106 protein-coding genes and 2 tRNA genes (2 of these 108 cut by a window edge) are annotated in these 115343 nt (G+C 50.5%); 45 read left to right on the top strand and 63 right to left on the bottom strand.

All coding sequences use genetic code 11. The annotated features are described in order from the left end of the window. From mutS to ABDW72_RS04610, 3 genes are all read left to right on the top strand, one after another. A protein-coding gene (gene mutS / locus ABDW72_RS04620; protein ID WP_347157288.1) for a DNA mismatch repair protein MutS crosses the window boundary here: on the top strand, positions 1–2520 show its 3' portion. The gene continues 114 nt to the left of window position 1, outside the view; 2520 of the gene's 2634 nt are visible here — the last part of the coding sequence; the start codon falls outside the window, past its left edge; its stop codon occupies positions 2518–2520. Between the two features lie 142 nt (positions 2521–2662). Continuing rightward, a tRNA-Gly gene (locus ABDW72_RS04615) sits at positions 2663–2735 on the top strand. 86 nt (positions 2736–2821) lie between these two features. After that, a tRNA-Leu gene (locus tag ABDW72_RS04610) sits at positions 2822–2905 on the top strand. Positions 2906–3037: 132 nt separating this feature from the next. Here the strand turns inward: ABDW72_RS04610 and ABDW72_RS04605 are convergent. Then, on the bottom strand, positions 3038–4543 hold the full coding sequence (locus ABDW72_RS04605; RefSeq protein ID WP_347157287.1) for a DUF6056 family protein: 1506 nt from the start codon (positions 4541–4543) through the stop codon (positions 3038–3040). A 193-nt stretch (positions 4544–4736) separates the two neighbouring features. Here ABDW72_RS04605 and ABDW72_RS04600 point away from each other — a divergent pair, with 193 nt between their 5' ends. Next, positions 4737–5168 (top strand): hypothetical protein, encoded by a 432-nt coding sequence (locus ABDW72_RS04600; RefSeq protein ID WP_347157286.1) that lies wholly within the window; start codon positions 4737–4739, stop codon positions 5166–5168. Between the two features lie 176 nt (positions 5169–5344). Here the strand turns inward: ABDW72_RS04600 and rodA are convergent, their stop codons facing one another. The 29 genes from rodA to ABDW72_RS04455 form a co-directional block, all read right to left on the bottom strand. Continuing rightward, on the bottom strand, positions 5345–6667 hold the full coding sequence (rodA, locus tag ABDW72_RS04595) for a rod shape-determining protein RodA (protein ID WP_347157285.1): 1323 nt from the start codon (positions 6665–6667) through the stop codon (positions 5345–5347). Further along, positions 6631–8457, bottom strand: a complete 1827-nt coding sequence (mrdA, locus tag ABDW72_RS04590; protein ID WP_347157284.1) for a penicillin-binding protein 2 — start codon at positions 8455–8457, stop codon at positions 6631–6633. Before mrdA ends, rodA begins: the two co-directional genes overlap by 37 nt. Continuing rightward, positions 8458–8985 carry a hypothetical protein gene (locus tag ABDW72_RS04585; RefSeq protein WP_347157283.1) on the bottom strand — a complete coding sequence of 176 codons (528 nt, stop codon included), beginning with the start codon at positions 8983–8985 and terminating at the stop codon, positions 8458–8460. Beyond that, positions 8975–9841, bottom strand: coding sequence for a rod shape-determining protein MreC (gene mreC / locus ABDW72_RS04580; RefSeq protein ID WP_347157282.1), 867 nt, complete (start codon positions 9839–9841; stop codon positions 8975–8977). Before mreC ends, ABDW72_RS04585 begins: the two co-directional genes overlap by 11 nt. Positions 9842–9850: 9 nt before the next feature. Next, a complete protein-coding gene (locus ABDW72_RS04575; protein WP_347157281.1) occupies positions 9851–10876 on the bottom strand; it encodes a rod shape-determining protein in 1026 nt (341 codons plus the stop codon). 460 nt (positions 10877–11336) lie between these two features. Further along, complete coding sequence (gene purH / locus ABDW72_RS04570; RefSeq protein ID WP_347157280.1) at positions 11337–12866, bottom strand: bifunctional phosphoribosylaminoimidazolecarboxamide formyltransferase/IMP cyclohydrolase; 1530 nt, start codon at positions 12864–12866, stop codon at positions 11337–11339. A gap of 12 nt (positions 12867–12878) precedes the next feature. Further along, on the bottom strand, positions 12879–13484 hold the full coding sequence (gene purN / locus ABDW72_RS04565) for a phosphoribosylglycinamide formyltransferase (RefSeq protein ID WP_347157279.1): 606 nt from the start codon (positions 13482–13484) through the stop codon (positions 12879–12881). A gap of 127 nt (positions 13485–13611) precedes the next feature. Beyond that, on the bottom strand, positions 13612–13995 hold the full coding sequence (locus ABDW72_RS04560) for an SRPBCC domain-containing protein (protein ID WP_347157278.1): 384 nt from the start codon (positions 13993–13995) through the stop codon (positions 13612–13614). A 30-nt stretch (positions 13996–14025) separates the two neighbouring features. Beyond that, a complete protein-coding gene (locus ABDW72_RS04555) occupies positions 14026–14850 on the bottom strand; it encodes a Cof-type HAD-IIB family hydrolase (RefSeq protein WP_347157277.1) in 825 nt (274 codons plus the stop codon). 65 nt (positions 14851–14915) lie between these two features. Next, the gene (locus ABDW72_RS04550; RefSeq protein ID WP_347157276.1) at positions 14916–15410 is read right to left on the bottom strand and encodes a PaaI family thioesterase; all 495 of its coding nucleotides are present in this window, start codon (positions 15408–15410) and stop codon (positions 14916–14918) included. Between the two features lie 130 nt (positions 15411–15540). After that, on the bottom strand, positions 15541–15963 hold the full coding sequence (locus tag ABDW72_RS04545) for a Fur family transcriptional regulator (protein ID WP_347157275.1): 423 nt from the start codon (positions 15961–15963) through the stop codon (positions 15541–15543). Positions 15964–16029: 66 nt separating this feature from the next. After that, positions 16030–16875 carry a geranylgeranylglycerol-phosphate geranylgeranyltransferase gene (locus ABDW72_RS04540; RefSeq protein ID WP_347157274.1) on the bottom strand — a complete coding sequence of 282 codons (846 nt, stop codon included), beginning with the start codon at positions 16873–16875 and terminating at the stop codon, positions 16030–16032. Between the two features lie 118 nt (positions 16876–16993). Continuing rightward, a complete protein-coding gene (locus ABDW72_RS04535; RefSeq protein WP_347157273.1) occupies positions 16994–17188 on the bottom strand; it encodes a cold-shock protein in 195 nt (64 codons plus the stop codon). Between the two features lie 118 nt (positions 17189–17306). Continuing rightward, on the bottom strand, positions 17307–17804 hold the full coding sequence (locus tag ABDW72_RS04530; protein WP_347157272.1) for a KdsC family phosphatase: 498 nt from the start codon (positions 17802–17804) through the stop codon (positions 17307–17309). 202 nt (positions 17805–18006) lie between these two features. After that, positions 18007–18249 carry a Fe-S cluster assembly protein IscX gene (iscX, locus tag ABDW72_RS04525; protein WP_347157271.1) on the bottom strand — a complete coding sequence of 81 codons (243 nt, stop codon included), beginning with the start codon at positions 18247–18249 and terminating at the stop codon, positions 18007–18009. A 73-nt stretch (positions 18250–18322) separates the two neighbouring features. Then, complete coding sequence (locus ABDW72_RS04520; protein WP_347157270.1) at positions 18323–18652, bottom strand: 2Fe-2S iron-sulfur cluster-binding protein; 330 nt, start codon at positions 18650–18652, stop codon at positions 18323–18325. A 95-nt stretch (positions 18653–18747) separates the two neighbouring features. Then, a complete protein-coding gene (locus ABDW72_RS04515) occupies positions 18748–19530 on the bottom strand; it encodes a Rossmann-like and DUF2520 domain-containing protein (RefSeq protein ID WP_347157269.1) in 783 nt (260 codons plus the stop codon). Then, a complete protein-coding gene (locus ABDW72_RS04510; protein WP_347157268.1) occupies positions 19527–20747 on the bottom strand; it encodes a glycosyltransferase in 1221 nt (406 codons plus the stop codon). The genes ABDW72_RS04515 and ABDW72_RS04510 overlap by 4 nt, the downstream gene beginning before the upstream one ends. Positions 20748–20830: 83 nt before the next feature. Further along, on the bottom strand, positions 20831–23434 hold the full coding sequence (ccsA, locus tag ABDW72_RS04505) for a cytochrome c biogenesis protein CcsA (protein WP_347157267.1): 2604 nt from the start codon (positions 23432–23434) through the stop codon (positions 20831–20833). 85 nt (positions 23435–23519) lie between these two features. Further along, the gene (locus ABDW72_RS04500; RefSeq protein WP_347157266.1) at positions 23520–23942 is read right to left on the bottom strand and encodes a cytochrome c maturation protein CcmE domain-containing protein; all 423 of its coding nucleotides are present in this window, start codon (positions 23940–23942) and stop codon (positions 23520–23522) included. A gap of 93 nt (positions 23943–24035) precedes the next feature. Next, entirely contained in the window at positions 24036–24314 is a 279-nt protein-coding gene (locus ABDW72_RS04495) for a CcmD family protein (RefSeq protein ID WP_347157265.1), read from the bottom strand. Then, a complete protein-coding gene (ccsA, locus tag ABDW72_RS04490) occupies positions 24301–24966 on the bottom strand; it encodes a cytochrome c biogenesis protein CcsA (RefSeq protein WP_347157264.1) in 666 nt (221 codons plus the stop codon). Before ccsA (ABDW72_RS04490) ends, ABDW72_RS04495 begins: the two co-directional genes overlap by 14 nt. Positions 24967–25159: 193 nt before the next feature. Beyond that, entirely contained in the window at positions 25160–25807 is a 648-nt protein-coding gene (locus ABDW72_RS04485; RefSeq protein WP_347157649.1) for a heme exporter protein CcmB, read from the bottom strand. 225 nt (positions 25808–26032) lie between these two features. Next, a complete protein-coding gene (gene phoU, locus ABDW72_RS04480; protein ID WP_347157263.1) occupies positions 26033–26722 on the bottom strand; it encodes a phosphate signaling complex protein PhoU in 690 nt (229 codons plus the stop codon). A 56-nt stretch (positions 26723–26778) separates the two neighbouring features. After that, positions 26779–27537, bottom strand: a complete 759-nt coding sequence (gene pstB / locus ABDW72_RS04475; RefSeq protein ID WP_347157262.1) for a phosphate ABC transporter ATP-binding protein PstB — start codon at positions 27535–27537, stop codon at positions 26779–26781. Next, the gene (gene pstA / locus ABDW72_RS04470; RefSeq protein WP_347157261.1) at positions 27519–28364 is read right to left on the bottom strand and encodes a phosphate ABC transporter permease PstA; all 846 of its coding nucleotides are present in this window, start codon (positions 28362–28364) and stop codon (positions 27519–27521) included. The genes pstB and pstA overlap by 19 nt, the downstream gene beginning before the upstream one ends. Before the next feature lie 3 nt (positions 28365–28367). After that, positions 28368–29270 (bottom strand): phosphate ABC transporter permease subunit PstC, encoded by a 903-nt coding sequence (pstC, locus tag ABDW72_RS04465; protein WP_347157260.1) that lies wholly within the window; start codon positions 29268–29270, stop codon positions 28368–28370. Between the two features lie 79 nt (positions 29271–29349). Beyond that, positions 29350–30462: a phosphate ABC transporter substrate-binding protein PstS gene (gene pstS / locus ABDW72_RS04460; protein ID WP_347157259.1), complete on the bottom strand. Its 1113-nt coding sequence runs from the start codon at positions 30460–30462 to the stop codon at positions 29350–29352. A gap of 27 nt (positions 30463–30489) precedes the next feature. After that, positions 30490–31704 (bottom strand): hypothetical protein, encoded by a 1215-nt coding sequence (locus ABDW72_RS04455; RefSeq protein WP_347157258.1) that lies wholly within the window; start codon positions 31702–31704, stop codon positions 30490–30492. Between the two features lie 463 nt (positions 31705–32167). On the opposite strand from ABDW72_RS04455, the gene ABDW72_RS04450 reads away from it, so the two are divergent. Together ABDW72_RS04450 and ABDW72_RS04445 are read left to right on the top strand one after the other, a co-directional pair. Beyond that, a complete protein-coding gene (locus tag ABDW72_RS04450) occupies positions 32168–34969 on the top strand; it encodes a TonB-dependent receptor (RefSeq protein WP_347157257.1) in 2802 nt (933 codons plus the stop codon). Between the two features lie 35 nt (positions 34970–35004). Continuing rightward, positions 35005–36366: a T9SS C-terminal target domain-containing protein gene (locus ABDW72_RS04445; protein ID WP_347157256.1), complete on the top strand. Its 1362-nt coding sequence runs from the start codon at positions 35005–35007 to the stop codon at positions 36364–36366. A gap of 162 nt (positions 36367–36528) precedes the next feature. Here ABDW72_RS04445 and ABDW72_RS04440 read toward each other — a convergent pair whose 3' ends face one another. The 5 genes from ABDW72_RS04440 to ABDW72_RS04420 form a co-directional block, all read right to left on the bottom strand. After that, on the bottom strand, positions 36529–36705 hold the full coding sequence (locus ABDW72_RS04440; RefSeq protein WP_347157255.1) for a hypothetical protein: 177 nt from the start codon (positions 36703–36705) through the stop codon (positions 36529–36531). A 155-nt stretch (positions 36706–36860) separates the two neighbouring features. After that, entirely contained in the window at positions 36861–37853 is a 993-nt protein-coding gene (locus ABDW72_RS04435) for an AAA family ATPase (protein ID WP_347157254.1), read from the bottom strand. Positions 37854–37950: 97 nt separating this feature from the next. After that, positions 37951–38484, bottom strand: a complete 534-nt coding sequence (locus tag ABDW72_RS04430; protein ID WP_347157253.1) for a hypothetical protein — start codon at positions 38482–38484, stop codon at positions 37951–37953. 262 nt (positions 38485–38746) lie between these two features. Continuing rightward, positions 38747–39136 carry a hypothetical protein gene (locus ABDW72_RS04425; protein WP_347157252.1) on the bottom strand — a complete coding sequence of 130 codons (390 nt, stop codon included), beginning with the start codon at positions 39134–39136 and terminating at the stop codon, positions 38747–38749. Between the two features lie 301 nt (positions 39137–39437). Continuing rightward, complete coding sequence (locus ABDW72_RS04420) at positions 39438–40535, bottom strand: hypothetical protein (RefSeq protein ID WP_347157251.1); 1098 nt, start codon at positions 40533–40535, stop codon at positions 39438–39440. A 36-nt stretch (positions 40536–40571) separates the two neighbouring features. On the opposite strand from ABDW72_RS04420, the gene ABDW72_RS04415 reads away from it, so the two are divergent. The 4 genes from ABDW72_RS04415 to recO all read left to right on the top strand — a co-directional run bounded on the left by ABDW72_RS04415 (position 40572) and on the right by recO (position 44830). Continuing rightward, a complete protein-coding gene (locus ABDW72_RS04415; protein ID WP_347157250.1) occupies positions 40572–40895 on the top strand; it encodes a 2Fe-2S iron-sulfur cluster-binding protein in 324 nt (107 codons plus the stop codon). Between the two features lie 103 nt (positions 40896–40998). Continuing rightward, complete coding sequence (locus ABDW72_RS04410; protein WP_347157249.1) at positions 40999–41604, top strand: thymidine kinase; 606 nt, start codon at positions 40999–41001, stop codon at positions 41602–41604. Between the two features lie 12 nt (positions 41605–41616). After that, complete coding sequence (gene porZ / locus ABDW72_RS04405) at positions 41617–43944, top strand: type IX secretion system anionic LPS delivery protein PorZ (RefSeq protein WP_347157248.1); 2328 nt, start codon at positions 41617–41619, stop codon at positions 43942–43944. 172 nt (positions 43945–44116) lie between these two features. Further along, the gene (gene recO, locus ABDW72_RS04400; protein WP_347157247.1) at positions 44117–44830 is read left to right on the top strand and encodes a DNA repair protein RecO; all 714 of its coding nucleotides are present in this window, start codon (positions 44117–44119) and stop codon (positions 44828–44830) included. Positions 44831–44904: 74 nt separating this feature from the next. Here the strand turns inward: recO and ABDW72_RS04395 are convergent, their stop codons facing one another. From ABDW72_RS04395 to ABDW72_RS04385, 3 genes are all read right to left on the bottom strand, one after another. After that, positions 44905–45486 carry an FKBP-type peptidyl-prolyl cis-trans isomerase gene (locus ABDW72_RS04395; RefSeq protein ID WP_347157246.1) on the bottom strand — a complete coding sequence of 194 codons (582 nt, stop codon included), beginning with the start codon at positions 45484–45486 and terminating at the stop codon, positions 44905–44907. A 78-nt stretch (positions 45487–45564) separates the two neighbouring features. Beyond that, positions 45565–46524 carry an FKBP-type peptidyl-prolyl cis-trans isomerase gene (locus ABDW72_RS04390; protein ID WP_347157245.1) on the bottom strand — a complete coding sequence of 320 codons (960 nt, stop codon included), beginning with the start codon at positions 46522–46524 and terminating at the stop codon, positions 45565–45567. A 30-nt stretch (positions 46525–46554) separates the two neighbouring features. Further along, positions 46555–47577: a DHH family phosphoesterase gene (locus ABDW72_RS04385; RefSeq protein WP_347157244.1), complete on the bottom strand. Its 1023-nt coding sequence runs from the start codon at positions 47575–47577 to the stop codon at positions 46555–46557. A 219-nt stretch (positions 47578–47796) separates the two neighbouring features. On the opposite strand from ABDW72_RS04385, the gene ABDW72_RS04380 reads away from it, so the two are divergent. The 4 genes from ABDW72_RS04380 (at position 47797) to ABDW72_RS04365 (ending at position 49988) form a co-directional block, all read left to right on the top strand. Further along, positions 47797–48216, top strand: coding sequence for a nucleoside-diphosphate kinase (locus ABDW72_RS04380; RefSeq protein ID WP_347157243.1), 420 nt, complete (start codon positions 47797–47799; stop codon positions 48214–48216). A gap of 103 nt (positions 48217–48319) precedes the next feature. Next, the gene (locus tag ABDW72_RS04375; protein ID WP_347157242.1) at positions 48320–48784 is read left to right on the top strand and encodes an energy transducer TonB; all 465 of its coding nucleotides are present in this window, start codon (positions 48320–48322) and stop codon (positions 48782–48784) included. Between the two features lie 127 nt (positions 48785–48911). Beyond that, a complete protein-coding gene (locus tag ABDW72_RS04370) occupies positions 48912–49304 on the top strand; it encodes a T9SS type A sorting domain-containing protein (RefSeq protein WP_347157241.1) in 393 nt (130 codons plus the stop codon). A gap of 3 nt (positions 49305–49307) precedes the next feature. Continuing rightward, complete coding sequence (locus tag ABDW72_RS04365) at positions 49308–49988, top strand: hypothetical protein (RefSeq protein WP_347157240.1); 681 nt, start codon at positions 49308–49310, stop codon at positions 49986–49988. Between the two features lie 55 nt (positions 49989–50043). On the opposite strand, the gene ABDW72_RS04360 is transcribed toward ABDW72_RS04365, so the two are convergent. Then, positions 50044–50418 (bottom strand): LysM peptidoglycan-binding domain-containing protein, encoded by a 375-nt coding sequence (locus ABDW72_RS04360; protein WP_347157239.1) that lies wholly within the window; start codon positions 50416–50418, stop codon positions 50044–50046. 224 nt (positions 50419–50642) lie between these two features. On the opposite strand from ABDW72_RS04360, the gene ABDW72_RS04355 reads away from it, so the two are divergent. Beyond that, a complete protein-coding gene (locus ABDW72_RS04355; protein WP_347157238.1) occupies positions 50643–51056 on the top strand; it encodes a lipocalin family protein in 414 nt (137 codons plus the stop codon). A 76-nt stretch (positions 51057–51132) separates the two neighbouring features. On the opposite strand, the gene ABDW72_RS04350 is transcribed toward ABDW72_RS04355, so the two are convergent. The 3 genes from ABDW72_RS04350 to dxs form a co-directional block, all read right to left on the bottom strand. Next, positions 51133–52317 carry an MFS transporter gene (locus ABDW72_RS04350; RefSeq protein ID WP_347157237.1) on the bottom strand — a complete coding sequence of 395 codons (1185 nt, stop codon included), beginning with the start codon at positions 52315–52317 and terminating at the stop codon, positions 51133–51135. A 57-nt stretch (positions 52318–52374) separates the two neighbouring features. Then, positions 52375–53148 carry an alpha/beta fold hydrolase gene (locus tag ABDW72_RS04345; RefSeq protein WP_347157236.1) on the bottom strand — a complete coding sequence of 258 codons (774 nt, stop codon included), beginning with the start codon at positions 53146–53148 and terminating at the stop codon, positions 52375–52377. A gap of 122 nt (positions 53149–53270) precedes the next feature. Further along, a complete protein-coding gene (gene dxs / locus ABDW72_RS04340) occupies positions 53271–55193 on the bottom strand; it encodes a 1-deoxy-D-xylulose-5-phosphate synthase (protein ID WP_347157235.1) in 1923 nt (640 codons plus the stop codon). Between the two features lie 407 nt (positions 55194–55600). On the opposite strand from dxs, the gene ABDW72_RS04335 reads away from it, so the two are divergent. From ABDW72_RS04335 to ABDW72_RS04320, 4 genes are all read left to right on the top strand, one after another. Next, positions 55601–56371 (top strand): segregation and condensation protein A, encoded by a 771-nt coding sequence (locus ABDW72_RS04335; RefSeq protein ID WP_347157648.1) that lies wholly within the window; start codon positions 55601–55603, stop codon positions 56369–56371. 111 nt (positions 56372–56482) lie between these two features. Then, positions 56483–57544 (top strand): lysylphosphatidylglycerol synthase transmembrane domain-containing protein, encoded by a 1062-nt coding sequence (locus ABDW72_RS04330; protein WP_347157234.1) that lies wholly within the window; start codon positions 56483–56485, stop codon positions 57542–57544. A 100-nt stretch (positions 57545–57644) separates the two neighbouring features. Beyond that, complete coding sequence (locus ABDW72_RS04325) at positions 57645–58787, top strand: FAD-dependent monooxygenase (protein ID WP_347157233.1); 1143 nt, start codon at positions 57645–57647, stop codon at positions 58785–58787. 110 nt (positions 58788–58897) lie between these two features. Further along, positions 58898–59416, top strand: coding sequence for a hypothetical protein (locus ABDW72_RS04320; RefSeq protein WP_347157232.1), 519 nt, complete (start codon positions 58898–58900; stop codon positions 59414–59416). Between the two features lie 264 nt (positions 59417–59680). Here the strand turns inward: ABDW72_RS04320 and ABDW72_RS04315 are convergent, their stop codons facing one another. Continuing rightward, complete coding sequence (locus ABDW72_RS04315) at positions 59681–60754, bottom strand: hypothetical protein (protein ID WP_347157231.1); 1074 nt, start codon at positions 60752–60754, stop codon at positions 59681–59683. Between the two features lie 432 nt (positions 60755–61186). Beyond that, entirely contained in the window at positions 61187–62176 is a 990-nt protein-coding gene (locus ABDW72_RS04310) for an aspartate-semialdehyde dehydrogenase (RefSeq protein ID WP_347157230.1), read from the bottom strand. 322 nt (positions 62177–62498) lie between these two features. Here ABDW72_RS04310 and ABDW72_RS04305 point away from each other — a divergent pair, with 322 nt between their 5' ends. Further along, entirely contained in the window at positions 62499–65267 is a 2769-nt protein-coding gene (locus ABDW72_RS04305; RefSeq protein ID WP_347157229.1) for a lamin tail domain-containing protein, read from the top strand. Positions 65268–65384: 117 nt separating this feature from the next. Here ABDW72_RS04305 and ABDW72_RS04300 read toward each other — a convergent pair whose 3' ends face one another. Beyond that, positions 65385–66608 (bottom strand): lipase family protein, encoded by a 1224-nt coding sequence (locus tag ABDW72_RS04300; protein WP_347157228.1) that lies wholly within the window; start codon positions 66606–66608, stop codon positions 65385–65387. 240 nt (positions 66609–66848) lie between these two features. Between ABDW72_RS04300 and ABDW72_RS04295 the strand changes: the two genes are divergently transcribed. Continuing rightward, complete coding sequence (locus ABDW72_RS04295) at positions 66849–67670, top strand: sulfite exporter TauE/SafE family protein (RefSeq protein WP_347157227.1); 822 nt, start codon at positions 66849–66851, stop codon at positions 67668–67670. 8 nt (positions 67671–67678) lie between these two features. Here the strand turns inward: ABDW72_RS04295 and ABDW72_RS04290 are convergent, their stop codons facing one another. From ABDW72_RS04290 to ABDW72_RS04275, 4 genes are read right to left on the bottom strand one after another with little or no spacing between them, the layout of a single operon-like run. Then, complete coding sequence (locus ABDW72_RS04290; RefSeq protein ID WP_347157226.1) at positions 67679–69109, bottom strand: TolC family protein; 1431 nt, start codon at positions 69107–69109, stop codon at positions 67679–67681. Continuing rightward, positions 69109–70458, bottom strand: a complete 1350-nt coding sequence (locus ABDW72_RS04285) for an HlyD family secretion protein (protein WP_347157225.1) — start codon at positions 70456–70458, stop codon at positions 69109–69111. Before ABDW72_RS04285 ends, ABDW72_RS04290 begins: the two co-directional genes overlap by 1 nt. 3 nt (positions 70459–70461) lie before the next feature. Continuing rightward, positions 70462–72186, bottom strand: coding sequence for a peptidase domain-containing ABC transporter (locus tag ABDW72_RS04280; RefSeq protein ID WP_347157224.1), 1725 nt, complete (start codon positions 72184–72186; stop codon positions 70462–70464). 10 nt (positions 72187–72196) lie between these two features. After that, positions 72197–72898 carry a TetR/AcrR family transcriptional regulator gene (locus ABDW72_RS04275; protein WP_347157223.1) on the bottom strand — a complete coding sequence of 234 codons (702 nt, stop codon included), beginning with the start codon at positions 72896–72898 and terminating at the stop codon, positions 72197–72199. A 269-nt stretch (positions 72899–73167) separates the two neighbouring features. Between ABDW72_RS04275 and ABDW72_RS04270 the strand changes: the two genes are divergently transcribed. Then, the gene (locus ABDW72_RS04270) at positions 73168–74433 is read left to right on the top strand and encodes a DEAD/DEAH box helicase (protein ID WP_347157222.1); all 1266 of its coding nucleotides are present in this window, start codon (positions 73168–73170) and stop codon (positions 74431–74433) included. A gap of 106 nt (positions 74434–74539) precedes the next feature. Here the strand turns inward: ABDW72_RS04270 and ABDW72_RS04265 are convergent, their stop codons facing one another. The 6 genes from ABDW72_RS04265 to ABDW72_RS04240 all read right to left on the bottom strand — a co-directional run bounded on the left by ABDW72_RS04265 (position 74540) and on the right by ABDW72_RS04240 (position 78453). Beyond that, positions 74540–75274: a hypothetical protein gene (locus ABDW72_RS04265; RefSeq protein WP_347157221.1), complete on the bottom strand. Its 735-nt coding sequence runs from the start codon at positions 75272–75274 to the stop codon at positions 74540–74542. Between the two features lie 279 nt (positions 75275–75553). After that, on the bottom strand, positions 75554–76057 hold the full coding sequence (locus tag ABDW72_RS04260; RefSeq protein WP_347157220.1) for a hypothetical protein: 504 nt from the start codon (positions 76055–76057) through the stop codon (positions 75554–75556). Between the two features lie 64 nt (positions 76058–76121). Next, a complete protein-coding gene (locus ABDW72_RS04255; protein ID WP_347157219.1) occupies positions 76122–76490 on the bottom strand; it encodes a thiol-disulfide oxidoreductase DCC family protein in 369 nt (122 codons plus the stop codon). Between the two features lie 112 nt (positions 76491–76602). After that, positions 76603–76959 (bottom strand): c-type cytochrome, encoded by a 357-nt coding sequence (locus ABDW72_RS04250; RefSeq protein WP_347157218.1) that lies wholly within the window; start codon positions 76957–76959, stop codon positions 76603–76605. A 10-nt stretch (positions 76960–76969) separates the two neighbouring features. Beyond that, a complete protein-coding gene (locus ABDW72_RS04245) occupies positions 76970–77257 on the bottom strand; it encodes a hypothetical protein (RefSeq protein WP_347157217.1) in 288 nt (95 codons plus the stop codon). Then, positions 77230–78453, bottom strand: a complete 1224-nt coding sequence (locus tag ABDW72_RS04240; protein WP_347157216.1) for a PQQ-dependent sugar dehydrogenase — start codon at positions 78451–78453, stop codon at positions 77230–77232. Before ABDW72_RS04240 ends, ABDW72_RS04245 begins: the two co-directional genes overlap by 28 nt. Before the next feature lie 58 nt (positions 78454–78511). Here ABDW72_RS04240 and ABDW72_RS04235 point away from each other — a divergent pair, with 58 nt between their 5' ends. Both ABDW72_RS04235 and ABDW72_RS04230 read left to right on the top strand, forming a co-directional pair. Then, complete coding sequence (locus ABDW72_RS04235) at positions 78512–78835, top strand: DUF2752 domain-containing protein (RefSeq protein WP_347157215.1); 324 nt, start codon at positions 78512–78514, stop codon at positions 78833–78835. Between the two features lie 18 nt (positions 78836–78853). Continuing rightward, on the top strand, positions 78854–79210 hold the full coding sequence (locus ABDW72_RS04230; protein ID WP_347157214.1) for a TM2 domain-containing protein: 357 nt from the start codon (positions 78854–78856) through the stop codon (positions 79208–79210). A gap of 16 nt (positions 79211–79226) precedes the next feature. Here ABDW72_RS04230 and ABDW72_RS04225 read toward each other — a convergent pair whose 3' ends face one another. Further along, complete coding sequence (locus ABDW72_RS04225; RefSeq protein WP_347157213.1) at positions 79227–81182, bottom strand: M1 family metallopeptidase; 1956 nt, start codon at positions 81180–81182, stop codon at positions 79227–79229. An 85-nt stretch (positions 81183–81267) separates the two neighbouring features. Next, a complete protein-coding gene (locus tag ABDW72_RS04220; protein WP_347157212.1) occupies positions 81268–82155 on the bottom strand; it encodes a TraB/GumN family protein in 888 nt (295 codons plus the stop codon). A gap of 124 nt (positions 82156–82279) precedes the next feature. Here ABDW72_RS04220 and ABDW72_RS04215 point away from each other — a divergent pair, with 124 nt between their 5' ends. The 8 genes from ABDW72_RS04215 to ABDW72_RS04180 all read left to right on the top strand — a co-directional run bounded on the left by ABDW72_RS04215 (position 82280) and on the right by ABDW72_RS04180 (position 98836). Next, positions 82280–83098, top strand: a complete 819-nt coding sequence (locus ABDW72_RS04215; RefSeq protein ID WP_347157211.1) for an MOSC domain-containing protein — start codon at positions 82280–82282, stop codon at positions 83096–83098. A gap of 754 nt (positions 83099–83852) precedes the next feature. Continuing rightward, positions 83853–86891 carry a SusC/RagA family TonB-linked outer membrane protein gene (locus ABDW72_RS04210; RefSeq protein WP_347157210.1) on the top strand — a complete coding sequence of 1013 codons (3039 nt, stop codon included), beginning with the start codon at positions 83853–83855 and terminating at the stop codon, positions 86889–86891. A gap of 21 nt (positions 86892–86912) precedes the next feature. Further along, positions 86913–88313, top strand: a complete 1401-nt coding sequence (locus tag ABDW72_RS04205; RefSeq protein WP_347157209.1) for a RagB/SusD family nutrient uptake outer membrane protein — start codon at positions 86913–86915, stop codon at positions 88311–88313. A gap of 356 nt (positions 88314–88669) precedes the next feature. Continuing rightward, positions 88670–89338 (top strand): hypothetical protein, encoded by a 669-nt coding sequence (locus tag ABDW72_RS04200; protein ID WP_347157208.1) that lies wholly within the window; start codon positions 88670–88672, stop codon positions 89336–89338. Positions 89339–89508: 170 nt separating this feature from the next. Continuing rightward, complete coding sequence (locus ABDW72_RS04195; RefSeq protein ID WP_347157207.1) at positions 89509–91188, top strand: amidase; 1680 nt, start codon at positions 89509–89511, stop codon at positions 91186–91188. 105 nt (positions 91189–91293) lie between these two features. Beyond that, on the top strand, positions 91294–93696 hold the full coding sequence (locus ABDW72_RS04190; RefSeq protein ID WP_347157206.1) for a prolyl oligopeptidase family serine peptidase: 2403 nt from the start codon (positions 91294–91296) through the stop codon (positions 93694–93696). Positions 93697–94215: 519 nt separating this feature from the next. After that, on the top strand, positions 94216–97356 hold the full coding sequence (locus tag ABDW72_RS04185; RefSeq protein ID WP_347157205.1) for a SusC/RagA family TonB-linked outer membrane protein: 3141 nt from the start codon (positions 94216–94218) through the stop codon (positions 97354–97356). Positions 97357–97375: 19 nt separating this feature from the next. After that, entirely contained in the window at positions 97376–98836 is a 1461-nt protein-coding gene (locus ABDW72_RS04180) for a SusD/RagB family nutrient-binding outer membrane lipoprotein (RefSeq protein WP_347157204.1), read from the top strand. A gap of 62 nt (positions 98837–98898) precedes the next feature. Here ABDW72_RS04180 and ABDW72_RS04175 read toward each other — a convergent pair whose 3' ends face one another. Then, positions 98899–99702, bottom strand: coding sequence for a phosphatase PAP2 family protein (locus tag ABDW72_RS04175; RefSeq protein WP_347157203.1), 804 nt, complete (start codon positions 99700–99702; stop codon positions 98899–98901). A 218-nt stretch (positions 99703–99920) separates the two neighbouring features. Here ABDW72_RS04175 and metK point away from each other — a divergent pair, with 218 nt between their 5' ends. Further along, on the top strand, positions 99921–101225 hold the full coding sequence (gene metK / locus ABDW72_RS04170) for a methionine adenosyltransferase (RefSeq protein WP_347157202.1): 1305 nt from the start codon (positions 99921–99923) through the stop codon (positions 101223–101225). A gap of 130 nt (positions 101226–101355) precedes the next feature. Here the strand turns inward: metK and hpf are convergent, their stop codons facing one another. The 4 genes from hpf to ABDW72_RS04150 form a co-directional block, all read right to left on the bottom strand. Further along, the gene (hpf, locus tag ABDW72_RS04165) at positions 101356–101658 is read right to left on the bottom strand and encodes a ribosome hibernation-promoting factor, HPF/YfiA family (RefSeq protein ID WP_347157201.1); all 303 of its coding nucleotides are present in this window, start codon (positions 101656–101658) and stop codon (positions 101356–101358) included. A gap of 25 nt (positions 101659–101683) precedes the next feature. After that, complete coding sequence (locus ABDW72_RS04160) at positions 101684–102562, bottom strand: tyrosine-type recombinase/integrase (RefSeq protein WP_347157200.1); 879 nt, start codon at positions 102560–102562, stop codon at positions 101684–101686. Positions 102563–102632: 70 nt separating this feature from the next. Then, complete coding sequence (gene rpsU / locus ABDW72_RS04155; protein WP_347157199.1) at positions 102633–102827, bottom strand: 30S ribosomal protein S21; 195 nt, start codon at positions 102825–102827, stop codon at positions 102633–102635. Between the two features lie 152 nt (positions 102828–102979). Further along, entirely contained in the window at positions 102980–104119 is a 1140-nt protein-coding gene (locus tag ABDW72_RS04150) for an acyl-CoA dehydrogenase family protein (protein WP_347157198.1), read from the bottom strand. 245 nt (positions 104120–104364) lie between these two features. Here ABDW72_RS04150 and ABDW72_RS04145 point away from each other — a divergent pair, with 245 nt between their 5' ends. The 7 genes from ABDW72_RS04145 (at position 104365) to ABDW72_RS04115 (ending at position 110734) form a co-directional block, all read left to right on the top strand. Next, positions 104365–105111 (top strand): tyrosine-protein phosphatase, encoded by a 747-nt coding sequence (locus ABDW72_RS04145; RefSeq protein ID WP_347157197.1) that lies wholly within the window; start codon positions 104365–104367, stop codon positions 105109–105111. 26 nt (positions 105112–105137) lie between these two features. After that, complete coding sequence (locus ABDW72_RS04140; RefSeq protein WP_347157196.1) at positions 105138–106136, top strand: NAD-dependent epimerase/dehydratase family protein; 999 nt, start codon at positions 105138–105140, stop codon at positions 106134–106136. 67 nt (positions 106137–106203) lie between these two features. Continuing rightward, positions 106204–107601, top strand: a complete 1398-nt coding sequence (locus ABDW72_RS04135; protein ID WP_347157195.1) for a tetratricopeptide repeat protein — start codon at positions 106204–106206, stop codon at positions 107599–107601. 6 nt (positions 107602–107607) lie between these two features. Continuing rightward, positions 107608–108393: a phosphosulfolactate synthase gene (locus ABDW72_RS04130; RefSeq protein WP_347157194.1), complete on the top strand. Its 786-nt coding sequence runs from the start codon at positions 107608–107610 to the stop codon at positions 108391–108393. A gap of 105 nt (positions 108394–108498) precedes the next feature. Beyond that, the gene (locus tag ABDW72_RS04125) at positions 108499–109443 is read left to right on the top strand and encodes a polyprenyl-phosphate transporter (protein WP_347157193.1); all 945 of its coding nucleotides are present in this window, start codon (positions 108499–108501) and stop codon (positions 109441–109443) included. A 47-nt stretch (positions 109444–109490) separates the two neighbouring features. Further along, positions 109491–110234, top strand: coding sequence for a shikimate dehydrogenase family protein (locus ABDW72_RS04120; RefSeq protein ID WP_347157192.1), 744 nt, complete (start codon positions 109491–109493; stop codon positions 110232–110234). A 98-nt stretch (positions 110235–110332) separates the two neighbouring features. After that, the gene (locus ABDW72_RS04115) at positions 110333–110734 is read left to right on the top strand and encodes a YkvA family protein (protein ID WP_347157191.1); all 402 of its coding nucleotides are present in this window, start codon (positions 110333–110335) and stop codon (positions 110732–110734) included. A gap of 31 nt (positions 110735–110765) precedes the next feature. Here ABDW72_RS04115 and ABDW72_RS04110 read toward each other — a convergent pair whose 3' ends face one another. Beyond that, positions 110766–110888, bottom strand: a complete 123-nt coding sequence (locus ABDW72_RS04110) for a hypothetical protein (RefSeq protein WP_347157190.1) — start codon at positions 110886–110888, stop codon at positions 110766–110768. Between the two features lie 179 nt (positions 110889–111067). On the opposite strand from ABDW72_RS04110, the gene ABDW72_RS04105 reads away from it, so the two are divergent. From ABDW72_RS04105 to uvrB, 5 genes are all read left to right on the top strand, one after another. Beyond that, positions 111068–111646: an RNA polymerase sigma factor gene (locus tag ABDW72_RS04105; RefSeq protein ID WP_347157189.1), complete on the top strand. Its 579-nt coding sequence runs from the start codon at positions 111068–111070 to the stop codon at positions 111644–111646. Next, positions 111630–113387, top strand: coding sequence for an outer membrane beta-barrel protein (locus ABDW72_RS04100; protein ID WP_347157188.1), 1758 nt, complete (start codon positions 111630–111632; stop codon positions 113385–113387). The genes ABDW72_RS04105 and ABDW72_RS04100 overlap by 17 nt, the downstream gene beginning before the upstream one ends. Before the next feature lie 348 nt (positions 113388–113735). After that, on the top strand, positions 113736–114107 hold the full coding sequence (locus ABDW72_RS04095) for a hypothetical protein (protein WP_347157187.1): 372 nt from the start codon (positions 113736–113738) through the stop codon (positions 114105–114107). 179 nt (positions 114108–114286) lie between these two features. Further along, a complete protein-coding gene (locus tag ABDW72_RS04090) occupies positions 114287–114661 on the top strand; it encodes a hypothetical protein (RefSeq protein ID WP_347157186.1) in 375 nt (124 codons plus the stop codon). 165 nt (positions 114662–114826) lie between these two features. Next, a protein-coding gene (gene uvrB, locus ABDW72_RS04085) for an excinuclease ABC subunit UvrB (RefSeq protein ID WP_347157185.1) crosses the window boundary here: on the top strand, positions 114827–115343 show its beginning. It continues 1511 nt past the right edge of the window; only the first 517 of its 2028 coding nucleotides appear in the window; its start codon is at positions 114827–114829; its stop codon lies beyond the right edge, outside the window.

Raw genomic sequence — 115343 nt, 5'->3', positions numbered from 1 at the left:
TTTGGCGAGGATGCCGTTAAGGCGAGTAAGATACTGGACATCGTTTTGACCAAGCGCGGTGCGGGTTCGCCTTCTGAAGTAGCGCTTGCAGGTTTTCCGCATCATTCCCTCGATACGTACCTGCCCAAACTGGTACGGGCGGGCGAGCGCGTGGCTATCTGCGACCAGCTCGAAGATCCTAAATCGGTGAAAGGCATTGTGAAGCGCGGTGTGACGGAGCTGGTAACACCGGGCGTTTCCTTCAACGATCAGGTGCTGGAGAAGCGCAGCAACAATTACCTGGCCGCCGTACACTTTGGCAAAACCGAAACAGGCATTTCCTTTCTGGATATTTCCACCGGTGAGTTTATCACCGCGCAGGGCGATAAAAATTATATTGGCAAGCTACTGCAGAGCCTGGCGCCGGCCGAGGTGCTTTTTTGCAAGCGCGAGAAAGAGATGTTTAACGACCGCTATGGCCCTGACTTCCGCTACTATGCGCTGGAGGAGTGGGTGTTTAAGTATGATTTCGCCTATGAGTCGCTGACGCGCCAGTTTAAGACCACCTCGCTTAAAGGGTTTGGTATTGAGGGGATGCATGAGGGCATCATTTCGGCGGGTGCTATTCTGCATTACCTCTCCGAAACGCAGCACCACGAAATCAGCCATATTGCCACTATCTCCCGCCTGGAGGAGGACAAGTATGTATGGCTCGACCGCTTTACGGTGCGTAACCTCGAATTGCTGTTTCCGCAGCACCAGGAGGGAGTGCCCCTGATCCAGGTACTCGACCAGACGGTGACGCCTATGGGCGCGCGCCTGCTTAAAAAGTGGGTAGTGCTGCCGCTGAAGGATGTGGCACAGATTCGCCGCCGCCTCGACACGGTGGAGGCGCTCATGCAGCACCGCGAGCTGCTGGACGAGCTGACGCAGCACCTCAAAAGTATAAACGACCTGGAGCGCCTCATTTCTAAAGTGGCAGTGCGTCGCGTAAACCCGCGCGAGCTGGTGCAGCTGGCCAAGGCACTGGATGCTATCGTGCCGATCCAGACCTCGTTGGCGCTAAGCGATATTCCGGCGCTGCAAAAGCTGGCGGCACAGCTGGCTCCCTGCGACGGCCTGCGCGAAGAGATCAAGAACACGCTGAAGCCAGAAGTGCCCCTGCTTGCCAACCAGGGCAACATGATCAACGACGGGGTGGATGCCGAGCTGGACGAGCTGCGCAGCATCGCCTTCTCCGGCAAAGATTACCTGGCGCAGCTGCAGCAGCGCGAGGTGAAGAACACCGGTATCAGCTCTCTTAAAATTGCCTATAACAAAGTATTCGGCTATTACCTGGAGGTAAGCAATGCGCACAAAGACAAAGTGCCCACCTCCTGGATCCGGAAACAGACGCTGGTAAATGCGGAGCGTTATATTACCGAAGAGCTGAAGACTTACGAGGAGAAGATTCTGAACGCCGAGGATCGCATCTATACAATAGAATATAACCTGTTTAACGAGCTGGTACTTCAGGCGCTGGATTATGTGGCGCAGGTGCAGCAAAATGCCAAAGTGATCGGCGTGATCGACTGCCTGAGCTCCTTTGCCTGCATTGCCCTAACCAATAAGTATGTGAAGCCGGAGGTGAGCGACAGCCATGTGCTCGACATCAAAAAAGGCCGTCACCCGGTGATTGAGAAGCAGCTGCCGTTGGGTGAAAAATACGTGCCGAACGACATCTTTCTGGACAACGAAACGCAGCAGATCATCATCATCACCGGGCCGAACATGGCCGGTAAAAGTGCTCTGCTCCGCCAAACGGCCCTGATCGTGCTGATGGCCCAGATCGGCTCTTTTGTGCCGGCAGAGGCTTCCAGCATCGGCATCATCGATAAAATCTTTACCCGCGTGGGTGCGTCGGATAATCTCTCCAAAGGCGAATCAACCTTTATGGTGGAGATGACGGAGACCGCCAGCATCCTCAACAACCTCTCAGACCGAAGCCTGGTGCTGATGGACGAGATTGGGCGTGGCACCAGCACCTACGACGGCATTTCGATTGCCTGGGCCATTGTGGAGCACCTGCACAACCACCCCAAGTATAAAGGCAAAACGCTGTTCGCCACGCACTACCACGAGCTCAACCAGCTGGCCGAGGACCTGCCGCGCGTGAAGAATTTCAACGTGTCGGTGCGTGAGGCGGGGGGCAAGATTCTGTTCATGCGCAAGCTGGTGGAAGGCGGCAGCGAGCACAGCTTCGGGATACATGTGGCGCAGATGGCCGGTATGCCCAACAGTGTGGTACTGCGTGCCAACGAGATCATGCACCACCTGGAGCAGGAGAAGGTAACCGAGCAGGCGCCGGAGCAGAAGATGAAATCGGCTCCGAAGAGTAATTACCAGCTCAGCATGTTTGAGCTGCACGACCCGCAGCTGGAGCGCATCAAAGAAGCGTTCGACAAGCTGGACATCAACACTATTACGCCTGTAGAAGCGCTGCTGAAGCTGAACGAATTAAAACTGCTGCTGGAGAACAAGCAACGCGAGGCGGTGAAGTAATGTAGTGCTGTAAATTTTCTGACTGATTATCAGCTTAAACGAGCGGAGTGGCAGATTTTTTTTAGGTCACCTATTGACAAGTCAGTTTTTGTCTCTATCTTTGCATCACTAAATCACTACGGCGGTTTGGTAAAACAAAAAAGCGGGAGTAGCTCAGTTGGTAGAGCGCGACCTTGCCAAGGTCGAGGCCGCGGGTTCGAATCCCGTCTCCCGCTCCGCGAAAAGCTTAACAAGAAGACGTTGTGATAAACAACGTCTTTGTTTTTTGCAGCTATTGCCTCAGGAAACGTGCCTGAAGCTTGCCGGGATGGTGGAATTGGTAGACACGCAAGACTTAAAATCTTGTGGACGCAAGTCCGTGCGGGTTCGATTCCCGCTCCTGGTACTAATGAACTTTAGCGATATTAAATCAATCAATGGAAAAGCCCCGCTTGGATTTCAAGCAGGGCTTTTCCATTGAAGTGCTTCTTTGATTTCTGGCGTAGAATAGATCTCTGAAATTTGAAAGTAAGCATAATCAATTCGTGCCAAGAAGCTTATGCTTAATTAACCTTCCAATATCGTGTAGCGTGGCTAGGTTGTTCATTTCCAGAGGTGGTCCAGAGGGACCCGGAGTTGATAGATAAACTTTTTTCTTGCCCCAGTACTGTATTGTGGCGTTATTTACAAGCAAGTCTTTTTCCTCTGGCTTATTGGTAAGGTCAAATATATAAAGGCTTTTCGGCATCTTGGATAAGGGTTTGACAATACAAACATCACATTCAGAGTCTCTCAAGTAAGCATAACGCGTATTAAGCTCATCATTAAACTGTGCGGCTTTACCAGATAAGAGGTCAAGATAGGCTGTGCTGATGTTGTTGTCCAGATTGAAGACCATCCGGATAAAGAGCAACATGATAGCTGCGGTAACGACAAAGTTTTGCTGTATTAGTTGTACCTGGTTGGCAAACCTCTCCATAGCCACTTGTAGGTTATAGAACCATCCGAGTACAAAATAAAAATATAGTACATTTTCTACTTTGGTTTCAAGAACTGCCCCTACAGACCATGTATAGGCAAAATTCATAAGAAAAAGTGTTGTTAAGAAGCATGTTAAGGAGAGTTGGAGAGGTACGCTAAAGAACTTTCGGTGAGGTTTTCCATCAGCCACCACATTTTGCCATAGAAGTATGTATAATATGGAGACAACAATCAACAGAATGCTCCACTTATAGAAGTAGGTAGGAATAAGTATAATGGAGGCCAAGGCAGACCATACAAAATTTTGGGAATCATTAGGGTGAAGCCCCATTCTGACATAGTTGCCAGGGGCTAAAATCATGATTAAACTGGCAGCCAAGCTGCACAGGAATAGTATCAAAACATATTTGTATTGCATGTGCCGACGTCGCCATAATTGAAACAGGAGTAGAGATAACAGTGTCATTACAGAAATTAGAGATAACACGTTTGAGCCAATTATAGCGATGCAGATAATCATAATACTCACCTGATAGCCAATTTTTGCTGTTCTACCAGTTGCATTAAAAAATTTTAGTAGTAGTAGCAGTAGTACTAGAGTAAGGATGCACGGGAGTTGATATGCCAGGTAGGCACTCATATAATAAAGTCCCCGTGAAATGTTAGGCATCTGAGAGAAAAACACGATTGTGCATAATCCTGTTAGTGCCACTCGTTGTTTTAATTTATGCTTACCGAAAATATTTGCTAACAGAGCGTGAAGTACTACTATAAAAGCTACTATAAATAGCAATGAGCAGGCTTTATACCAGAACCACGATTGAAATCTGATGGGATTAATTCTGGAAACTTCAGTTGCAAAGTATCGGCCTGACCAATTATTATAGGTATAAAGCAGTGAAGCTATAAAGCTATTGCGATTGTCCCTAATAGCGTAAACAAAGTCATCCACAGAAGGTTGATTATAGATGCTAAGAATAACAAACGGCAGAACTGCATAAATGCCTAATAAAATTATAGGTACGTAACAGCGATGGCTGTTTGGTGTAGAATCTAGCTGCATTTGCTTAGTGATAAACTACAAATATAAAGAAAAGTACTTGGGATTAAGTCCAATCACAAGATGACCGGCTGTCTTATGCGTTTTTCCTGATTCACATTTTTAACACATCCTGAACGGATTTTATTTTCAGGGTACGTTTTAATTTTTACCTTTGATAAATAACAAAAAAAGTCTGTTTAGCACATCTTCGTACATGCTGAAAATAGGTAAAAATGCTTTTGGTAAAACCTTTTATAAAATAGAATACAAAAAGGATTTGAATGTGGTGGAGGCTGTGTGGGAAGGCACTGCTTCGCTGCATGACTTGAAAAATGCTTTAGTTATCGGGTTACAGGTGCATGAAGAAAGCCACTGTGCTTACCGTTTAAATGACAATACCAACTTTTTTGGCCCCTGGGCGGATGCGGTGCCTTGGCTTGAAAAAGAGTGGCTGCCCCGTGCTTATGCTGCCGGAATCAGGTATCTGGCACATGTAGCACGCCCTGATTCTTTTGGGGAGTCAGCCGGAGAAAGACTGCTGAAAGGAAAGATCGGGACCAGTATACAAGTAAAGCTATTTAACAAGGTGGAAGAAGCCTTGAGTTGGCTCAAAGCAAAGCAAGAAGCAGACCTAGCAAAGCCATAGAACCTGGCTCCTGCCTCCTCGTTAAACCTCCCGAAGTAAAGGTCAACTCTGCTTATCTTCCTGTAGCTGATAAGGGCGATCAGGTGATACAAAAGAGTATGCTTAAATACATCTGCTAAAGCAGCTTTGTCCTCTTACTGCCGGTTTTACAAGAAGAATCACTTATCCCAGCAACATTACCGCACCAGTTCCTGGGTACGGTTGGCGTCAATAGCAATGAGGATGAACAGCAGAATGGTGAACGACCACAGCGAGGAGCCTCCGTAGCTGAAGAAAGGCAGCGGAATTCCCACTACGGGTGCTAAGCCAATCGTCATACCCACGTTTACCAGAAAGTGAAAGAAGATGATGGAGGCGACGCAATAACCATAGGTTCGCCCGAAAACGGACTTCTGACGCTCTGCAATAAACACGATGCGTACCAGCAGCAGCATGAACAATGCTATCAGTATGGTGCTGCCGATCCATCCCTGCTCTTCGCCAATGGTACAGAAGATAAAGTCGGTGCTTTGCTCGGGCACGAAGTCAAACTTGGTTTGTGTGCCGTCCAGGAAGCCCTTGCCCCAGAAGCCACCGGAGCCAATCGCGATCTTCGACTGCGTCACGTTCCAGCCAAAGCCTAATGGGTCGGCCTCGGGGTTAATGAGCGCCTTAATGCGGTTTTGCTGGTGGGGCTGCAGGATATCGTTTACAAAGTAGTCCACGCTGAAGATCATACTGACGACCGTCATCCACAACAGAATCATGGTTTTGAAGCGGCGCAGCAGGCGATAGTCCAGCCAGGTAGCCAGGGCCATTAACGCCGTAATGGCAATGATCAGGTATAACTTGGGAATGAGGAGGGTCAGGATGAAAATAGCAGCGGCAGAACCACCGATGATGAGGATCAGGGGCGACATACCTTCCCGAAAGTAAGCCAGCACAAAAGCGGCGAATACAAGCGCAGATCCTGTTTCGTTCTGCAGCACGATAATGATGGGCGGCAGCAGGGTAATGGCTGCCAGTTTCATCTGGTCTTTGAAATTCTGGTGGCGCAGGTTTACGCTTCCGAGAAACTTAGAAGCTGCCAGGGCTGTGGCGAACTTGGCCAACTCGGCCGGCTGCAGCCGGATACCTCCTCCCAGATCAAGCCAGGAGCGGGAGCCGGCAATAGGCTTCGCGATCACAAGTGTAACCAGCAGCAGCAGGATAATGCCCCCATAGATAGGGTAGGCCAGGTGCTCGTATACTTTATAGTCTACGGCGAGCAGTACGATAATGAGCACCAGCGAGGCGCCTATCCACACCAACTGTTTGCCAGAGTTGATATCAAAGCTGAGGATGTTAACCACATTGTCGGGACTATACACGGCGGCATAGATGTTCATCCAACCCAAACCTACCAGCAGGAAGTAGAGCAACACCAATACCCAGTCCATGTTCAGGAGCATACGGTTGGAGGTGCGCCTGCTTTGCGGCGTAGTTATTCTACCTCCAAGTACTTTCGGCTCAACACCCATTTTTCCATTGGTTTTCTTGACACGGAGTCGGTTAAATACTTTTCGATCATCAGACCTGCAATCGGGGCGGCCGACTGGGCGCCGAAGCCCGCATTCTCCACATACACAGCGATGGCGATCTTCGGATTGTCGCGTGGGGCAAAGGCTACAAACACAGCGTGGTCTTTGCCCTGCGGGTTTTCGGCCGTACCTGTTTTGCCACATACTGTGATGCCCAGCTTCTGGAGGTCGGCATTACGGCCGGTGCCGGAGGCTACCACATCGGCCATGCCCTGTATCACCGGCTCGTAGTATTTCGGGTTGATGGTGGTATGGTGCTGCTCCTCGTACTGCGGCAGCGGATGGCCGCTGTTGCCAATCGATTTGATAATGTGCGGCGCGTAGTAGAAGCCTCTGTTAGCCATGATGGCCATAAAGTTTGCCATCTGGAGGGGCGTCACACCCAACTCTCCCTGCCCGATACTAAGCGAATAGATGGTAGAAAATTTCCAGCGGTTTTGGCCATACACGCGGTCATACATGGCCGGAGAGGCAATAATGCCTTTCTTCTCATTCGGTAAGTCTACCCCAAGCTCATCACCAAAGCCAAAACTGAGGATTTGCTCCCGCCAGTGCTCCAAGCCAAGCGAGGTGTCCTTGAAGGTATTGGGCGACTTTCCCTGGTTTACCTCTGCCCGAAACACTTGGTAAAAGTATGGGTTACAGGAGTACTTGATCGCCAAGGCTAAATTAGAAGGCGCCGGGTGTCCGTGCGCGCATTTAATCAGGCTTTGGTTGCATGGGAAACCCGTGTTAGGTGTAATGATGCCATCCTGCAGCGCCACCAGCGATTGCGCCAGTTTAAAGATAGAGCCCGGTGGGTTGCTGCTGGCCATGATCGGGCGGTTGAACATGGTCTTGTCCGGATCCTTGAGCAGCGTCATGTAGTTCTTGCCGTACTCCTTGCCTGTGAACAGGTTCGGATCGTAAAACGGGGCCGAAACGTAAGCCAATATTTCGCCTGTAGAAGGCTCAATGGCTACTACACTTCCTTTGGCGCCGTTCATCAGGTACTCGCCATACTCCTGCAGGTCCAGGTCGATGGTACTGGTCAGGTTCTGGCCGGCCACGGAAAGCGTGTCGTAAGCGCCATTTTTAAAGGAGCCTTTCTCAATGCCGCGCACGTTCACCATTTTATACTTCACGCCGCGCCTGCCCATCAGGTATTTCTCATACTCCAGCTCAATGCCGCTCTTGCCAATATAATCGCCAGGGCGGTAACCTTTGTAGGTGGGGTTCTCCAACTGCTTCGGGCTGATCTCGGCAATATAGCCCAACGCATGCGACAGGCTGGCCTGCGGGTAACCGCGGGCCGTGCGGGCATTTATATAGAAACCTGGAAAGTCGATGAGGTTGTCCTGTATGTGAGCCATCTCCTGCGTGCTCAGCTTCTGGTAAAAGGCTGAGGGCTGCACATAAGAGAACGTCCGAGCTTTTCTCAGGCGCAGACGCACATCCTCCAGAGGTAGGTTCAGCAGGTGGCAAAGGCGTAAGGTATCCACGTCTTTTGCCTCTTTGGGCACCACCATCAGGTCGTATACAGGCGTGTTCTGCACCAGCAGTTTGCCGTTGCGGTCATAGATCAACCCCCGGAAAGGATACTGGATAACCGTTTTGATCGCATTGGTTTCGGCCGCCTGTTTGTAGCTGCTGTCAATTACCTGAATGTAGAAAAGGCGCAAGGCGAAGAGAGCTCCCACTAGCAGGAAAACGCCTTGAATAACGTACTTTCTGTTTTCTAAATAATTCATTTAAATTCTATTCGCCCGCTTAACCGAGAAGAACAGTAGTTGTAGAATAACCATCACAATGCCGGTAAACAGTGTGCTGAGCAGCACTTTTGCCAGCGTAAACCACGCTTCTGTAAAGCTGATGGTTTCGAGGAAGAAGACCGCCAAATGGTGTGCCAGCAGCAGGATAAAAGTATAAGCCAAAAACCAGCGGACGCCCATCACATGTATGTTTACTGCATCGTTGGTATCGTAACCATCACGTGGTGTGAGAAGGTTCAAAACGAATGGCCTTAAAAACGCCAATAACACACTGGCAGCCGCATGTATGCCGACTGTGTCGTAAAAGACATCAACTGTAAACCCAACCAAAAAGCCTAGGAAAAGCAGCAGCACGCGGTTGATGTTGATGGGCAGAAAAAGCAGAAAGGCCACATAAATAAAGCAGAAGCCCATGCCATAGAGCACCAGGTTATCCATCAGCAGGATCTGCAGTGCCACAAACAGTACAAACTGCACGATATTTTTGATGCCGAATCTATTCTTCATCTGGAAGTATACCTGCCTTTTGTTCTAAGCTGTCACGCTCTATTTTCTGCATGTTCTCGATCACATATACATAAGAAAGCTGTGCAAAATCGACGGAAAGCTTTACCCGGATTGTGAAAAAGCTTTTGTCCGGCTCCCGTTTCACTGAACTGATCGTGCCCACCATCAGCCCCTCCGGAAATACGGTGTTAAAGCCGCTGGTAACAATGGTATCGCCGGTGGCCGGGTGCTCGTGCAGCGGAATATAATCTAAATTGGCTGTGCGATAGTCGCCTCCTGTCCATTTAATAGTGCCGAAGGTGTTGCTCTTTTTAATTTTCGCCGAGATTAGCAGTTGTGAGTGCAGCAGCGAGGTGACCGTGGCATAATGCTCGGATACCGTTTTGATGCGCCCCACCACGCCCTTGTCTGACACAACGCCCATTCCAGGCTGTACGCCGTCGGCAGTGCCCACAGAGAGCGTCAGGTAATTATTGGTGCGGCGCACCGAGTTGTTGATCACCCGGCCGGCATGCAGCACATAAGGGAGCACGCGCAAGGTGTCAGTAGGAGCGTAATAAGCGGTATCCAGCTGACTGGTACTGTCTGCCTGCTCGGCCATCCGGAAGCGCAATACTTCTTCGCGTAAGGCTGCATTCTCACGGGCCAGGGTGTTGTTGATGGATGCCAGCCGGAAATAATCTGTTACACCGCTCTGAAACTCCAGCACCTGCCCCACATACTTATCGGCCGAGTTGAAAAAGGCTGCGCCCTGGTACGTGTTGTAACGCACGATCAGGTACACGCATAGCACTTCCAGCAACACGAACACAAGGAACGCACGGAACCGGTATATGAAAGCAAAAAGATTCCGCATGCAGGCTTGTTACGTCAGCAGGACGTTTTTGAAACCTTCGATATTTTTGATAGCCGCTCCGGTGCCCCGCACCACTGCTCTGAGCGGGTCTTCAGCAATGTGGATCGGCAGCTTGGTTTTGGCAGCCAGGCGCTTATCCAGCCCCCGCAGCAACGCACCGCCACCCGTCAGGTGAATACCGTTGTCGTAGATGTCGGCAGAAAGCTCCGGCGGCGCAATTTCCAGCGCCTTCAGTACCGCCTCTTCTATTTTAGAAACAGATTTATCCAGTGCAATGGCAATTTCCTGGTAAGTAACCTTGATCACTTTCGGGATGCCTGTCATCAGGTCGCGGCCACGGATCTCGTAGTCGGCTGGCGGGTTTTCCAGTTCGGTCAAAGCAGCACCCACCTCGATCTTTATTTTCTCGGCAGAACGCTCGCCGATCAGCAGGTTGTGCTGGCGGCGCATATAATCCAGGATGTCTTTGGTAAACACGTCGCCGGCAATGCGGATAGACTGATCGCATACAATACCGGAAAGGGCTACCACAGCAATCTCAGTGGTACCACCGCCGATATCCACAATCATAGAGCCAATGGGCTGCTCCACGTCAATGCCAATACCAATCGCAGCTGCCATTGGCTCCTGGATCATCCATACTTCTTTGGCACCGGCATGCTGGGCCGAGTCACGCACAGCACGTTTCTCCACCTCCGTAATCCCCGAGGGGATGCAGATTACCATGCGGTGCGATGGCTGGAACAAGCGACGACCTGTATCGATCATCTTGATCATGCCTCGAATCATTTCTTCGGCCGCATGGAAGTCAGCGATCACGCCATCTTTCAGCGGACGGATCGTCTTGATGTTCTCGTGCGTTTTCTCGTGCATCTGCATGGCGTTGCGGCCAATAGCCAGTACGCGGCCTGTGGTGCGATCTACGGCGATGATCGAAGGTTCGTCAACTACAATTTTATCATTATGAATGATCAGGGTATTAGCGGTACCCAGGTCAATCGCTATATCACTCGTCAAAAAGTTGAATAGTCCCATTTTAAAGAAGTATAGGCCAGCACTGCCTAATTATATTTTATATATACAATGTTTTTGGTCAAAAACTTGGGGCAAAATTAGTGAAATTCAGCGGAATTAATAATGGCAGTTCCTCTTATGCAGCCGGAATATATTTTTTTTCAGGACCCGTGCTAAGTTCCTACTAAGTATAACAGGCCGGAAAGTACAAAAATGGCTGTAGAATACTTTATTGGCAGCTACAAGTATAGCGTGAAAAGTGCGTAAGTATATGTACGAGGCTGCTGCGGTACTTCATTCTTTCCTGATCTGCTTGTTTTCTGCGATACTTTGCGGGCCACTTTGCCTCTAGCAACAAAGTGCGTTATACTTCTAACCTGTGCCGGATGCTTTAAGCTGTAGTTGTGGGAGCAAGTATAGTGAAATAAAAAAGCCCCGACCATGGCAGCAGTCGGGGCTTTGGAAATCAACAAGTATACTTTTAATGTTTAAAGTGTCGCACGCCCGTCATCACCATGGCCATGTTGTGCGCATCGCAGTAAGCGATAGAGTCCTGGTCTTTGATGGAACCGCCCGGCTGCACTACCGCTTTGATGCCTGCCTGGTCTGCGATCTCCACGCAATCCGGGAAGGGGAAGAAAGCGTCGGAGGCCATCACCGTCTGGCTCACGTCGAAACCGAAGCTTTTTGCTTTGTCAATGGCCTGGCGCAAGGCATCTACACGGGAGGTCTGGCCTACACCGCTCGAGAACATCATTTTATCAGTTGCCAGTACGATGGTGTTGGATTTGGTGTGCTTGCATACTTTGGCTGCAAATACGAGCGCCTTTTTCTCTTCGGCAGTTGGCTCGCGTTTGGTTACGGTTTTAAGGTCCGCCTCTGTTTCGGTGGCCAGGTCCTTGTCCTGCTCTATCACACCGTTGAGCAAGGTCTTGAACAGCTTGGTTGGCAGTTCCACCGGTTTCTGCTTCAGAATAATACGGTTTTTCTTGGTCTTAAGCAGGTCCAGCGCATCGGCATCAAATGCAGGCGCGATCACTACTTCAAAAAACAGCTTGTTCAGTTCTTCAGCCGCTGCCATGTCTACCGTTTTGTTGGTGATGATCACCCCGCCAAACGCAGACACCGGATCGGAAGATAAAGCATTTAAGTAAGCGGCCTTTACGGTGGCGCCAGTGGCTACGCCGCAGGCGTTGGTGTGCTTCAGGATGGCTACTACGGTTTCGTCGAACTCTGCGGCCAGGGCTACAGCCGCATCCACATCTACCAGGTTGTTATAAGATAGTTGCTTGCCGTTCAGTTGCTCAAACAGGTCGTCGAGTTTGCCGTAAAAAGCGCCTTTCTGGTGCGGGTTCTCGCCGTAACGGAGTGGGGTAGCCTCGCGCAGGCTCTGCTTGAAAGCTGGCTCAGGTGCTTCCTGGCTGCCATTCAGGTAATTGAAGATATGCGTATCGTAGTGTGAGGAAACATCAAAAGCTTTGGCTGCAAAGCGCTTACGATCTTGCAGTTCGGTCGCGCCGTCTTTGCTGCGCAGCAGGTCCACCACCTCGTCATACTGCTCTCTTGACGAGACGATCAGCACATCTTTAAAGTTCTTAGCGGCAGCGCGGATCAGCGAAATCCCACCGATATCGATCTTCTCGATCACATCGGCTTCAGCGGCGCCGGCTGCAACGGTCTCTTCAAAAGGATACAGGTCTACAATTACTAGGTCGATGGGAGGAATCTCGTATTGCGCTCTTTCAGACAGGTCGGTTTCGTTGTCGCGGCGGTGCAGAATGCCACCAAACACTTTGGGGTGCAGCGTTTTCACACGGCCTCCGAAAATGGAAGGATAAGCCGTCAGGTCTTCTACAGCCACCACTTCGGCGCCCTGCTCTTCCAGGAAAGCCTGCGTGCCGCCGGTAGAGTAAATGGTGACGTTGTGTTGCTTTAAAAGCTCCACGAGCGGCTCCAGACGTTCTTTATAGTATACGGAGATAAGTGCAGATTTTATTTTAACAGGTTGCATAATGGGTATAGCTTATGAGTTGTTTTTGGGTTCTTCTTGTTTGCTAAGCAATTGCTCCACCACCAATGGCAGGTACTGATGCTCTAATTGCAGCACACGGGCGGCTAGTTCCTCGGGCGTGTCGGTAGGCAGCACTGGGCAGCGCTCCTGAAGTATAAACTCGCCCTTGTCGTACTCTTCGTTGATGCGGTGAATCGTAATGCCTGATTCCTTGTCGCCGGCCTGTACTACGGCGCTGTGTACGTGCAGGCCGTGCATGCCTTTGCCGCCATAACGGGGCAGCAAAGCAGGGTGTATGTTGATAATTTTATCCGGATAGGCCTGCAGCAGGTTTTGTGGCACCAGCCACAGAAAGCCAGCCAGCACGATCAGGTCAGGGTTAAATTGCTGCACCTGCTCCAGCACAGTATCGGTTTTGTAAAACGCTTCTCTTGAAAATAAAAGAGCCGGGACGTGGAAGGTCTCGGCTCGTTGAAGGGCGTACGCGTTCGGGTTGTTAGAGAACAAAGCGGCCACGCAAATGGTGGGGTGGTGCTCAAAATACTCCAGCAGGCGCTGGGCGTTGCTCCCCGAACCGGAAGCAAAAATGACTATATTCTTCTTAACTGGCTCTTCCAAAGTATAGGCTTGTCGTCAGGCTGCAAATATAGCGGGTTTGGCTGTAGAAGCCAGCGCGACTAGTATAGAATATCTTAAAGCCGCTCCCACATGTGCGCTGCACAGCACTGTATCGCAGCGCCTCTACTCATTCTCCCTCATAAAAGTCTATGAGTGCGCCGAAGTAGGCATCTGTCCAGCCCTCGGTAATATCCTGATAATCCTGGTCGGGTATGTTGGTGTGGCGTAGCTCTGCCGAGGTGCCCTCTTTGTGCGGGTGCAGTTTGATGGTGACAATAGAAGGCTCCGGCTGTTCCCCGAAATACCACTGTTGTACGATCTTTTTGCCTTCCTCAAACTCCAGGTTCTTGCCTACAATGCTGCCGTCCCACAGCGAGAATTCCGACTCCGGCTCTGTCGACATCTCCGCTTTGTCGCCTGACCACAGCTGAATGGTGTAAGGGTTGGTTAGGGCAATGTATACCTCTTCGGGTGAGGCAGGGATCGTGAAGTATTTTTTAAAGTCTTTCATACAGCGTGTTTATACGGCAAAGGTCATACTTTATTTCCAGTATTTTTCTATTGCGACCGCTACGCCGTCTGCCACACTGGGAAGTGTAATGGCATCGGCTACGGCTTTCACCTCCTCGCGGGCATTGCCAACGGCTATCCCCATGCCAACAGCCTGCAGCATGTCAATGTCGTTATAGTTATCACCGAAGGCCATGGTCTGCTGCAGCGATATGCCCAGGCGTTCCTGTAGGAGCAGCTCCAGTGCCGTCGCTTTGGAAATAGCGCGCGGAGCAATTTCGAGGTACGTATCTTTGGAGCGATAAGCGTGCACCTGGTCAGCGTAATGCTGGTTTAGTTGCTGCTGCAGTGCTTCTATTTCGTGAGCAGGCCCCATGCACATCACTTTGTGAGCTCCTGTTTTGTCTTGTTGCCAGCGGGCAAGTATAGGCAGCAGCGATGTGATTTCTGGCGATACTTTGGTTACCATTTGTTCCTTTTCAGCCCAACAGTCCAGCTGCGGGGCATACCAGTTGTCCTGCTGGTAGAGGCTCACATGAATGTCTGTGCCTTGCGTCAGCATAAAAATTGCTTCACAAACTGCTGCCGGAATCTGCACCGAATCGAGTTGCAAGGGTTCAGGATTGTCTCCTTCGTAGCAAATAACATAGCCGCCGTTAAAACAGATGAGCGGGTGGTGCAGAATGCCCAGTTCCTGCTGCAGGTGGCGCATGGCGGCCGGCATACGCGAGGAAGCCAGGATAACGGGTACTTCACTGCCCAGTTGCTTCACAGTAGCAATGGTACGTGGCGACAGCTGCCGTTCCCTGTTTAGCAAGGTGCCATCTATATCGGTACAAATAGCGCGGAAGTTCATGCAGAAGTATAGGTCATATGTAAAGGGCGCAAGTTACAAGTATAAATACCGAATGGCAACGATCGTCAGCGTACCTGCTTCGCTTTGAACGACCAGGTATAGCGGAACGTCGCCACCTGCTCGCCCTTTTCATCCTGGCCTATGCTGGTAGCTGTTACCGTTACGCCTTCGCCGGTAGCTTTTGCCTGTTCTATGGCATGTCGTATGCGTTCCCCGTCGGCACAGGTAAACGTAATTCTGCCAACAGCTTTCTTCGTAAAGTCTGCTTCCATGTGCACCACCAGCATTGAAACTGCGGGGTTTGATTGATGTATGTGCAGCATGCAGAGCACCCCCGTAGAGAGTTCGGCAGCCATACTTAAACAAGCAAAGTAAATAGAGCCAAATGGGTTTTTGTTGAGGTATTTGTAAGGAATGCGCACGGTAGCCTGTTCGCCGGTTAATGCTGTAACCCGCAGCCCAGCCAGGTAGGCCATTGGCAAGCGGGAAAGCAGGAACAGGCGGAACTTAGTGGGCGAGGCAACCAGCTTCCGGAAATCCTCGGCAGATTTATGCAGCATAAGCAACAGCAGTTTAAATGTCAGACTTTGAGAAAGCTGCCGGAAGTATGGCAGCTACGGACTATAAAGTATACCCCGGTGTGCAAGCAGGTGCCGTAGGGCGTAGTTATACTATAATCGAGCGATAGCTTCAGGCGTGCTGCGCACAGGCTTTGCAGATGCCCTGCGCAGAGAAGTGCAGGCTGTTGACCTGGTAACCTTCGGGAAGCGGTAACGGCGGTATGGCCACATCGTTCAGGCAGAAGGTCTGCCCGCAGGAGGTGCAGTTAAAATGAATGTGGTTGTCGTGGTGCTGGTGCGGACTGCAGGCTTCCTGGCAAAGGGCATACTTCACGGCCCCGCTCACATCATTAATGCTGTGCAGCAATCCCTGTTCCTCAAACGCATACAAGGTGCGGTAAAGCGTCACGCGGTCGTAGCGCTCTCCTAAAAGCCGCTCCAGGTCAGCATGGGCCAGCGCAAAAGGGTTGGCCAGAAACAGCCCCAGCACATCCTGCCGGCAGCCGGTTTTCCGGAGTCCATATGTATGCAGTATGGTTTGTACGTGATTCATATTCAGGCCCAAATTGAATAAATGTGCGCTAAGATGCAACTATATAGCAGCCGGTGGCAGCAATGGCTATCCAAACAGCAGCATCGAAAGGATACCCATCAGCATAATTACCTTGTTCAGGTTGCTAAGAAAGGTAAAGTCGCGGCGGCGGTCGGCGCGCACCAGCAGCAGCAGCAGCCAAATGCTGGGCAGCAACACAAAAACAAGCATATACCCGTCGAACAGCAGATTTGTGGCAGGGTGAAACACCACCACCAGCAGGAACGCCAGAAAAAGGGCCAGCAGCGGGTATAGCACCAGCTTGGTTTTACGAAGGCCCACCACAATAGGCAAGGTACGACAGTCGAAAGAAGCGTCGCCTTTTACATCTTCCATGTCTTTGATGATCTCCCGTATCAGCGATATCAGGAAGGCAAAGAAAGCATAGCTGAGCGTTATTTTGTTCAGGGAGTGGTTGTACACGGCTACCACCAGCAGCATCGAGGCAGCGAGTAGTGCAATGGCGCTGTTGCCAATCAGCAGCAGCTTTTTAAGGCGCGCCGAGTAGCCCCAGAGCAGCAGCACAGCTCCCAGATTGATCAACCCGACAGATATGGATAGCAGCGCACCGGCCACAACGCCGATAGCAGAGAGCACCATGTGTGCAAACATGGCCGGGCGACGGCGAATGGCTTTGCCCACCAGCATCCGGTCCGGTTTGTTGATGGCGTCGATCTTGACATCATAGTAATCGTTGATGATGTACCCGGCTGCCGCAATCAAAACTGTAGACATGGTAAGCACAAGAAAGCCCGGCCGTAGTATCATGGCCCAGTTCACGCCCGCCGCCAGCAGGCAAGCTTGCACCAGCGCCTGGCTTAACACGATCAGGATCAGGTTCGGGAAGCGAATGAGGCGCAGGTAGGCTTTCACAAAACAGGGAGTAGGATTTAAAAGTATAAAGTTACGGCAGCGAACCGAAAAGACAAGGTATAAAAAAAGCCCCCGCGGGTGCAGGAGCTTCTTTCTGTAACGGTAAAGTATACTTAGATCAGATTCTTTTCACGTTTACAGCGTTAATTCCTTTTTTACCTTCCTGCGTATCGAACACTACGCGGTCGTGTTGCTGGATTTCTACGCCGTTAAGACCGGTAACATGCACAAAGAAATCTTCATTCGTCTCGTCTTCAGTAATAAATCCAAAGCCTTTAGACTCAATAAAAAACTTTACTTTTCCTGTTTTCATAAAAATGAATAATTATTTGTAATAAATCTCCGGTAATCTAAAAATTATAAACTATATACACAAGAGTATATTAAAAGAAATTTTATATCAAATGGGAGAAAATTAGTACTTCATAATTTTACCAAGTGTCCTGTGCTTTCATGATCTGCTCTATCAGCTCCCGCACAGCGCCTTTGCCGCCTTTTTTAGTAGCGATAAAGGTGCTGATCTCCTGAATATCAGCGGCGGCATCGGCAGGGCAGGCGCGCAAACCGCAGCGCTGCATCACCTCCAGGTCAGGCATATCATCCCCCATATACGCGACAGTAGCCGGGTGAATGCCCTGCATATACAGGTAATCTTCCAGCACATCCACTTTATCTTCAGCCCCTAAAAAGATATCTTCTATATCAAGCTGCTCCAGGCGCTTGCGCACACCAGGCTCATTTTTGCCGGAGATAATGGCCACCCGGTAGCCTTGCCGGATGGCATGCCGGATAGCAAAGCCATCTTTAATGTTGAAGGCCCGTACCTGCTCGCCATCGGCAAAGCAGTAGAGGAGGCCGTCTGTCAGAACACCGTCTACATCAAAAATAAAGGTGTTAATCTTAGAAAGGTCTGGTTGCGTGATCGACATAGCAAATTAAGCAAAGGATTACTGAACAAACGGGTTTTACGCTGCAAGTATAAGTATAAGTATAAGTGCGGTAACTGAAGGGCTGCCGGCTAACGTGCTATACTTACCACAGTGCGCCAGCTTTTAGCTTGAATGGAAAAAGGCCCTTTGCAGCAAAGGACCTCTTAAATATAGGTAAAACTTTGGACGGATGCGGGAAAGCTTAGTCCTGGTTGTCGCGCCACTCATATACCCAGGCGGCTTGGATTTGCTCCAGGTGCCCTTCATTCGCTTCTTCGCGGGTACCCTCAAAATTAGGCAGCGATAGCACCCAATCCAGCAGTTCGGTAAAGCGGATGCGGTATATTTTTGATTCGGTAAAGTCATCGCCAAATTTTTCGTAAAGTGCCATAGCAATGTCTTCGTGGTCGTTCCAGTGGATGGGTGGCTCGTAGCTCTTGGTCATAATAATCTTACATTAGTTACGGTTATAGGTAGCAGCAGGAGTAGCTGATATATAACCTGTTGCTCACAAATAGTTAGTGGCCCAGGAAGTCCTGCTCCGGAATGGTAACTACAATATCCTCATTGCCCTGCACCACACATTGGCAACCCAGGCGGGAGTTAATGCGCGGATCCACGGCACGGTCGATGTAATCTTCCTCTTTGTCCGAGATCTCGGGCAGGTCATCCATGCCGGCCTCAATGTATACATGGCAGGTGCTGCAGCCGCATACGCCACCGCAGTTGTGCTGTAGTTGTATGTTGTTGTTTAAAGCCACGTCCAGCACCGACTCGCCTTCCACCGCCGGGTGCGATTTGTCGGGTGCGCCATCCGCAAACTTAAAGGTTATATTGACAACTTTCATTTGAATTCAGTTTAGCCTGCAAGTTACAAAGCCTGCCTTCTGAATCAAAGTGCTGCGGCTCGCTGGTGTAAAACGGCTACCTGCTTGCCTAGTACCTATGGCTGCGGGGAGATCGCCTGAATACTGCGGGTAAGTAGTTCATAGATCTCCTGGTAACGTGATTGGGGCGCCAGCATCTGGAACTGCTCCGCAATGACGTTCGCATCATGGCGCACAGCTGGCCCAGTCTGCACGCTGAATGGCGGGTAGAGCAGGGCTTTGGCAACCGTTTCGCGGATAAGTGGCTGAAGCAGATCTGTCGGTAGCTTAGCTTCCTGGAGCAATTCGTAACTTATGCCAAGCAGGTGATTGGTGAAATTGCAGGCGAATACCGCAGCCAGGTGCAGTTGCTTGCGAGCTTCCGAACCCACCTGTTGCACCTGCCGGCTTATACTTGCGGCCAATTGCTGTAAATGTTGCCTGGTTTGTGCGTCCTGCGCCTCCAGCAGCAGCGGGACGGTTTCAAAATCGATAGGCTTGGCTTTGGAAAATGTTTGCAGCGGATATAGCACTCCGATCCGTGCCCCGGCTATACCTGCCAGCAGGGCCATAGGCTGCGAACCGGAAGTATGCGCCACCAGCGTACCCGGCTGTACCTGTAACTGCCGTGCCACCTCGGCAATGGCCGCATCCGGCACTGCAATCAGTATACTATCGGGCTTTATACTTGTCAACTCAGCAAGCGAGGCTGTGGGCACCGCTTTGGGAAGTGCTTTGGCTAACTCTTCGCGGGAGCTTTTGCTGCGGCTGTAAATGGCTGTAACCTCATGGCCAGCGCTGGCTAATGCCTGTGCCAGATGCCATGCCACATTACCTGCCCCAATAAACGCTACTTTCATTTTTTAGCTTTGTGCTTGTGTATGCTATCTTGGTAAAGCTGCACCAACTGGGGCAGCACCGCCTGCGAGGAAAACCGGTCAAGGAAATCCTGCCGGATTACGTGGCGATCATACTTATCGTAATTGTTCATCATATACAGCATTGCCTGCGCAAGTCCTTCAGGGTCATTTTTTTCTACCAAAAGGCCATTCTGCGATGTTACGATACTCTCCGGCCCGCCACACTTTGTAGCGATAATGGGTTTGCCGCAGGCAATGGCTTCAAGCAGCACAACAGGTAGATTCTCAATCAGGCTGGGTAAAATAAATACATCATTACGCTGATGTTGCTCAAGTGCTTCCTGTCGTGTTATTTTTCCAAGCCACACAACCTTGTCTTCTATTCCAAGTTCTTTAGCAATTGCTGCATATGTAACTTTGTCTCCATCACCTGCTATATTTACTAGAAATTTAGTTTCAGGGATGTGCTCGGCAAATATGTCAATAGCCTTGAGCAAAACAGCAATTCCTTTTAAGGTAGAAAGTTGAGCAATTGTTAAAAACGTAAATGGTTGTAGAGGAGCTGTAGAGCAAAATGGTTTAAACAACCTTTCATCTAAGTGGTTTGGAATAAGCCTTATCCTCTTTACTCCTTGCTGTTTCATCAACATAGCAGATTGAAGGCTAATAGCAATAGTGGCAGCGGCATTTTGATAATGGGTACTATACTTCTCTTTCAACTGCCCGCCTGAGGTAGTCACATTCGGGCATGGAGAAGGCGGATTATGTTCCGTTAAACAAAAAGGAATGCCTGTCGCTTCTGAAACCTTTTGAATAATATTGCCAGCATAGGGGCTTAAATGCCCATGCAGCAAGTCAACCGGTCCATAATCTGCCTCAAAAGCTTTTAAATTTCGCAGGTTGGCTTGTATGATAGCTTTACTGTTGCCATGTAAAAAGCTGCGTGACCACGTAAAGGTATTGCAATAGTATTCTGTAAAATTAGACAATAACTGCTTTTTGTAAGGAACATGCGATGCAGATGTGATTTTCCCGATGTTTTTAAAATGGTCTTTAGCCCATAGTAAATATTTTTCATCCTGCTGGCCCCAAATGCTTACTCCTACATTTATGTCGGGATAGGCTTTGCAGAGTGCCGCTGCCTGCTCTTTTACAAAGCTGCCACTGATCGGATAATCTGCCGAGGGATACCAGGAAGGGATAACAAAAATGTTCATAAGCTGCTTAATACAAAACGAAGTTAAACAAAAAAGCCTCTGCACAAGTAGCAAAGGCTTTTTTGTTGTCAAGTGAGCGGAGGCTACACAGCCTGTGCGCGACGTTTCCGGTTTTGCTTTGCGTTCGGGCTGGCTGGTACTGGAGCAGCATCCTTACTGCGGCGTGTGATCGCCATGATAAAGCCGATTGCCATAATCATCGTACCGATCCAAAGGATGTTGACGAAGGGCTTCTCCATGGCCTTCAGGATAACCCACTCGCGCTGGGTAGTATTTACACCGATTTTAAAGGTTTCTTTGGCTGGGTCGATGTTCAGGAGCGTAATACGCATGCCCAGGTCTCCAATTTCCTCGGGGTAATAACCTGCCATCCCGTCTTTAAAGATAAGCAGCGGGTGGGCGTGGTATTTTTCGCGTTCTCCCAGAATCTGCATGTCCGCCTGCACGGCCACATCACCTTGCTTCAATTCTACGCCCGGCACCTTGTTCACCATTTCTACACCATGGAATACAGCAATGTAATCGTTCAGAATCACCGTATCGCCCATGGCAATTTCATACTCTTTCATGGCGCTCCACTCTTTCTCTTCCGGAGCGATAGAAGACACATGCGTATACAGGTCGCGGTCTACGAAGCTCTTGATGTCAGGTGAGGCCAGCAAGCCCATATTCGGGTTTACCTGCGCACGCGGGTACAGCAGGAAGTTTTTGCCCGAGGCGCGGTCTTTATACTCGATCTCATAATAGGTGTTCTCCGGCGCGTCCAGTGCCAGTGTATCACCGGTTTTATAGTATACCTTGTCTTTTACTTTGATGTCGGCGCGGGCAATGGCTTTGTAGTCGTCGGCTGTGCGGAACAGGATTTCCTGGTTCACGTAGCCCGGCACATCCATCACTTTCAGGAACTTGCCGCGGTAGCTGACACTATACTTGTCCATGTCCACGGCCTGGTTGCGCCACAGCAGCACGTTATCGCGGTTCACCTCATCCGGAAACTCGCGGGAGTACATCAGCCCGGAAGTATTTTGCGAAATGATCTTGGAATAGCCGGAAGAGAAGAGGATGCCAATCAGCATCAGCGCAATGCCAATGTGTGACACAGCGCCGCCAGACAGCGTCACTTTTTTGTGGATCAACCCAAGTATAATGCTCAGGTTCGCGAAGATAGAGAAAAGCGAGGCCACCAGCAAGGCGATGTATACCGGATTGTCTAGTTTAAACGGCAGAATATCGAACCGGTTTGACAAGATGATGATAAGGCTGGAGAAAAGCAGTGTCAGCATACCCGGCATCGTAATAGCATCTAAAAAGCTTGATTTATCAACCTTGCGCCACCACAGCAGCTGCCCGATGCCCGAGAGCAACGCCACTGCCAGGCCAGCCCACAACTGGAACTTGGTATAGTGTGCGATCTGGTCAGCAGGCAAGGCAGCATTCGTCTCAATGCCGATAAATCCCATAAAGGAGTTATAGACAGGAATAGAGGTCGTAGCTACCACTTGGAACGAAGCCAGGCAAAGCACCGCTGCTCCAATAAAAATCCAGAACTCACCATTATAAGTCGTCAGTTCTTTCTCCGTCACCGGAATCTTCTTCCAGTTATACACCAGCAGCCCTACTGCCAGCACAACAAAAGCGGCCAGGTAGGTAAACAGCTGTCCAGATAGGCCTAAGTCGGTGAATGAGTGCACGGAGGCGTTACCCAAGATACCGCTTCGGGTAAGGAACGTAGCGTAAAGCACCAGCAGGAAAGTGGTGATGACAAGTATAAAGCTGGCACGCAGGCCCTGCTTGCTGCGGCGGAAGGCCACCATAGTATGGATAGAACCTACCAGCACCAGCCACGGAATGTAAACTGCGTTCTCCACGGGGTCCCAGTTCCAGTAGCCACCGAAGTTCAGTGTTTCATAGGCCCAGTAGGCGCCCATTACAATACCCACACCCAGGGTAACGCCGGCAAAATGTGCCCACGGCAGCGCAGGTTTAATCCACTCGGTGAATTTGCCCTTCCAAAGGCCGGCTATGGCGAAGGCAAACGGCACCAGCGTAGCGGCAAAGCCCAGGAACAGCGTCGGCGGGTGAATCACCATCCAGTAATTCTGCAGCAGCGGGTTCAGGCCGGTGCCATCTTTCGGCACATAGTTCGGGTCCATCTGGAATACCGGCGCATTGGCCATAAAGTCACGCATCAGGATGAAAGGGGAGGAGCCGATCTTAACGTCACCGATCACCACGCCCAGGATCATGGAAGTGAGAAACAGCTGTACAAAAGAGAATACCGCCATCACCGGCGCTTCCCATTCTTTACGTTTTTTGGCACCCAGGTTGATCATGGCCACGCCCAGCATCACGTGCCAGAAGATCCACAGCAGGAAAGAGCCTTCCTGGCCTTCCCAGAAACAGGAGATCATGAAGTGGATGGGCAGGTGGTTAGAGGAGTGGCTCCAGGCGTAATAATATTCGTAGCGGTGTTCGTAAATGATGTTGAAAAGGCTGAAGATGATCATCAGTACAGCAGCGCCGTGCACGTAAAAAGCGGCGCGTGCCATGTTGCGCCAGCTTTTATCGCCGCTTGCTTCTACCTGCGGGCGCGCCGCCATAAAGTAAGCCAGCGAGGACACAATGGCCGCCACAAACGCTACAATCACACTGGTATGGCCAATGTTCCCGATCAGCGTATTTATCATCGTATTGAGTTAGAAAGTTGGGGAGTTAGTGAGTTAGAAAGTTAAATGACTCTTTAACTTTCTAACTCACTAACTCTTAACTAATTTAAAGGCTTGCTGTTTGGTTGATATCTTTTTCCACATACTTGGACGGGCACTTGAGCAGGATCTTATCAGCTACAAATACATTTTTCTGCATGTTGCCGGTAATCACTACTTGTTCTGAGCGCTCAAAGTCCTGCGGCTTGGGATTGAAGTATACTACACGCTGCTCCACCCGGTTAGTATCCACCAGGGTAAAGGAGAAGTAGTTCGGGTCTACCAGCGGATCGTATTGCATGTTCTCAATATGGCCCTGCGCATCCTTTTTCAAGCGGCCTACCACGTGTACTTTGCTGTTGTCGCCGTCGTGCGCGCGCTCAATGGCTTCGCCAAATGAAACATAGGTACTGGCATCGCCGGCGGTAGACATGATGATCATGATAGCCAGGCCGATGATGACGATTCCGATGATGTGTGACTTTTTCATCTCTCTATAAAGTATAGGTATGCGTACTTTGTTTGCCTAACACGATTACGGACAAGAAAAGTCCATCTGAAAGGCTATTTTTATACTTGGTGATCAGGGGTGCACGTAATTGTCTTTCAGCTGTTTTTCCAGCTTACTCACTTTGCGGTCTATCGTAACTAAGTATACCACAAGGCCGGCCATAATGGTGGTGAGCACGGCAACCACCACGTAAATCTTGCCGTCCTGGCGCAGGGTATCGGCCATTTCCACGTTGTCCTGGTTGGTAGCCGAGAACTCGGTTGCTGTCATTTGCTGTGCCTGCACAGGTTGCATGCCGGCGGTGGCGCAAAGTATAAAGCACCACAAAGCGAGTATTTTAAACAGTTTCATATAGGCGTTGTCTGAGTAATTCTAATCTTGCTTTCACGTTCACGATCCACACGCCCAGTAGCGTCCAGCCAATTACGGCCGGGTAAAACACCATGCGGAGGCGGTTGTCAAGATCGTAGGAGTTAAAGCCGGGGTTGCCGCCGTTGCCGGGGTGCAGCGAATCGGTGAGGCGCGGCAAAATGAACAGCAGCGGAATAAGGGCGAAGAATGCGAAGATGTTGTACACGGCACTAATGCGGGCGCGTTGCTGTTGCTCGGCAAAAGAGCTGCGCAGCACCAGATACGCAAAGTAGATCAGCAGGCCAATAGCCGCGCCGTTCTGCTTGGGGTCGTTGCTCCAGAACTCGCCCCAGGTAAACCGGGCCCATTCCATGCCGGTAATAATGCCCAGCACGCCAAACAGAATGCCTACTTTAGCTGCTTCGTAAGCAACTGTATCATTCTTGATAGTAGGGTTGCGGAGGTACTTGACGGAGTATACCACCGATACCATCAGGATAATGATCATCCCAAACCACATTGGCACGTGGAAAAACAGGTTCCGGATGGTTTCGTTGAGAATAGCCAACCGGGGAACTTCCTCCAGCAGACCAGCGACTACGGTAAACATCAGCAGCAAAACGGCCAATACTTTCCACCAGTTATTCTTCATGTTTTATACTTAACACTCAGAGGTTGCGCCTCCGATACTATGGTTAACTTATACTTGTCAAACGCTATACCCTATAACAGTTTCAGCACTGAATTTGTCACCGCAAAGCGCTTTAAATTATTGCGTGCTAATGCGGTTTCTGGTGCGCCATACAATGTATAGCCACTTGGTTTCAGGGTCGTTATATTTCTGCTTATGAACGCCAAAGGTACGGGAATAAGATATAAGAAACAGTGACAACAATCATGTTTATGGCGAGCAAGGTCAGCAGTTCGTCGAGGCTGGCACCCCGTTCAAGGCCATCCAGCGCATTTTTCGACATCCGGATGAGCATCAGCAGCATGGGCACCATCACCGGAAAGCCCAGCACCGCCATCAGCGTGCTGCTGTTAGCAGCTTTGGAGGCAATACCCGAGATCATGGTGAGAGAGGTGGAGAAGCCAATGGCACCCAGTAAAATGGTGAGCAGGAACATGGGCATGTCCTGCACCGGATTACCCAGCACCACCGCATAAAACACAAAACAGATGAGCGCCAGCACCAGCATCAGCAGCGTGTTGTACACGATCTTGGCCAAGATTACGCCCTGCGGGCTCACGATGGTGTAGAAGTAGAGCAGCCGCCCTCGGTTTTCCTGCATAAAGCTTTTGGCAATAGCATTCACAGAGGTAAACAGCAGGATGATCCAGAGCACTGCATTCCAGACCGGCACCAGCCCCTGCCCGCTGATGGAGCGCAACCCAAAGCTGAGGTAACACACAAACACAGTGCTGCCCACGTACAGCAGCATGCCATTAAAAGCATACTTCTGTCGCCACTCCAGCACCAGGTCCTTCCGAATCAAGTATAAAACCTCTTTTAGCAGCACGGCTCCATTGTTTTGCCACAAAGGTACAACACAAACAATTGTAAAGGTAATATTGCAGGTGCTGATTGTTGAATGGCCGTTTGGGCATACCTGCCGTAAGTTTCCGTTGTGCTTACCCTTGCGGCATTTACCTAACAAGTATAAATGCAAAAAGCACGAACCGCTATGGCCCGTGCTTTTTATGGTGCTGATCAAAGCTTACTTTTCGCCCTGATCTTTCTTTTTCTTCTTCTTTTCTTTGTGCTTCACCACTTTGGCATCGCGGTAAAAGATAACTTCCTCGGCGATGTTGGTGATCTGGTCACCTACGCGCTCCAGCTTTTTGATCAGGTTGTAGAGGTGCAGGCAAATCTCTATTTTATCCGGGTTGGCACGCATATACCCGGCAAGCACCTTGTCGGATTTGCGGTAGATCTTGTTCAGGAGTTTGTCCTGCTTCAGAACCAGGCGGGCACCGGCCGAGTCAGCGTTGATGAAAGCTTTGCGGGCTGCTGTAAACATGAGCAGGGCACTTTCATACATCTCCAGCGTGCGGCTTTCTTCCAGCAGTTCCTGCGAAAGCGGCTCCTTTAACTTGGTAACAATGCGGCTGATGCCTTCTGCTGTATCGCCGATGCGCTCCAGGTTGGCGTTTATCTTCAGTGTGGCCAGCACCTGGCGCAGGTCTACGGCCACAGGGGTAAACAGGGCGAAGAAGTTTTCGCACTGGCGGTCTATCTTAATATCGTAGCGGTTTACCTTCTTGCCCAGCTTTACCACCTTGTTGGCGAGCTCATGGTTGTTCTCCAGCATGGCTTGGCGGCCACTGGCAAGTTGGTACTCTACCAGATCCCACATTTCCAGAAGCTTGTCCTTTAGCTTCTGCATTTCTACATCAATATGAGGCATCGTCTCTGATCGTTGGTGAGGATTATACTTGTTAAACGAGAGTTTATACTTGTTGACTAACTAAAGCGGCCGGTAATGTAGTTCTGCGTGCGCTGATCTTTCGGGTTGGTGAACATGCGCTTAGTGTTGTCAAATTCTACCAGCTCGCCCAAAAAAAAGAATGCTGTTTTATCGCTCACGCGCGCTGCCTGCTGCATGTTGTGCGTTACGATAACGAGGGTGAAGTTCTTCTTCAGTTCAAACAGCAGTTCTTCAATGCTGGAGGTGGAAATAGGGTCCAGGGCCGAAGTCGGCTCATCCAGCAGTAGTACTTCGGGCTCCATGGCAATGGCCCGCGCAATGCACAACCGCTGCTGCTGCCCACCCGACAGGAACGTGCCTTTTTTATGCAGGGCGTCCTTTACTTCATTCCACAGGGCTGCCTTTGTCAGCGAGCCTTCCACAATGGCATCTTTGTCGCTCTTAGACAGGCTGATGCCATTGAGTTTGTAACCGGCGATCACGTTATCGTAGATGCTGAGATTAGGGAAAGGGTTCGGCCGCTGGAACACCATACCAATTTTCTGGCGCACCATAATAGAGTGCATCTTATACACGTCCTCGTTGTTGAGCAGGAGCTGGCCTTTGGCCGTAGCGCCGGGTATCAGCTCGTGCATACGGTTGATGCAGCGCAGGAAAGTGGTTTTTCCGCAGCCCGACGGCCCCATAACAGCCACCACTGTATTTCTGGTGATGTCCATGTTGATGTCTTTGACCACATGGTTCTCTCCAAAATAAGCGTTAAAATTCCGGCTACTTATAATTGTACTTTCCATCTTCGGGTTAGGAGCTTGGTTGATATGTTCAGGAGTAATATCCATAATAATAAAATAAGCGATGCCCCCCAGGCAAGGTTATGCCACTCCTCATAAGGGCTGGTGGCATAGTTAAAGATCAGCAAGGGCAGGCTTTGCATGGGCTTGGCAATGTTGGTCGTCAGGTAGGGGTTGCCGAAAGCGGTGAAGAGCAGGGGCGCTGTTTCGCCGGCAATACGGGCTACCGACAGCATCACGCCAGACAGGATGCCGCTGATGCCGGAGGGTAGGATCACCTTCAGCATCACCTTATAATAAGGTAGCCCCAGCGCCAGCCCCGCTTCTTTGAGTGTAGCGGGTATTAGCTTCAGCGTTTCTTCGGTAGAGCGGATCACAATAGGCAGCATCATAATGCTCAAGGCAACGCTGCCCGAAATAGCCGAGAAACTGCCCGACGGTTTCACCACCCAGAAATAGATGACAATGCCAATCACAATAGACGGCACGCCTTGCAGGATGTCTACGGCCAGGCGGCTCCAGTAAGCCAGGCGGCTGTTCTGGTTTTCGCTCAGGTAAACGCCGCACAGTATGCCGATAGGAATAGCCATTAAGGCCGCTACCAGCACAATGAGCAAACTGCCCACCAGCGCGTTGGCAATACCACCGCCTTCTTCACCCACCGGTTTGGGAATTGTGGTAAAAAAGTCCCAATTGATAACCGAGTAGCCTTCTTTAAACACATAGATGATGATGGATAGCAGCGGAACAGTAATGATAAAGGCCAATAACATGATCAGCCCCTGGAAAGCCCTGCTTTTGCTGATTCTAAAATTGATCTTAGTACGCATGCGCTAACGGTTAAAGCCTTTAATTACTCGTTTGCCGATCATGTTGATGACCACCGTTACCAGGAACAGCACCAGCCCAAGTTCGATCAGCGCCGAGAGGTACAGCGTGCGGTCTGCTTCCGTAAATTCGTTGGCAATAACGCTGGCCATGGTGTTGCCCGGGTCAAAGATGCTGGTCGGGATGATGCTGGAGTTGCCGATCACCATGGTAACGGCCATTGTTTCGCCCAGCGCCCTGCCCAGCGACAGCAGCACGCCTGCAAAAAGGCCGGAGCGGGTATATGGCATACTTACGGAGGTGATCACTTCAAAGCGTGTGGCTCCCAAAGCGTAAGCGCCTTCTTTGAGCTGGCTGGGCACCATCTGTATCATCTCCCGGCCAAGCGATGCCGCATACGGAATGATCATGATGGACAGGATAAGCGAAGCTGTAAGAATACCGATGCCATAGGGTGTAGCTCCTACTTCCACCTCCAAACTGCGCACAAGTGGCACCAGCACGATCAACCCCCAGAAGCCATAGATAACAGATGGCACGGCGGCAATGAGCTCCACCACGTTTTTCAGGAAGCCAGACACAGGGCCGCTGGTGCTATATTCTCCTAAGAAAATGGCAATGGCAAACGAGAAAGGTATGGAAATGAGCAGGGCCAGGAACGAGGTCAGCAGTGTGCCGATAATAAACGGGTATGCGCCATAAATGTCGCTTACCGGGTCCCAGGTTTTGCCCCACAAAAAGGCCGCTCCCAACGCTTTGATTGCGGGAACAGACTCCAGCAGCAGCGTTAAAAATATACCGGTTACGATCACCAGCACTACAAGCGCAGTTAAGGCCAGGGTGCGGCTAAATACGGCTTCGTATTTTACCTGTACGTTGGGATTCTTCAGTTTTCTGCTCTGTGGCATCCGCATTTGTTTTATAAGCTTCGGCACAGAAAAACTTTTCTGTGCCGAAGCTTATCATCTTTAAGACCTTGTACTGTATTTACTTCAGAATAGGTTGCCCATCGTAAGTAGCCGACTTGAGGATGTTCTCAGCTACGGCAACCGCAGAGGGCGAAAGCGGTGCATAGTGCAGCGGCTCGCAGTACTGCTGGCCTTTGTGAATGTTCCACCACAGCAGGTTCAGCAGCTCTTTGGCTCTTTCGGCAGAACGGTTGTTATACTTCTGCTCTTTATAAAGTATGGCCCAGGTAAAGCCGCTGATCGGGTAACCATCGGCTGCCTCGGTGTTAGTCAGCGACACTTTGGAATCTGCGGGCAGGTCGATGTTGCTGGCAGCGCTGGTAGAAGCTACGCTCGGCGTAATAAAGCTGCCGCTTTTGTTCTGCACATCGGCAAAGGCCATTTTGTTTTGCACGGCATAGGCCAGTTCAATGTACCCGATCGCGCCAGGTGTTTGCTTGATCAGACCGGCCACGCCTTCGTTGCCCTTGCCGCCTAAGCCGGCTGGCCAGTTGATAGAAGAACCTGCGCCTACTTTAGACTGCCACGCCGGGCTCACCTTCGACAGGTAAGTGGTGAAAATGTTGGTTGTGCCGCTGCCATCGGAGCGGTGGGCCACTACAATAGGCATGGCAGGAAGGGTAACGCCGTTGTTTACAGCAGCTATTTTCGGATCATTCCAGTTCTTGATGTTGCCCAGGAAAATATCAGCGATCACGTCAGGCGTAAGTTTGATGGCATTTTGCACACCCGGCAGGTTGTAGCTCAGTACTACTGCGCCCGCACACATCGGCACGTGCAGCACCGGGGCGCCTGCTTTCTGTACCTGTTCCTCGTTCAGGGGAGCGTCAGAGTCACCGAAATCTACGGTTTTGTTAGTCAGCTGCAGAATACCGCCACCTGAGCCAATTGACTGGTAGTTGACACGCAGACCGGTTTCCTTGTTATACTCTGCAAATTGCTTGGAGAACAGCGGGTAAACGAATGTGCTGCCTGCCCCCAGCAGGGTGTTGTCGTCGTTCGCGGCGTTTTCGCCTACCGCGTTGTTGCCCTCGGTATTGCTGTTGCCGCTGTTACAGGCCGAAAAGCCCAAGGCTGTAAAAAGAATGCCTGCCAGCAGGGCGGCTTTTACTTTTGCAAATTGTCGGTTCATGTTGTGTATGTTAAGTCTTTTTAGAAGCTATTTTCCGAAAACATAATAGAAGGTAAGCCGGTAAGCCAGGTCGTAATCTTTTCTGGCAGCGTCAGTTACATCGCTGCGCTGGCTTTTATACTTGTTGTACCAGATGTTCGGCATAAAATGTACATTCTTGGCAGGCGTATAATCTAAGCCTAGCAGGATCAGTTGTTCCTTGTTGTTTGGCTCATAGTTGCCGCTTAGGCCCTCATCCCGCACATATTGGGTGGCATCGTAGTTCTCGTCGGGGTTATAGTTGTCTATACGGGCAAAGTAGCCCAGCTTATCTTTTATAACAGTGCCTTTGATGAACGTGGAGATGCCCATAGCGTTCGCGCTCAGTGTATCGGCTGCACCCGATTCCCGGATACCGATCACGTCATTTTTTCCATGATTCAGGAAGGCTTCTACCCCAACAGTTACTGCCGGTGTTACATACCCTACAAAGCCCTTAACCATGTTGCTGGAATGATGAAACGAGGAGGTCCAGTTCAGGCGCTGGTAATCGGCGTAGAGGTCAACCACCAACTTCTGATCCATGAATTTGGCAAACACGTCGCCGGAGAACTTTTTATACTTGTCATTCTCGGGGCGGGCCGATGTCCCGTTCCCGATCATTACGTTGTAGCCATAGGCCGTAGCTTCTGTTTTATACCGGCCCTGCAACTCTACGCCCATATCAAACGACGGGGTGCGGCGGATGTCGGTAATGGTTCGTTCGATGGAGCGGTAGCCCCAGATCGGGTCGCTGACAAACGAAAAAGCCGGCGTCGGTACCTGGCCGACGAGCAGGTCGGTGCCACGCCATACGTTCTTCCAGCGCAGGTTAGCCAGCTTGATGTAGAGGCCCAGTTTGTTGTTGCCCAGCAGATCGCCGGTCACAACACCGTTCTGGTTCACTACGTTGTCTTCGGCTGCTAACAGCAGTTCTGCTGCAAACTTCCGGCTTATCTCATAATTATACCCTAAGTAAATCCGGCGGAACTGGAAGGCATTTCTGCCCTTTTCGATGCCGGTATACTGGTTGGCTCCGCCGCGGTTCAGGGCATCTGTGTGCGCCTTATAATAATAGTCTCCAAAAGCCAGGCCCCACAGGTTGCCACTAGGTTTAAAAGCGGTAGTATCAGACGGATTTGGATTGATGATCTGTGCCTGGCTCGTGTAGCCTAGCAAAAGAAGGAGGAGCACAAGAAGCGCCCGTTGCATGTTGCGTTGCACGTATCTTAACTTTAGGTGAGAAATAAGTTGTGAGTCGTGACACTCTTACCAGGATAAAGATGGGGGCCTGTAGTAGTCAGCTATAGGCGTGTGCCCCATGCGGTTTCTGTACTTTCGGCAACAACTGTCAGGTAGCTGCCGGTGTTTTATACTTAACCGCGGTGCAAAGTACGCGTTCCTGTATTACCGCTTAATTACTGCAATGTTAAGTTACTGTTAAGAAACACAACCTATCCTGTCACTTTTGAGTCAGTCCTGCTGCTTTTGAACTCCTTATACATGTTTCTCTGCCTGTCCGATTCCGAAGTAACCTGTGCATAACAGTGCGGTAAAAAGGCGGTAACATTACTTTAATCCTCTCTTAACATTTGCAATACTTATTTAACGGTATCATAATCCGGCGTTAAAGATGCCTTAACAGCACTGATCTACTTTTGCAGTGAGACTAAACAACAGTAGATCAATGAAATACTTACTCACGATTCTCACCATTTTTACGACCACCGTGTATGGCTTTGCCCAGCAGGGCACCCTGAAAGGTAAAGTAACAGATAAGATCTCCGGAGAGGGAATTATTGGCGCGGTAGTATTTGTAAAGGGCACCGCTAAAGGTACCACAACAGATTATAACGGCGACTATACCTTGCCGCTGGAGCCAGGCACCTATACTTTGTCTGTCACCTTTGTTTCTTATAAGCCTTCTGAAAATACCGGTGTAAAGATCAGCAGTGGCCAGCCAACTACATTAAATGTGGCGCTGGAAGAAAATGCCACTGAGCTGAAAGGAGTGGAGATTGTAGGTGCCCGCCCTACGAACACCGAACTGGCGCTGATGCAGGACCTGAAGCAGAGCGAAGTAGTGGTGAGTGGCATGTCGGGCGAGCAGATTGCCAAATCCATGGACCGTGATGCGGCCGAAACGGTAAAACGTATCCCGGGCGTCACTATCATGAACGACCGCTACATTGTGATCCGGGGTATGAGCCAGCGCTACAATACGGTGATGCTGAATGATGCCCTGACGCCCAGCACAGAGCCAGATTCCAAAGCCTTTTCTTTCGACATTCTGCCCACCAGCGTGATCGACCGCATCCTGATCTATAAAAATGGTTCGCCGGAGCTGCCGGGCGAGTTTGGGGGCGGTGTGATCAAGATCTATACTAAAAGTGTAGTGGATGAGAACAGCACCTCTGTGAGCCTCTCCGGCTCCTACCGGGCCGGCACCACGTTCAACAGCAGTTTCCTGGCAACCGGGGGCAGCAAAACAGATTTCCTTGGCTTCGACAATGGCAGCCGCTCGCTGCCGGGCAGCTTTCCCGGCCGCATTACCTCCTCGGCCAACACCGACGACCGTGTAAGCCTTGGCCGCGACCTTAGCAACAGCTGGGCACCCAGGAGCACAACCGCCATGCCGGACCTGCGCTTTTCGCTGGGCCTGAACCGCCGTTTTGATCTGGGCCTGGTGCAACTGAGCAACATCTCTGCGCTCTCCTACAGCAATACCAACACCTACAGCGAGGGCACCAGAGACTCCTATTCCAGCTATCGCCCCGAAACAGGCGCCAACCCCGAGTATAAGTTTCAGGATGATGTGTATACCCAGGGAGCCCGCATCGGCATCATCCACAACTGGACGGCCCGCCTGAACAACAATAACAAGTTGGAGTTCCGGAACCTGTTCAACCAGTTGGGCAGCAGCGAAGTGCTCAAGCGCACCGGCATAGACTATGACAGCCAGGAGGAGATGAAGAACTACGCGCTGCACTACGAAAGCCGCACCATTTACTCCGGCCAGCTGCAGGGCACTCACGACCTGAACGATGGTAACACCACCCTGACCTGGACCAGTGGCTATGCCTATACGAACCGCAATGAGCCGGATTACCGCCGGTTCCGCACTACCCGTAACCTGGGTGCTGACGCGCCTTTTACCCTCACCTACAAAAATACGCCGAGCCTGAACGATGCCGGCCGCTACTATTCTAAACTAAACGAAAATACCTTTACTTTCAACGGGCAGGCAGAGCATCGCTTCAGCACCACAGATACCCTGGCGGAGAATGCGCCGAAGCTCAGAGTAGGCTTTTATGCCGAACGGAAGAACCGCCACTTCAGCGCCCGCTTTTTTTCGTACCGCCCGGCTAACACTGAAATGTTTGACAATAGCCTGCTGACCAGACCTTTTGATGAAGTGTTTGCCCCACAGAACATCAACTCCACCACCGGCTGGGAAATTGTAGAAGACTACAATCCGCAGAACAACTATACCGCCTACAACACCTTACTAGCCGGTTATATAGGCGGCGCTATGCCACTCACGGCTAAGCTGTCTGTGTCGGGTGGGGTGCGGGTGGAGCACAACAACCAGGAACTCCAGTCTACAAACTTAGACGGAACAGAGCTAAACCATACTAATCCAGTGCTGAGCGTATTGCCTTCGGCCAACCTGACTTATGCGTTTAGCAAACGCGCCATGCTGCGTGCCGGGGCAAGTATAAGCGTTAACCGCCCCGAGTTCAGGGAACTGGCACCAGCCCCATACTATGACTTTGTAAACTTGCTGGAAGTAAGTGGTAATCCTGCGCTGCAAACGGCAACAATTTATAACACCGACCTGCGCTACGAGTTTTATCCCAATCCTGCCGAGATTCTGTCGTTGGGCGTGTTCTACAAGTACTTCAACAGCCCGATCGAGACTATTTTCGAAAACACCAGCGGCGCCAACAGCATCACGTTTGAAAACGCGCAGTATGCCACCAGTTATGGCGTAGAGGCCGAAGTAAGAAAGTCACTGCTGGATCTGTCTGAATCTAAGTTCGTGCAGGACTTATCGCTGGTGCTCAACGCTGCTTTAATCGATAGCAAAGTGGAGTTAAGCGACCAGGCTGGTGGCAACCAGGACCAGAGCCGCGTGATGCAAGGACAGTCGCCATACGTGGTGAATGCCGGGCTATACTACCAGAACGATGATCGTAAGCTGCAGGTCAACCTGCTCTACAACGTAGTGGGCAAGCGCATTTTTGCAGTAGGCAGCAACCTGCGCCAAACAGTATACGAACTGCCGAAAAATGTGCTGGACCTCTCGATAACAAAAGGTATGGGCGAGCACTTTGAGCTAAAAGCCGGCATTCAGGATATCCTTAACCAGCAGACGCGCCTATACTACGACCTGGATCGCGACGGCAAGATCACCAGTGTAGACCAGTCCTTCCGCAAGTTCCGCAAAGGGCAGTACACCACGCTGGGCGTGACCTACAAATTCTAATTTGAATTCAACCAACCAATCCAACAAACACATTTATGAAAAAACTATTGAATTTGACTTTGGCGGCACTTATTACGATGGGGTTCGCTGCCTGTAACAATGATGATGACAACAATACGCCCACGCCAACCGGCATGGAGTTCTCCACCAGCCAGTCTAACGGCATGACCGTGGTTTCCGGCTCTACGGAAGAGAATTTTACCATGACGGCAGATAAGAAATACCTGCTGAAGGGCTTTGTGTACGTAAAAGATGGTGCCACACTAACAATTGAGCCCGGTACGGTTATTATGGGCGATAAAGACTCGAAAGGTACGCTGATCATTGAGCGTGGGGCCAAAATCATGGCCAATGGTACTGCTGCCAAGCCTATTGTTTTCACGTCTGCACAGGCTGCTGGCAGCCGCAAGCCAGGCGACTGGGGCGGCGTGATTCTGCTTGGTAAGGCACCTGTAAACCTGGGTGCCGGCGCCAAAATTGAAGGTGGCGTGGACCGCGAGTATGGCGGCACAGATGCAAACGACAACTCCGGTGTGATGAAGTATGTGCGCATCGAGTATCCGGGAATCGCTTTTCAGCCAGACAATGAAATCAACGGCCTGACACTTGGGGGCGTTGGAGCCGGCACTACGCTGGATTATATCCAGGTAGCATACAGCGGCGACGACTCTTACGAATGGTTTGGGGGTACGGTAAACGCAAAGCACCTGATCGCTTACAGCACTGTAGATGATATGTTTGACACAGACAACGGCTACTCCGGTAAGCTGCAGTTCCTGTTAGGTATTGCTAACCCTACTTTAGCGGACGCTTCGGATTCGAATGGATTTGAGTCTGACAACGACTCGAAGGGAACCGACGCTACGCCACAAACCGCTGCTGTTTTCTCGAACGTCAGCCTGTTTGGCCCTATTGCTACGCCTGCTACCACTTACAACGCCAAGTTCGGGCGCGGCATGCACATCCGCCGAAACAGCGCCATTCAGGTGCATAACACTGTAGTTGCGGGCTGGCCAACAGGCCTGCTGCTGGACGGTGCTCCCACACAGGCGAACGCCACTGCAGGCAAACTGAAGATTATGAACACGGTAATTGCCGGCGTGCCAGCCGGTAAGGCGCTGACGGTAGAAAAAGATGGTACTTATGATGTGACCACCTGGTTTAATACTACCGCTAACGGCAACATGCTGACAGATGACAATGCCACACTGGGAATCAGCGGTTCGTTCTTCTCAGCCAATACCCCAGATTTTACGACGGCCGCACAACTGCAGAGTGGTGCCAGCTTCACAGGTATGGATAGCTTCTTTGAGCAGGTAAGCTACATCGGAGCTTTCGGTTCTGAAGACTGGACAAACGGCTGGTCTAATTTCAACCCACAAGATACCGCCTACTAAAGAGGAGTACACTAACTGGTTGCACATGTATGGGTGAGAAACATCGTGGTAATCAGAAGCAGCGCGGCTTAGTCTCCCGTGTTGCGCCGAAACCCGCCGGAACGGCGGGTTTCTTGCTTTATAGCTGGTTTATACTTGCCGGCAAGTATAAACCAGCTGGGGCTAAAAGGTAGGCATATGAAAGTCGTAAGCACAGGAGCGGAGCAGGAAAAAAGCGAGCACTAGTATAACAATTAGCCCGATGCAGCCAATACCGCCACAGCCGCTTTTGCCCTCTTTTTTGTCAGACCCGCCAAACAGCTTATTGAACAGGTACAGGCGGAATAAATTTCTAAACATGCGTTCTCCTTTCGCTTCAGTAAGACCATAAAGCCGCACCTCCATGCAGGGGCAATGCAGCAAAACTATGAATTACGCAGGAAAAGCGGGAATAGTTGAAAGGCACCAGTAGGACAAGCAGCAGGTACTGCTTGCTGGTAATCTTAAACGTGTGTTTAGCTGATAGGCACTTTGCGAAGGATAGCTTCGATAAAATCTTTTGCCGTCACGCCGTCCGCTTCGGCTTCATAGTTGAGAATGATGCGGTGGTTCATCACATCGTGCGCTACTTCTTTGATGTCTTCAGGCAGCACGTAATCGCGTTCGTCAAAGTAAGCCACAGCTTTGGCGGCCCGGTTCAAAGCAATGCTGGCCCGCGGCGACACACCAAACTGGATATATGGGGCAAAATCAGCCAGGTCATACTCCGCTGGACGGCGGGTAGCAAACACCAGCTCAATGATGTAGCGCTCCAGCGTTTCAGAAATCTGCACCTGGTTTATCTCATTGCGGATGTCGAAGATGTCTTGCTTGGAAAGTACTTTGGCCACCGAGTCAGTGAACGACATGTTGGCCATGCGGCGCATGATCTCCAGTTCGTCCGTCTTTTTCGGGTAGTCGATGTATACTTTCATCATAAAGCGGTCTACCTGCGCCTCCGGCAGGGGGTAGGTGCCTTCATGCTCTACGGGGTTTTGCGTGGCCAGCACCAGGAAAGGCAGGTCCAGGTGGTAGGTAGATTCACCTATTGTTACTTGCTTCTCCTGCATGGCCTCCAGCAGTGCCGACTGCACCTTGGCGGGAGAGCGGTTTACTTCGTCGGCGAGTATAAGGTTTGCAAAGATCGGCCCTTTTTTTACCTCAAACTTGCAGGAGTTCTGGTTATAGATCATCGTCCCGATCAGGTCAGAGGGAAGCAGGTCCGGTGTAAACTGGATCCGCTGAAAATCAAGACGCAACGCTTTGGAGAGCGAGTTGATGGTCAGTGTTTTGGCAAGGCCCGGTACGCCTTCCAGCAAAATATGGCCGCCGGTAAACAGACCAATTAGCAGGCGGTTTACCATGTATGACTGGCCCACCACCGCCTTGCTTACCTCATAAAGGACCTGCTTTATCTTTTGCTGGTTGGCCTTTACTTTATTCTGGTATGTCAGTTCGTCTGCTAACATGCTGTATTAGGGCTATAAACGCTTAAAGTTAGCGATTATACGCCATTGTTGCCAGAATATTGCGTAAAGGCGGGCTGATAGGCAAAAAAGAACCGGGTTAGGCACTTAGGCTGTATATAACCTGCTGCTGCTCCAGCGGCTGCTCAGTTTTGGTAGAGGGAGTTTGTTTCAGGTTGTTAATGCGCTCCTGTTGTGCCTGTCGCACCATTTCGATCAGGCTATTGGCACGCTTTTCTTCTACCTCCAGCGGCAGCACCAGCACTTTGTTCGAAGAAAAAATCTGGATTCGGCGGTGGCGCGTCATGAGGAACAACGTGATGAAAAAGCCGCTCAGCAGCGCAAAAGAATCGTTGAAGTACACTGCCAGGGCAGATGCGAAACCTAGTAGCAGGTACGCATTGTTGCCTGTAGCCTGTACCCGCCAGCCTTTGATATCTTCCAGGAAAATAAATTTATCACCGCGGAATGCCCAGGGGGTAAACCGTTGGATGACACGATGGGTAGTGAGCGCCAGTTTTTCATCCACAGTTTGGATGAGGTACTGCTCCCCGGCTAATAGTTTCGTGTTCACCATGGAAAAAGGGGTATTAAGCTTGTTGAGTTTTGGGTAGCGTAGTAATGTCAGTATCACTGCTTTCGGTGTTAGTTTTATGGAAGATTCCAAAAGCCACTAAATGGTTGCATCATTATTCGTGCAAATATATATTATTTACTTTAGATCAGAACAGATAATTGTGCTGATTATACGATCTGTTTGATGCAATAGGTTTTTAATAGTGTAAACACCGATAATGAGTGTTGCAGGGCAGCTATATGGCGGCAAATAAATAAAAAGAGCCTCTCTTTTTATAAGAGGAGAGGCTCTTTTTTGCCGGAACTGGTTAAAAGTTGTGCTATTCTGACAGATAAAAATCTCCTTCAAAGCCGTGTGCACGCTGGTTTTTAAAGCGCGTAATATCGGCCTGCATGTTATCGTAGATCTCCTGAATCTCTTCAGATTCTTCGGTCAGGGGTTTAATGTGCTCGCTAAGCAGCTTGGCCGCCAGGGGGTAAAACTTGGAATCATCCGTATTTTTTACATTCACTTTAAAAGAGCTGACCGCATTTTCAAGTTTCTTCAGCATCGGGTACCTGCCCTTAAACTCCTGAATGGTGTCGCGAAGTTTTTCCCTTATCATCAGGTACAGGTCCTCCTCAAACGTCATCCCAAAGTCATCCTCTTCTTCTTCGTCATCAAAGTTACTGAAGGCGAAGTCGTCGTCATAATCTAAATCGTCTTTCATGGCTGATAATAAGGTTATATGTTGATGGTACGGTGGTTATGGGACTTTGTGTCGGCCGCTTACTGTTAAATCAGAGCCGGGCAACTCTGTTAAACAGTAAGCGGCAACGGCAAAAGGCCATGCAGCTGCATAATTAGTATTTCACATGCTTATTTGCAAACCGTACGCACCTGCTTTTGGGGTGTTTCAGAAGATTTTGTGAAATGCACAAGAACAACTGCTATGGCAGGCCGATTTATAAGGGAGAAGAAGTATAATGCTTAGCGTACCGAAAGGGGTATCGGGGCGCTAAGCATTTCTATCAGGCAAACTTTCGGTCGATGAGGCGGAGTAGTTTCTGCAGGTGTTCCTGTTTTTTGCTCCAGTCATACTTACTGCCCAACTGCTGCTGCACATACTGGTGCGCCTGTTCTGCGTTAGGCATGGTGTCCAGCGTCTGGATAGCCTGGTAATAGGTCATGTTATCTCCCTCAAACAGCTCGTTGATAAAGCTGAAGCGCTGGTTAATAGAAATAGAGTTCTTCAGCGAATCGATCTTGCGGTTGCTGTGTGCATCGGCCAGGGAGGCCGGGGCCGCCGTCTTCCGGAAGTTATCGTTGAGGGTTGGGCGCTGATTGGTGGCCGGGGCCTGGTCTTCGTCCTCCTCGTCTCTGCTGGAAGTATACGCCGGGCGTGTCGGAGCAGGCGCCTCCCGTTGGGCCGTATGGATCGGGGCTACAATATTTTTTTCCTCTACAGGGGCAACTGGAGCAGGTTTGGGAGCTGCTGGCGCTCCTTTGGCAGCTACAAGTTCTTCCTCAGTTATAGGCAGCAGGCTGTTAAACCGCTCCACCAGTTCCGATAGTGTGGTCCGGCGACTCTGGCTGGCGTTAACATACAGCTTAAAACGGCTCAGAATATAATCCCGGTCGCGGTTGGTAGGAGAAAGCGTATCGATAAAGCCGGCAAACAGCGGCTTGTCCAGGTCGATATACCGGAGGTTCTCCTGCAGCTTGGGCAGCGTGATCTCCTCTTGTATGCGCAGAAATTTCGCTTCGAAGGTGGTTACCGGGGCCAGCACCAGCAGAAAAGCATCATAAATGGCTTTTTGCAGAAGCGGCTCAAAGGCATTGCGCTGCATCAGAATCTTGCGTGAAAGCACATTCATAAAGTGCAGCAGCGCCTCTTTTACTTCTTCGTTCTCATAATCGAAGTAAGGGCTGCGCAGGTTAGCTATTTCGTGATGCCACTTCAGGAGCAGCTCTTTTATCACGAAAAGATTAACTTGTTTGATCGGCGTAAAACTGATAAGCTGTGGGCCATTCAGGGTATCATGCGAGGCAAAGTAGCGGTCGCATAGCAGATTTGCCAGCTGTTTGCTGTACCGTTCCAGGTGTAATTGATTATATTTGTCTTCCATTGAGTTTTCCTTCGTCGGTAAAGATATAAAATTATTATGCCAAAGTTGCTAGTGCAAAACCTCGGTGGCCGCCAAATTCCGGTAGAGCCGGGGCAAACGCTGCTAGCGGCTATTCAGGCACAGGGCCTGGACTGGATGCATGCCTGCGGCGGTAAAGGCCGCTGCACTACCTGCCGGATAATTGTGCAACAGGGGCTGGTAAATTTTGGTGCCCTTACTGCTGCCGAAACCCGCTACCGCGAACGGGGCCGCCTAAAGGATAACGAACGGCTGACCTGCCAGTGTACACTAGCCTATGGCGACGCTACCGGAAAAGTGCCGGAGCAGACCAAATTGCCGCACCTGAACTATAGTAGTTAGAAAGTTAAAGTGTTAGAGAGTTAGGAAGTGAGGAGCTGAGAACCAGCCATCGGCCGTTTAACCATCTAACCATTCATCAATTTAGTCATTTATCAACCAACAAATGTTTATAGAACCACGCGTAGGCAACGGTAACAAAGCCCACGCACACCGGCGGGGATGGATAGAAGTGATCTGCGGATCGATGTTTTCGGGCAAGACTGAGGAGCTGATCCGCCGCCTGAACAGGGCCAAGATTGCAAAGCAGAAAGTAGAAATTTTTAAACCTACTATTGATAAGCGCTACCACGACGTAGATGTGGTGTCGCATAACGAGAATTCCATCCGCTCTACACCCATCGACTTTGCCCAGGACATGCTGTTGCTGGGCGGCAGCTGCGATGTGGTAGGCATTGATGAGGCGCAGTTTTTTGATGAGGGCCTGGCCGAAGTATGCGTGAAACTGGCCAACAGCGGCGTACGCGTCATTGCCGCCGGCCTCGACATGGATTACCAGGGCAAACCCTTTGGCCCGATGCCGGCCCTGATGGCGGTGGCCGAGTATGTGACGAAGGTGCATGCCATTTGCGTGCAGTGCGGCGACATTGCCACCTATTCATTCCGGAGTGCTCCCTCTCAAGCGCAGGTGCTGCTCGGCGAAACAGACTCCTATGAAGCCCGCTGCCGCCACTGCTTTCTGGAAGGCCAGCAGCTGAAGAAACAAGTATAACCCGTTCAGCCCATGTTTTATTCCCACATATGCCGGCTAACACAGCCGCTGGTTTCCCGGAAGCTGGCTTTGTGGCTGTGGCTGCTGATGTGGGTCTCCTTAAGCGAAGCACAAAGCCATTTGCCCATAGGGGACTGGCAACTGCACGTGCCTTACCGGCGGGGCAGAGCCGTGGCTTATGCCGGAGATAAAGTATACCTGGCCGCGCAGCAAGGGCTGTTTTACTATGATAAGGAGTTTAATGCTGTAAAAGCTGTTACCAAAGCCGATGGCCTGCAGGAGCAGCAGGTTAGTGCCATCCAGTATGATGAAGGCACCGGCACGCTGGTTATCGCATACACCAACAGCCGCATCGACCTGCTGCACGATGCTATACTTAGCCCTCTCAATGACATCTACCGCAAAGCCATTCCGGGTGACAAAGCCATCAACCAGATCTATACTTATAACAAGCTGGCTTATCTTTCTTGCTCCTTTGGCGTGGTGGTGCTGGACCTGCAAAAGCGTGAGGTGCGGGAAAGCTATGCTAATCTGGGTGCAGGCGGCGCAACACTGAACGTGCTGGCAACAGCTATTCGCGGCGACAGCATTTTTCTGGCAACGGCCGCCGGTGTATGGGCGGCACCTACAGCTGGCGCTAACCTGCAGGATTTCCGGAGTTGGAAGGATGTAAGCAACGGGATGCCGGGGCAAGTAAACAGCCTGGCTGTTTTCGGGGAGCAGCTTTATGCCGGTACTGCCGGGCAGGGCCTGTTTGTGCGGCAGGGAAGCACCTGGCAGGCAGTGACCTCCGGAGCAAGTATGGACGTGCGTGCGCTTTCCGCCTCCGCCAGTTACCTAACAATAACCAGTGCTGCCGGTGTTACACTGCTCACGAAAGAGGAACGCTTCATGAACCTGCAGCCGCCACAGCTGGAAAACGCACAGGAAGCTATAAGCGGGGCAGATGACAATGTGTGGGTCGCCGATGCCCGGAACGGGCTTTTGCGCATTCGTATAGCCGATCAGGCAACAGCTGCCTTTGCGCCGGACGGGCCTTATAGCAGCAGCGGTTTCCGGGTGTATGCAGCGCAGGGCAATGTATATGTGTTGAGCGGGGGCTACACCAATGCCTACCAGCCGCAGGGCAGCCACAACGGGTTTTACAAGTATACGGACGGCACCTGGCAAAGCTTTAACAGCTACCTGTATCCGAACACTGCCGATGTGGTGCCTGCTGTCGACCTGGTGGATGCCGTTTACAATCCGGTGACTGATAAAGTATACTTCGCCAGCTATGGCAGCGGATTACTGGAATGGGGCGGTCTGCAGCATAATCGCTTGTATACCAGTAGCAATAGCCCACTCTTAGGAACTGCCGCTCAGCCAGCCGATGTGCGGATCACTGCTGTAGCAACCGATGCTGCGGGTGCCGTTTGGGTGCTGAACCGCAACCAGCAAGCAGAGCAGCCAGGCTTGTTTGCACTACAGCCAACGGGCAACTGGCAGTCGTTTATACTTCCGGCGGGCAGCGGGGGCACTAACCTCGACCAGCTCCTGATTGACGATAACGGGTATAAATGGCTTTCGTATGCCCGCCAGAGTACGTCCGGCTCAGGCCTGGTGGTGTTCGATGAGAAACAAAACCGGGTGCGGCAGCTCTCGGTAGGCGAAGGCAGCGGCGGTTTGCCGGGCGGCCAGGTATATAGTATGGCCAAAGATTTGAACGGCGATGTGTGGGTAGGTACTAACAATGGTGTTGGCGTGTATTATACGCCTGCCTATGTGTTTGAGGAGCCGGTATATGATGCCCGCACGCCTGTTATAGACCGACGGCCGCTGCTAGCCGGGCAAACAGTACGCAGCATTGCCGTAGATGGCGCTAATCGCAAGTGGATGGGCACCGACAATGGCCTCTGGCTTTTTAGCCCGGATGGAGACCAGCTGCTACGGCACTTTACCACCGCCAATAGCCCGCTGCCCTCCGACAAAGTGCTATCGGTAGCGGTAGAGCACCGCTCGGGAGAGGTGTTCATCGTAACGGATGCGGGTATCGCCTCTTACCGGGCCGAAGCGACGGTAACGGAAGGCAAACCGACATGTGCCGTGGTGTTCCCGAACCCGGTCCGGCATGAGTATACGGGCGTAGTTGCAATCTCAGGGCTGCCCAACAATGCCGATGTGCGCATCACCGATATTTCCGGCACGTTGGTTTACAAGACCCGTGCTACCGGCGGCACCCTGGCCTGGAACGCCCGCGACTACAATGGCAAACGCGTAAAAGCAGGTGTATATCTGGTGATGAGCGCCAGCACGGACGGAAGCCAGGCCTGCATCAGCAAAGTAGCCGTGCTAGAGTAGGCAAGGTATAAAACCGCCGTTACCGGTTGCATTGCTCCTTTGGCAGGCAGGTACGTATACTGTCATATTAATTGCAGGATTTCCGCTTTAGCATAAACACTGGACTGTTTCCCCGCAGGGCAGCGGCTTCACAAATCACATCCAATCGGCTTATACTTGCGTCTAAACACATATGCTAATAAAAACACGGGGCGTCGTTCTCCACTACATCAGGTTCCGGGAGTCTTCCATTATCACCAAAGTATATACTGAGGCGCTCGGTGTGCAGTCGTACATTGTAAATAGCGTGCGCAAAAAGGGCACCGGCTCACGTATGGCCCTGTTTCAGCCTTTTACGCTGCTCGATATGGTGGTGTATACTTCGCAGAGGGGCGGCATTACGCGTATTTCCGAATATAAATCAGCCCATCCGTTCCAAACCATTCCATTTGATATCCGCAAAAGCAGCATCCTCCTGTTTTTATCTGAAATGGTATCGCGCACAGTCAGGGAAGAGGAGGAGAACCCGGCGTTGTTTTACTTCCTGTTCAACAGCATTATTTATTTTGATGAGCAGCAGCACGGGTATGAGAATTTCCACCTGATCTTTCTGCTGCAACTTACCTATCACTTAGGCTTTGGGCCCGGCTCGGGTGCTGAACTTGTGGAGCAGGTGGCGTTTACGGCTAACGCGCAGAGTGCCACCTCAGCACCAACAGTGCTGGCCATACAAGCCTACGAAGTATACTTCGATCAACTGCTGCACCAGCCGGAACAGGTCAGCATTCCGAACGGGAAAGTGCGGCGCGAGCTGCTGTCGGTGCTCATTCGTTACTACCAGCTGCACGTAGACCGGTTGGGCGAGATTAAATCGCTGGCTATCCTATCAGAGGTGCTCTCCGAGTAAATACAGACACCAGAAAACAAAAAAGGCGGTGCGCCCGCTGGTACACCGCCTTTATACTTGCTGTAAGTACTTGCTTATTTTGCGCTGATTACCTTAATGTCAAACACCAGGTTTTCATTGCCATTTATAGACGTACCACTGCCACAAGGGCCATACGCCAGGTATGATGGAATGTAAAACCGGGCTTCTTCGCCTACCTGCATCAGCGGCAGCGCCTCGTCCCAGCCTTTGATTACCTGGTTAGCTCCTACCGTGAACGGAAACGTTGTGCCTCTACCGTAAGAAGAATCAAACGTACAGCTGCTGGAGGATAAGTCGTCACACAGGTGTTTGCCAATATAATGCACTTCTACTCTATTGCCGGTCTTTACCTGGGCACCTGTCCCTGGTGTCAGTACTACATAGTGAATACCCGATGCTGTTTCCTGCATGTTGGTCGTGTCAACGCCGTTTTTCCGGAAGTAGGCTTTTATCGTTTTAATATCAGCTACTTTCTGGGTTTCTCTTTCGCTGGCGCTTGGGCTGCAAGGGTTCCGGTAATAATCCTCTTCGTTGCCACCGCAGGCAGAGAACAAGCCCACAAGGAGCAGCAAAAGCAGCGCCTGTAGCAGCGTGCTTTTTTTTGCAGAGATAGAAGCTAAGGCTGGTAAGAACATGGTTACAGGTAATTAGAAAATGGCAGGACTTACACGTGAACGCATATATTTAGACGCTTCGTGTAAGTCCCTGATAAATTATTTCTGCACGTTAACAAGCTCCACATCAAAGCGAAGGATGGAGTTGGCTGGCATATCCGGACCACGGTCCTGGTCGCCGTAAGCTAATGGAGAAGGTACCAGCAGCACCGCTTTGCTGCCTTCTTTCAGTTTCGGGATCACTTCGTCCCAAGCCGGAATTACCTGGCCCTGTCCTACTGTAAACTCAAACGGCTCGTTGTTTGTCTGTGGGCTGTTCTGCGAGTTCTGGATCTCTTTGCCTGCCAGTGATGAAAGCTTGTAATGTACTTTCACCTTGTCGCCACTGTTAGCAGCAGGGCCTTTTCCTTCTTCCTGCACGGCATAGTACACGCCGGATTCAGTTTTCTGGATGTTCTGGAGGTTATTGTCTTTGATGTACTGCTCGATTTTCTGGTCGTCGATCTTCATCTGCTCTTTAGCATGCGCCTGCGACTCGATCATCTGCTGCTGCATCATCTTTTGCTGGTCGGCCATGGCTTCCTGCTGTGACTGCACTTTCTCTGCCTTGATAAAGAAGGTCATCTGAGAGCCTTTCTTAATGAACGGAGGCATCGGCTGGCCACCAAATGTTTTTGCAAACAGGGAGTCAGCGCTAATTTTAAACACACCGCTATCACCTGCAGACAGCATCATTAATGCGTTCTCCAGGCCACCTTTAAACGACGGCTCCATTACCGGAATCATCAAAGGAACCTTCTGATTATGCGAGTCGAACAATACAGAGTCAGCAGCGTTTTTGTACACCATCTGCAGCGTAACAACCTGGCCTACTTTGGCGCCGGTTGAGTCGCCTGCGGCTACTTCGCCCTTGTTTTCATACGCGCCTTTGGCGTTCTTCTCATAGACTTTATAGGTCAGGCCATCAGCCGACGTATGAAACTCATCTTTTTTGTTGCACGACTGCAACATCAGGGCGCCAGCTAATACTGGCAACAATAGTTGGGTTTTAGATAACATTCGATTGTATAGGTTGAAATTATTTCTGTTTTACTTGGCACTGGCATGCGTCAGTTGCTCTTTATACTGCGGCAGCAGGTTCTCAAACTTTGCTACAGTTGCCTCCAGGGTATCATAAGAGATGCCTCCTGCCGCATTTTTGTGTCCGCCGCCGTTAAAGTGCTCGCGGGCGAACTCATTGGCTGAGAAATCGCCTACAGAGCGGAACGACATCTTAACAGCCTGCGAACGGTCGATAATGAGCGCAGCAAAAACAATGCCTTCAATAGAGAGGGCATAGTTGACGAGCCCTTCCGTATCGCCGGTTCTGGAGTCATAGGCTTTCAGTTCTTCTTTGGTGATGGCAATATAAGCTGTATTATACTCGTGCAGCACCACCAGTTTGTCTTTCAGAGCATAACCCAGGAAACGCAGGCGCAGTTCCGTAGAGCTGTCGTAGATCAGGCGATGAATGTTGGACGTTTGCACGCCGATGTGCAGCAGGTCGGCAATAATAAGGTGCACATTTTTAGAAGTGCTCGGGTGGCGGAACGATCCTGTATCCGTCATAATGCCGGCGTATAGGCATTCGCCGATACCCGTATCAATCAGGTCAGTGTCGCCCATTTCCTTGATCAGGTCGTACACCAGTTCGGCGGTAGCAGCGGCGGCCGTATCTGAGTAGCTCAGGTCAGCAAAATCATCGGGCTGCAGGTGGTGGTCTATCATCACCTTGGTGCCAGTGGCCTGCCGGATGTATTCGCCCATTTCATTGATGCGGCTCAGGCTGTTAAAGTCAAGGCAAAAGATTACCTGCGCCTCCTTTACAAGGCGCTGCACCAGGGCGTCGTTATTTTCGCCGTACACCAGGACATCTTCGTTGCCCTGCATCCAGTTCAGAAAGCTCGGGTAGTCAGAAGGCGTGATCACGGTAACCCGGTGGCCTTTCTTTTTCAGATAACCGGCCAGGCCCAGCGACGAGCCAAGTGCATCAGCATCAGGCTTGTGGTGGGTGGTGATCATCACCTCTTTAGGCTCTTTCAGAAGCTCTTTCAGAGCAGGAATATCGTGCATACTATATGATAAATCCTCTGATTAATAAGGATATAAGCAGCAAATTTCAGAAGAAATTACTTCTAAAACAATAAAATCACGTTTTAGCATTGTTTTGCCGCTTTATGGTTGCAGCAGGCACATTTGCCAAACTATCGCCTAAAAGTATGCTATATTTTTACGAAATGCGCTACTTTTGCATTTCAAACTTTAGCATACATCCAAATAACTATTTAAACCATGGCCGGAAATACCACATTTACCATGATCAAGCCTGATGCAGTGGCAGATAACCACATTGGCGGCATCACCAACATGATAGAGGAAGGCGGCTTCCGCATTGTGGCAATGAAAAAGACCAGATTATCCGAAGAGCGCGCCGGAAAATTTTACGAAGTGCACAAAGAGCGTCCGTTCTATGGCGACCTAGTGAAGTATATGTCTTCTGGTCCGATTGTGGCGATGATCCTGGAGAAAGACAACGCGGTAGAAGATTTCCGCAAACTGATTGGTGCCACCAACCCGGCCCAGGCTGAAGAAGGCACCATCCGTAAGAAGTATGCCAAATCCATCGAAGCGAACGCCGTACACGGCTCTGACTCTGACGAGAACGCTCAGATTGAAGGCAACTTCTTCTTCGGAGCTGACGAGCGCTTCTAAGCAGGAAAAGTTTACTTATTGATTTAAGCCGCCTGACTGTGAAAGTCAGGCGGCTTTTGTTTTTTTACTATATTAGTATGAATATGTTTTAACCTTGATCTACATGAAACAAACTTTACTTTTAGCTATGCTGCTGCTGGTACTTGCTACGGCACAGGGGCAAAGCAGTGAAAAAATGAACCCTGCCGTAGCCGTAGCTATTGACTCACTGAAGGCTGTGGCCCTGCCGGTGCCCGATACCGAACCGCAGTTTCCGGGTGGAGAACAGGCCCTGATGCGATTTTTAGGACAGAACGTACGCTACCCGGCAACAGCACAACGTACAGGTATACAGGGCATGGTTGTGGTATCGTTTACAGTAATGCCAGACGGTAAGCTGGAAAACATTAAAGTGGTGAAATCGCTGGGAGGCGGGCTAGATCAGGAAGCCATAAGAGTGGCAAAGTTGATGCCTGCTTGGCAACCGGCGCTTTCCAACAACATGCCGGTTGCTGCCTCACATCTTTTGCCAATTCGTTTTACGATCATCAATCAACCGCAGCAAAGTTTCCCTCCCCGAGGCTTTTGATGTTGAGAAAATAAGTAGCGTAAGCAGCCGTTTGCAGGCGATAACACAGGTAAGCGCTTTGAAAGGATGAAGATTACTTGTTCAGAGCTAGTCTAATTTTTTATATTCGTGTTTTCTGATATAAAAGATGAAAGCAAAGTTATACTTGCCCCTGTTGCTGACTTCTGTCGTGCTGTTTGGTGGCTGCCAGCAAAGTGAGCCTGAACCAGACTACTCCGGCATTCAGCGACTTACTTATACCCTTCATGCAACCTCTGCCAGTGCCGCACAAACACAGGTATGGCTATACCCCAACCCGTTTGGCCAGTACGTGACGGTACAGGTGGCAGCTCAGCAGGGCCAAACAGCTACAATTTACCTCTCAGACCCAAAGGGCAGGTATAACAAAAAGATCGAACTACCGGACGGTAATGCCACGCAAGTGCAGGTGGATTTCGGCCGGATGCCCAAAGGCGTTTATAGCTGTGAGGTACGGTTGCCCGGCAGCGTGCGGCGGTACAGGTTACTTAAAGGAAACTAACGTATGAAGAAACTTATACTTGTTATAGCGCTGCTGTCGGCCTTTGGTGCCCACGCACAAACCCGAAGTTGGGGCGCTACAGCGAGAGCAGGCGCCCAGTATACACGAACGACAGCCAGCCAGCCAATAGTGGATTCTTATACATACGGCCCCGGCTTGCAGGTCGGGCTGGGCTTCTGGCTGTCGCAGGCGATAACGGCAAATGGAAAGTTGCAGCTGACCTTGTTGCAGAGCGGCACCCGCCAGCGCGCCGGTGAAGTCATGCTAACTGATCCTAACCGAAACCCCATTGGACTTCTGAATGCCGCAGATTACAGCCTGGCACTGCATCTTTCGGCCGTTTACCTGCACCAGTTTAACCAAGTATGGGCTGTTGGGGCAGGGGCTGCAGCGCAATATGAATACTTTTCCAAAACCAGGATTCATGGGGAAATAACAACAAATTTTTACCAGGGGCAGCCTGTTGAAGAGGAAGTGAAGGACACGTATGATAACTTCAACCGGAGAAAGTTGCGACTGTACCTGCCTGTAGAAGTCCAACGGCAACTGAGTGACCATCTAACTTTGGTTGGGCAGGTGCAACTGCCGCTCAGTAACCGGATGGCCGCCTCGGAATCGGCTTTTAAAGAAAAAGACTTCGGGCTGACAATTGGCGTAAACTATTCACTTGGAGAGCTTCTGTAAAATAAAAGCGCCGCTGCCTGTACAGGCAGCGGCGCTTTTATTTTACACTTCACGTTTATCTCGGCACAGTAAACCGCTGGCCCGGCCGGATCAGGTCGGGGTTATCGCCGATCTTGTCTTTATTGGCCTCGTATAATTTATGCCAGGCATTGGCATCGCCATACAGTTTCTTCGCAATCTTGGATAGTGAATCGCCGCTTTGTACGGTGTATACATCGTTGTGAGCACCCGGATCAGTGGTTTTGCTTTTATCATCCGCGCCATAAAAGCCCTGCTCCGGTTGTCCGGGCGTGCGCGATGCCACATCACCTCCTTTGCTAACAGGCTGCGTGCCTTGCTGCGCCGGAATATCCTTCTTTGGCAACACGTTAGAGCTGGCCTTTTTGGCGGGCTCCTGCTGTCCTTTCTTTAAAAAATCAAACAATCCCATATCTGATAAAATTTAAGTCTAACGTTTATTTTAATTGGGCAACCTGTTCTTATCCAGTTGCTTTAGATAAATACGCCAGGAAGCCAACATAGTTTTGTCCTACAATGGCAATAAACGATGGCTATCAACTCATTTCCTGTTTTGGACGTAAGCATCTAGCTCCATGGTTTGCATCGGCAGGCCGGAGAACATGAACGATGATGTACAACATAAAAGCAAGAACGATGAAAATGAAAATAGAAATGCGCCTGTGGCAGGCACTCTGTGCAATGCTGCTGGCTGTGGTGCTGGTAAGTTGTGGTGGCAAAGATGAAGTAGGTTCGCAAAGCCTCATTTCCGGCGCTGATAACAAAACCTGGAAAACCGATCGTCAAGAAGATGCTACTGGGGACAAACAAAAGTTGTCGGATGCCGAAAAGCAGCAGAACATCCAGTTTTATGCCGATGGCCGTTTTGCCATGGGCGGCGGCAGTAGCTTGCAAACGGGCACCTGGTCGTTCGATGAGGCTGCTAAACGGCTGTCGCTTCAGTTCGAAAATGAAAATGTGACGCAGAATTTTGACGTGCAAAAGCTCACTGACGACGAAATGCGCTTGAAAGCAGCCGATGGTTCGCTGATGACACTAGAATCAGAGTAACAAAATATAGCCAAAGCAGTATACGCTATTGGTTTCGATAAAACGGCGGCTTGTGTTACAGCAGGTTGCCGTTTTTTTATTGCGCCAGCCGCCGGAGCAGCAGGCGCATACGCCAGAGGCCAAGTAGCGGACCGGCTGCTAACAGCAGGAACACACCCGTAGGTTGAAAGTGCGCAAGCAGGTACCCGGTAAGTTGAATGCTGGCAATCGTAATGGCAAAGCCGATGGAAGTAACCACTGTGAGTGCGGTACCTACCAGGTGTGGTGGCGCTGTTTGGGCTGTCAAAGCCGAGAACTGCGGTGAATCGCCGGCGACCACTATGCCCCAGAACAGCAGGAATGGCAGTAACAACGCCGGCACCTGCAGCAGCCACACCGAAGCTACACAGCACAATCCTGAGAGCAGCAACTGAACAAATGCCACCCGCGCACTGCCCCACCGCTGCGACAGGTAACCACCGCCAACACAGCCCACAGCACCGGCAGCAATCACCAGGAAACTATAAAACGAGAGCTGGCGCGGTGGCAGCTGTGGCAACGCCGAAGCAAGTATAAACGGCACAAAAGCCCATAAGGTGTATACTTCCCACATATGCCCGAAATACCCGAAAGCCGCTGCCCGAAATTCTTTTGCCCGGAATACCTGCCATAAATTACGCACATCAAAGCGTGTTCCTTTGGTCTGATAGGGTCCATCCGGCACCAGCAGGTACATCAACGTGCCACCTAAGGCAGCCAGTATACTTACTGCCAGCAGCATTTGCTGCCAGGGGAGCGCTTTTCCGAGAGCGCGCAGCAAATGCGGAAAAGCCGTGCCCAGCACCAGTGCCCCCACCAGCCAGCCAATGGCTTTACCCAGTCTGCCCCTGTACCAGTTTGCAGCGATCTTCATGCCGACCGGGTAAATACCGGCCAGCAGAAAGCCGGTTAGTGCCCGTAGCGCTAAAACAACGATTATACTTTGTGCTCCAAATGCAATCAGGGCATTGGCGCCTGCTCCCAGCAGTGCACAAAGTAAAAACAGCAGCCGCGGCGAAACCCGGTCGGCCAGCGAGAGGATAGCAAAGCAAAGCGTACCAAGTATAAAGCCCAGTTGTACAGCGGAGGTCATGAGCGGTAGCGCACTTTCCTGCAGGTGCAGCGCATACTGTAACTCCGGTAGCACCGCATTGCCAGCAAACCAGAGCGAGGTGCCCGCAAACTGCGCCAATACAATAACAGGCAGAATGTAGGCGGGAACAGTAGCGGCAGTATGATTCATGCGGTAAAGATAGGCGATTTAAGCCTGCGGCCGCTGCTTGCCAGCAGAAGAGATGCTTTACCCGTAAATCGTTTCGGCAAATTTTTGAAGTGTCTTCCGTGTCTCGTAGGTGCGCTCAAACATCGCCATGTGGCCGGTAGCAGCCATGAAATAGACCATGCTGTTGGCGGGCAGGTAGCATTGTTCCAAAGCTTTATTGAGCGGCACGGCGTTATCTTCCTTGCCAAAGATGAATAGCACCGGGTATGTTGCCTCGCGGAGCACCTGCGTGCGGTCTGGCCGGTCGCGCATGGCAGCGAGTGCGCCCGTTATACTTTCCTGTGGTGTAGCTTTGCCGATCTCCTTCATCATCCGGATCTCCGGCTTTAATTTTTCACGGTTCTCGCGGTAAAAGAGCGGCTCCACAAAAGGGTTAATGAAGTTGTGCACGCCATGGCGCTCCACGTAACTGATGCTCTTGCTGCGCTGCTCTTTTTTCTCTTCCGTGTCAGGCAGGGCAGAAGACTGGAACAGGCAAAGGCCGCTGAGCAAGCTACCATACTTCGCTGCAAAAGCAAGGCTCACGTAACCGCCCATAGAGTGCCCGATAAGTATAAACCGGCGCACACCTAATGCATCAAGTTGCCTTTTTACATCCTCAGCCATGCTTTCCATACTATAATGTTGGATGTTTTCGGTATTGTCGCCGTGGCCGGGCAGGTCGAGGGCAATGGTGCGGAACTGCTGCTGCAGCGGCTGCATAAACTCGGCCCATACCTGCTTGCTTTCGCAGAAACCATGCAGAAAAACCAATGTGTCGCCGGAGCCGGCATCAAGGTACGTGTTTGTCATACTTGTTATTTACTGTATAATGTACTTGGCAGGAACAGGTTCCCACCTCTCCTTACAGCATACAAACAAAAAACCTCACAGGTTTGGAAACACTGTGAGGTTTAGATAGTCTATTCGGAATGTTATACTTTGATTTTCACCGGTACGCCTAATAGTTCGCGTACCGTGTTTTCGATGTCAGCAGGGGAAAAGCCGGCTTCTTTGTGCAGCTCCAGTTGCGAGCCGTGTTCAAATACTTTATCCGGAATGCCCAGCCGCTTTACCTGTGCCGTATAGCCGTTGTCTACCATAAACTCCAGCACCGCGCTACCAAAGCCGCCCTGCAGGCAGCCGTCCTCTACGGTCACTACTTTATCATAGGTGCTGAAAATGTGGTGCAGCAGTTCTTCGTCCAGTGGTTTGGCAAAGCGCATGTCGTAATGGCCGGGTGTCAGGCCTTCGTAGCTTAGCTTTTGGCAAACCTCCACGGCATAGTTGCCGATGTGGCCAAACGTGAGAATTGCTACTTCTTCGCCTTCTTGTAGGATGCGGCCTTTGCCGATTTCGATCAGCTCGAGCGGTGTGCGCCATTGCGGCATCACGCCCTCACCCCGCGGGTAGCGGACCGTAAACGGACCGGCTCCGTCTTGCGAGGCGGTATACATGAGGTTACGCAGTTCCTGTTCGTTCATGGGGGCCGAAACCACCATGTTCGGAATGCAGCGCATGTAGGCAATGTCGTAGGCACCGTGGTGCGTGGGGCCGTCGGCACCCGCAAATCCGGCGCGGTCGAGGCAGAAAACCACGTGCAGGTTCTGTAAACAGACATCGTGTACTACCTGGTCGTAGCCGCGCTGCATAAAGGTGCTGTAGATATTGCAGAAGGGCACCAGACCCTGCGTTGCCAATCCAGCAGAAAAAGTGACTGCGTGCTGCTCGGCAATGCCCACATCAAAAGCACGGTCGGGCATGGCTTTCATCATAATGTTGAGCGAACAACCTGAAGGCATAGCAGGCGTTACGCCCATAATTTTTGGGTTCTGCTCCGCCAACTCCACCATCGTATGGCCAAACACATCCTGGTACTTGGGTGCTTGTGGTGTGTCGTAGTGCTTTTTATAGATCTCGCCGGTAATCTTATCAAAGGTGCCGGGGGCGTGCCACTTGGTCTGTTCTTTTTCGGCCAAAGCAAATCCTTTGCCTTTGGTAGTGAGGCAATGCAGTATTTTCGGACCCGGAATATGTTTTAGATCTTCCAGTACCGAGGTCAGATGATGGATGTCGTGGCCGTCAATGGGGCCGAAATAGCGGAAGTTCAGGCTCTCGAAAAGATTGCTCTGCTTCAGGAGCGTGGCTTTGATGCCGCTCTCTACCTTGGAAGCAATCTGCTGCGCGTTTGGTCCGAATTTACTGATCTTACCCAGCACATTCCAGATCTCGTCGCGCACTTTGTTATAGGTGCGGGAGGTGGTGATATCAGTGAGGTATTCTTTCAGCGCGCCCACGTTCGGGTCGATGCTCATGCAGTTGTCGTTGAGCACCACCAGCAGGTTAGCGTTGGCCACGCCGGCATGGTTCAGTGCCTCAAAGGCCATACCGCCCGTCATGGCACCGTCGCCGATTACGGCAATGTGCTGGCGCTTGTCTTCGTGCTTATACTTGGAGGCCACAGCCATACCCAATGCTGCTGAAATAGACGTGCTGGAGTGGCCAACCCCGAAGGTATCGTACTCACTTTCTTTGCGTTTCGGGAAACCGGAGATGCCGCCATACTTGCGGTTGGTATGGAAAATTTCGCGGCGGCCCGTCAATATTTTGTGGCCGTATGCCTGGTGTCCTACGTCCCACACCAACTGGTCGTAAGGCGTATTAAACACATAGTGCAGAGCCGTTGTGAGTTCCACTACGCCAAGACTGGCACCAAAATGGCCGCCGTGGATCGAAACAACATCAATGATATATTGCCGTAGCTCCTGGCTCACCTGCAGCAACTGTTCCGGCTTTAGCTTCCGGAGATCAGCAGGTGTGTCGATGGAGGCCAGCAGCTCTCCGGGTTTAATTAACATAGCATCGTCTTTATAGACCTCTAACAAAATAAGTCAGCTAAGGTTTAGCAGGCGCAAAGCGTTCTCTTTCGGCCAACTCGTAAAGTTAATAAAATAAAAAATTACGCCCGCCATTTCACTGCTTTTCGAAAGGTTTACGCACGCACTCTATTTCAGTTTATCAATATATAAGTATTTATATTTACTTATTTAAATATTATAACTGCCTGAGATACAACAAACATTCTGTTCAGGTAGTTTACCGAAGCGTTGTACAGGAAGTATACTTTCGCACGACATAACTTGTTCTGAACTATTCCGGACAAAGCGTTGCTTATGGCTTTAAGGCGGCATAGAAGCATTCTGCCGAAAATAAATTAATTTTGTACCTGGCGCAGCCGCATGCGCTCAACTTTAGATTTGACTGGGTGAGTTTCGAGATTAAATTACCGTTGTTTGAGGGGCCGTTCGACCTGCTGCTCTTTTTTATTGAGCGTGATGAACTGGACATCCATGATATTCCCATCTTCCAGATCACGAATGAATTTATCGGCTACATCCGGCAACTGGAGCAGCTCAACATCGAGGTAGCCAGCGATTTTATACTTACGGCCGCCACGCTCATGCGCATTAAAGCTAAAATGCTGCTGCCGCGTGTGGAGAAAGATGAGGAAGGCAATGAGATAGACCCGCGCCAGGAGTTAGTGCAGCACCTGCTGGAGTATAAGAAGTATAAAAGCGTGATTCCGGACCTGACTTTGATGGAGGAGCAGCGTATGGCACAGGAGAACCGCGGCAACATACACGCCGAACTGCAGCAGATTGCCAATGCCAACCATTTTGAATACGAGCTGCAGGACCTAAGTCTCTATAAGCTGATGCGTGTATTTGAGAAGGTGATAGTGCGCTATGAGGAGGAGCAAACCCGGCCAAAGCACACGGTGATTACATACCCCTATACTTTGGAGGAGCAGCGGGATATTATTCTACAGATGGTGCAGCAGCGCCGACAGGTAGCTTTTTCGCAACTCATCTCCGAGTACCCGGATAAGATCGGTATGATCTTCAATTTCCTCGCCATTCTCGACATGCTGCAACTCAACATCATCGGCATAGAGGTCGGCGACGGCTTCAACGACTTCACGATCACTATCGCCGAAGGACAGGCGACGCAGGTACTGCAACTGCTGGTAGAATAGTGATTTCTCTTTGTCCCCCGGTTAAGCAAGCCACGTATAGGCTTACTTAGCGAACTGTTATTTGCTTTCCGGCTGCCCATACCGCGGCAACCGGAAAGCCACAACACCTACATGGACCAGAATAAAAAGACGATACTTAAAAGCTTTAGCCCGGTTAAAATCCTGATTCCTGTATTTTTAGGATTGGCTGCCACGGCCTGGCTTTTTATCAAAGACGACAAACTAAACGAGCTGAAAGGCATTGAGCAGGCGCACTGGGGGTGGCTGGCGGCCGCGCTGGCGGTGTTGGTAATTCGCGATGCCGGCTACATGTACCGCATCCGCCACCTGACCAATAAGTTCCTGACCTGGCGCAACAGCATCGATGTAATTATCCTTTGGGAATTTGCTTCTGCTATTACGCCTTCGGTGGTAGGTGGCACCACGGTGGCAACCATCATTCTGAACAAAGAAGGATTGCCGCTGGGCAAGTCGCTGGCTTATGTCATGTTCACGGCGGTGCTGGACAATATGTTCTTTATTCTGGCAGCTCCCATTGCGCTGCTGCTCACCAAAGGGCAGGTGTTCCCCACGTTTAACCTGGACCCATCGGATGTGGCCAAACTGCAGTCGGCTTTTTACATCAGCTATGGCCTGATCGCGGTCTATACGTTCGTGATGATCTATGCGCTGTTCATCAAGCCACGAGCGTTTAAATGGCTGTTGCTGAAGGTGACTTCCCTTGGTTTTCTGCGCAAGTGGCGTGTCAATGCTTTTCAGCACGGCAATGAGATTATCTGGGCATCGGAGCAGCTGAAAGGTAACAGCGCCGGGTACTGGTTTAAAGCCATCGTCTCGACCATCTTTGTATGGAGTGCCCGTTATTTTCTGCTCAACTGCCTTATTGCCGCTTTTGTAGACGTTAGCCTTAGCGAACACCTGCTTATCCTGTCGCGCAACCTCATTTTCTGGATCGTCATGCTGATTGCGATTACGCCCGGTGGCGCAGGTATTGTGGAGATGGCTTTCCCAAGCTTCTTCGGCATTTTCCTGGGCAGTTTCAGCAGCATCGTTGTCGTCCTCTATCGCCTGATTACCTACTATCCTTACCTGATCCTAGGTTCTATCTTCCTGCCGAAATGGGTGGCCAAAGCGTTCGGGCACCACAAGCACGAGAGCGAAGTGCATGTATAGGTCAGCGGCGGTCCCTGCAAGAACCCATTAACAGGAGAGGCACTTCGGCAGCAAGTATAAACAGCAACGCCAGCTATACTTGTTTCCGTAAAGCCACAGTATGAAAGTGATGATCATAGGCGGTGGCATTGGCGGGTTGTGTGCAGCGCTTGCACTGCAACAGCAGGGGATAGAAGCCACTGTATACGAAAATACACCCGAACTAAAGCCTGTTGGCGCCGGTGTCGGGTTAGCAGCTAACGCCATACAGGGGCTGCAACGTTTAGGGGTAGCGGATGAGGTGGTGGCGCGTGGAAAGCAACTGACAGGCCTGGTGATGTTCGATGCGCAGGGCAAAGTCATCAGCAACATGGACACCCGGCCGCTGAGTCGCAAGTATGGCATCAACAATTTTGTGGTGCACCGCGCCGACCTGCACGCAGTGCTACACCGCCACCTGCTGCCGGATACTCTGGTGCTGAACAAGCGTTGCCAACGTATCAACCAGGAAAGCGGGAAAGTGACGGCTATCTTTACCGATAATACCCAAGCCACCGCCGACCTGCTGATTGCTGCCGATGGGATCAATTCTGTGGTGCGCCAGCAGTTGTTGCCGCACAGCAAGCCGCGCTATGCCGGCTATACCTGCTGGCGTGCGGTTATTTGGAATCCGGGAGTGAAAATCAACGAGATGATCTCTGCCGAAACCTGGGCACCGCAAGGGCGCGTAGGCATGGCGCCTTTACCCGACAACCGCATTTACTGGTACGCCTGCATCAATGCGCCCGAAAACGATGCCCGCATGCGGCAACTGACCCCGGCACAACTGGCGCAACATTTTGCCTCAGTACATCCGCCCGTACCCGCTGTGCTGGCCGCTGCCAAGCCCGAAGAACTCCTCTGGAATGATATTTATGATCTGAAGCCGTTGAACAGGTTTGCCTATGGGCGAGTGCTGCTGCTCGGCGATGCGGCCCATGCCACCACGCCTAATATGGGGCAGGGCGCCTGCCAGGCTATTGAAGATGCGGTGGTGCTGGGGCAATGCCTGGCCCAGGAAACAAGTACCGCTGCTGCGCTGGCAAAGTATGAAAAGCACAGGCTTGCGCGTACCGCAAAAGTGATTCGTCTCTCCAGAATGTTAGGAGCGGTGTCGCAGTGGCAGAACCCCGCCTTAGCAAGTATAAGGAATTCACTCTTTCGGCTGATGCCGGCCCAAGTTGAACAAAGCCAGATGGAGTGGCTGTACCGGGTAGGCTTTTAGGTATATTTGTAGTAGTTTCAACCCATGTAGCCCCAAGGGTAGCATAAAATTTTAAGCTAAAAGGCCTTTGGTAGAAGCTTACAACGCTTACATCTCAAGAATTACAAACTATGACAAAAAACCTGCTACTGTTTCTGTTGGCCGCTTTTGTGCTGCTTAGCTGCTCCAAAAGCAACGACAACCTGCGTGAAAAGCTGGAAGCAGCTGTAACAAAAGGCGAAGTTGGGGCCAAAGGGTATAAAACAGTACAACTGGCTGACCTGACAGACTTTGATTGGGACACGGTCTACTATTTCAATGAGCAGGAGGATGCCAAATACATCAGCGATGTGGTGGGGTTCCGATGGGAGGGGGCAGCAGTACCGCCGCAAAACAAACGCCTGTTGTTTGTAAAAGACGGTAAGGTGGTTTCCTATGTCGATTACAAATATCAGGATTTCCCTTTATTTGTGTATGGCTGCAACGAGGACCGCTGGATCTTCCCGCGCAGTCGCACCAACTTCGCCACGTTCAAATACTGTGAGCAGGACAGCGTGGTCTACCAGTTCATTCCGGTAGCGTGCGCTGAAAACCTGCGCGAACTGATGGGCCATTCGTGTCCAGATAAGGAAGCTACAGCCGCAAAGTAAAGAATTATTACTAGCGTAAATGTTTAGCGGCCATTCCTTATGCCTTGCAAAGGAAAGCTTTTAAACTTGGTGCATTAAACCTTGTGCTGTTAGTTTATACTTGCGATTCACGGAAACCTTAAAACTACAGCCTCTGTGGCACAAGTCTTTAGCGAAGCTACAACTTGTGCCACAGAGGCTGTAAGAATGTTAGCAGTTCGTGTTTTACCAACTTCAACGTATCTGCTGGGAACATTGATAAAACAAATTTATCCTCTCTTCAAACTACTTCCCAAAATCCTCATTCTTAGTGAAAGGTACTTTGCGTATCGTGAATTTTTCCTGCGGCGACTGTGCTCCGCCAAAGAGCTTGTCTAAGTGCGCATACAATACAAAAACGGCGTTGCCATAGCCCGTAGCGGTGGTCGGAAACTCAGGGCCTGTCACAAAGCTTTCTGTCAGGTTGCCGCTTTGCCAGTTGTCGGTACTTTTAAAGGAGAGCACTCTGCCTGTAGGTGCGCCTCCAGCGTTGTTTACCACAATCAACTGTTTACCATTAGGGCTCAGCAGTAGGCCGTCGGGTGCCTCAAGCGGCGCATTAAACGTTACTTTGCTCAGGTTAGCAGGATCTGACAGGGGGATTTTGTAAACCGCATTTTCAGCGGAGTAATTCACCAGCAGGAAGCCATCAGCATGATACGCGATGCCGTTGAAACCGAAGGCGCCGGGCGGTGTGGCAAAATCTTCGTCTTCAAAAAATACAGAGGCATGTCCCTCCGAATCTACTTTATAGATAATTGGGGAATAGCTGTCGGTCACATACGCGTTGCCCTGCTTGTCAAGCGCAACATCATTCGCGAAGTGCGGCATACCAGGGCGTAGCGCCCCCAGGTCTGCCAGGTATAACGGAGCGCCCGTTGCCAGGTCATAAATACCCAGTAACGCCGTCTGGCCTGCTGTAGCCGGCGTTGAGTTAGGCGTGCCTCCCGGATCGGCCCCGGCTACCAGCACTCTTTTCCTAGCCTCATCTACCTTTAGCCCAATGCTGGAAATAAGGCGGTTATCGGTGATGAATGGCTTGTAGTCGCCTTTATAACTTACAGTGCCGACAACGCCTGTGCTGACAGAAGAAATCAAGAAACGATGGTTCAGCGCATCGTGGCTGACGCCTTCCGGGTAAAGACCAACGTTGGTAACGGTAATGCTGTCAGGAATGCTTTTGGCGCCGGTGATATCGCCAAACAGATCTCCCAAGTCATCAGGAGAGCAGGAAACAGACACGAAGCCCAGCAAAAGAATAAATAGGTAGCAGATGCGCTTCCGGATGAAAACTGCTCCGGTTGTAGCTAGTTGTTTCATAGGTTTACGAGGTTAACTAAAAGAATAAAATAAAGAATAAGCTGGTAAATCATCCCTGTTGAAAAGGGGCAGCTTGCCTAAGTATACTACGCTGCCGGTATAGCCAGTCACTTCTCCGGAAAGATAAATGGCAGGAACTACATTATTTTAAGGAGAAATTAGCTTACCGCGGGCGAATACAAGTAGGTTAGATGCCTTTCAGGTATAGCATCCGTACTATCTTCTTTCATGCTTTAGCCGATGCGCCTGGATATAGCACCTGCTGAAAAAGGACACAGAAAGGCTGTTTTATTAAGTGCATTTGTAAGAATAGATTTGCTCTTGCAGCAATAAAAAACGGGGACTGAAAAGTCCCCGTCTGTTGGCTTCCGGACTGGGAAGTCCGGAAGAGCAAATCCTTATACTTGGTCGTGCTACGTGCATCGCAAAAATCTATACTAGTTCATGCCGTACCAGGTACTCGGCAATTTGTACGGCGTTGGTGGCGGCGCCTTTGCGCAGGTTGTCGGCCACGATCCACATGTTAATGGTGCGGGGCTGTGTTTCGTCTAAACGGATGCGGCCTACCAATACCTCGTCTTTGCCATGTGCGTCTTTCGGCATGGGGTACTGCAGGTTCTTCACGTCGTCTACCAGCACCACGCCTTCTGTCTGGTTCAGGATGCGGTATACTTCATCCAGCGTAAAATCTTTGGCAAACTCTACATTCACCGACTCCGAGTGGCCACCCATAACCGGAATGCGCACAGCTGTAGCCGTTATCCGGATGGAGTCGTCGCCCATGATCTTCTTCGTTTCGAGAATCATCTTCATCTCCTCCTTGGTATAGCCGTTGTCCTGGAACACGTCGATGTGGGGCAGCACATTCAGGTCGATCGGGTACGGATAGGCTTTCTCACCGTCTTTACCAGCGCGCTCGTTCATCAGCTGGTCCACCGCTTTCTTGCCGGTGCCGGTTACTGACTGGTAGGTGCTCACCACGATGCGCTTCATCTGCAGCTCCTGGTGCAGCTTGTTCAGCGCTACCACCATCTGGATGGTGGAGCAGTTCGGGTTGGCAATGATCTTGTCATCTTTGGTTAGCTCGTTGGCATTGATCTCGGGCACCACCAGCTTTTTGGTGGGGTCCATGCGCCAGGCAGAAGAGTTGTCGACCACAACCGTGCCGGCTGCGGCAAAGCGTGGTGCCAGCTCCAGCGAAGTGCTGCCACCTGCTGAGAAAATGGCAATCTGCGGGGCAGCGGCAATGGCTTCTTCCACTCCGATAACCTGTACCTGTTTACCTTTAAACGCCATCTGTTTCCCAACAGACTTTTCAGAAGCAACCAACAACAACTCTGTTACCGGGAAGTCACGCTCCGCCAGTACTTTCAAAATCTCACCGCCTACCAATCCGGTGGCGCCTACAACTGCTACTTTCATGTTTAAAGTTTATAATAGATAAATGGTTAACGTGCTAATGCATGAGGACAAGTATAAAAATGCCTTCAGGCCAGACTGAGGCTCTAAAGTTTGCTAAATATAGCCATAATTATTTATGTTCCCGTAAAAGTCCCAATGCTAAGCCGGGGCTGTTTCCCACGACTAGAAGTATGTCAAGCTGTACAGCGGCACAAAGGACCTCCTTTTGCTGTCTGAGTCAGCACCAGTGTTGGCCTGTACCCGGTACTCGCCAGCGCCGTGACATGTCGGCCTGCGCTTCCTGCTTTGCAAAGTAACTAAGTTTTCGCCACAAAATATGCAAATGAAACAAACTTTACCAGATGCTTTTGCAAATACAGCTCTTATTTCATGGTTTTACCGATACTTTTCCCAACTCCAGGTAAGTATAAAGTGTATGCCGGTGCCGTACTTTAAGCAGGGTAGGATCAAAGGTATAGCCGGACTGAAAAGAGCTGAGGCGGGCAGTAAGCTGAAGCGTTCCAATTACACAAAAGCTTACTGGCTGCTGCTGCTGTGGTTGCTTCCGCACCTTGCCGCTGCACAGCTACACGAAACTTTCTCCGATGGCGACATCACCCAGAACCCTGCCTGGCGTGGCAATACCGGCAGCTTTACAGTGAACGACGCGCAGCAGTTGCAGAGCAATGGCCCTGCCATAACGGGCACCACGTTATACCTGGCAACGCCCTCCCAGGCTGTAGTTGGCGTAGTGTGGGAGTTTTGGGCTAACCTGCAACTGGCCACCTCCTCTGGCAATTATGCCGATATCTACCTTATTTCCGACTCCGAGATACTGGACAGCGCTGCGACCAGTGGCTATTTTGTGCGCCTTGGCGGCACTCCGGACGAGGTGAGCCTGTTTCGGAAAGATGTCGGCAAGGCAGCTGTAAACCTTATTGATGGCGAAGATAAAACGCTCGGCAGCAGCAATAACGTGGTGCGTATACGGGTATCGCGGAGTATAAACTACGAATGGCAATTGGAAATTGACCTGACCGGCACCGGCGAAAACTACGTGCGCCAAGGTGCCGCCGCCGATAGCACCTACCGGCGCTCAGGCTACTTTGGCCTGCTGCTGCAGTATAGCTCGGCCAACAGCCAGAAATTCTTCTTCGATGATTTCAGCATAACTGACACTACAGTGCCTGCCATCAGTACGCTGCAAACCACAGATGCACAGGAACTGCTGCTGTACTTCAACGAGCCGCTGCTGCCGGAGCAGGCACAAAATACAGCTAACTATACCCTGAACGGAAGTATAAAGCCTATACTTGCGGAGTTGACAGAGGCGGGCACCGTACGGCTGGTCTTTGGCCAGAGCTTTGGCTTTGAAGGCAATCGTGTAAGTATAGCCAACCTGCAGGACCTGTACGGCAACAGCCTGAGCAGCCCCATTGAGCAAAGCTTCAACTTTATGCCATCAGCTGTGCTGCCCGGCTACAACGAACTGATGATCACCGAAATTATGGCCGATGAATCGCCGGAAGTGGGATTGCCGGCGCAGGAATACATTGAGCTATACAACCCCACTGATAAAGTGCTTACCCTAAATGGCATTCGCTATACAGATGCTACCGCTATGGCTGTTTTACCTGACGTGCAGCTGCTGCCGAAGGAGTATGCCGTAGTGGTGCCGGCGGCGCAGGTGGAGGCATTCAGCAAGTATGGCAAAGCGATTGGCGTCAGCAAATTTCTAAGCCTGAACAACAGCGGTGAGCTTTTACAGCTGCGTCAGCCAAATGGTCGGCTTATCTATGCTGTTGATTACCAGGACACCTGGTACAAAGACAGCGAAAAGCAGCAGGGTGGCTGGAGCCTCGAAATGATTGATGTGGCAAACCCCTGTGCAGGAGCGGGTAATTGGGCGGCTTCTGCGGATCCACGCGGCGGCACACCCGCACAAGCCAATGCAGTAGCAGCCTCCAACCCCGACAATACGGCACCCGTCCTTCTTACTGTCACAGCTACTGCACCGGACCACGTACTGCTGACCTTTAATGAGCGGCTGGACAGTGTGCAGGCGGCAAGTATAAACAAGTATAGCCTCAGCCCGGAGGTGCAGGTAGCCGCTGTGCAGGTGCAGGGGCCGCTGTTTACGGAGGTAAGCTTGCAACTAACGGAGCCACTGCAGGAGGGGGAGCTGTATACTGTCACTGCAACCAGTATAGTTGACTGCGCCGGTAACCTGCATTCGCAACCTATGCAGGTGACATTTGCGCTCCCTGCTGCCCCTGCGCCCGGCGATGTCGTTATCAACGAAGTGCTTTTTAACCCACGTGCTGGCGGTGTCGATTTTGTAGAACTGGTGAACCGTAGCAGCAAGTACCTGGACCTGCAAAACTGGCAATTGGCCAACATCAGCGGCGACAGCATAGCTAGTCGGAAAAAGATAACAGCAACCAGCTATATGCTGGCGCCAGGGCACTATGTGGTGCTCACTTCTGATCCCGGTAATATCAAAGTCAACTACCCAGCTGCCAAAGCAGAAACGTTTCTGAAAGTGCCTGTACTCCCGTCTTACCCCGACGATGCCGGAACGGTAGTTGTGCTGCAGCCTGATGGTCGTGTTGCCGATCAGTTCAGCTACAGTGCGCAACTGCATTTTGCTTTGCTGGACGATGTAAATGGCGTTTCGCTGGAGCGGCTGCGGCTAGAGGGGGCAAGTATAGCCGGCAACTTTCACTCGGCTGCTACCACGCTGCTGGCTACACCGGGTTATCAGAATTCCCAGTCGCAAGAGGGGCTGCCCGCGCAAGAGGCTTTTACAATTGTGCCGGAAGCCTTCTCGCCCGACGGCGACGGCTATGAAGATTTTACAACCATCAACTACCGCACAGATAAAGCTGGCCTTGTCGCTAACATCACCATTTTTGACTCGGAAGGGCGCGAGATCCGGAAGCTGGTGCGCAATGAGCTGCTTGCCGCCAATGGCTTCTTTCAGTGGGATGGCTTGCGGGCCGATGGTGCCAAAGCGAACATCGGCTACTATATCTTCTACATAGAACTTTTCGGGTTGAATGGAGAGCAGGTGCAGTACAAACAGAAAGTAGCAGTGAGCGAACGGCTTTGAGAACACCTATCGGGCAGCGGAACGCAAGTACAGACCGTCGTTAGCTTTGTGGCCTGACACAAGTAAGCCTCACCTGCTACAAACAGGTGAGGCTTACTTATACTTATTTAGATTCTTCTAAAACAGCTTAAACCAGGGTACGACGGATTGCATCATGGGCGTGTAGGAGCTCTCGTGCGTCCCACCCGGAATGGTAATAAAATTAAGCTGTGTCGCGCCTTGCTCGCTGAAGCGCTGGTACGTGTGCTTCGAGTTCTGGAAGGAGATAATTTCGTCTGCATCGCCGTGATAAAGACGCGTCGGGCTCTGTGGTGCCCAGTTGAGCAGGCTATTTTCTGCTAAGGCCTTTTTTAGCTGCTGCTCTTTTCCATCATCTTTCAAGCCATTGTAAAAGGCAGCGGTAAACAGCTTTTGCGGATCTATCGGGAGCTGGTTGTTAATTGCCATCCCATCTGTACTGCCATTAAATAGCTTTGGCAATTGCGAGGCATAAGGCTCCTGGAATATTTCGGTTAGCGGCCGCTTCCAGTCGTTGGTATAGTTGTAAGCTAGCAGGAGGTATGCCAGCGAAGCCGGAAAATAATACGGCTGGCCTGACGTCACAATGCCGAGCAGGCCAGGAACATCATACCCTCCTGCACCAGCAGCTGAAGCAGTTACCGTAAGCCCATATTCCGGGTGTGTTTCGATTTCCTTCTGTGCCGCCAGCGTTACATAGCCGCCTTCCGAATAGCCTACCAGAAATAATTTATCATTCAGGGCAAAATCTTTGTCTTTGCAAAAAGCTTTGGCAGCTTTAATCATATCGATGACTGCCAGCGCGGAGTGTTGCTGATCGAAGTAAGGGTGAAAAGCAGCTTTGGATTCCTGAAAACCGATGTAGTCGGGGATGAGTGTGATATAACCAGTGGCGGCCAGTAGCTGCTGGTCCGAAATAACGCTGTAGTTGCTGGGCGCCTCCTGGTTAGAGAAGATCGTACCGTGCTGCATACTTACCAGTGCAGCCGGTGAGGACATGTTCTTGGGCACGCATACCAGGCCCGAAGCTTTTATCTGTTTGCCCTGGTATGTAGTATAGTATACAAGCTTATAAATGGCAACATCATACTTTATATCCTTGCTGAAAGCAGCATATTCATTGGTAGAGGCGGCGGCTTTCAGATCGTGCTGATCCGCCTCCGACAGCAGCGTAGAAGCTGCATAAGCCGGTGAATCCGGGTCTGTGCCAGGATCTGTTGGTGGTGTTACAGCAGTAGGTGCGACATCATCTTTGTGGCAACTGGTGCCAGCCAGGGTTATTGTCAGCAACAAGCTGTATAGGAGCAGTAGTTTCTTTATCACGGGGAATTGAATTTATCTTAACATTTGTTGGCAATAGTGCCCTTGTAAAACGGAGCAGCAGCAGGTGTGGTATACCGCTGTCACCCAAAGCAGGCATACGCGCGGTGCTTTTTTGAGTAGGTGTTTTACGTCTAAAGTTTTATTTTGGATAGTAAAGCTGTTATCTTGCTTTCTTTTCTCCAGGCGATAAGCGCTAATTCGCTTTGAAAAAGAACATTAGTCACTTCAAAAATTAAGAGGGTGCAAGAAGTCGTTTACCTATGCCTGTTCGCGTTTCTGGCGGGCTTTATTGATTCAGTGGTAGGCGGTGGTGGCCTGATCCAGCTGCCCGCTCTGTTTGTGTTTCTGCCGGGCGTACCGGTGGCCACCATCTTCGGAACAGGTAAGCTTTCGTCTATCGCGGGCACCACTTCGGCAATGGTGCGCTATGTGCGCAGCGTAAAAATCAACTACCTGGCAATATTGCCGGCAGCAGCAGCGGCATTTGTGTGTTCTTTTCTCGGTGCCCGCGCCGTAGCGCATATCAACGGCGATCTGCTGAAGCCGCTCATTTTTGTGTTGCTGATATTGGTGGCAGTTTATACGTTTATCAAAAAAGACTTTGGCTCGCTGCACGCACCCAAGCTAACTGCTTCCAGAGAAACACTGTATGGGTTGGTGGTAGGTATGGCCATTGGTTTTTACGACGGCTTTTTTGGCCCCGGCACCGGGAGCTTTCTTATTTTCATTTTCATCGGCATCTACGGCTTTAACTTTTTGGCGGCATCGGCGGCAGCAAAAGTGGTGAATGTGGCCACTAACCTGTCGGCGCTGCTATACTTCGGCTACAAAGGTTATATTCTGTATGAAGTAGCCATACCCATGGCTATCTGCAGCGTTATCGGCTCGCAGTTAGGTACGCGCACAGCCCTTCGGCGCGGTACGGCCTTTGTGCGGGTGCTGTTTCTGATCGTCGTTTCCGGCATCATCTGCAAATTTGCCTATGATACCTATGGCTCCGGCGGCAGCGATTTTGCTAAACTAGCGGCTTCGGTGCACGGTTGGTTTGGGCGGAAAGGCTAGGGCGCACATTATTCCACCGGAATCGCACCGGCGGCCCAATACAGGGAAGTCTTCGCTTTGGCATACTTGGTGTGCAGGGTGTAGAGCTTTACCTGCGCCTCCAGAAACTTGGCTTCTCTTGCGTTGATCAGAAAGAGGGAGCTTTCGCCATTCTCGAAGCGGGTTTGCTCGCCGTTGCGTAGCGTAAGAGCGTTGGCTACCATGCGCTCCTGCAACTGAAGCTGCTCGCCTAATCCCTGTAACTCGTTATAAAGGCTCTGCAGGGTATTCTCCACCTCACGCTGTTGCTGCACCAGTTCCAGGCCATTGGCCTGCTGCTTCAGCTTCGTGAACTGCAGTTTGCCTCGTTCTTGCCGCAGAAAAAGCGGAATACTGAAGCTCATGCCCAGTTTATAGTTGCCTTGCAGGTGCTGCTGCTCCATTAGGCCCGGTTGCAGGTTAAAACCGCGTTGCAGCACATTGTACTCGGCATTTAGTTTGGGCAATAGCTTGTTAGCGGCATAGCGGCGCTCCACGTCCAGTTGCTCTCCCTTTAGGCTTAGCTTTTGCACCTCCGGATGATCTGTTCTGGCCGCCGCTAACAAACTTTGCAGCTCTTCCGGGCTAACTGTTGCTACCTCAGCCCCTGTAAGTGCCGGAATAGTGTTTTCCTGCAGTTCCAGCGGTACCTGGCTCTCTGCCCACAGGTGTACTGCCACTTGTAAGCGGGCATTCTGCAGCTCCAGTTGGGCCTGTTGCTGTAATAACTGACGGTCCTGCAGCGCCATCAGAGCCTCTACTGTGTCAATGGCCGCTAAGTCGCCTTCCTGCACCCGGGCACGTACTGCTCTCAGCCTGAAGTCTGCCAATTCCAGCGCCTCCTGGTACAGCTGAGAGGTGCGGTGCTGCAGCAGCCATTCCCAATATGCTTTAGTGGCCTGCAGCAGGAGTTTGTTGATGAGCTTGACTCGCTCTGCTTCGGCAATGCCCTGCATTAGCTTTGCCTGTTGTATGGTAGCGCGCCGCTCATCTATAAACAAGCCTTGCCCCAGCGGTATTGAGATGCCGGCATAGCCCAGGCCCTCAGAAGGAGTTTTGTTCTCTGGGTTCAGATATTGGCCGGAGTTCTGCTCAAAGCCGGCTTTAAGCTCTGGTCCAAACCACAAGGGCACCCGCAAGGTGTTACTCCAGAGGTTGTAGTATTCCTTTCCGCCAAACTCTTTGCGATAGAGCTTGCTGCTCAGTACCGGATCGAGGGTGCCGCGTGCGATGCGCAGTTCCTGTCTGGCCTGCTCCGGGAGCAACGCTGCCTGCGAAGCAATGGGGTGGTTCGCAAGTATAAGCCGGTGATATTGCTGCAGCGTGAGCACCTGCGCCGAGTCCTGTGCCTGCACCGTCTGGGCTATCCCGAAAGCAAAGAGCAGACAGCCGGTAAGTATAAAAAAGTATGGACGTAGCATCACTTCTTTTCTTTTGCTGTTTTATCGCTTTCAGCGGCTTCATTTCCCCTGAAATCTGCCGGGAAGCTGTTGAGTTGCCGCCACAGCTCATACCAGACCGGCACTGTATTGAGCATAGCCCAGCCATACACGCCGGAGCCGACGCGCAGTGCATCCGGCCAGGGCTCTCCGGCCGGGTCGGGCACCACAAGTATGCGGTATTTATTGTTCGTGCCGGCATAATCTATTACGGCTACTTTGCCACCGAACGTGCCGTAACTGGCACCCGGCCAGCCGGAGAATACCAGCGCCGGCCAGCCCTCGAACTGCAGGCGCATCTGATCCCCAACTTTTAGCAGCGGCAGGTCCAGGGGCTTGATGTACAGTTCGGCTGCTAGCTGCGGATCCTGTGGCATAATGGTGGCGATAGCTTCCCCTTCTTTGATCGTCTCGCCAATGCCGGCCTTTAACGTCTTTCCCACATATCCGTCCTGCGGCGCCACAATGTTATAGTAGCGGTTGCGCACTTCGGTGCTGCTATACTCGTTCTGTAGCTTTGAAATTTCAGCCTGGGTGCCATAGAGGTAAGAGCGGGTGGCGCTGAACTCTGCTTCGGCCTTGGCTGTTTTGTCGGCGTACTCGGCCTGTAACGAGTTGAGTTCTGTGCGGGCATTGCGAAGCTCGGCCCGGCCGGACGCCAGCTTGTTTTGCAGCGACACCAGCTTAGCCTGTGCTTCCTGTAGTTTCAGGCGGCGCTGCTCCAGTTCCGTCAGTGATTTAAGCCCTTGGTCATAGAGCCGCTGCTGACGCCCGAACTGGTCTTCCGCTATCTGCAGTTCCAGGCGCTGTGCCACCAGGTCCATGCTATCGCTTTGTAGTTTGAAGCTGGTCTGATCTACTTTGTTGCGGGCTTTCTGCAGGCTGTAGCGCAATCCCTCGCGCAGCGCCTGTATCTGCTGTGCCATAGCCTGGGCTTTCTCTTCAGTAGCACCGGCAGCATCTTTCTTAGACTGTACCTGCTCTCCTATTCGTTCCAGCAGGTCAGGGTCCAGGTACTTTTCTTTTATTTCAGATAAACTGGCAATCGTATCTCCGGCTTTCACTAGCTGCCCTTCCTGCACATGCCACTTCACTATGCGACCGGCGATAGTGGCTTCCACGGTTTGAGGCCGGTCCTGGGGCCTGAAAGCAGTCAGGCTGCCCTGGCTGCGAATGTTCTGCGTCCAGGGCAAGAAGAGGCACAGGATAAGAAGCAGGAAAATAGTGCCAATCCAGTAGGTTAGCACACGCCCCAACTGCGGCGACTGCACATGCTTGAGGGCCTCCAACTGGGCTTTGTCGTGCACGGGAAGTTGTTGTTTGGTTGCCATGGCTTATACAGGTGTGGAAATCAGTTCTTGTAACTTGTCGCTTATCGCTGCAAAGGAGCCGCTTGCTTTTAGGTGCCCTTCCTGCAACAGTAAAACCCGGTGGCAAAGCTGCATGACATCCGGGTCGTTGCTCACGATGAGCACGGTCCAGTCAAATGCGGGGGCAAACAGCAGGTGCAGCAGGCGCATCTTCTCAGGCTTTTCCATTCCGGCCCAGAAATCATCTATAATGAGCAACTTCGGGCGTTGCACCAGGCTGCGGGCAAGTATAATTTTGCGTGCTACGCTGGTGGGTAAGCGCATGCTGCCGCCGGTCAGATAGGTGTGCAGCCCTTTTGGCAAAGCGTGTACAAAAGCGGTGAGGCCTGTTACCTCCAGCGCCCAAACAATGTCCTGCATCGGCAACTCCTGCCCCAGTGTCAGGTTGTCCAGGAAAGTGCCGTCAAACACCTGCTCTTTGGAGCTGTTTTCGCCAATCAGGCTGCGCAGGCTCGCTATGTCGAGGTCGCGGAGGGAGAGGTTGTTGAAAGCAATGCTGCCTTGGTACGAAGGCAGCAGCCCCAGCAGCAGGCTCACCAGGGTGGATTTGCCTGAGCTATGGTAACCTGCCAGGCACACCCGCTCGCCGGAGTGGATCTGGAAGGAAACGTCAGTCAGGCTTGGCTTTTTACTGTTAGGGTGCTGGTAGCTCAGGTTTTGCACCTGCAGCGCCAGCCCTTGTTGCGCCAGCTTCCGCAAATCAACCCCTGTCGGTTCTTCAATAGGCAGGTCGGTTACGGTGCCGATTTTGTCCAGCGAGGTGAGCACATCATACACGGTGTCCAGCTTCACGATGATCTTCTCCACAGCCGACATGATCAGGATAATGATGATCTCTGAAGCTACAAACTGCCCGATATTGATTTCCTGCTGCACCACCAGTACGCAGCCCAGCGCAAGCAAGCCGCCTGTGATAAAAGTTTTGAAGCCCACAAAGCTGAAGTACTGTGTCATCAGGATGCGGAAGTGCTGCTGACGCACCTGCAGGTAGCTGCTCACATAGCCGTCGGTGCGCTGCATGGGCAGGTTGGTGTGGCCCACCAGCTGAAAGGTACTTAGGGAGCGCGCCATCTCCTCCAGCCAGGCCACCAGTTTATACTTGTACTTCGACTCCTCCAGGCTTGTTTGAACGCCTTTATCGCCTGTCCACCACAGGATAAAGGCGAGCGTGAGCACCAGTACAATACCGAAAAAGATGAAGTATGGGTGGTAAAATGAAAGCAGGATCAGGCCAAATACGATCTGGATAATTGCCATCGAAAAGTCAATGAGGAGCTTGGCAAGGCCTTTCTGCAGGAGGGGCACATCAAAAAAACGGTTCATAAGCTCCGGCAGGTAATAAGCGTGCAGCTTCTCCTGTTGCAGGCGCGGCACCCGGTAGGCAAAGTCGAAGGCGGTGCGGGCAAACAGGCGCTGCTGGATAAACTCCACCAGCCACAGCTGCATCACCTGCAGGCCGCCCATCAGCAGAAAGGCCAGCACAAGCAAACCAATTAGTACCACTACCGAGACAGTGATCTCCCCGCTCGATACAAAGCCAATGATGCTCTGGATGCCCAGCGGCAGCGACAGGCTGATGAGGCCGGCAGCCAGGGCGTATACATACATGTACAGGATCTCGCGGCGCTCCAGTGCCAGGAGCTGCAGGAAGCGCTGCAGGGGCGTGAATTTTTTCGTCGTGGCGCTCATACTTTCTCTGTTAATGTTGCGGATCAATGGCAGAAAAGATCAGGTGTTTCAGAAATGCGCCGGTTTCGGCCTCTGCCTGCTGGTGGCCGGCAATGTCGGTGAGGGAGGGCAGGTGCAGAGCAAAAAACACCTGCTGGTGCGCCGCCTCCAGTATGGTGCTGACAATGGCGTGCGGGTAAGGATAGCTGGGGTTCAGCTCCTGCACGATCTGCGCCACATGACGGCAAAGGCGTTTATACTCCAGAAAGTAGCCTTCCTGGTTGTCAGCATCCACATCCCGGGTCAGGTATACTTTAGAGGCTTCCGTGATGACGATGCGGTGCAGGGCGCCTTCATCGATGTGCAGGGTAGCCGGGTCGTTCTGGTTCGAACTGCTGATCACGTCGATCACGCGGTTCAGGCGCTCGCGCGGATCCGGGATGTTGTTTGTCTCAAAAGTTACACGATAATCTACCCAGGCCCAGTACCACGACACCAGGTATACCAGCAACTTGTGCTTGTTTTCGAAGTAGCGGTAAACAGAGGCTTCTGTTGAGTTGATCGCGGCAGCCAACTTTTTAAAGGTGAACTGTTCAAAGCCCAGCTCGTCCAGCAGCTTTATACTTTCAGAGATGATCCGGCGACCCAGCTCCGTACTTTCGGGGTCGCGCAAGTATGATTTGTGGGTGAGGGACAGTTTGATGCCTTTGGTTGTCATGGCGTTAGTGCTCATATGCTTTATTTACTGCAATATTAATCACTTACTTTTATATGTAATAGTTTTACTATCATAAATGTTTATAAAACTATCTTATTTTTTGTGAGCTGCAAGTATGGCTATGTAAAAGGATGGGAAAAATGCTGCGGTTAATAGGAGGCGCAGGGAGCAAAAAAGAGCCACAGAGAGGCTGCAACAAGTAATCCTACAGCAATTTAACAATAAAGCGTACCTTTGCTGCCTGCCCCAGCCGTAGGTATACTTAGGGCATAAACACCAGTTGTATGAAGTTTGATGATTACCGCATTTCCGACGAGATAAAAAGAAGCCTGAACAAGCTGGGCTTTAAGAAGCCGACTGATATCCAGTTCAAAGCCATTCCGCCTATTATGAAAGGCGAAGATGTGCTGGCTATTGCCCAGACAGGAACCGGTAAAACAGCGGCTTTTGCTATTCCGGTGCTCGACAAGCTGCAGTTTAGCAAAAATCGCAAGCGCGAAGATGGCATCAAATGCGTGGTGATGGTGCCGACGCGGGAGCTGGCCCTGCAGATAACCGAGGTGTTTAACGAGATAGGCCGCGGCACCCGCGTGAATACTTTCTGTGTGTATGGCGGCGTGGAGCAGGGGCCGCAGATCGCGAAGTTGGAGGATGGCATTGATGTGCTGGTGGCGACGCCCGGCCGCTTGTTCGACCTGGTAAGCCAGGGCTATATCCGGCTGGAGCGCGTGGAGATCCTGGTGCTCGACGAGGCCGACCATATGCTGGACCTGGGCTTCATCCACGACATTCGCCAGCTGATCACCCGGCTGCCGTACCAGCGCCAGACCCTGTTCTTCTCCGCCACCATCAACGAGAAGATCAAGGAACTGGCCTACTCGCTGGTAAATAAGCCAGTGCGTATCCAGATCTCCCCCAAAGACCCGGTTTCGAAAAATGTGGACCACTCGGTGATGTATGTGGACATGGACGACAAGCGCTTTTTTCTGGAGCGGGTAGTGAAGGAGAATCCGGATAAAAAGATACTTGTATTTGTTCGCACCAAAGTACGCGCCGAGCGGGTGATGAAAGCCATGGAGCGTGCCGGCATCGAAAGTATCACCATACACGGCGACAAAGACCAGAAAGACCGCAATCAGGCCATGAAGGAGTTCCGGAGCGGGGCGGTAAAGGTGATGATCGCCACGGACGTGAGCGCCCGCGGCATCGACATCCAAGGGGTAGAGTACGTGGTGAACTACGACCTGCCAGAGCAACCGGAAAATTATGTACACCGTGTGGGCCGTACGGGTCGAGGCACCGAAAAAGGCATTGCTGTGAGCTTTTGCGCTCCTGAAGAAAAGCCTATCCTCGACGAGATCCAAACCTATCTCACCAAGGACATTAAAGTGCTGCAGGTGGATAAAGACGATTATGAGGCCACCATCGACTTCAGTCCCACTGCCACCCACGACTGGCGTGCGCTGATGAAAGAGGCCGAAGAAACGAATGAAAAGGTAAAGGCCGCCAAAGCTAAAAAAGCAAAAGCCAAGGCTAAGAAAAAGAAGTAGCAGGGATTATAATATCACACAGCGGCCTGTGCGGATTTAGCATCTGCACAGGCCGCTGTGCGATATTATATTCTATTTGTTCTAAGCTTACGATAAAGAAGTGCAGCTATTGGATATTAGCTTTCACCCAGTTACCAATTGCATCTTTCATGAAATTCGTCATACCTGGACTAGACTGAAGATTTTGGCTCCAAGTATAAACCATCATTTCCTTATCACCTAAATTGATTTCTAAAGCTGCCACGCGACATTTCATGTTACCAACTTGTAACACATCTTCCTCACTAGCCTTGGCCTGTAGCTGAGAACAAAAATAGCGAGTAGCTCCACTGCCATTTATCAACAATGTATTTATGTTGCTCCTAAGTAACTGTTCTTTTAGAAATGGAAAATCATCAGTCATTAACTGCGATTTAGTCTCCTTGTTTAACTTTCCCCAAACAGGGTCTGTAGCCCACTGCACCAAATCTAAATGGCAGCAAGTTCCATTATAATAAGACACATTTAGTTTATTAAGGATATAATTTTCAATATGGTTAAACCAGCGATTGTAAGGATTATTATGAAAATAATTGATACAAGAACTAAGTGCTTTCTGAATTTGGTCTTTATTTAAGTGTGATAAATCAGCACCATCAAGGGTTTTTAAATTCTCAAATCTCTTGTTGTTCCCATTGATAAGTTGGCCTTTGTTTAAGAATTCATTTTTGCTTGGGTTTAGACCTAAAGTAGCGACACGGGCAGTATTAAGATTTCCGAAGCATATTACTGGTATCGAATCCTTAACTACGCAAGAGTGTGAAGGGATCTTTGAAAGTCGGTCAATTAGAAGTTGTTCCATAATGCTTCTTGAATCAGTTTTATACAGTAAAAAAACATTATACTTAAAATATTTAGGAAGTTACATGTGTACTATAATTTCAGGTTTGAGAAATGGTATATTGGGAAACAAGTTTGGGAACAGAATTAGCTTCACCTATTTTGTTATCCTGTAATGTGCTTGTGAGCAAGCTGTTGCGGCTTAACCTCACTTCAGCCAAGTTTCTTACAGAATGACAAATCTGATTTATTCTTCAATCTATTTCTGTCCGCATACTTTATTAAAATTAAATTTCTTAAGCTACCCCCTCACCCGCTCCAGCAGCCGCTCCATCCAGAAGATCAGCAGCAGCGCCAGCAGGTTGACGCCGATGAACCGCTGGCCCGTGTCGGTGCCGATCAGGAACTGGAAAGAGGAGACGGCCAGCCGGAACTTGAGCGTCCAGGAGCCCACCATGTCGAAGCCGACCCCCACGCGCAGCCCCGCCACATACTGAAAAGCATCGGAGCCAAAGGCAACGTACACCACCTGCAGCACCTGGTTGAGGATGGAAAGTGTGAGGCCGCGCTTTAGGTTGCGGAACAGCATACGGCCGCAGAGCATGGAAAAAACATACAAAGCTGCCGCAAAAAGTGCAATGCGCAATACTTCCTGTGTCACTACGAGTTCGCCCCGAAACATGACCCAAAGGGTGAGCACGATGCCAAGTACGCCGCCTGTAAGCTGGTAAATGGCCAGCACCTTCAACTGATTTTGGATTTTTTGATCTGAAACGGGTTGCGGGCGTACCGGTTTTGCTGCCATGCCTGTATCTGCTATGCTGAAACGGCAAAGGTAGGGAAATTAGGCTTTCTTTCCGGGGTGTAAATCAAGCCTCCTTCAGAAACAGTTTGGTGAGTTTATAAAATAAGTCGCGGTGATCAGCTACGATGCGGTAGCCCAGTTCGGCTACAGTACTGGCAAGCGGCACCCGGTGGTAAAGCCAGTTCCAGGTGCTGTGGCCGCTTAGTTGCAGCAATACAGCCACCGCCTCTGCCCCGTGCATGGGCCGTCCATAGCTGTTTATTAGCCACACCGACCGCTGAAACTGCTTTCTGCTGATTCCATGAAATCCATCCGGCACCTCCTGAAAAGGAATGTACTGCACTTTGCCTTGCGTGTGCTGTTGCCACCGGCGCACCCAGTATTTGCAGAAGCTGCAGTCGCCGTCGTAAATGAGCATTGGAGTTTGGGTCATAGCGGTAGAAGTATAAGTTGGATAGCAGGTGCGGTTTATACATGTTTATACTTGCCTGAGCTACCTGGGTTGGGACATAGCAAGCAGATGGCGGCAGGTAGGGCAGTTATTTTCAAGAGGATTCTTTCTTTTTGGCTTTGCGCAAGGTTTTGATGTAGGCCAGTAAGTCGTCTAACTGCTCATCCGGAATGATGTTGTCCTTAAATGCAGGCATGGCTCCGAGGCCGTGGCGCACCTGGTAGCGAATGGCAAAGCCAGGTGCGGGTTTGTTGTTGAGGGCCGGCGCAAGGCCTGCTTCACCACCCGGATGACACTTCTGGCAATAGGCGTTAAAAACCACCTGGCCGCGCGCCACGGCTACCTCAGTTGTAGGAACAGGCGCATAGGCCGGCTGGCCCCGTTTGGCAGTACCGCAGGCGGCGGTAAATATTAGCAGGCAGCTGATGCGCAGGAGTGTGGCTGTTTTCATAGTTTCGGGGTTACTTTCCTGTTCGGATTATCTTCCAGACAACTCCTGTTTTTGGTTGCGGCTCCGATCCTTTTTCTGTCACTTTCATCACGCCGAAATCCACCACGTAAAGGCTTTGCCCGTCCGGTGCGAACTTTACGGATACAGGGCGTTCCAGGCCACCGGTTTTTAGTTTAGAGGCGGGACCATTTGTTTTGCCTTTGTTCACGGCAAAGTCCGTGATCACGCCAGTTGCCACATCTACCCGCACTACTTTATACCCGACTGGCTTTAACACTTTCCCCACCTGTGGTGCCATATCGCCGAACTGCGCGACAAACGCTTGCCCGGCATAGCCGAAGGTGTCGTTTGGGAAAAGTCAATGCCATTAGAGGAAGAGTGTACCCCAAAAGTGGCAGCAGGCCGGGGTGGTATGCCCGGTGAAGCGATCAGCAGGGGCTCCGGTGCGGCTTTGCCGGGTGCTCCGAAACGCTCACCGTTAAACGCTGTGCCACCTGAGTAGTCTGGCCAGCCATACCAGGCGCCTGGCTGCACGGCCCACAGGTAATCGCCTGCGCCCCAAACCGGGCGGCTGCCGCGGTCGTCGTAACCGTTGTCGCTCACGTAAAGCTGCCCTGCCGGCGAGAAGGCCAGTCCAAACGGATTACGCAAGCCCCAGGCAACCAACTCCAGCGGCCCACCTTCCGGCGACAGGCGCAGCACCGCACCCGTCCAAGGCAGGCTGCCTTGGACGGTCTGTCCTTCGGTGGCCGGTACGCCATAAGGCAGGTATGGGCCGGTAGTCTGCACTTCGCCGGTTCTTTGAGGTGGCAGATGGCTGGTATAGTTGCGGCCTGTCAGCGAAATGTCCTGGCAGGGAATATCGTGAAAATCAGGATAGCGTTTCAGCCAACCATAGTTGTAGTTATCCGGGCCAACTATACCGGAGTTAGTAGCGGTGCCAAGGCCGAAGTATACTTTGCCATCCGGGCCAATTACCGGCCCATTGGTGTGGTGGTCGCCCAGGGTAGGAAGGTTTTCTACCAGTGCTGTAATGGTACCGTTCGGCGTAATGCGCAGGATCTTACCGCCTTCCAGTTCGCCGCCCTCTGCTACATAAAAATTGCCGTTGTGAAAGGTGATGCCCGTCCAGGGGCCGTTCTTGTTGCCCTTGGCTACGGTGATCTGGCTGCCATCGGGCTCCAGGCGGAGCAGCTTCGGCTCAAGGAATACTTCGCCATAGGAGTAGCCGGCCTCTACCACATACGCTTGCCCCTGCGCATCAAAGGTTATACTTGTCGGGTAAGTCAATTGCGTGGCTACAGCAACGGCTTCATACCCTTCCGGCAGGTTAATAGCTGCAGGATTTACCGGCCTGGAGGTGGTGCGGATCTCTCCCTGGCCCCCACCCGAGGAAGGCGCCAGTGTGTAGCAGCTACTCAGGGCAAGCAGGAGCAACAGCGGGAAAAAGCGTTTTTGCGACCGTGCAGCTTTTGATTGTAAATATTTTATCATACATTAACTTGTAATAAGTTCAGTACGTGCGGAGTACCTAGAAGTTAGACAGGTAAAAATGACGGGCAGGCCGGCAATGGTATATTTCTGGAAGCGCAACAACTACCTGACGGAGGCGGTGTTATGGCTGGCAGGTATTGGTGCACTGGGGCTGATGCAGCCGGAGGGAAAGCATTTGTTCAGCCTGTGCCCGTGGAGTTGGCTGGGCCTGTCTATTTGCCCGGGTTGCGGCCTGGGGCATGCCATCAGCTTTCTGCTGCACGGGCAGTGGCAGGCATCGTGGCAGGCGCACCCGCTGGGGCTGCCGGCGCTGGTGCTGCTGGTGTGGCGAAGTATAAGTTTAATGCGCTGGCACTTTTCCAGATTACGTACATCCACCTAAAACACAACATGTATACTTATGGCAAACATCCTAAACCTGATGCCGGACCTGGAGCCGGATGAAATGGCTTACGTACAGTCGCTCGTGCAGGACATGCCGCAGGCAGAGGCGCAGCAGTTTGCAAATATTTACCGCGCCCGCCGCAAAGAGCCGAAACTGGTGCTCATTACGGCTATCATTGGCTTTTTTGGGGTGGCAGGTGTTCACCGGTTTCTGCTGGGGCAGATTGGCATGGGGCTGCTCTATTTCTTTACAGGCGGTCTCTGCCTGGTAGGTACCATCATCGACATGATCAACCACAAGCGTCTGGCTTTTGAATACAATGTAAAGGAGGCCCAGCAGGCACTGGCGATGATGCGCGGCTATGGGACCTAAGGAAACGGTGTTTGGCCTACTTTAATTTGATAAAACTGCTGCGGTAGCGCTGGCTGTTGTCATACAGTTGCAGCACATATAGCCCGGCAGGTAGCTCCTGTACATTAATGGTGGGCTCTACTTGCGGTAGAAGCTGTACCCGCTTCACCAACCGGCCAACAGCGTCGTATACTTCGGCGGCGGAGGGAGTAAAATTTAGCTGCGCTACCTGTAGCATATCAGTCGTTGGGTTCGGGTAAAGTATAACGGGCAATTGTTGCGGCACTTCCAGCAAGGGATTGCGCTCATTCTGAAGTACCTTGAGCAGCAGCCAGTGGTTTGGATCTATTTCCACGCTGCTCACCTGCCCCGGCACGCGGAACACATATTGTGTGTTGGGCTTGTTTTGAGTCACCCGAATGGTGGTGTCGCCGGTAGCCGTATGGAACAGGTATTCCATGTCCGTTTGAAAGAAAGGTGTCATACCGCTTGGTGTCTGGTTGGCTGTCAGCACTACTATGTTTCCCTGCTGGTTCCATTCTGCTGCCAGCAGAGGATAGCCATAGCCGGCATACCACTGGTTAAAAAAGTAGCCCAGGTCCAACCCTGTTGTTTTTTCAAATACCTGCTGCAGGTCTTGTGTAACGGCGGTGCGGCCCCCGAACTGCTGCTGATAGTTGCGCAGCGCCAGGAAAAACAGGCTATCATTGTTTATGGCAAAACGCAGCATGTGGATAACGGAAGCTGCTTTTTTATAGGTGAGGCGGTAATCAAAAATGCGGTTTACATTGGTGGTGTCATCTACCTGCACCGATCCGTTGACATATTGGAAAGCATAGTTGTGGGCATTTTGCAGCCAGGCTTCTGCCGCTTGCCCCGAGCCGAAATGTTGCAGCGAGAGGTACTCGCTGTATGAGGCAAAGCCTTCGTTCAGCCAGATATCTTCCCAGGAGCCGCAAGTTACGTTGTCGCCAAACCACTGGTGGGCCAGCTCGTGCGCGGTGAGGGTAAACTCGAAGGTGCTCTGCGTGGTCATAGTCTGGTGCTCCATACCGCCCCCGATCGGTGCCATACTATGGCCATACTTCTCTGCCGCAAACGGGTAAAGCGTAAACAGCGTAGAGTAATACTCAATAAAAGGCCCTGTCCGGTTCATTTCCTCCTTATACCTGTCCAGTGCTCCGCCGCGGTATACATAGTTCACGATAGGAATAGGAGCAGCGGCACCAGCCGGGCGGGCATAGGTGATATACTCCTCATAGTTAGATACGGCAACAGAGACAAGGTAATAGTCGATCGGGTAGCGCGATTTCCACTCGTAGCGCTTTTTGCCGTTGGGCAAATTCATGGTGCGGGTGAGCAAGCCGTTGGATCCTACTTTATTGTCTGCGCTAGTCGTGACGAACACGTAAACCGAATCGGCTTTATCGGTGAGCACCTGCTTGGTGGGCCACCACTCGTATGCGGCATAAGGCTCGCTCAGGCTCCAGGTTACCTGATTGTTCCAGGTCGGCTCTACATCAGTGCTAAATCCGTTGCCGATGGCGGCGCTCCCCTCGTTCGGTGCGGTGCCCTGGTAAGTTATACTTACTGATACGGCTGCATTTGCCGGAATAGCTGCTGCTAACGGAAGGCTTACTTCGTTGTCCTTGCGGTTAATAGTTGGCTGAGGAGTGCCGTTCACCAGGACTTGTTCAATCGTAAAGTTTGGGTGCAGCTCAAAGGCAAAAGTGCTCAGGGGCGCTTTTGTTTTGGCATTGATAGTAACCGTGCCGGCGATAAAGGTGGTATTTCGCTCCAGTTGCAGGTCCAGCTTATAAAAGGTGACATCATACTGGTTCATCAGGCGCTGGTGCTCCGGCGAAACCACAGCTTTGCGTTGGCTGAAGCTCAGGCGACTGGCGGCACAGCTGCTTAGTTGCTGCGCACTGCAGATTGTAGTACAGCAGCAAACACAGAAGAGCAATAGCAGGTGATAGTATAGTTTCTTCATAGCATGTAAGGGAAAACGGCTTTTATATCGGATTTGTAAGCTGTTGAGTATGTATGAACGCTTGGTTTGCAGCCGCGGCTGTCGCTTACTTTAAAGGCGTTACTGTGTAGCCTTGCTGCCTGAGCAGGTGCAGGAGGCCCTTTTCTCCTGCTAAGTGCCCGGCTCCTACAGCAAAAAAGGTGGACCGGGCTTTTGCTTCCCGTTCTATCACCGGCACCCAGCGCTTATTACGGTCCGTCAGGAATGCCTGCTCATATTGCGCATACGTGGCTGTATCCATTTCTGCCTCGGAGAGTTTTGCTAGTCCCTGCAGGTCCTGAGCCAAGTATAACTGCACCATTTTCCGGTAATCGGCTTTTGCTTCCGCCATATCTTTCAACGTTTTCAGCAGCATATCTGCTTGTGCGTTGCTGGGCAGGTGGTCCATTGCTTGCAGCTGTTCCTGCACAGTCTCTACCCCAATCACTTCTTTGCCTTGCGCATGCGCCATTTCAACTAAATGTTGCTCATACGATTCAGCCGGGCAGTCCGTCAGCTCCGAAAACAAGAGCGACTGCAGCATAAAAGGCTTCATCTTATTCAGGTACTGAATATCGATGCCCATACTTTGCTGGAAATGCGCGGCCAGTAGCTGGTAGTCTGCAGCAGAAAAGAACGATTCCAGGCTTTGATCTGGCGGTAACATGGCGCTTTGCAGCAGCTCGGCCGCAAAATTCGGGGCGTCCATGTCTATCTCCAGCGCCAGTTGGCTGGTTTGCTGCAGACTGGCTTTTACCTGCTCAGGTATAGAGAAATCCTGCGGACACACAGCATGAATGGTGCCGAACAGGTAGGAGGGCTGCAACCCCTTGCCTGCTATTTTCCAAAGCAGGCTTTGCGTGGCATCATTGGTTTGCGCGGTAACCAGGCCAGGCAGCCAGAGCAACCACCAGCACAGGAGCACTTTTGGCACGCTCGTAATCCATTTATACATAACATAGAGCTTAACTGTAGCAAGATAAGCGTTTGTCTGGATTTAAGAATGCGACAGCGTACTTCTGGCTTAACTTAACGGGCAATGTGTATATTTGCGCCATTACAGCACAGGAAAGCAGCCCATGGAAGAACTATACTTATCCGACATCTACATCTACCCAATCAAATCCCTGGGCGGCATCCGGCTACAGGAGGCTGAGGTAGAACCGCAGGGCCTGCGCTACGACCGCCGCTGGATGCTGGTAGATGAACAAGGTGCTTTTCTGACGCAACGGCAACATGCGCACATGGCTCTGTTGCAGGTAGCCCTGCTGCCGGACGGACTGCAGGTAACGCATAAGCAGGAACTACTGGCGCCGCTCTTTATACCCTTCGAGGATAACAGGACAGGACCTACTATAGAAGTGCAGATTTGGGATGATGTGGTGCCTGCACAGGAGGTTAATAGGGAGGATGCGCATGCCTGGTTTTCGGAAGCTTTGGGAATGCCTGCGCGGCTGGTGCACATGCCGCTTTCCTCGCGCCGCCTGGTAGACCAGCGTTACGCCCGGCAGAACGAGGTAGTTAGTTTTGCCGATGCATATCCTTTTATGTTGATTGGGCAGGCCTCACTCGATGACCTGAACAGCCGCCTTCAGGAACCGGTGCCGATGGATCGTTTTCGGCCAACATTCGTTTTTCGGGGAGGCACTCCTTTTGCCGAGGATACCTGGCAGGAGTTCCGGATCGGCACGCAATCTTTTTGTGCCGTTAAGCCCTGCGCCCGCTGCGTTGTTATTACCATCAACCAAAATACTACAGAAAAAAGTGCGGAGCCCCTCCGCACCTTGGCTACTTACCGGCTTCAGAAGAACAAAGTTATGTTTGGCCAGAACTTGTTGCAGCATGGAAACGGTGCCGTGCGCATTGGAGATAAAATAGAAGTGCTGCGCTGGCGGTAAGCCGATGGGCTGTCGGGTTCATCGCTATACTAACGTGCGGAGGGATAGCTACAGTGGTCGTCCATCGGTACGTACAAAATAGGGTTTGCATAACGTGCTGACCACATATGGGTTTATGCGGCTGTTTGTATCAGGAATGGTTGTATAACACCGGGTACCTACAGACCTCTCCGCACATAAGCCGCTGCTGTACACAATTTTTTGTAGAATCTTTTTTAGCATCTTTCCAAGGCTTTTGCCCAGACAATCTACCTTGAAATTCCTCCTTTAATTCTCTGATTTCGAGATTCTAAATGTTTCATGCTTCTCTGATAGTTAAAACAACGGCGCCCAGCAGCCTATTGATTCTTTCATTTCCCTCTTATGTAGCTATTTGGAGAAAGCTGCAGGTATGCTTCTTTGTATAGTAAGAAGCGCCAGATTTATACTCTGCTTGTATTAACTTAAATATTATTAATGTTTCCCTTCTAAACCTCACACTATCTGCTGCATTATATAAATAAAAATATATTTATATAATGCAGGGTTGTTGTTGTTTCTCTTTTGGAGAATATACAAATGCTATGTTTCAGCCATTCAGTTTCAGTCTAAGCTTATTAGCTGTTTTGCATTAAGGGACTTATTGTACTAAAAAGATACGAAAACTACTGTTCAGGTTTGTTGTTGTAGAGGTATTATTTATTTTATTGATGTAGTATCGTATATTTGGTTGACAACTAATCTTAATTTATCCTTAACTAACTAAACAAGTAGTATGAAAAGAAGTCTACTAATCTGTTTGGCTTTGATGTTTGCCCTGCTGCAACAGGCGCTTGCACAAAGTAAAACAGTGTCGGGCATTGTTACCGACCAAACAACCGGACTGGGACTGCCGGGTGTTTCAGTAATTGTAAAAGGGTCATCGGTAGGTACAGCCACAAGTGCTGATGGATCTTACACCTTAAATGTGCCCGAGAATGGGAGTACTTTGGTTTTCCGGTATATTGGCTACACCAACAAAGAGGTTCCTATTGGTAATAGTGCAGTGTTGAATGTTGCTTTAGGCGTAGATAACAAGCAACTGAGCGAAGTAATCATCACAGGGTACGGCAACACTAATACGATTGCGAATACGGGTGCTGTTTCTCAAATTAAAGCGGCCGATATAGAGGAGGTGCCTGTAACTTCTTTTGATAAGGCGCTGCAGGGAAGAGTGCCAGGCTTGCAGTCTGTTGGTGCTTCTGGCCAGCCAGGATCTTCTCAGGAAATCCGCATCCGAGGTATTGGCTCCATGACAGCCTCTTCTTCACCGCTATATGTAATTGATGGTGTACCGATCAACTCGGGTGACCTGTCCAGAAACACAACGACTGCTAACGCATTGTCAGGTATCAATCCAAACGACATTGAGAGCATTACTGTGTTGAAAGATGCTTCTGCGGCCTCTATTTATGGCTCAAGAGCGGCAAACGGCGTAATTGTGGTAACTACCAAAAGTGGTAAGTCTGGTAAAACAAGCGTTCACTTTGATGCCGAAACAGGTTATTCCAAGCGCGCCTATTACAACGAAAACACCCGTCCGCTTACGACAGAGGAAACTTTAGAACTGGCTGGAGAGGCAATTCTGAACCACCCGAAATATGGCCCAGGCTATGCCGGTCAGGCAAAGCGCGATGTTGCGATTGATGCCTTCGGGTTCGATCCGGATGTAAACACCGACTGGTATGATGTAGTATCCCAAACAGGTAAGACCCAGCAGTACAACCTCTCAACGGATGGTGGAAATGACAAGACACAGTTTCACCTGTCAGGCGGTTACTTCAGTCAGGAGGGTACGATCAAAACATCTGAATTTGATCGTTACAGTGGCAGCATCAACCTGACGCATAAGCTTAGCAATAAGTTTACTGTAGGCACTAACCTGATGATATCTAACTCAAAGCAGACAGGCCCAAGCAACAGCGGTTACTTTTCTAACCCAATTCTGGCTTCGTTGTTCTTAACACCTGATGTGGCGCCTTTTAATGAGGATGGTTCATTCAACCTTTTTGGCGGTTTATATAATCCGCTAGCTATTTTCGCTTACGACAATAACAAAACTAACATTCTGAAGGGAATCGGAAGTGTGAACGGTTCTTATGAGATACTGCCTAACCTGAAGATCACTTCCAAGTTCGGTATCGATTATAACAACTTAGAAGAGAACCAGTACCAAAGCCCGTTATATGGCGATGGCCAGGATGTGGGCTATGCCTACCGGTACTATACCCGTTATTTTAACTGGGTATGGACAAACCTGGTAGATTATACCTGGGATGTGAACCACGACAACACGTGGGTAGCCACCATGAAAGCTGGTTATGAGGCACAGAAGTCTCAGTACTACTCTTCTAACGTAGAAACTTCTGTATTCCCGAACAATACTAACATTACGGCCCCAAGTGTGGGTGCTACCCCGCTGACAGCCACAGGAACGCAGGAGGATTATACTTTTGCCTCTATCCTAGCAATCGGTGACATTACATACAAAGGTAAGTATGTGATTTCTGGTAGCTACCGTCGTGACGGTTCTTCCAGATTTGGAGCTGAAAACCGTTATGGTAACTTCTGGTCAGCCGGTTTAAGTTGGAATGCAGATCAGGAAGAGTTTATCAGAAATATCTCTTGGATTGATCAGTTGAAGTTCAGAGCTTCTTATGGTGTAAACGGTAATGCTGGTATTGGTAACTACGGCTGGAGACCGCTTTACAGTTACGGTACAGCTAGTATTAGTGGAACAGGCTATAACCTGAACTACAACGGCCAGTTAGGTAGTGCCCCATCTTCGTTAGGCAACCAAGGGCTTACATGGGAGAAGAATAAGCCGTTCGACGTAGGTGTGGATATGGCTTTCTTCCAGAACAGACTGAGCATTACGGCAGACTATTACGACCGTAAAACAACAGACCTTTTGCTGAACGTGCCGCTTTCCAGAACTTCGGGTTTCCCGAACTACCTGGATAACGTGGGCGCAATGAGAAACAGCGGTATCGAGTTTGCCGTTAATGCTACGCCTGTGCTGGCAGGAGACTTCCGTTGGGATGTAAACTTCAGCATCTCTAAGAACAAGAATGAGATCACTGCACTAGCAGAGGATGAGCAAGTGGCTTCTCCATATATCAGAAAGATCGGAGAAGACTACCAGACCTATTATATGCCTGTATGGGCAGGTGTAGATCCTACTACTGGCGACCCGCTGTGGTACAAAGATGCTACCCGCACAGAGACTACCAACAACTGGAACCAGGCAGAGTATGTTGTAACGGATAAAACAGCTACACCAAAAGGTTTCGGCAGTTTCGGTACCACCATCAGCTACAAAGGCCTGGCATTCGACGCCCTGTTCTACTACAGCTATGGCAACTACATCTATGACCCATACTACCGTTACCTGAACAGCGGCGGTGCCTACATCGGCTCGTTTAACCAGCGGGCAACAGAGCTGAACAGATGGCAGAACCCTGGTGACATCACAGATGTGCCACGCTATGTATACGGCGGTACCTTAGCCTATAGCCAGTCTACACGCATCCTGGACAGCGGTGATTTTGTTCGTCTGAGAGATGTATCGCTGTCCTACAAGTTGCCAACCAGCCTTATCGAACGAGTGAAGCTTTCTAATGTAAGGCTTTATGTTAGAGGTACCAACCTGTGGACGCATGTGAAAGACGACAACCTTCCTTACGACCCGGAAGCAGGTGGTGTGAGTGGTCAGACTAACTTTGACATTGAGATACCTAAAACGGTGACTTTCGGTGTTAACATTGGTATCTAATTTTAACTGAATTCTGAAATGATGAGAAATTATAAATATATGATTCTGTCGGGGGTGCTGGCTTTGAGTGCACTCAGTTCTTGCGACAAAGATTTCCTTGACCAGCAACCGTATACATCAATTCCTACGAACAATGCTTTCCTTACGGACGCCGATGTTTTTGCAGCGTTAAACGGAACCTATTCAGGGCTACAGGAGACAGATCTCTATGGTCGTTCTATCCTGGTTTTGGGAGATATACTGGCCAACAACACCTTTGTGTCTACCAAAAATGCCGGCCGTTACCTGGAGTTTGAGAACTATACGTTCAGCCGAAACAACGGCACTATTTCGGATTTGTGGTCTGACAACTACAGAGTGATCACCCGAGCCAATGAGATCATCAATTCGGTGCAAACGGAGGTGTCAAACCAGGAGGATGTTGATCAGTATAAAGGTGAGGCTTATGCTATCCGGGCGCTGGCGTACTTTGATCTGGTGCGCTTCTTTGCCCGTCCGTATACAGATAGTCCGTCTGCCCCTGGGGTACCGCTTGTGCTGGAGAACGACTATACTGTAAAGCCGTCGCGGAATACAGTGGGCGAAGTATACGACCAGATTCTATCTGATTTAGAAAAAGCCTCTACCCTGATGACCAGCTACAGCAACTCCGGAAGATTCTCTCCGGGAGCAGCTACAGCGTTAGCAGCAAAGGTAAACCTGTTTAAAGGCGACTATACCACGGCTTTAGCCAAAGCGGAAGACGTGATCGACAACAGCGGATTTGCATTGGTGCCACGCGAAAGCGTGCTAGCCTATTGGGCAAACTCCGGAACGGCTGCTTCTAAAGGTGAAACCCTTTTCAGCGTAGTGTTTACAGAAGTAGATAACAACGGCTCTGATGAAATTGCCGATATCTACAGCCAGCAGGGTGGTTATGGTGATATCATCTCTACCAAAGAGGTATATGACCTGTACTCAAGTACCGATGTTCGGAAAGACCTTATTATTAACGGACCAAGAAAAGGCGGTGAAGCTTCAGCGTATATCGTTAACAAGTTCGAGAATGTAACAGGTGACCGGGACGACAGAGTAGTGCTTCGCATGTCAGAGATGTACCTGATCGCAGCGGAGTCTGCTGCACGCTTGGGAGATGAAGAAACAGCAAGAGGGTATCTCAACGCGCTAGTAGCTGAAAGAGATCCGTCGTTGGTGTATACTTCTACCGGTGAACAGCTGATCAATGACATCCTGCTGGAGCGTACGAAGGAACTGGTGTTTGAAGGAGATAAACTGCACACACTGGACCGTCTGAAAATGGATATCACTGGTCGTCCAAAATCACCGACAGAGGTGCCATACAGCGACTACAGAAGAGTGTTCCCGATTCCGCAGTCTGAGATTGACGCAAACAAAAATATCGAGCAAAACCCTAACTGGTAAGCAAAGTCTTGTATTTTAAAGCAAGTTGGTGAAACCGGAGACCCGGAAAGAGAGCCAACCAGCGCTAAATATATAAATCCCATAGTCGAAAGGCTATGGGATTTATTTTGTGGGCGTACTGCTATAGTGGCCATACTTAGCTTTACTCAAGGGAGTAGCTAAAGTATAAACCCGCAATATATGCAGGCTTGCTAAGACAGCTTTGTTACAGTAGCTATACAAGGGGTACAGCAGGGGATTGCCTAGCTGTTGCGGCGCGGGCAATAAACCGAATCAAGACGACTAATCTCCTGTAACTAGCTGTGATGTTATTGAAATATGATATATTTATAGCTGTAAAACAGAATATCAACGCTATGAACTTCAATATCTTAAAATGCTTTTTCCTGATGGGTTTCGTAGTCCTAAATGTTCAAATCTCATGGGCACAGACTTACCTGGAAGAAGTAGGAGGGCGCCCGATTCGTATCGGGCAATATGTGGATGTGCATGGATCTCCTTACCTGCAGGACGACTGGGCGAAAGGAACGGTTCAATTTGCGAACGGTAAAGCTTACGACGGGCTGGATCTGAAGTATGATATGGTGGCGGATATGCTTTTGTTTAAAGATGACAAAGGGCAGACGCTGGAGTTTGTGCAGCCTGTCGCCAAGTTTACCGTGGAGACGGCAGATGGGGTGAAGACCTTTCAGAATGGCTTTCCGGGGGAAGGCACTGCCACAGATAAAAGCTACTACCAGGTGCTGGCAAATGGCAAAGCGACGTTGCTGAAGCGCGGAGCCAAAGTCGTGCGAGAGGCAAAGCAGTATAACTCCGCCACCATCGAGAAGAACATTATGGATATTGGAGCTTACTACATCAACAAAGATGTGGCGCTGCATAAGATCAAGAACAACGAAAAGGCGGTGCTGGCAGAGCTCTCCGACCAAGCGCCGGCGCTAAAGGAATTTATCAAAGCCAACAAGTTGAATCTGAAAGAAGAGGAAGACCTGGTAAAGCTCGTGAACTACTATAATTCCCTTTAGAGAAGCGCTGAAGTGGTAATTTCAGCAGGAGCGGCAGCGCAACAAATTACGGTTGTGCTGCCGCTTTTTTGTTGGCAGACATAAAGAGGATGTTTATCTTTGAAGATAGCAGCGGAAGCTAAGCCGTTGAACACACCTTCACCTAACCTCTCAAGTTACTAAAAACAGACATGAACAAGTATAAATCAGGGATACTTTTGGGCGCCGCCTGCTTCCTCTCCGGTGCTTTCGTCTCCAGGGTAGCCGATAATAAGATTACCGTAAACATGCTGCAGAGTGCACAGCAGCTAATAGGTCTTCACTTTTCCGAAGCCAAGCTGGACTCCATGACGGAGGAACTGGAGGGGCTGCGGGAGAGCTACGAAGCGATTCACAAGGTGCCGCTGCCTAATGACGTGGCGCCAGCGCTGGTATTTAACCCAATTCCCGTGGGCTATACTTTCGAAGCGCAGCGGGTACCTTTTGAAGTAGCTCGCCCAGAGAAAGTAAAGCTGCCGAAGAACCGGGATGAGCTAGCCTTTTATACTATCCCCCAACTAGCGGAGCTGATCCGCACCAGGCAAATATCTTCGGAGGAACTGACAAAATTTTACCTGGCACGCCTGAAGAAGTATGGCCCGAAACTGGAATGTGTAATTACATTAACAGAAGACCTGGCCCTGCAGCAGGCGCGGCAAGCTGACAAGGAAATAAAAGCGGGCAAGTATAAAGGCTTGCTGCATGGTATCCCTTTTGGCGTGAAGGATCTGCTTTCTACCAGCCAGTATAAAACTACCTGGGGCGCGATGCCTTACAAAGAGCAGCAGTTGCACGAGGACGCCACTGTGGTAAAACGCCTGGAAGATGCCGGAGCAGTGCTGGTAGCCAAAACCACTTTAGGCGCCCTGGCTATGGGCGATGTATGGTTTGGCGGCAAAACCCGGACGCCCTGGGATATCACCAAAGGCTCCAGCGGCTCCTCGGCCGGTTCTGCCTCTGCAGTGGCGGCAGGCCTGCTGCCTTTTGCGCTCGGCACCGAAACACTGGGCTCCATCGTTTCGCCTTCTACTGCCTGTGGCACTACTGGCCTGCGGCCCACCTTTGGCCGCGTGAGCCGGCATGGCGCGATGGCGCTAAGCTGGTCAATGGATAAGATTGGGCCAATCGCGCGGTCAGCCGAAGATTGCGCCATTGTATTTAATGCCATTTACGGTCCTGACGGGCTGGACCCGTCGGTTTATGATGCGCCATTTAACTATAACCCGAACATTAACCCCAAGCAATTGCGGGTGGGATATCTGCAGAAAGACTTCGCGCGCAAGTATGGCTTTAAGGAGAACGACGAGCGCACGTTACAAACTTTACGCGACGCAGGAATAGAACTGGTGCCTATCGAGCTGCCCGACCTGCCTGCCGGCGACCTGACCCTGACAATCTCCGTGGAAGGTGCTGCGGCCTTTGATGAGCTCACCAGAGGCGGTCGCGACAGCCTGCTGGTGGCACAGGGGAAAGGGGCCTGGCCGAACTTATTTAGAGCAGCCCGCTTTGTGCCTGCCGTAGAATACATACAGGCGCAGCGCGTACGTACCCTGCTGGTGCAGCAAATGCAGGAAAAGCTCAAGGATGTTGATGTGTACCTCAGCCCTTCTTTTGCCAGCAGCAACCTGGTCGTAACCAACCTTACGGGGCATCCGTGTGTGGTATTGCCCAACGGGTTTCAGCAGAACGGCATGCCGACTACCATCACCTTTATGGGAAAGCTCTTTGGTGAAGCACAACTCCTGGCCTTCGCCAAATACTACCAAAGTTTGACAAACTTTGAAGAGCAGCATCCGTCCTTGGCCTTTGCCTCAGCGAAAGCTAAAAAATAGAACAAAGCAGAATGCCAGCCACAGCCAAATTTATACTTGGTAGGCGCGGGCATTCTGCTTATTTTGCTTCCTCAACGATTCTCACTATTCCCTTATACCGTAACTATGCTCTTTAACAAGCGAGCCTGTGTGCTGGCCATCTGGCTTTTAACTGCCGGTACTACCCTGCGCGCACAAGATAACCCTCTGGTGCTGAGTGTGGAGAAAGTAATGCGCGACCCAAAATGGATCGGCGTTTCTCCGAGCAATATTTTCTGGTCAGAAGATGGTAAAAAGCTTTACTTCGACTGGAACCCGGAAGCGACCAAACATGACTCTCTTTACAGCGTCTCAGCCGACGGACGGAACATACACCAGGTTCGTCCACTGGAGCGGCGCAGCCTGCCTTCGCCATCCGGCAACTATAACCGAGCAGAGACAAAGAAGGTGTATGAGAAAAACGGAGACATCTTCCTTTACGATATTAAAACAGGTAAAGCACAGCAGCTAACGCGCACCGTGGAGCGGGAATCTAGCCCCAGCTTTACTTTCGACGAGCAGAAAATAGCTTATCTGAAAGACGGCAACCTCTACACCTGGAATACCAACAACGGGCAAACCCGGCAGCTGACAGACTTTCGGAAAGGCAATAAGCCAGCCGGAGAAAACAAAGATCCACAACGTGCCTGGCTGCGGGAGCAACAACTAGCTTTGCTGCAGGTGGTGCGGGAGCGGGAAGCAGATAAGGCCCTGCGGAAAGAACAGCATGAGCGCGATGTGCCTACTAATCCCAAAGAAATATACATAGGCAGCAAAGCGGTAGAGAGTATGGTGCTGAGTCCGGATGAGCGGTTCGTGACCTACCAGCTGGTAAGTTTCCCGAACGACGAAAGGGTAGCAGCCGTTCCCAACTTTGTGACAGCTTCGGGCTATACGGAGGAAATTGATGCCCGCACTAAGGTGGGTGATGCTCAGAACAAGTATGAGTTCTTTGTGTATGATACCCGCCGCGACACCACCTTTGCCGTGACCATGAAGGAGATTGACGGCATCTATGAGCAGCCAGCTTACCTGCAGGAGAAAGCGGCAAAAACAAATGCTAAAAAGGAAGCACCTGATACCAAAGCTGGAAAACCTGAGATGCGGTCAACGGTCATTTATGGGCCATACTGGTCAGATAACGGGAAACATGCCGTTGTGGTGGCGCGCTCAGATGACAACAAAGACCGCTGGATCATGACGCTGGAGCCGGCGACAGGTAAACTTGATCTGGTAGACCGGCAGCACGACGATGCTTGGATCAACGGCCCTGGCATCGGCTATGGCCCCGGCGATATCGGCTGGATGCCGGACAATGCGCATGTATGGTTTGAATCCGAAGAGAGTGGTTTCGCTCATTTGTATACTGCCGATATTAACACCGGTAAAAAGAAAGCTCTGACCAGTGGCAAGTATGAAGTATCGGATGTGCGCCTGTCGGATGATAAGAAGAACTTCTACTTTAGCGCCAACAAAGTGCACCCCGGAGAGCAGCACTTTTACCGCCTGCCGGTACAAGGGGGAGACCTGGTGCAGCTTACGACAATGCCTGGCGCTTCAGAAGTTACGCTGTCACCGGATGAGAAGACGTTAGCTATTCGCTACTCCTATACCAACAAGCCCTGGGAGCTGTACGTGCAGGACAACAAGAAAGGAGCCAAGCCTAAACAGGTAACGCACTCCACCACTGAAGAATTTAGGTCCTACAACTGGCGCGACCCGGCCGTGATCACCTTTAAAGCCCGCGATGGGCAGGAAGTATATGCCCGCGTGTACCAGCCGGCTAAGCCTGAAGCCAATGGCCCTGCCGTCATTTTTGTACATGGCGCCGGCTACCTGCAGAATGCGCATAAGTGGTGGAGCAGCTACGAGCGCGAATACATGTTCAATAATTTTCTAGCCGACCAGGGGTATACGGTAATGGACATCGACTACCGGGGCAGCGCTGGCTACGGCCGCGATGTGCGCACGGGCATTTACCGCTACATGGGTGGCAAAGACCTGAACGATGAGGTAGACGGTGCGCATTTACTGGCCGAGAAGTATAAGGTAGATCCGAAGCGCATTGGCATTTATGGCGGTTCTTACGGTGGCTTTATGACGCTAATGGCCATGTTTACGCAGCCGGATGTGTTTGCTGCCGGTGCCGCACTTCGGTCTGTTACTGATTGGGCGCACTACAATCACGGCTATACTTCCAACATCCTGAATACGCCTTACACTGACAGCCTGGCCTATGTCAGAAGTTCCCCCATCTATTATGCGGATGGGTTGAAAGGTGCCCTGCTCATGTGCCACGGCATGGTAGATACCAACGTGCATTTCCAGGATATTGTCCGGTTGTCGCAACGGCTGATCGAACTGGGCAAAGAGAACTGGGAACTGGCTGTATACCCGGTTGAGAGCCACGGCTTCGTAGAGCCCTCCAGCTGGACCGATGAGTATAGGCGGGTATACAAGCTTTTTGAAGAAAATCTCAAAAAGAAGTAAGCTGTTATAAAAGCAAAAAGGCATACGCAAGTATGCCTTTTTGCTTTTATAACAGCTGATGAATGCTGTCTCTTATGCCTCTTGTTGCTCCTAACAAGGGCTAAATTGTAGCTAAGGCTATTAAAACCGTTGCATCAACATCAAAAGAAACTTATCTATTAGGGTATAATGCAATTTTGATTGAAATATAGAGAATGTTCAATTAAAGATTAACTCAGAAATATTACTGCCGACGCACTTTTACGCTAAAAATTCAGAAGAGTTTAATCATTTTAATCCTGTAACGCAGGCTGCTCAGCGAAATCTGATCAGTCAGATGCAATAAATGATTGTGGTTTATCTCTTATAACTTGCTTATTTATAGTATGTTGTTTGCAATTTGATACGCTTTTAGTTAAGGAGTGGGCGATTTAGAAAATGCATAAAAAAAAATAATATTGAGTTTATATTAATGTATTATTAGTATAACTTTGAAAACTAAACATATACCTAATTAATTAATAATTCTAATCTAACCTTATGAGAAAAGTTCTATTGTTGGGTTTGACGATGCTCTTGATGCTGGTAAATCAGGCATGGGCGCAAAGTCGAACCGTATCGGGAAAGGTGACAGCTGCGGAGGATGGCACACCACTACCTGGCGTAACGGTTTTGGTACAAGGTACTACTGTTGGAACCGCGACCGGAGTTGATGGTTCGTATACCATCAACGTACCTGCCGGAAACAATACGCTGGCTTTTAGCTTTATTGGCTATACTACTGAAACCAGAAGCGTTGATAATGCTTCTACTGTTAATGTTAGCCTTAAAGTAGACGCCAAGCAGCTGGAGGAAGTAATTGTTTCGGCTATTGGTGTAAAAGAAGAGAAGCGTACCATTGGTTATGCGGCTCAGAACGTAAACGTGTCGGAAATTAAAGAATCAAGAGAGCCGAACCTTGTTAATGCCCTGGCTGGTAAAGTAGCTGGTGTTAATATTAACAACTCAGGAGGTCAGGCTGGTTCTTCTTCCCGTATCGTTATCCGTGGTACAACCTCTTTAACTGGTGATAACCAGCCGCTGTTTGTTGTAGATGGTATTCCGATCGATAACTCAACAAACCGTGGTTACACAGGTGAAAGTACCTTGTTTAACGGTACAGGCTCAAACAGAGCTATCGATATTGACCCGAACCTGATTGAGAATGTAACAGTTCTTAAAGGAGCTTCTGCAACAGCACTTTGGGGCTCGCGCGGTGCAAATGGTGTAATTGTAATTACAACTAAGCGTGGTAAAGATCTAAAAGACAGAAAATATCCTCGAGTAAACCTTTCTACAAGTGTTGCATTTGATGATGTGGTGCTGGAAGGCTTCCAGGACAAGTACCTGTCAGGATCACTAGGCCTTTTCAAGAACGAGCTTCCGTATGGTGCAGGCGGTTTTTCAGAGGACACTAGAACAGCTGCTACACAAAGAGCAACGCAAACATCTTTGAGCTGGGGACCGCACAGAGATTCTGTTAGCCAGTTTGTGATTGACTCTATTGGCATGCCTAAAATCTTTAATCCTAGAAGCGACTTCTATCAGACCGGTAAAGTTTGGAACCGTTCAGTTTCTGTAAGCGGCGGTGGCGATAAGTCAACTTACGTTTTCACGTATTCAAATCTGAACCAAGAAGGCATTGTACCAAATAATACGTACAACCGTAACAGCTTAACGGCTGCTTTTACCTCGCAGTTAAGTAGCAAATTTAGTGTTAACACTTCTGTTAACTACATCAAATCTGATAACCAGAGATTGCCTGAAGGTAACGGCCAGCGTTCTTATCTGTTTGGCTTGAACTTTACGCCTATCAACTTTGATATCAACAGGTATTATACTGAACCTGGTAACAAGAACGTAACTTATACTGCTACTGCTTATAACAACCCGTTCTGGCTTGCCGAGAACAACGGAAACTTCAGCAATACGAACAGATTTATTGTTTCTAACTCAGCTGAGTTGACAATCCTACCTTGGTTGAAGCTATCTGATCGCGTTGGTATTGACACGTATACGGATGAACAGGCCGAGCATGTAAATATCGGAACCAGAAGTGTGCCTAAAGGCAGAATGTATGAGTCATTGATTAAAAATACTCAAATTAACAATGACCTGCTTCTTACCGCGAACTATGACTTTAACGAAGATCTGAATTTGTCAGCTTTGATTGGTCATAACACAAACGTAAGAACCTACAACAGCAGAACCGTACGTGGTTTGGATCTAAGCATACCAGGTTTCTTTGATATCACGAATGCGCAAACCACGCAGGCTTATCAAGGTGATCTGAAAACAAGATTGATCGGTGTATACGGAAGTGCTACATTAGACTACAAAAACTACCTGTTTTTAACAGCAACTGGCCGTAACGACTGGTCTTCTACTTTACCAGTAGAAAACAATTCATACTTCTACCCATCTATTGCTGCAGGTTTTGTGTTTACAGATCTTTTGGGTCTGTCTAACTCTAACTATTTCCCTTATGGTAAGTTAAGATTGTCATGGGCACAGGCCGGTAACAGCGCTTCTGCATACCAAACACAGCAGACATTTACACAGGCTGCTCCTGGCGACGGAACACGTGGTACTATCATCTTCCCTTTCCAGGGCCTGAACGGCTTTGAAGTAAGCGGACAGCTAAACAGCAACACGCTGGTACACGAACTGGTAACTGAAAAAGAAGTAGGCTTAGACCTGCGCTTCTTCCAGAATAGATTAGGTATTGATGCTGCTTACTACAACAAGGTAAGTAACGACCAGATCATTTCTCAGGAAGTTGCCGCCTCTAGTGGCTATACTAACCGCGTAACAAACGCTGGTGAGATATTAAACAAGGGTATCGAAGTTTCTGTAACAGCTACACCACTCAAAATTGGTGACTTCAACTGGGACATGCTGGTTAACTTCGGAAGAAACAAGTATAAGCTGGTTAGCTTGGCTGAAAACGTTGATAACATCTTCCTTGGTGGATTTACCAGCCCGCAGATCCGTGCTGATAAAGATTATGGTTACGGTGTAATCTGGGGTGCAAAGCTGAAAAGAAATGATGCTGGCAAAGTGATTGTTGACGAAGAAGGTTATCCGGAAGTTGCGGATGCTTTAGGACCAATAGGTAATGCTACGCCTGACTGGACTGGATCCTTACGAAACACCTTTACTTACAAAGGCATTTCATTATCAGGTTTGATCGATGTACGCCACGGTGGTGATATCATGAACATGGACTTGTACTACATGAGCTACTATGGTACTGCTAAGATTACGGAGCAGCGCGGTACATACAAAACTTTTGATGGCGTGAAGGAAGATGGTACGCCGAATGACATTCCAGTTTTGCAAGACCAGGCTTACTTCCAGAACTACTTCTCAAACGTAGACGAGTTCTTTGTAGAGGATGGTAGCTTCGTTAAGTTAAGAGAGATCACGCTGGCTTATTCTCTGCCAAAGGCTTTGATCAATCGCATTAAATTGCAAGATGTTACATTGTCTGCAACAGGCCGTAACCTTTGGATCAACTCTGACTTTACTTACAGAGATCCGGAAGGAAGCTTATTAGGCAATGGTAACGCGCAAGGCTTTTATCATGCTGTAACACCATCAACCAAAGGCTATACATTTGGTGTTAACATAGCGTTTTAATTAAGATATTCTGAATTATATGAAAAAGAATAAATATTTAATCTTGTTTCTGCTGTTGTTCTCAACTACTTTTTATAGTTGTGATAAAGATTACTTTGACATTAACAGGGACCCTAACTCGCCTGCTGAAGTTTCAGAGGATCTGTTACTGACAGCTACATTAGCCAACTTCTCTTATGAGGTAGTTGGTGGCTATCCGCCAAGAGTAACAAACCTCTGGACTAAGCACTTAGCGGATGCAACACCACCCCCACACGTTGGTACGTATGATATCGATGAGAATGATGTAAACAACTTTTGGACCTATACATCATATACCCATGTGATGAATAACAGTAAAAAGTTGTCGGAGCTTGCCTTGGCAAACGAGAACCCACAATATAGCGCAATTGCTAAAATTGTTTGGGCCTGGAACATGACCTACATCACAGATTTGTTTGGAGACGTGCCTTTTTCACAAGCCTGGAAAGGAGAAGAAGGTAACTTTAAGCCAACTTACGATAGCCAGGAAGATGTTTACAAAGCCATCCAGAATCTTTTGGACGAAGCAATTGTAGAAGCAAACCAGCCAGCTGGCCTTAAAGTGCCTGGTGCTGATGACCTGGTATATGGTGGTAAAATGGCTAATTGGATTAAGTTAGCGAACAGCTTAAAAGCCAGAGCTTACTTAAGACTATCTTATGCACCCGGATATGATGCCGCTGAGCAGGCAGATAAGGCGTTAGCAGCTTTGAACGCAGGTGCTATCAGCAGCAACGCAGAAATGCCTACTTTTAAGTATGCCAACCAGCCAGGTGCTGAGAACCCATGGTATCAGTATGCCATTGACGGTAAGTGGGGTACTTTCACAAGACCTTCTGTTTTCTACTTGGATTTGTTGCAGTCAAAAAATGACCCGCGCATCGCTTATCAGGCAACAGTAGCAACTACAGGAACTGACATCGGAAAATATGTAGGTGCTACGAATGATGGCGGTAACCCTGGAACAGCCGGATCAGCAATTGGTCCGTTCTATTCTGCTGCCGATGCTCCTGTGTATATGTTCATCTATGCTGAGATTCCTTTCATCAGAGCTGAAGCTGAGTTTTTGAAAGCAGGAAAGATGATTACACCTGAAGTAATTGATGCTTATAACAAAGGTATTCAAGCTTCTATGAGCATGTATGGTATCAGCGCTGCAGAAATTACAGCCTATCAGCTGGCTAATGCACTGAACGTACTTGACCCTGAGGCAGCCTACGATCAGATCATGACTCAGAAATACATCGCGAACTACTTGCAGGTGGAGCCTTATAACGATTATAGAAGAACTGGCTACCCAGTGTTGCCACTGAATGAAGAAGCCGTTATAGACAGAATTCCATTGCGATTCCCTGTTCCGTCAGGCGAGAGATTGTATAACCCCACGAACGTACCATCTAACTTGCCAGCAGGTTATGCCAGCTTGTTAGTACCAGTATGGTGGGATACTACATTGTAATTCTAGTTGAACGATAATAAAAAAGGGGAGCAATTTTGCTCCCCTTTTTTATTATCGTTCAACTAGAAAGTATACGTCAGTACTGCGCCATTATATTCCGGAGAAGATATCGGTACAAGGCTGATGTTGGTCTTGTTTGCCTTTTTATGCAGTTGCGGAACCAGGATGCCGGTGGCCGCACCAACAGCATACCCGACCAGGTTGTCGCTTAAAAAGTGCTTGCCAGCCCATAGGCGCATGTACCCCACCGTAGCAGGCACAGCAGCAGCGGCGGCCCAAACGTAAGGCCGGGCTCTGGAGTCTGGGTTGAAGTCGTTAAAAATTTTCGCGACGAAGAAGGTAGCACTGGCTGTTGCAGCAGTATGACCAGCAAAGAACGCATTCTTAGCATTTGCACTGGTTTTGTCAGAAAGCGCTGCGTCAGGGCTGTAAGCTAAAGGGCGAATACGCGGAACATTGCCATTCGTAAGAGTAAAGATGGTGCCTGTTACCGCCATTGTCTCCACGTATAGCATCAGCACCTGCCCCGCTTTGCTGCGAATATTGTCATTCAGCAACATAACAACGGGTGCTGCTAAAGAGCCATATAGCGGGTAGTTACTGATATTCTTTGCACTCTCAGAATGCCAGCCCGCCGAAAACCTGTCAAAGCCGTTTACATTGCTTTTCTGCAGGGCGTTGGCTTCCGCATCAGTCAATCCTTCTTTATCATGCATCAACGTTAATCCATAATAGCTCAGGCCCATACCTGCTGCTATCACAGGGGCATCAACTTTTAAACTGGTCGTATAAGGGGAGTCGTCCTGGCAGTAGGCTTGATTTCCGAAAAGTATAAGTATAGTAAGTATAGAGAGTAATCGCTTCATGTAATTCTAATAGTAATTGTATTATTTGTTGCCCTTGAAACGCTGGGGCACGGAAAAGGTTATGGGACTAGCTGGTGGGGCGATTATACCGTAAGCAGACCAGCAAGCCGTAGAATACTGGTACCTACATTATTTTAAGTATGGTAGAAATGTCTTAGCTTTGTATCCGCTGCCCCAGAGGGCGGCTGGTTTATACTTTGTACCTAAACCCCTAAAGAATGCCTTATTTATTTACTTCTGAGTCCGTATCAGAAGGACACCCGGATAAAGTGGCAGATCAGATTTCTGATGCGTTGCTCGATGCTTTTTTAATACAGGACCCGCAGTCTAAAGTGGCATGCGAAACGCTGGTGACGACTGGGCTGGTGGTATTAAGCGGTGAAGTGAAGTCTGAAGCCTATGTAGACGTGCAGAAAGAAGCACGCGAGGTGATCAGGCGGATTGGCTATACAAAATCCGAATACAAGTTTGATGCAGATGCTTGTGGTGTAATCTCGGCCATACACGAGCAGTCCAGTGATATTAACCAGGGAGTAGAGCGGGCAAACCCGGAAGACCAAGGAGCCGGCGACCAGGGGATGATGTTTGGCTATGCCACCAATGAAACCGACAACTTTATGCCGCTGGCACTTAGCATTTCGCACCTGCTGTTACAGGAGCTGTCGGCTATTCGCAAAGAAGGAAAAGAAATGACGTACCTGCGCCCGGATGCCAAGTCGCAGGTAACGATCCGCTACAGCGATGACCATGTACCGGAGAAGATCGATACCATCGTGATCTCCACGCAGCATGATGAATTTGTGCTCCCGAAAGATGATAGCAACGAAGCCAAGAATGCAGCCGAGATCAAGATGCTGGAGCAGATCAACCAGGATGTGACGCGTGTGCTGATTCCGCGGGTGCTTAAGCAATTGCCGGAGCGTACGCAGAAGCTGTTTAATGACGACATCATACATCACATCAACCCTACCGGTAAGTTTGTGATTGGCGGCCCTCACGGCGATACCGGCTTGACAGGTCGTAAGATCATCGTGGATACGTATGGCGGCAAGGGCGCACACGGCGGTGGCGCTTTCTCAGGTAAAGATGCTTCTAAGGTAGACCGATCAGCAGCTTATGCGACACGACACATTGCCAAAAACCTGGTTGCTGCCGGAGTAGCAGATCAGGCGCTGGTACAGGTAGCATATGCTATAGGCGTGGCAGAACCTGTAGGCCTTTATGTAACCACCTATGGCTCTACCAAGGTAAAAGATGCCCAAGGCAATACCATGAGTGATGGCGAAATTGCCGAGCGGGTAAGTAAGCTGTTTGACATGCGTCCTTATGCCATTGTGAAGCGATTTGGATTACAGAATCCTATCTTCGCTGAAACGGCTGCTTATGGCCATATGGGCAGAACACCCGGCATCAAAAAGGTAGAAGTAGGCACTAACGGGCAGAAGCAGGTGAAAGAGTTTGAAACCTTTACCTGGGAAAAGCTCGATTATGTAGATAAGATCAAGCAGGAGTTCGGATTGTAAGGTATACTCCCTAAGATTTCTCGATAACATAAAAAGGGCCTGCTAAGTATAGCAGGCCCTTTTTATGTTATCGTATAGTTACAGTGTTTGTTTTATACGCTTCTATCAGGGAAGCAGAAAGCGAATAAGTTTAGTGTGTTGCCTGTTTCTCTTTGTGTCGCTTTAACTGGCGGCGCATGGCATCGGCAGCAGCATCGGCAGCGGCCTCAAACGAAGCGGCGCTTTCCTGCGAGAAGAGGGTAGTGCCAGGCACAAGTAACCGGATTTCCACTTCCTTGTTTTCCGTGCCACTCTGGCTGCCATTGTCCTTAATGAATACTTCCCCGTCTATTATTTTATCATAGAACGTTTCCAGTTTGTTCATCCGCTGCTGAATAAAGCTATTCAACTGTTCACTAGCTTCGAAGTTGATGGAATACATTTGTAGTTTCATAGTCGTATTTCTTTAAATGTTAAACTTATGCTTTGGGGTGTGCTTTCTCGAAAACTGACTTCAGTTTTTCAATCGAGTTATGCGTGTACACCTGCGTTGCCGCCAGGCTCGCATGCCCCAGTAAATCCTTTATCGCATTCAGGTCTGCCCCTTTGTTGAGGAGGTGTGTGGCGAAGGAATGTCGCAGCACATGCGGGCTGTTATGTTCAGATGTGGTAATCAAACTGATATACTTTTTAACAACGCGATAGACGAACTTTGGATAAAGGGGACGAGCCTTCTTAGTAACGAGCAGCTTTCCGGAATTGTTATCGCCAAATTCGCTTTTCTTGTAGCTCAGGTAAGTATTTATACTTTCCATCAGCGAGTCATTCAGGGGCACGATACGTTCTTTATTGCCCTTGCCCAGCACACGCACTGTTTTGGCATGCAGGTCAATGTCAGCATGTTCTATGCCGATCAGTTCTGCGAGGCGAATGCCGGTGCCATAGAGGAATTCCAGGATCAGCCGGTCGCGCTGTCCTTCAAAATCCGCCTCAAAAGAAAAGCTGTCCAGAAATGTGTTGAAAGGTTCTTCGGGTACAAAGGCAGGCAGCTTTTTGGAAGCTTTAGGCGCTTTGATGCGCAACATGGGGTTTACCTGCACGCGCTGCTGCGCCATCAGGAACTTATAATAAGAGCGCAGGCAGGCAATCTTCCGGTTGATGGAACGTGGTTTGATGTTCTGCTGCACCAGCGTCAGCAGCCAGGAGCGAATGATGGTGTGGTCGGCTTCAGCGGCATCTGTTACCTGGTATACCTCCTGCAGGTACTGGGCAAACTGCCCCAGGTCGGTGTGGTAAGAGGTAAGGGTATGCGGGCTGTAGCGCTTCTCGTACTGAAGGTACTTAAAAAACAAATCCATACATTAGTATACCTGGTAAGTAAGTCAGGTATACTAATGTATGGAAAAATAAGATATGTTGGTAGAAAGACTAGTAGTTTTGGTTGGCGTACATCTGCTGCTTATATGCGGCACGCTCTTTCTGCTTACGCTTCGAAACAGATGGTTTCTCGAAATACGTTCTGGAACGCAGTTCTTTCAGAACACCAGTTCTTTCAAATTTCTTCTTAAATCTTTTTAAGGCACGGTCTACAGACTCGTTATCTTTTACGTTTACAATAATCATATAATCTCTCGCTTCTCTTTGGATTTAGGGTTGCAAATTTAACTAAGCTTTTACTTAAAAATCAATAGTTTGTATAAATATTTATCGCAAGTTACTGATAATAAGTTACAGATGCCTTATAGTTACTACTTTAAAGTATAAGAAAGGCTGTTTTATTTAAGAATAGCTCTGGAAATAACGAGTTTTTGGATCTCACTTGTTCCCTCGCCGATGGTGCAAAGCTTGGCATCGCGGTAATACTTCTCGGCCGGGTAGTCTTTGGTAAAGCCGTAGCCGCCAAATATCTGCACGCCTTCGGTGGCCACGCGCACCGATACCTCAGAAGCATAGTACTTGGCCATAGCCGACTCTTTGTTCACGTTCAGGCCCCGGTTCTTCATGTCGGCGGCCTGGTAAGTTAGCAGGGCAGCTGCCTCAATTTCAGTTGCCATATCGGCCAGCTTAAAAGCTATACCCTGAAAATCAGAAATAGGCTTGTTGAACTGGTGGCGCTCCTGCGAGTAGGCCAGCGCCGCCTCAAAGGCACCCTGCGCAATACCCAGCGATAAGGCAGCAATAGAGATCCGGCCGCCATCCAGCACTTTCATGGCCTGGATAAAGCCGTCACCTACCTTTCCCATGATCTGGTCCTGGTGCACGCGGCAATCCTGGAAAATGAGCTCGGTAGTTTCCGAAGCGCGCATACCCAATTTGTCTTCTTTGCGGCCAGCACTAAAGCCCGGTGTGCCCTTCTCGATGATAAAAGCCGTCATGCCATGGGAGTCGCCCACATCGCCGGTCCGCACAATCACAACGGCCACGTTGCCGGATTTACCATGCGTGATGAAGTTCTTGGCGCCGTTGATCACCCAATGATCGCCGTCCTGCACGGCCACGGTGCGCATGTTGCCCGCGTCAGAACCGGTATTAGGCTCGGTAAGGCCCCAGGCGCCTATCCACTCAGCAGAAGCCAGCTTAGGCAAGTATTTCCGTTTTTGCGCTTCGTTGCCAAACTGCAGAATGTGGCCGGTGCAAAGTGAGTTGTGTGCCGCCATGGACAGGCCAATAGAGCCATCTATCTTCGCCAACTCTGCAATTGCCGTTACATACTCCAGGTACCCGAAGCCGGAGCCGCCGTATTCTGTTGGCACCAGCACCCCCATCAGCCCCAGTTCTCCTAACTTCTTAAAAACTTCCACCGGAAATTCCTGGCTTTCGTCCCATACCCGCATGTGTGGTTTAATATGCCGAGCACCAAAATCGCGGATCATGTCCGCGATCATGTGCTGGTTTTCAGTTTGTTTTAATTCCATGTACAGTTACTTAGTAGGGTTGTTTTGAAGTATAACGGTATCGCTATATCAGATGTTTACAAAGCTATCGAATTAGACTTTAACAGCAAATGAAGGGCCGCAATAACCTGGCACAGCTGTTGCCGTTGTAAGCGCAGTGCGGCCAGGCGAAATACTTTGATGAGCCACATTATTTGTGTTATTTTGAATTTAGTTTACTTCGGGCTGCCCGCAGATCATAGTATAAAAGGATAAAAGCGCAGGTGATGATTAAGTTATTGCAGAACTTGTTTGGAGGCAGTACGGTGCAGGAAGAATCGCTGCAGGCCATTGGTGTGGACATGCACTCGCATGTGCTGCCCGGCCTGGATGACGGCGCTGATAACCTGGAGCGCTCGCTGGAGTTGGTGCGGGCACTGCAGGCCATTGGCTACCGCAAGCTGATCATGACGCCTCACATCATGAGCGACTTCTATAGGAACACGCCCGAAGGAATACGCGAACGGCTGCAACTGCTGCACAAAGCCATTGCAGCAGCAGGTATAGCCATGGAGCTGGAGTGTGCTGCCGAATATTACCTGGACGAAGGGCTGCTGGAGAAGCTGGAAAAAGGCGAAGAGCTCCTGACTTTCGGCGACAAATACCTGCTCTTCGAGACATCTTTCCTGAGTGAGCCCATGAACCTGCGGGAAGTAATTTTTCTGATGCGGGCCAAAGGCTACCAGCCGGTGCTAGCCCACCCGGAGCGCTATACTTACTTCTATGGCAAGTATGATGAACTGGCGACCCTACATGAAACCGGCGTGCTGTTTCAGCCTAACCTCAATTCGCTGGCAGGTTATTACTCGGCGGGCGCCAAAGACATTGCCGAAAAACTAATAGACGCCGGCCTTGTTGATTTCCTGGGCACAGATACGCATAGCCTCCGGCACACCGATTCGCTGCAGAAGGTGCTAAGCAGCAAGTACCTGTCCAAGGCGCTGGCGTTGCCTATCCGCAACAGCCAGCTTTAAATTTCTCCATACCTACAGCAATACACATGGTTTTTGTTACTGGCGGCAGTGGCCTTATCGGCCGCTTTTTAATTGAGGCGCTACTGGAGCGGGGGCATGCGGTAAAAGCGGTGTACCGGGGGCAGGTGCCGGACTATTCAGGCGCCGCTAAGGTGCAGTGGCTGGAAGGGGATATTCTGGACCCGGCTTTCCTGCGCAGTGCCCTGCAGGACGTAACGTATGTGTTTCACTGCGCCGGGCTGGTGTCGTATGCCCCACAAGACAAGGAACTGCTGAAGCAGGTGAACATCCAGGGGACAGCCAATGTAGTGGATGCCTGTATAGAGCAGGCAAGTATAAAGTTATGCCACGTCAGCTCTATCGCAGCGATAGGCCGCCCCAAAGGGGCAACTATACTTACCGAAGCAAACAAGTGGGATGCCGCCGAAGAGCACTCAGCCTATGCCAACTCCAAGTACCTGGGCGAACTGGAAGTATGGCGCGGCGTGGCCGAAGGGCTGGATGCCGTGATCGTTAACCCGTCGGTGGTGCTGGGCCCGGCCAACTGGCACCGCAGCAGTACGCAGCTATTTCGGTATGTATATAACCAGCACGCCTTTTATACTACAGGCCGTGCAAACTTTGTAGATGTGCGCGATGTGGTGGAAGCGATGTTGCAACTTTCTTTCTCGGATATGTCCGGAGAAAGATTTATCTTAAATGCCGGGCAGCTAACTTATAAAGAGTTTTTTAAACAGGCAGCAGCAGGTATGAGCCGCCGGGCGCCCTCGTGGCGTGTGCCGCCCCTGCTGGCCGAGCTCGTGTGGCGCCTGGAGCATACGCGTGCCTGGTTTACCGGCAGCCGCCCACTTATTACAAAAGATACGGCCCGGGTATCGGGCAAAAGTCACCTGTTCAGCAGCGACAAAGTACGCCAGGCGCTTGGCTTTGAATTTCGAGCGTTGCCTGAAACGATAGCCTGGAGCTGCCGCCAGCTTTTACAGCAGGTAACGGCAGGAAAAGTGCCCCAGAACCGGGTAGACTAAACTATTTGCAGCATTAAAATGTAGTATGACATAGGCTGCTAAAGATGCAGCTTGTTGGATATTGGAGATGAAAGATAACTTTGAAGAGCACAGCGAGGAGCTGGATTTAATACAGCGTTTCGAGCAGATGCTCGGACGTAATGAGACTATTTTTTTTGACCTGACTGATTTTGAATCTATAATAGATCACTATACGGCCAATTTTGAGTATAAAAAGGCCTTGGCCGCCTGCGATTCTGCCATCGCACAATACCCTTTTTCCACAGAGCTGCAGATAGACAAGGCACAGCTGTTAGCAATGTCCGGCAGTTTTGAGGAAGCGTTGGTGATGATTGATAAAGTGGCAGAGGTAGAGCCCGCCAACCCCGACGTGCAGCTCACGCGCGGCATCATCTATACCCAGCGCGGCGACTACCGCGATGCGATCGACCACTTCAAGAAAGCCATTGCCTTTGATGAGGAGCGCGATGATATTTACTTTAATATCGGGCTGGCCTACCAGAGTTGGGGGAAGTTTAACTCCGCCATCAAATACTATAAGAAGAGCATTGCTCTGAACTTGGAGAACGAGGCCGCTATGCAGGAGATCGTGTACTGCATGGAGCTAACCGGCACCTTGCAGGAGCACCTGCCCTTTTTCCAGGAGTTTGTAGACAGTGACCCATACTCGTATGTGGCCTGGTTTAACCTGGGTAATGTGCTGAATAAGATCGGCTCTTACGACAAAGCCATTGCTGCTTACGACTACGCCACGATCATCAAACCCGATTTTATCACCGCCTACAACAACATGGCCAATGCCTACGTGTTTCTAGGGGAGTATACCAAAGCCGTGGAAGCCTTTAATGCCATGCTGGAGCACGGCAGCCCATCGGCAGAAGTGTACTGCAACATTGGCGAGTGCTACGAAAAGCTTCGGCAATGGGACCTCTCGCGCCGCTATTACCAGAAGTCAGTGGACCTGGATCCGGAAATGGATGAGGCCTGGTTTGGCATTGGCGTGATCCTGGATGCGCAGAACAAATGGCATGAGGCTGTCCACTTCTTTAAGAAAGCCGTGGAGTTGTATGACGATAGCCCCGAGTACTGGATGGCACTGGCAGCGGCGGAGTACCAGGTGGGGCATGTGGTGTCGGCGCTGGAGAGCTATGCCCGTGCCGCCGAAATTCAGCCGGAGGACAAGAATATCTACCTCAACTGGTCTATCATACTTTATGAGCAGGGCAATTTTGAGGAAGCAACCGATATTATTTTGAACGCCATAGAACTGCAGCCAAACGAAGCTGAGTTGTATTACAGAGCGTGCGCGTACATGCTTTCGGCAGGAAAATACCGCGAAGCTTACAATTATCTGGAAAATGCGTTAATTTTGGACTTCGATAAACACAAGCTGCTGTTCGAGTTCTTCCCGGAACTGGAGTCGCAGCGCGCATTAGCCCGATTAATTGATCAGTACCGCAAATAAAACCACATGAATTATACGCTGAATAACCTGCCGGAGCGGGAGTTGAAACCGCGCGAACGCGGCTATACCATGGCAATGGACAAAGGCCTTAGCATTCGCGAAGTAGAAGACTTCATAGAAGTTGCCGGTGAGTATGTTGATATTGTGAAGCTAGGCTGGGCCACTTCTTTTGTGACGCCTAACCTGAAAAGAAAGCTGGAGATTTACAAAGAAGCCGGCATCCCGACTTACTTTGGGGGCACGTTGTTTGAGGCTTTTATCGTGCGCAACCAGTTCGACGATTACCGCCGCGTGCTCGACCAGTTCAACATGACCTTTGCCGAGGTGTCGGATGGCTCTATTGAGCTGCCGCATGGCAAAAAGTGCGAGTATATCCAGACGCTGTCGGAGCAGGTAACAGTGCTCTCAGAGGTCGGTTCTAAGGACGATACCAAGATCATTCCGCCGTATATGTGGATCAAGCTGATGCAGGCAGAGCTGGATGCCGGTGCCTGGAAAGTGATCGGCGAAGCCCGCGAAGGCGGCAACGTGGGCCTGTTTCGCTCTACCGGTGAGGTGCGCAGCGGCCTGGTAGAAGAGATTCTGACAAAGATCCCGTTTGAGAAGATCATCTGGGAGGCGCCACAGAAAGCGCAGCAAGTATGGTTTATCAAGCTGCTCGGCACCAACGTAAACCTCGGCAACATTGCGCCAAGCGAGATCATTCCGCTGGAAACAATTCGTCTGGGCCTACGGGGCGATACCTTCGACTACTTCTTAAAACCGGAAAGCCCCGGACAAAAGGATTGCTGATAGATCAAAACAAAAAATAGTAAATTGCCCGATGGTGAGTGCCGTCGGGCAATTTTTGTTACGGCCGCAGCCATTTGAATCGATCATACTACCTGAATTATACTTATGGGAAGAAAAACACCAAAAGAGTACCTGTTGCTTTTTTCTAAAGGCGTAGCCATGGGCGCTGCCGACGTGGTGCCGGGCGTATCGGGCGGCACTATTGCGTTTATCACCGGCATTTATGAGGAACTGCTGGGCTCCATCCGCTCGGTAAACGGGCAGGCATTAAAGCTGCTGCTGCGCCTTAACTTTGCCGCTTTCTGGCGACACATCAACGGCAGCTTTCTGGTGGCGCTGCTGGGCGGCATCCTGTTTTCGATTGCCATCCTTTCGCGGCTGGTAATTTTCCTGCTCAACACCTACCCCGAATTGCTATGGTCGTTCTTTTTCGGGCTTATCGTCGCTTCGGCAGTAGTGGTAGGTAAAAAGATCCGGCGCTGGACCTGGGGTGTGCTGCTTGCAGGACTGCTGGGTGTGGCCCTTGCCTACTATGTAACTGTTGCGACACCCACGCAAACGCCTGAAGCGTACTGGTTTGTCTTTCTCTCCGGCGCCATTGCTATCTGCGCTATGATTTTGCCGGGCATATCGGGTAGTTTCCTGCTGGTGCTGCTGGCCAAGTATGAGTTTATACTTGGTGCTGTAAAAGACCTGAAGTTTAGCGTAGTGGCAATCTTCGGGCTGGGCTGCATCACAGGTATACTGGCATTCTCGCATGTGCTCAACTGGATGCTGAAGCGCTACCACAACGTAACGGTGGCGCTGCTGACCGGCTTTATGGTAGGCTCACTCAACAAAGTATGGCCCTGGAAGCAAACGCTCCAGACGTATACCGACAGCCACGGTAATGCCAAACCGCTGCTGCAGGACAATGTACTGCCCGCCCAGTATGAGCAGTTAACAGGGCAGGAAGCTTACCTGGAGTATGGCCTGGTGCTGGCTGTCTTCGGGTTTCTGCTGGTTTATCTCGTAGATCGTTTCACGGCTGGTACTACAAGGCAGGTATAAGGCCATATCTTAAAAGTATAAAACTGTTCCTTTGTAAGTATAACCACATGCGCAAGTTCGGACTGATTGGAAAAAAGCTGGGCCACTCGTTCTCTAAGAAGTATTTTACAGAGAAGTTTACCCGCGAAGGTATACAGGACACTCAATACGAGCTGTACGAACTGCCGGAAGCCAGCGAGTTAAAACAGTTACTGGCGCAGGAGCCGGAACTGGTGGGGCTGAATGTAACCGTGCCTTACAAAGAGCAGGTGCTGCCGTTGTTAGATGAACTGGACGAAGCCGCCGCCCGCATTGGCGCAGTAAATACCATCCGGATCAGCCGGAACGGACGTACCAAGGGTTTTAATACGGATTACATCGGCTTTAAAAGTACGCTGGAGGAGTTCTTTCCGCTGGAAGTGAGGGGAGAAGCACTGGTGCTGGGTACCGGCGGGGCTGCCAAAGCCGTAAAGGCCGCCCTAGACGATTTGCATATACCTTATAGGTCTGTGTCGCGGGCAGCCGGGCCTGATACTTTGCAGTATGAGGAAGTGACGCCCGACCTGCTGCAACGCTATACTTTGCTCGTGAACACAACGCCTTTGGGCATGCACCCGCACGTGGATACAGCTCCGCTGCTGCCTTATGATAGTCTAACGCCGGCGCATTATGCTTACGACCTGGTGTACAATCCAGAGCAGACACTTTTTTTACAACAATGTGCGGCAGCAGGCGCTCACACGATAAATGGGCTGAAAATGCTCTACCGGCAAGCAGAAGCCGCCTGGCACATCTGGAACGCAAACGGTTAAGTATAAAGTGCAATTCTGAAAGAAGGTATATTGTTCTGTCAGTGCAACTTTGCAGGCAGTTGTTCCCGTAAAAGGACAGCATCTGAAAAACCACTGCTATGGCACAACTAAACACCCTGAAGCAAAAAGCACAAGAATTCAATATAGAGGTTTACGCCCTGTACCTGGCGGCCAAAGACAACCGCGTAAAGTGGCATGTACGGTTTCTGCTGGCCTTCGCCATTGGGTATGCTATCAGCCCCATAGACCTGGTACCAGACCTGACGCCCGTGTTTGGTTTTCTGGATGATGTGGTGCTTGTTACGCTTGGTGTAAGCCTGTGTTACCAGCTGCTGGCGAAACACGTGCTTGATCGCGCGCGGCTGCATGCCTATGACGTGCTGCATACCACTACCAGCGAAACAGCTAACGCACACCGCATTATCGGCTATGCCTGGGTGCTGCTGGCGTCTTTGTTGCTGATTTTGGGATACAAGCTGCTTTTGCTGCACATGCAATAGGGTAAGCGAATCTCATTACCATTTAAACGATCTAAGATAGGAGCCTCCTGAAAAGGGGGCTTTTTTGTGTCAGTACCTGCTGCTGCGCCGGCTCCTGCCAGAGCAGTTTTATACTTCCGGCGGGCAGCAGCGCTTCAAAAATTAACGCCTTCAAACCCTTGTGCGTGTGTGGGATAACTTCTGAAAGTTGCTATCTTTACATAGCAGTTGAGGTCTGGTTTTCAGGGGCTTGCCAGCTGCACGGTGGTATAGAACAGAAATATTTACGGGCACTTGCAACCATTGCTCCTGTTCCGGAATCATAGAGGTGTGTAAAGCATAAACAGGCAGCATTTGAAGCTTTTTTCCAAACCTAAGTCAGACGAGGATAAACTCATTGAGGGGTGCATCGCAGGCAAGCGCGACATGCAGCGGCTCCTCTATGACCTTTATGCTAAAAAGATGATGGCCGTTTGCCTGCGCTATGCCCCCACTACTTTCGAGGCGGAAGACATCATGCAGGATGCTTTCGTGAAGGTGTACGCTAACCTGCAGACCTTTAAAAAGGACTGCCCGCTGGAGTTCTGGATACGCAAGATTATGGTGAATACGGCGCTAAAGCATATTCGCAGCAAACAGTTGCTCACCGTGTCGCACGAGGCGGAGGAAGTAGCCAGCATTTCGTCTGACAGCTTTAGCCTGACCGGCTATAGTATGGAGGAACTTATGAGTATGATACAGAGCCTGGCACCGCGTTACCGCATGGTGTTTAATCTGTACGCCATCGAAGGATATAACCACAAGGAAATTGGCGAGATGCTCGGCATCTCGGAAGGAACATCAAAGTCACAATACTCCCGGGCACGTGCCATACTGCAAAATATGCTTACGCGCCAGGAGGAAAACTATAATGAACATGTCATCAGCAGCTAACCAAAAGCGAGAACCACTCGAGGAAGAGTTCTGGCGCCGGATGCACGACGCTGAGGCTTCTCCGTCGGCAGACCTGTGGGCGCGCATCGACCACGACCTGACCGTACAAGAAAATGCCGTGTACAAAAACCGCGTGGTGTTTTACCGGCAACTGGCCGCCGCTTGTTTTGTATTGTTTGTATTGGCCGGCGCATTGTCTATGTACTACTTCAGTAAAGACGAGCAGCAGCAACAACTAGCCATAGCACCACAACAAACTGCTACGCTAGCTATTGCCGCAGCCCCACAAACAAAGGCAGAATCAGTGCCAGCCAGCATAGCTCAATCCGCAACTTTGCCGGGAGTAGCACCGGAAATACCTGAAATTGCTACAGCTCCCAGGCAAGCCAGCGCCAGAACAACTACAGCCAAATCCGCAAGAACGGCCCCTGCAAGAACGGCCCCTGTATACATGGCCGCTGCGACAGCACCTGCTATTCCAACTGATCGGGTGATTACATCGTCTCAAAATCCTTCCAATGCTTTTACGGTGAGCCTGGGAGCTGAGCAGATGCCCCTGGAGCGCGTGATTACCGGGCAGGGACATACTTTTACAGACCTTAACAGCCACCTGCTAAGCGAGAGAGGAGAGGGAACCGCAGCCTTTAAATCGCTGCAGCCTTTTTACCAGCTTGCCCGCCAGGCCATTGCTGCGGTGCCAGACTCCTACAGTAGTGCTCAAAACATGCATACGTCTCTGGCCGCGCAGCAACTGCTGCGTAACCCGGCATACCCCCAAGGAGCGGCGCAGGCTGTGCAAGGCTTGCGGGCTGCAATCGCCAGCGAAAACAGGCTGCCGCAGCATCAGCAGGAGGCGCTGGTGTTAGCCCTTAACGGTGGCAAAGCCGATAAAAAAGACAGTGGCAGCAGCGAAAACAGCCGCTGGACTGTGGGGATGGCCTATGCGCCCAGCTACTTTGACCAGAACATCGGCATACCTGAACAGGCCATGAGCATGGCAAGTATGCGAAGCTTTAGTTTAGCAGGACCTTCTGTAAACGCACTGGCACCTTCGGAGATGAACAAAGCGCGTGAGGAGTATGCTGACAACACTGATCCCGGTTTTTCCTATGCTTTTGAGGCGAAAGTCGGGTTTAAACTCTTTAAAAAGCTGAAGTTGCTTACGGGCATTGGGTACTCGCAGAACTCCGCCCGCACCAAATCCAGCTATATCATACAGCAGTATCAGAACCACTCAGTATTTGATTCCGATGTGGCATTGGCGCCATCTACCGTTTTCCTGCCCTCGCTCACCAGCAGCGTCCTTGTTTCGGATTCGGTGAGTGTAGCCAAAACAGATGCCTTTAACGTGAACTACCGCTACCGCCATCTTACGCTGCCGGTAGGCCTGCAGTATGAAGGTCGCCTGTCTAAAGACTGGTTCTGGTATGCGGGCAGTGGCGTAGCGGCTAACTTCCTGCTGCAGACAACGGTAATGGCCTCCACCAACGAGGTAAGCGATGTTACCTTTAACCGTGGCGATGCGTCTCCTTTCCGCAAGGTACAGCTTTCGGGCAATGTATCGGTAGGCGTGGGCAAGCGCTTGTCTAACGCTATTTCGGTCGCTGTGGGGCCTGAGTTCAGGGGCTATTTCAATACGCTGCTGGCTACACCTGAAGATGCGCTGGCACCTCAAGGAAAGCCGTATACCATAGGCCTGAACATGGCCGTGAACTATGACTTGGGCAGTGGCCGAAAATAAATTCTTTTTTCAGAGCGCCTTGCAACCTTTGTTCCCCAAAAAGAATCATCAGCATAGAGAAGAAGGAGCCATACTGTAATACTACCGGTATCTATGAAAACAATGTTTCACGCACTGGATATCCTGGCAGCCGCCATCAAACCTAATTTATCCGGTTGGTACGTACTGTTGGCCCTTCTCTTTTTCGCTGTGCTCCTGTCGTGAGCAAACCTGTTCTACAACTAAGGCGCAGCTGCTATAGATATTACCCCGTGCTTCTCCAGGCTATGAAAAGAGGCAAGCCAGGGCATTGCAGGTTGCACCGGCAATAATCTCTGGCGGCACCAGGAACAACCGAATTTGAAAGCTATGAAAAGTATTCTCTACATCGCCTTATTTTACCTCTGCCTCTCGGTGCTGGTAGTAAGCTGCACCGAAAAGGAGCCGGAGCCTGCCTGCCTGCAGGCCGAGGTAGTAGGGCCGGATTGCCAGAACGGCTGGTACATCTTAAAGCTGGCGAACGAAGACAGCCAGACAAACCACACCGGCGACTTTGTAGGGCAGATTCAGGCCGGCTACGTAACCACCGATAACCTGCCTGAGGCTTACCGCCACGAAGGGCAGCGGCTAACGCTTGCGCTGGAATTGAATGGCTCCTACAGCCCTATATGTACGGCGGTGCATATGATGTACCCGGCCGTGCGCATCAAGCGCGTGTGCGCAGCAGCGACAGGGGATTAACACAGACCTATTAGTTTTTTCATACTTGAGTGAGTTGTTTATTGATTAGGAAGAGTGACGTTTTCCTGAGAGCCTGCCGAACTTCGGCAGGCTCTTAAATCTCTCCCGATCATTGCAACTACAAACACGAAACTACAAAGCAAGCCATGGAAGCAACTATGTCTCAAAGCCGAAATCTTATGAAAAGCATCTGCCTGGTGTGGCTGCTTGCCACTATACTTTGCCTGGGCGCCAGTTGCTCAAAGGAAGAGGAGGCCAGCCCCTGTCTGTATGCCCGTGTAATAAGTGCTGATAACTGTGGCGGTTACATGCTGCAGGTGTCCGAAACGGAACTGCCGCCAAGCAGCGGCTTGTGGTGTGGTACACCGCCGCTGCCGTTCCGGTATGTGGTAGTGGAGAGCCTGCCAGCTAGTATACAGGCTGCGGGAACGCAGTTTACCTGCCAGCTGGAGGAGCCACAGGCCACGCATGCCTGTTCTGCGATGTTTGAGGGATATCCACAGGCAAAAATCACCCGCATCTGCAGCCAGCCGGCGCCGGATGCTACAAATTGAGTAATACTTTTTTTCTGCATATATTTTGAAAAAGCCTGCTGTTTCAGCAGGCTTTTTCAATTGCCGGCAAAGCGCCTGCGTAAGAGCTGGAATATAGGCAAAAGGTAAACTTACTGCTGCTTTTCAATGTTATAGTTTATCTTTACTCATCCGTAAAAAACACGCATGGATTTTCAATTAACATCAGAGTTTCAACCCACCGGCGACCAGCCGAAAGCCATACAACAACTCACGGAAGGCGTTAACAAAGGAGAGCCGGTGCAGGTGCTACTCGGAGCGACGGGCACAGGTAAAACTTTTACCATGGCCAACGTGATCAAGAACACGGGCAAGCCTACGCTAGTGCTGTGCCACAACAAAACACTGGCCGCGCAGCTCTATGGCGAGTTCAAGCAGTTTTTTCCTAACAACGCCGTCGAGTACTTTATCTCATACTATGATTACTACCAGCCGGAGGCCTACATTGCTTCGTCTGATGTGTTCATTGAAAAAGACCTGGCCATTAACGAAGAGATTGAGAAACTGCGCCTGCATACTACCTCAGCGCTGCTCTCCGGCCGCCGCGATGTCATCGTGGTGGCGTCGGTGTCTTGTATTTACGGTATCGGCAACCCCGAGGAGTTCGGAAAAAATGTGCTGCACCTGGCGCCGGGGCAGCGCTTCAGCCGCAACAACCTGTTGT

Origin of the sequence: Pontibacter chitinilyticus (assembly GCF_039748935.1) — a bacterium.
GTDB classification, from domain to species: domain Bacteria; phylum Bacteroidota; class Bacteroidia; order Cytophagales; family Hymenobacteraceae; genus Pontibacter; species Pontibacter chitinilyticus.
Note: the sequence above shows the minus strand (reverse complement) of the source record. Positions and strands in the feature narration are given on the sequence as shown.

What these genes read in the sequence shown, in the direction of transcription:
- ABDW72_RS04605 (WP_347157287.1), bottom strand. Translation starts at nt 4,543, where the DNA reads ATGCAGCTAGATTCTACACCAAACAGCCATCGCTGTTACGTACCTATA.
- ABDW72_RS04600 (WP_347157286.1), top strand. Translation starts at nt 4,737, where the DNA reads ATGCTGAAAATAGGTAAAAATGCTTTTGGTAAAACCTTTTATAAAATA.
- rodA (WP_347157285.1), bottom strand. Translation starts at nt 6,667, where the DNA reads ATGGGTGTTGAGCCGAAAGTACTTGGAGGTAGAATAACTACGCCGCAA.
- mrdA (WP_347157284.1), bottom strand. Translation starts at nt 8,457, where the DNA reads ATGAATTATTTAGAAAACAGAAAGTACGTTATTCAAGGCGTTTTCCTG.
- ABDW72_RS04585 (WP_347157283.1), bottom strand. Translation starts at nt 8,985, where the DNA reads ATGAAGAATAGATTCGGCATCAAAAATATCGTGCAGTTTGTACTGTTT.
- mreC (WP_347157282.1), bottom strand. Translation starts at nt 9,841, where the DNA reads ATGCGGAATCTTTTTGCTTTCATATACCGGTTCCGTGCGTTCCTTGTG.
- ABDW72_RS04575 (WP_347157281.1), bottom strand. Translation starts at nt 10,876, where the DNA reads ATGGGACTATTCAACTTTTTGACGAGTGATATAGCGATTGACCTGGGT.
- purH (WP_347157280.1), bottom strand. Translation starts at nt 12,866, where the DNA reads ATGCAACCTGTTAAAATAAAATCTGCACTTATCTCCGTATACTATAAA.
- ABDW72_RS04560 (WP_347157278.1), bottom strand. Translation starts at nt 13,995, where the DNA reads ATGAAAGACTTTAAAAAATACTTCACGATCCCTGCCTCACCCGAAGAG.
- ABDW72_RS04555 (WP_347157277.1), bottom strand. Translation starts at nt 14,850, where the DNA reads ATGAACTTCCGCGCTATTTGTACCGATATAGATGGCACCTTGCTAAAC.
- ABDW72_RS04550 (WP_347157276.1), bottom strand. Translation starts at nt 15,410, where the DNA reads ATGCTGCATAAATCTGCCGAGGATTTCCGGAAGCTGGTTGCCTCGCCC.
- ABDW72_RS04545 (WP_347157275.1), bottom strand. Translation starts at nt 15,963, where the DNA reads ATGAATCACGTACAAACCATACTGCATACATATGGACTCCGGAAAACC.
- ABDW72_RS04535 (WP_347157273.1), bottom strand. Translation starts at nt 17,188, where the DNA reads ATGAAAACAGGAAAAGTAAAGTTTTTTATTGAGTCTAAAGGCTTTGGA.
- ABDW72_RS04530 (WP_347157272.1), bottom strand. Translation starts at nt 17,804, where the DNA reads ATGTCGATCACGCAACCAGACCTTTCTAAGATTAACACCTTTATTTTT.
- iscX (WP_347157271.1), bottom strand. Translation starts at nt 18,249, where the DNA reads ATGACCAAGAGCTACGAGCCACCCATCCACTGGAACGACCACGAAGAC.
- ABDW72_RS04520 (WP_347157270.1), bottom strand. Translation starts at nt 18,652, where the DNA reads ATGAAAGTTGTCAATATAACCTTTAAGTTTGCGGATGGCGCACCCGAC.
- ABDW72_RS04515 (WP_347157269.1), bottom strand. Translation starts at nt 19,530, where the DNA reads ATGAAAGTAGCGTTTATTGGGGCAGGTAATGTGGCATGGCATCTGGCA.
- ABDW72_RS04510 (WP_347157268.1), bottom strand. Translation starts at nt 20,747, where the DNA reads ATGAACATTTTTGTTATCCCTTCCTGGTATCCCTCGGCAGATTATCCG.
- ccsA (WP_347157267.1), bottom strand. Translation starts at nt 23,434, where the DNA reads ATGATAAATACGCTGATCGGGAACATTGGCCATACCAGTGTGATTGTA.
- ABDW72_RS04500 (WP_347157266.1), bottom strand. Translation starts at nt 23,942, where the DNA reads ATGAAAAAGTCACACATCATCGGAATCGTCATCATCGGCCTGGCTATC.
- ABDW72_RS04495 (WP_347157265.1), bottom strand. Translation starts at nt 24,314, where the DNA reads ATGAAACTGTTTAAAATACTCGCTTTGTGGTGCTTTATACTTTGCGCC.
- ccsA (WP_347157264.1), bottom strand. Translation starts at nt 24,966, where the DNA reads ATGAAGAATAACTGGTGGAAAGTATTGGCCGTTTTGCTGCTGATGTTT.
- phoU (WP_347157263.1), bottom strand. Translation starts at nt 26,722, where the DNA reads ATGCCTCATATTGATGTAGAAATGCAGAAGCTAAAGGACAAGCTTCTG.
- pstB (WP_347157262.1), bottom strand. Translation starts at nt 27,537, where the DNA reads ATGGAAAGTACAATTATAAGTAGCCGGAATTTTAACGCTTATTTTGGA.
- pstA (WP_347157261.1), bottom strand. Translation starts at nt 28,364, where the DNA reads ATGCGTACTAAGATCAATTTTAGAATCAGCAAAAGCAGGGCTTTCCAG.
- pstC (WP_347157260.1), bottom strand. Translation starts at nt 29,270, where the DNA reads ATGCCACAGAGCAGAAAACTGAAGAATCCCAACGTACAGGTAAAATAC.
- pstS (WP_347157259.1), bottom strand. Translation starts at nt 30,462, where the DNA reads ATGAACCGACAATTTGCAAAAGTAAAAGCCGCCCTGCTGGCAGGCATT.
- ABDW72_RS04450 (WP_347157257.1), top strand. Translation starts at nt 32,168, where the DNA reads ATGAAATACTTACTCACGATTCTCACCATTTTTACGACCACCGTGTAT.
- ABDW72_RS04445 (WP_347157256.1), top strand. Translation starts at nt 35,005, where the DNA reads ATGAAAAAACTATTGAATTTGACTTTGGCGGCACTTATTACGATGGGG.
- ABDW72_RS04440 (WP_347157255.1), bottom strand. Translation starts at nt 36,705, where the DNA reads ATGTTTAGAAATTTATTCCGCCTGTACCTGTTCAATAAGCTGTTTGGC.
- ABDW72_RS04435 (WP_347157254.1), bottom strand. Translation starts at nt 37,853, where the DNA reads ATGTTAGCAGACGAACTGACATACCAGAATAAAGTAAAGGCCAACCAG.
- ABDW72_RS04425 (WP_347157252.1), bottom strand. Translation starts at nt 39,136, where the DNA reads ATGAAAGACGATTTAGATTATGACGACGACTTCGCCTTCAGTAACTTT.
- ABDW72_RS04420 (WP_347157251.1), bottom strand. Translation starts at nt 40,535, where the DNA reads ATGGAAGACAAATATAATCAATTACACCTGGAACGGTACAGCAAACAG.
- ABDW72_RS04415 (WP_347157250.1), top strand. Translation starts at nt 40,572, where the DNA reads ATGCCAAAGTTGCTAGTGCAAAACCTCGGTGGCCGCCAAATTCCGGTA.
- ABDW72_RS04410 (WP_347157249.1), top strand. Translation starts at nt 40,999, where the DNA reads ATGTTTATAGAACCACGCGTAGGCAACGGTAACAAAGCCCACGCACAC.
- porZ (WP_347157248.1), top strand. Translation starts at nt 41,617, where the DNA reads ATGTTTTATTCCCACATATGCCGGCTAACACAGCCGCTGGTTTCCCGG.
- recO (WP_347157247.1), top strand. Translation starts at nt 44,117, where the DNA reads ATGCTAATAAAAACACGGGGCGTCGTTCTCCACTACATCAGGTTCCGG.
- ABDW72_RS04395 (WP_347157246.1), bottom strand. Translation starts at nt 45,486, where the DNA reads ATGTTCTTACCAGCCTTAGCTTCTATCTCTGCAAAAAAAAGCACGCTG.
- ABDW72_RS04390 (WP_347157245.1), bottom strand. Translation starts at nt 46,524, where the DNA reads ATGTTATCTAAAACCCAACTATTGTTGCCAGTATTAGCTGGCGCCCTG.
- ABDW72_RS04385 (WP_347157244.1), bottom strand. Translation starts at nt 47,577, where the DNA reads ATGCACGATATTCCTGCTCTGAAAGAGCTTCTGAAAGAGCCTAAAGAG.
- ABDW72_RS04380 (WP_347157243.1), top strand. Translation starts at nt 47,797, where the DNA reads ATGGCCGGAAATACCACATTTACCATGATCAAGCCTGATGCAGTGGCA.
- ABDW72_RS04375 (WP_347157242.1), top strand. Translation starts at nt 48,320, where the DNA reads ATGAAACAAACTTTACTTTTAGCTATGCTGCTGCTGGTACTTGCTACG.
- ABDW72_RS04370 (WP_347157241.1), top strand. Translation starts at nt 48,912, where the DNA reads ATGAAAGCAAAGTTATACTTGCCCCTGTTGCTGACTTCTGTCGTGCTG.
- ABDW72_RS04365 (WP_347157240.1), top strand. Translation starts at nt 49,308, where the DNA reads ATGAAGAAACTTATACTTGTTATAGCGCTGCTGTCGGCCTTTGGTGCC.
- ABDW72_RS04360 (WP_347157239.1), bottom strand. Translation starts at nt 50,418, where the DNA reads ATGGGATTGTTTGATTTTTTAAAGAAAGGACAGCAGGAGCCCGCCAAA.
- ABDW72_RS04355 (WP_347157238.1), top strand. Translation starts at nt 50,643, where the DNA reads ATGAAAATGAAAATAGAAATGCGCCTGTGGCAGGCACTCTGTGCAATG.
- ABDW72_RS04350 (WP_347157237.1), bottom strand. Translation starts at nt 52,317, where the DNA reads ATGAATCATACTGCCGCTACTGTTCCCGCCTACATTCTGCCTGTTATT.
- ABDW72_RS04345 (WP_347157236.1), bottom strand. Translation starts at nt 53,148, where the DNA reads ATGACAAACACGTACCTTGATGCCGGCTCCGGCGACACATTGGTTTTT.
- dxs (WP_347157235.1), bottom strand. Translation starts at nt 55,193, where the DNA reads ATGTTAATTAAACCCGGAGAGCTGCTGGCCTCCATCGACACACCTGCT.
- ABDW72_RS04330 (WP_347157234.1), top strand. Translation starts at nt 56,483, where the DNA reads ATGGACCAGAATAAAAAGACGATACTTAAAAGCTTTAGCCCGGTTAAA.
- ABDW72_RS04325 (WP_347157233.1), top strand. Translation starts at nt 57,645, where the DNA reads ATGAAAGTGATGATCATAGGCGGTGGCATTGGCGGGTTGTGTGCAGCG.
- ABDW72_RS04320 (WP_347157232.1), top strand. Translation starts at nt 58,898, where the DNA reads ATGACAAAAAACCTGCTACTGTTTCTGTTGGCCGCTTTTGTGCTGCTT.
- ABDW72_RS04315 (WP_347157231.1), bottom strand. Translation starts at nt 60,754, where the DNA reads ATGAAACAACTAGCTACAACCGGAGCAGTTTTCATCCGGAAGCGCATC.
- ABDW72_RS04310 (WP_347157230.1), bottom strand. Translation starts at nt 62,176, where the DNA reads ATGAAAGTAGCAGTTGTAGGCGCCACCGGATTGGTAGGCGGTGAGATT.
- ABDW72_RS04305 (WP_347157229.1), top strand. Translation starts at nt 62,499, where the DNA reads ATGAAACAAACTTTACCAGATGCTTTTGCAAATACAGCTCTTATTTCA.
- ABDW72_RS04290 (WP_347157226.1), bottom strand. Translation starts at nt 69,109, where the DNA reads ATGCTACGTCCATACTTTTTTATACTTACCGGCTGTCTGCTCTTTGCT.
- ABDW72_RS04285 (WP_347157225.1), bottom strand. Translation starts at nt 70,458, where the DNA reads ATGGCAACCAAACAACAACTTCCCGTGCACGACAAAGCCCAGTTGGAG.
- ABDW72_RS04280 (WP_347157224.1), bottom strand. Translation starts at nt 72,186, where the DNA reads ATGAGCGCCACGACGAAAAAATTCACGCCCCTGCAGCGCTTCCTGCAG.
- ABDW72_RS04275 (WP_347157223.1), bottom strand. Translation starts at nt 72,898, where the DNA reads ATGAGCACTAACGCCATGACAACCAAAGGCATCAAACTGTCCCTCACC.
- ABDW72_RS04270 (WP_347157222.1), top strand. Translation starts at nt 73,168, where the DNA reads ATGAAGTTTGATGATTACCGCATTTCCGACGAGATAAAAAGAAGCCTG.
- ABDW72_RS04265 (WP_347157221.1), bottom strand. Translation starts at nt 75,274, where the DNA reads ATGGAACAACTTCTAATTGACCGACTTTCAAAGATCCCTTCACACTCT.
- ABDW72_RS04260 (WP_347157220.1), bottom strand. Translation starts at nt 76,057, where the DNA reads ATGGCAGCAAAACCGGTACGCCCGCAACCCGTTTCAGATCAAAAAATC.
- ABDW72_RS04255 (WP_347157219.1), bottom strand. Translation starts at nt 76,490, where the DNA reads ATGACCCAAACTCCAATGCTCATTTACGACGGCGACTGCAGCTTCTGC.
- ABDW72_RS04250 (WP_347157218.1), bottom strand. Translation starts at nt 76,959, where the DNA reads ATGAAAACAGCCACACTCCTGCGCATCAGCTGCCTGCTAATATTTACC.
- ABDW72_RS04245 (WP_347157217.1), bottom strand. Translation starts at nt 77,257, where the DNA reads ATGGCACCACAGGTGGGGAAAGTGTTAAAGCCAGTCGGGTATAAAGTA.
- ABDW72_RS04240 (WP_347157216.1), bottom strand. Translation starts at nt 78,453, where the DNA reads ATGATAAAATATTTACAATCAAAAGCTGCACGGTCGCAAAAACGCTTT.
- ABDW72_RS04235 (WP_347157215.1), top strand. Translation starts at nt 78,512, where the DNA reads ATGACGGGCAGGCCGGCAATGGTATATTTCTGGAAGCGCAACAACTAC.
- ABDW72_RS04230 (WP_347157214.1), top strand. Translation starts at nt 78,854, where the DNA reads ATGGCAAACATCCTAAACCTGATGCCGGACCTGGAGCCGGATGAAATG.
- ABDW72_RS04225 (WP_347157213.1), bottom strand. Translation starts at nt 81,182, where the DNA reads ATGAAGAAACTATACTATCACCTGCTATTGCTCTTCTGTGTTTGCTGC.
- ABDW72_RS04220 (WP_347157212.1), bottom strand. Translation starts at nt 82,155, where the DNA reads ATGTATAAATGGATTACGAGCGTGCCAAAAGTGCTCCTGTGCTGGTGG.
- ABDW72_RS04215 (WP_347157211.1), top strand. Translation starts at nt 82,280, where the DNA reads ATGGAAGAACTATACTTATCCGACATCTACATCTACCCAATCAAATCC.
- ABDW72_RS04210 (WP_347157210.1), top strand. Translation starts at nt 83,853, where the DNA reads ATGAAAAGAAGTCTACTAATCTGTTTGGCTTTGATGTTTGCCCTGCTG.
- ABDW72_RS04205 (WP_347157209.1), top strand. Translation starts at nt 86,913, where the DNA reads ATGAGAAATTATAAATATATGATTCTGTCGGGGGTGCTGGCTTTGAGT.
- ABDW72_RS04200 (WP_347157208.1), top strand. Translation starts at nt 88,670, where the DNA reads ATGAACTTCAATATCTTAAAATGCTTTTTCCTGATGGGTTTCGTAGTC.
- ABDW72_RS04195 (WP_347157207.1), top strand. Translation starts at nt 89,509, where the DNA reads ATGAACAAGTATAAATCAGGGATACTTTTGGGCGCCGCCTGCTTCCTC.
- ABDW72_RS04190 (WP_347157206.1), top strand. Translation starts at nt 91,294, where the DNA reads ATGCTCTTTAACAAGCGAGCCTGTGTGCTGGCCATCTGGCTTTTAACT.
- ABDW72_RS04185 (WP_347157205.1), top strand. Translation starts at nt 94,216, where the DNA reads ATGAGAAAAGTTCTATTGTTGGGTTTGACGATGCTCTTGATGCTGGTA.
- ABDW72_RS04180 (WP_347157204.1), top strand. Translation starts at nt 97,376, where the DNA reads ATGAAAAAGAATAAATATTTAATCTTGTTTCTGCTGTTGTTCTCAACT.
- ABDW72_RS04175 (WP_347157203.1), bottom strand. Translation starts at nt 99,702, where the DNA reads ATGAAGCGATTACTCTCTATACTTACTATACTTATACTTTTCGGAAAT.
- metK (WP_347157202.1), top strand. Translation starts at nt 99,921, where the DNA reads ATGCCTTATTTATTTACTTCTGAGTCCGTATCAGAAGGACACCCGGAT.
- hpf (WP_347157201.1), bottom strand. Translation starts at nt 101,658, where the DNA reads ATGAAACTACAAATGTATTCCATCAACTTCGAAGCTAGTGAACAGTTG.
- ABDW72_RS04160 (WP_347157200.1), bottom strand. Translation starts at nt 102,562, where the DNA reads ATGGATTTGTTTTTTAAGTACCTTCAGTACGAGAAGCGCTACAGCCCG.
- rpsU (WP_347157199.1), bottom strand. Translation starts at nt 102,827, where the DNA reads ATGATTATTGTAAACGTAAAAGATAACGAGTCTGTAGACCGTGCCTTA.
- ABDW72_RS04150 (WP_347157198.1), bottom strand. Translation starts at nt 104,119, where the DNA reads ATGGAATTAAAACAAACTGAAAACCAGCACATGATCGCGGACATGATC.
- ABDW72_RS04145 (WP_347157197.1), top strand. Translation starts at nt 104,365, where the DNA reads ATGATTAAGTTATTGCAGAACTTGTTTGGAGGCAGTACGGTGCAGGAA.
- ABDW72_RS04140 (WP_347157196.1), top strand. Translation starts at nt 105,138, where the DNA reads ATGGTTTTTGTTACTGGCGGCAGTGGCCTTATCGGCCGCTTTTTAATT.
- ABDW72_RS04135 (WP_347157195.1), top strand. Translation starts at nt 106,204, where the DNA reads ATGAAAGATAACTTTGAAGAGCACAGCGAGGAGCTGGATTTAATACAG.
- ABDW72_RS04130 (WP_347157194.1), top strand. Translation starts at nt 107,608, where the DNA reads ATGAATTATACGCTGAATAACCTGCCGGAGCGGGAGTTGAAACCGCGC.
- ABDW72_RS04125 (WP_347157193.1), top strand. Translation starts at nt 108,499, where the DNA reads ATGGGAAGAAAAACACCAAAAGAGTACCTGTTGCTTTTTTCTAAAGGC.
- ABDW72_RS04120 (WP_347157192.1), top strand. Translation starts at nt 109,491, where the DNA reads ATGCGCAAGTTCGGACTGATTGGAAAAAAGCTGGGCCACTCGTTCTCT.
- ABDW72_RS04115 (WP_347157191.1), top strand. Translation starts at nt 110,333, where the DNA reads ATGGCACAACTAAACACCCTGAAGCAAAAAGCACAAGAATTCAATATA.
- ABDW72_RS04100 (WP_347157188.1), top strand. Translation starts at nt 111,630, where the DNA reads ATGTCATCAGCAGCTAACCAAAAGCGAGAACCACTCGAGGAAGAGTTC.
- ABDW72_RS04095 (WP_347157187.1), top strand. Translation starts at nt 113,736, where the DNA reads ATGAAAAGTATTCTCTACATCGCCTTATTTTACCTCTGCCTCTCGGTG.
- ABDW72_RS04090 (WP_347157186.1), top strand. Translation starts at nt 114,287, where the DNA reads ATGAAAAGCATCTGCCTGGTGTGGCTGCTTGCCACTATACTTTGCCTG.